Source organism: Acinetobacter sp. ACZLY 512 (assembly GCF_023614015.1).
GTDB lineage: Bacteria > Pseudomonadota > Gammaproteobacteria > Pseudomonadales > Moraxellaceae > Acinetobacter > Acinetobacter soli.
In genome coordinates this window covers 1-81188 of sequence record NZ_JAKIVI010000016.1, presented here as the reverse complement: position 1 = coordinate 81188, position 81188 = coordinate 1, and the positions used below count along the sequence as shown (strand labels likewise).

The 81188-nt window shown below is 44.9% G+C and carries 66 protein-coding genes, 4 tRNA genes and 1 pseudogene; 42 read left to right on the top strand and 29 right to left on the bottom strand.

All coding sequences use genetic code 11. The features are described 5' to 3' along the window. The 11 genes from L2096_RS14860 to L2096_RS14810 form a co-directional block, all read left to right on the top strand. Positions 1 to 108 (top strand): EF-Tu C-terminal domain-related protein (locus tag L2096_RS14860; RefSeq protein ID WP_079275949.1); only part of this gene is annotated, 108 nt, incomplete at its 5' end. 56 nt (positions 109 to 164) lie between these two features. Further along, positions 165 to 240: transfer RNA gene (locus L2096_RS14855), tRNA-Trp, on the top strand. A gap of 76 nt (positions 241 to 316) precedes the next feature. Then, positions 317 to 757, top strand: a complete 441-nt coding sequence (gene secE, locus L2096_RS14850) for a preprotein translocase subunit SecE (RefSeq protein ID WP_004932360.1) — start codon at positions 317 to 319, stop codon at positions 755 to 757. A gap of 7 nt (positions 758 to 764) precedes the next feature. Continuing rightward, positions 765 to 1298, top strand: a complete 534-nt coding sequence (gene nusG / locus L2096_RS14845) for a transcription termination/antitermination protein NusG (RefSeq protein WP_004932362.1) — start codon at positions 765 to 767, stop codon at positions 1296 to 1298. 114 nt (positions 1299 to 1412) lie between these two features. Beyond that, positions 1413 to 1841 (top strand): 50S ribosomal protein L11, encoded by a 429-nt coding sequence (gene rplK / locus L2096_RS14840; RefSeq protein ID WP_004637639.1) that lies wholly within the window; start codon positions 1413 to 1415, stop codon positions 1839 to 1841. Between the two features lie 3 nt (positions 1842 to 1844). After that, complete coding sequence (rplA, locus tag L2096_RS14835; protein WP_004932366.1) at positions 1845 to 2540, top strand: 50S ribosomal protein L1; 696 nt, start codon at positions 1845 to 1847, stop codon at positions 2538 to 2540. 273 nt (positions 2541 to 2813) lie between these two features. Further along, the gene (gene rplJ, locus L2096_RS14830; RefSeq protein ID WP_004932368.1) at positions 2814 to 3320 is read left to right on the top strand and encodes a 50S ribosomal protein L10; all 507 of its coding nucleotides are present in this window, start codon (positions 2814 to 2816) and stop codon (positions 3318 to 3320) included. Positions 3321 to 3362: 42 nt separating this feature from the next. After that, positions 3363 to 3731, top strand: a complete 369-nt coding sequence (gene rplL / locus L2096_RS14825; protein ID WP_004932371.1) for a 50S ribosomal protein L7/L12 — start codon at positions 3363 to 3365, stop codon at positions 3729 to 3731. Between the two features lie 308 nt (positions 3732 to 4039). Further along, positions 4040 to 8128 (top strand): DNA-directed RNA polymerase subunit beta, encoded by a 4089-nt coding sequence (rpoB, locus tag L2096_RS14820; protein ID WP_004932374.1) that lies wholly within the window; start codon positions 4040 to 4042, stop codon positions 8126 to 8128. An 88-nt stretch (positions 8129 to 8216) separates the two neighbouring features. Next, on the top strand, positions 8217 to 12410 hold the full coding sequence (gene rpoC / locus L2096_RS14815) for a DNA-directed RNA polymerase subunit beta' (protein WP_004932377.1): 4194 nt from the start codon (positions 8217 to 8219) through the stop codon (positions 12408 to 12410). Between the two features lie 169 nt (positions 12411 to 12579). Then, entirely contained in the window at positions 12580 to 12936 is a 357-nt protein-coding gene (locus tag L2096_RS14810; protein WP_004932380.1) for a YMGG-like glycine zipper-containing protein, read from the top strand. A 38-nt stretch (positions 12937 to 12974) separates the two neighbouring features. On the opposite strand, the gene L2096_RS14805 is transcribed toward L2096_RS14810, so the two are convergent. Next, positions 12975 to 13460 carry a DUF4442 domain-containing protein gene (locus L2096_RS14805; RefSeq protein ID WP_004932383.1) on the bottom strand — a complete coding sequence of 162 codons (486 nt, stop codon included), beginning with the start codon at positions 13458 to 13460 and terminating at the stop codon, positions 12975 to 12977. A gap of 120 nt (positions 13461 to 13580) precedes the next feature. On the opposite strand from L2096_RS14805, the gene L2096_RS14800 reads away from it, so the two are divergent. From L2096_RS14800 to htpG, 5 genes are all read left to right on the top strand, one after another. Continuing rightward, the gene (locus tag L2096_RS14800) at positions 13581 to 14468 is read left to right on the top strand and encodes an alpha/beta fold hydrolase (RefSeq protein ID WP_111813112.1); all 888 of its coding nucleotides are present in this window, start codon (positions 13581 to 13583) and stop codon (positions 14466 to 14468) included. 98 nt (positions 14469 to 14566) lie between these two features. Next, entirely contained in the window at positions 14567 to 15988 is a 1422-nt protein-coding gene (locus tag L2096_RS14795; protein ID WP_119689883.1) for a Na+/H+ antiporter family protein, read from the top strand. Between the two features lie 304 nt (positions 15989 to 16292). Then, positions 16293 to 16919 (top strand): OmpW/AlkL family protein, encoded by a 627-nt coding sequence (locus L2096_RS14790; protein ID WP_250365741.1) that lies wholly within the window; start codon positions 16293 to 16295, stop codon positions 16917 to 16919. Between the two features lie 212 nt (positions 16920 to 17131). Then, positions 17132 to 17482: a lysozyme inhibitor LprI family protein gene (locus L2096_RS14785; protein ID WP_004932393.1), complete on the top strand. Its 351-nt coding sequence runs from the start codon at positions 17132 to 17134 to the stop codon at positions 17480 to 17482. 102 nt (positions 17483 to 17584) lie between these two features. Continuing rightward, positions 17585 to 19525, top strand: coding sequence for a molecular chaperone HtpG (gene htpG, locus L2096_RS14780; RefSeq protein WP_250365740.1), 1941 nt, complete (start codon positions 17585 to 17587; stop codon positions 19523 to 19525). Positions 19526 to 19602: 77 nt separating this feature from the next. On the opposite strand, the gene L2096_RS14775 is transcribed toward htpG, so the two are convergent. From L2096_RS14775 to L2096_RS14760, 4 genes are all read right to left on the bottom strand, one after another. After that, a complete protein-coding gene (locus L2096_RS14775; RefSeq protein ID WP_048765403.1) occupies positions 19603 to 20472 on the bottom strand; it encodes a hypothetical protein in 870 nt (289 codons plus the stop codon). Positions 20473 to 20601: 129 nt separating this feature from the next. After that, the gene (locus tag L2096_RS14770; RefSeq protein WP_151745817.1) at positions 20602 to 21783 is read right to left on the bottom strand and encodes a hypothetical protein; all 1182 of its coding nucleotides are present in this window, start codon (positions 21781 to 21783) and stop codon (positions 20602 to 20604) included. A gap of 231 nt (positions 21784 to 22014) precedes the next feature. Next, the gene (locus L2096_RS14765) at positions 22015 to 22248 is read right to left on the bottom strand and encodes a DUF456 domain-containing protein (RefSeq protein ID WP_004932406.1); all 234 of its coding nucleotides are present in this window, start codon (positions 22246 to 22248) and stop codon (positions 22015 to 22017) included. A 429-nt stretch (positions 22249 to 22677) separates the two neighbouring features. Continuing rightward, positions 22678 to 23370: a DsbA family oxidoreductase gene (locus L2096_RS14760; protein WP_004932408.1), complete on the bottom strand. Its 693-nt coding sequence runs from the start codon at positions 23368 to 23370 to the stop codon at positions 22678 to 22680. A gap of 173 nt (positions 23371 to 23543) precedes the next feature. On the opposite strand from L2096_RS14760, the gene L2096_RS14755 reads away from it, so the two are divergent. Continuing rightward, positions 23544 to 24308, top strand: a complete 765-nt coding sequence (locus tag L2096_RS14755) for a hypothetical protein (protein ID WP_004932410.1) — start codon at positions 23544 to 23546, stop codon at positions 24306 to 24308. A 19-nt stretch (positions 24309 to 24327) separates the two neighbouring features. Then, a complete protein-coding gene (locus tag L2096_RS14750) occupies positions 24328 to 24885 on the top strand; it encodes an RBBP9/YdeN family alpha/beta hydrolase (RefSeq protein WP_004932412.1) in 558 nt (185 codons plus the stop codon). Between the two features lie 45 nt (positions 24886 to 24930). On the opposite strand, the gene fadA is transcribed toward L2096_RS14750, so the two are convergent. Further along, entirely contained in the window at positions 24931 to 26103 is a 1173-nt protein-coding gene (fadA, locus tag L2096_RS14745) for an acetyl-CoA C-acyltransferase FadA (RefSeq protein ID WP_004944028.1), read from the bottom strand. A 13-nt stretch (positions 26104 to 26116) separates the two neighbouring features. Next, on the bottom strand, positions 26117 to 28270 hold the full coding sequence (gene fadB, locus L2096_RS14740; RefSeq protein WP_250365739.1) for a fatty acid oxidation complex subunit alpha FadB: 2154 nt from the start codon (positions 28268 to 28270) through the stop codon (positions 26117 to 26119). Positions 28271 to 28725: 455 nt separating this feature from the next. Between fadB and lpxO the strand changes: the two genes are divergently transcribed. The 7 genes from lpxO (at position 28726) to L2096_RS14705 (ending at position 35453) form a co-directional block, all read left to right on the top strand. Continuing rightward, positions 28726 to 29640: a lipid A hydroxylase LpxO gene (gene lpxO, locus L2096_RS14735; protein ID WP_004932417.1), complete on the top strand. Its 915-nt coding sequence runs from the start codon at positions 28726 to 28728 to the stop codon at positions 29638 to 29640. Between the two features lie 179 nt (positions 29641 to 29819). Further along, positions 29820 to 30398, top strand: coding sequence for a CHAP domain-containing protein (locus L2096_RS14730; RefSeq protein ID WP_250365738.1), 579 nt, complete (start codon positions 29820 to 29822; stop codon positions 30396 to 30398). Between the two features lie 102 nt (positions 30399 to 30500). After that, on the top strand, positions 30501 to 32300 hold the full coding sequence (gene uvrC, locus L2096_RS14725) for an excinuclease ABC subunit UvrC (protein WP_034435207.1): 1800 nt from the start codon (positions 30501 to 30503) through the stop codon (positions 32298 to 32300). Positions 32301 to 32396: 96 nt separating this feature from the next. Then, the gene (locus L2096_RS14720; RefSeq protein WP_250365737.1) at positions 32397 to 33188 is read left to right on the top strand and encodes a thioesterase family protein; all 792 of its coding nucleotides are present in this window, start codon (positions 32397 to 32399) and stop codon (positions 33186 to 33188) included. Positions 33189 to 33295: 107 nt separating this feature from the next. After that, positions 33296 to 33883, top strand: a complete 588-nt coding sequence (gene pgsA / locus L2096_RS14715; protein ID WP_004932427.1) for a CDP-diacylglycerol--glycerol-3-phosphate 3-phosphatidyltransferase — start codon at positions 33296 to 33298, stop codon at positions 33881 to 33883. 109 nt (positions 33884 to 33992) lie between these two features. After that, entirely contained in the window at positions 33993 to 34841 is an 849-nt protein-coding gene (locus L2096_RS14710; RefSeq protein ID WP_048765393.1) for a bifunctional transcriptional activator/DNA repair enzyme AdaA, read from the top strand. Positions 34842 to 34844: 3 nt separating this feature from the next. Next, positions 34845 to 35453 carry an alpha-ketoglutarate-dependent dioxygenase AlkB family protein gene (locus L2096_RS14705; RefSeq protein ID WP_250365736.1) on the top strand — a complete coding sequence of 203 codons (609 nt, stop codon included), beginning with the start codon at positions 34845 to 34847 and terminating at the stop codon, positions 35451 to 35453. A 32-nt stretch (positions 35454 to 35485) separates the two neighbouring features. Here the strand turns inward: L2096_RS14705 and L2096_RS14700 are convergent, their stop codons facing one another. Further along, positions 35486 to 36262: an IclR family transcriptional regulator gene (locus L2096_RS14700; RefSeq protein WP_250365735.1), complete on the bottom strand. Its 777-nt coding sequence runs from the start codon at positions 36260 to 36262 to the stop codon at positions 35486 to 35488. A 453-nt stretch (positions 36263 to 36715) separates the two neighbouring features. Between L2096_RS14700 and L2096_RS14695 the strand changes: the two genes are divergently transcribed. The 3 genes from L2096_RS14695 to L2096_RS14685 are packed head-to-tail and all read left to right on the top strand — an operon-like array spanning position 36716 to position 40056. Further along, positions 36716 to 38806: an FUSC family protein gene (locus tag L2096_RS14695; protein WP_250365734.1), complete on the top strand. Its 2091-nt coding sequence runs from the start codon at positions 36716 to 36718 to the stop codon at positions 38804 to 38806. Beyond that, the gene (locus L2096_RS14690) at positions 38799 to 39008 is read left to right on the top strand and encodes a DUF1656 domain-containing protein (protein WP_004932438.1); all 210 of its coding nucleotides are present in this window, start codon (positions 38799 to 38801) and stop codon (positions 39006 to 39008) included. Before L2096_RS14695 ends, L2096_RS14690 begins: the two co-directional genes overlap by 8 nt. Positions 39009 to 39042: 34 nt before the next feature. Beyond that, positions 39043 to 40056 (top strand): HlyD family secretion protein, encoded by a 1014-nt coding sequence (locus L2096_RS14685; protein ID WP_151977759.1) that lies wholly within the window; start codon positions 39043 to 39045, stop codon positions 40054 to 40056. A gap of 39 nt (positions 40057 to 40095) precedes the next feature. On the opposite strand, the gene ruvX is transcribed toward L2096_RS14685, so the two are convergent. The 3 genes from ruvX to recN form a co-directional block, all read right to left on the bottom strand. Further along, entirely contained in the window at positions 40096 to 40539 is a 444-nt protein-coding gene (ruvX, locus tag L2096_RS14680; protein ID WP_250365733.1) for a Holliday junction resolvase RuvX, read from the bottom strand. Beyond that, entirely contained in the window at positions 40532 to 41086 is a 555-nt protein-coding gene (locus L2096_RS14675; protein WP_004932445.1) for a YqgE/AlgH family protein, read from the bottom strand. Before L2096_RS14675 ends, ruvX begins: the two co-directional genes overlap by 8 nt. 115 nt (positions 41087 to 41201) lie before the next feature. Next, positions 41202 to 42863: a DNA repair protein RecN gene (gene recN, locus L2096_RS14670; protein ID WP_004944003.1), complete on the bottom strand. Its 1662-nt coding sequence runs from the start codon at positions 42861 to 42863 to the stop codon at positions 41202 to 41204. 125 nt (positions 42864 to 42988) lie between these two features. Between recN and L2096_RS14665 the strand changes: the two genes are divergently transcribed. From L2096_RS14665 to L2096_RS14650, 4 genes are all read left to right on the top strand, one after another. Next, complete coding sequence (locus L2096_RS14665) at positions 42989 to 44293, top strand: tetratricopeptide repeat protein (protein ID WP_250365732.1); 1305 nt, start codon at positions 42989 to 42991, stop codon at positions 44291 to 44293. Between the two features lie 84 nt (positions 44294 to 44377). After that, on the top strand, positions 44378 to 44704 hold the full coding sequence (ppnP, locus tag L2096_RS14660; RefSeq protein ID WP_004932453.1) for a pyrimidine/purine nucleoside phosphorylase: 327 nt from the start codon (positions 44378 to 44380) through the stop codon (positions 44702 to 44704). A gap of 101 nt (positions 44705 to 44805) precedes the next feature. Then, positions 44806 to 45552, top strand: a complete 747-nt coding sequence (rlmB, locus tag L2096_RS14655; protein WP_004943999.1) for a 23S rRNA (guanosine(2251)-2'-O)-methyltransferase RlmB — start codon at positions 44806 to 44808, stop codon at positions 45550 to 45552. Positions 45553 to 45589: 37 nt separating this feature from the next. Continuing rightward, entirely contained in the window at positions 45590 to 46519 is a 930-nt protein-coding gene (locus L2096_RS14650) for a DMT family transporter (RefSeq protein ID WP_004932459.1), read from the top strand. On the opposite strand, the gene coaE is transcribed toward L2096_RS14650, so the two are convergent. From coaE to pilB, 4 genes are read right to left on the bottom strand one after another with little or no spacing between them, the layout of a single operon-like run. Beyond that, positions 46495 to 47094, bottom strand: coding sequence for a dephospho-CoA kinase (gene coaE, locus L2096_RS14645; protein WP_250365731.1), 600 nt, complete (start codon positions 47092 to 47094; stop codon positions 46495 to 46497). The genes L2096_RS14650 and coaE overlap by 25 nt on opposite strands. A gap of 2 nt (positions 47095 to 47096) precedes the next feature. Further along, the gene (locus tag L2096_RS14640) at positions 47097 to 47957 is read right to left on the bottom strand and encodes a prepilin peptidase (RefSeq protein WP_250365730.1); all 861 of its coding nucleotides are present in this window, start codon (positions 47955 to 47957) and stop codon (positions 47097 to 47099) included. Beyond that, positions 47957 to 49183, bottom strand: a complete 1227-nt coding sequence (locus L2096_RS14635; protein WP_250365729.1) for a type II secretion system F family protein — start codon at positions 49181 to 49183, stop codon at positions 47957 to 47959. The genes L2096_RS14640 and L2096_RS14635 overlap by 1 nt, the downstream gene beginning before the upstream one ends. 23 nt (positions 49184 to 49206) lie before the next feature. Further along, the gene (pilB, locus tag L2096_RS14630; RefSeq protein WP_119689887.1) at positions 49207 to 50922 is read right to left on the bottom strand and encodes a type IV-A pilus assembly ATPase PilB; all 1716 of its coding nucleotides are present in this window, start codon (positions 50920 to 50922) and stop codon (positions 49207 to 49209) included. 263 nt (positions 50923 to 51185) lie between these two features. Here pilB and tpiA point away from each other — a divergent pair, with 263 nt between their 5' ends. From tpiA to L2096_RS14585, 9 genes are all read left to right on the top strand, one after another. Then, positions 51186 to 51983, top strand: a complete 798-nt coding sequence (gene tpiA / locus L2096_RS14625; protein WP_004932474.1) for a triose-phosphate isomerase — start codon at positions 51186 to 51188, stop codon at positions 51981 to 51983. Between the two features lie 9 nt (positions 51984 to 51992). Then, positions 51993 to 52322, top strand: a complete 330-nt coding sequence (gene secG, locus L2096_RS14620; RefSeq protein ID WP_151796092.1) for a preprotein translocase subunit SecG — start codon at positions 51993 to 51995, stop codon at positions 52320 to 52322. Between the two features lie 56 nt (positions 52323 to 52378). Further along, positions 52379 to 52463, top strand: a tRNA-Leu gene (locus L2096_RS14615). A 490-nt stretch (positions 52464 to 52953) separates the two neighbouring features. Beyond that, a tRNA-Met gene (locus L2096_RS14610) sits at positions 52954 to 53030 on the top strand. A gap of 87 nt (positions 53031 to 53117) precedes the next feature. Then, positions 53118 to 53194 (top strand) — tRNA-Met (locus L2096_RS14605). A 204-nt stretch (positions 53195 to 53398) separates the two neighbouring features. Next, a complete protein-coding gene (gene rimP, locus L2096_RS14600; protein ID WP_004932478.1) occupies positions 53399 to 53923 on the top strand; it encodes a ribosome maturation factor RimP in 525 nt (174 codons plus the stop codon). A 35-nt stretch (positions 53924 to 53958) separates the two neighbouring features. Then, positions 53959 to 55443, top strand: coding sequence for a transcription termination factor NusA (nusA, locus tag L2096_RS14595; protein ID WP_004943981.1), 1485 nt, complete (start codon positions 53959 to 53961; stop codon positions 55441 to 55443). A gap of 11 nt (positions 55444 to 55454) precedes the next feature. Further along, positions 55455 to 58160 (top strand): translation initiation factor IF-2, encoded by a 2706-nt coding sequence (gene infB, locus L2096_RS14590; protein WP_004932482.1) that lies wholly within the window; start codon positions 55455 to 55457, stop codon positions 58158 to 58160. After that, positions 58160 to 58561, top strand: coding sequence for a ribosome-binding factor A (locus tag L2096_RS14585; protein WP_004932486.1), 402 nt, complete (start codon positions 58160 to 58162; stop codon positions 58559 to 58561). The genes infB and L2096_RS14585 overlap by 1 nt, the downstream gene beginning before the upstream one ends. Before the next feature lie 43 nt (positions 58562 to 58604). On the opposite strand, the gene L2096_RS14580 is transcribed toward L2096_RS14585, so the two are convergent. The 14 genes and pseudogenes from L2096_RS14580 to L2096_RS14515 all read right to left on the bottom strand — a co-directional run bounded on the left by L2096_RS14580 (position 58605) and on the right by L2096_RS14515 (position 74330). Beyond that, positions 58605 to 59009, bottom strand: a complete 405-nt coding sequence (locus L2096_RS14580; RefSeq protein WP_004932488.1) for a Na+/H+ antiporter subunit G — start codon at positions 59007 to 59009, stop codon at positions 58605 to 58607. A gap of 9 nt (positions 59010 to 59018) precedes the next feature. Then, positions 59019 to 59294, bottom strand: a complete 276-nt coding sequence (locus L2096_RS14575; RefSeq protein WP_004932491.1) for a monovalent cation/H+ antiporter subunit F — start codon at positions 59292 to 59294, stop codon at positions 59019 to 59021. Then, a complete protein-coding gene (locus tag L2096_RS14570; protein WP_004932493.1) occupies positions 59291 to 59818 on the bottom strand; it encodes a Na+/H+ antiporter subunit E in 528 nt (175 codons plus the stop codon). The genes L2096_RS14575 and L2096_RS14570 overlap by 4 nt, the downstream gene beginning before the upstream one ends. Positions 59819 to 59820: 2 nt before the next feature. Further along, on the bottom strand, positions 59821 to 61629 hold the full coding sequence (locus L2096_RS14565; protein WP_250365728.1) for a monovalent cation/H+ antiporter subunit D: 1809 nt from the start codon (positions 61627 to 61629) through the stop codon (positions 59821 to 59823). Further along, on the bottom strand, positions 61629 to 61997 hold the full coding sequence (locus tag L2096_RS14560; RefSeq protein ID WP_004943971.1) for a Na+/H+ antiporter subunit C: 369 nt from the start codon (positions 61995 to 61997) through the stop codon (positions 61629 to 61631). The genes L2096_RS14565 and L2096_RS14560 overlap by 1 nt, the downstream gene beginning before the upstream one ends. A 2-nt stretch (positions 61998 to 61999) precedes the next feature. After that, positions 62000 to 64843 carry a monovalent cation/H+ antiporter subunit A gene (locus L2096_RS14555; protein WP_004932499.1) on the bottom strand — a complete coding sequence of 948 codons (2844 nt, stop codon included), beginning with the start codon at positions 64841 to 64843 and terminating at the stop codon, positions 62000 to 62002. A gap of 325 nt (positions 64844 to 65168) precedes the next feature. Next, positions 65169 to 66539 carry an AAA family ATPase gene (locus L2096_RS14550; protein WP_233746396.1) on the bottom strand — a complete coding sequence of 457 codons (1371 nt, stop codon included), beginning with the start codon at positions 66537 to 66539 and terminating at the stop codon, positions 65169 to 65171. 14 nt (positions 66540 to 66553) lie between these two features. Next, positions 66554 to 68056 (bottom strand): UvrD-helicase domain-containing protein, encoded by a 1503-nt coding sequence (locus L2096_RS14545; RefSeq protein WP_004943964.1) that lies wholly within the window; start codon positions 68054 to 68056, stop codon positions 66554 to 66556. Positions 68057 to 68065: 9 nt separating this feature from the next. Continuing rightward, the gene (gene hisIE, locus L2096_RS14540) at positions 68066 to 68839 is read right to left on the bottom strand and encodes a bifunctional phosphoribosyl-AMP cyclohydrolase/phosphoribosyl-ATP diphosphatase HisIE (RefSeq protein ID WP_004932512.1); all 774 of its coding nucleotides are present in this window, start codon (positions 68837 to 68839) and stop codon (positions 68066 to 68068) included. Between the two features lie 227 nt (positions 68840 to 69066). Beyond that, a complete protein-coding gene (locus tag L2096_RS14535; protein ID WP_025095309.1) occupies positions 69067 to 70686 on the bottom strand; it encodes an ABC1 kinase family protein in 1620 nt (539 codons plus the stop codon). Positions 70687 to 70699: 13 nt separating this feature from the next. After that, positions 70700 to 71365 (bottom strand): ubiquinone biosynthesis accessory factor UbiJ, encoded by a 666-nt coding sequence (locus tag L2096_RS14530; RefSeq protein WP_025095310.1) that lies wholly within the window; start codon positions 71363 to 71365, stop codon positions 70700 to 70702. A 13-nt stretch (positions 71366 to 71378) separates the two neighbouring features. Further along, positions 71379 to 72323 carry a bifunctional demethylmenaquinone methyltransferase/2-methoxy-6-polyprenyl-1,4-benzoquinol methylase UbiE gene (gene ubiE, locus L2096_RS14525; protein ID WP_004943959.1) on the bottom strand — a complete coding sequence of 315 codons (945 nt, stop codon included), beginning with the start codon at positions 72321 to 72323 and terminating at the stop codon, positions 71379 to 71381. 170 nt (positions 72324 to 72493) lie between these two features. Next, complete coding sequence (locus tag L2096_RS14520) at positions 72494 to 73198, bottom strand: DUF8198 family protein (protein ID WP_088458944.1); 705 nt, start codon at positions 73196 to 73198, stop codon at positions 72494 to 72496. Between the two features lie 238 nt (positions 73199 to 73436). Further along, a pseudogene (locus L2096_RS14515) lies at positions 73437 to 74330 on the bottom strand (IS5 family transposase). A gap of 429 nt (positions 74331 to 74759) precedes the next feature. On the opposite strand from L2096_RS14515, the gene L2096_RS14510 reads away from it, so the two are divergent. Continuing rightward, on the top strand, positions 74760 to 81188 hold a 6429-nt coding region (locus L2096_RS14510), incomplete at its 3' end, for an ESPR-type extended signal peptide-containing protein (protein ID WP_250365727.1).

The following is an 81188-nucleotide window of genomic DNA, read 5'->3' as shown; positions in this document are numbered from 1 at the left end:
TCAGTAGAATTGATCCACCCAATCGCAATGGACCCAGGTCTACGTTTTGCGATCCGTGAAGGTGGTCGTACTGTAGGTGCTGGTGTTGTTGCGAAAGTAACTGCATAATCAAATAAAGTTGCATTTCACAAGCCGGGGGTCTAGACTCTCGGCTTGTGTGTCATAGGTCAGTAGTTCAATTGGTAGAGCGTCGGTCTCCAAAACCGAATGTTGGGGGTTCGAGTCCCTCCTGGCCTGCCATTTTTTTTCTAAATAAAAGCTTGATGCTGGCTTAATTGTCATATAATAAGTCGCGAATTCTACGACGAGTACAAAAATGTCGAACGATAAATCGCGTGACGCATTAAGCGACGCGCCAATTCCTCAACGAAACAATTCTGCTGAAGTTGTCACTTCTGCATCTGCATTAGACGTAGTGTTATGGGTTATTGCACTGGCGTTATTGATTGGTGCAGCCATGGTAAATCAATATTTGCCTGCATATTGGCCGCCTGCAACCAGTGTTTGGGTGCGTGTCGCTGTAATTTTGACTTGTATCGTCGTCGCTTTAGGTTTATTATACGCCACCCATCAAGGTAAAGGCTTTGTTCGTTTACTTAAAGATGCGCGAATTGAGTTGCGTCGAGTAACTTGGCCGACCAAGCAAGAAACAGTGACTACATCTTGGCAGGTGCTGTTGGTCGTAGTGATTACATCCATTGTGTTGTGGTGTTTTGACTATGGTTTAGGTTGGTTAATTAAGTTGATTATCGGGTAAAAGAGCTATGAAACGTTGGTATATTATTCATGCCTACTCTGGTTATGAAAAGCAGGTGATGCGTTCGCTTAATGAGCGAATCCAGCGTAGCGCTGTTGCCGATAGCTTTGGTGAAGTCCTTGTTCCAACCGAAGAAGTGGTTGAGATGAAGGATGGCAAGAAACGCAAATCTGAGCGTAAATTCTTTCCGGGCTATGTGTTAGTCGAAATGGAAATGAATGATGAAACTTGGCACATTGTAAAAGAATGTCCAAAAGTGCTTGGATTTATTGGTGGTACTGCTGAAAAGCCTGCCCCAATTACGCAAAAAGAAGCGGATGCTATTCTTGCACGTGTACGCAATACTGGTGAAGCACCACGTCCGAAGACGATGTTTGAACCAGGCGAAGAATTGTTGGTGATCGACGGTCCGTTCACAGACTTTAAAGGAGTCGTGGAAGAGGTACTGTACGAAAAGTCACGTCTCACGTTGACGATTAATGTATTTAACCGTCCAACTCAGGTTGAACTTGAATTTCGCCAAGTCGAAAAAACGGTTTAATTTGAATTGGTTGGAAAGCGCCCGATTTAATCGGGCATTGTTATTACAGTGCTTTGGTGCTGTGAAATGAAAATTGGGGAGCCTCACGGCGTTTGTACCCAGAGGTAATAGATAATGGCTAAGAAGATTGACGGCTATATCAAGCTGCAAGTTCCAGCTGGTAAAGCGAATCCATCTCCACCAATTGGTCCTGCTTTGGGTCAACGTGGTGTAAACATCATGGCATTCTGTAAAGAATTCAATGCTGCTACACAAAAACTTGAAGTTGGTTTGCCAATTCCAGTCGTGATCACTGTGTACAACGACAAGTCGTTCACATTCATCATGAAAACTCCTCCTGCTTCTATTCTTCTTAAGAAAGCTGCGGGTATCCAAAAGGGTTCATCTGTACCGAACAAAACTAAAGTTGGTAAGTTGACTCGTGCTCAATTGGAAGAAATCGCGACTACTAAAGAACCAGATCTTACTGGTGCTGATTTAGACGCACGTGTTCGTACCATCGCTGGTTCTGCACGTTCTATGGGCTTGGAAGTGGAGCTATAAGACATGGCAAAGTTAACTAAACGTCAAAAAGCCATTGCTGCTGCTCTTGAAGCAAACAAAGTTTACACTTTGGAAGAAGCGGTACAAGTTCTTAACAGCCTACCAGCTGCTAAGTTCAAAGAGTCAATGGATGTTGCGGTAAACCTTGGTGTTGACCCGCGTAAATCTGACCAAGTTGTTCGTGGTGCTACGACACTTCCAGCCGGTACTGGTAAAACTGTACGTGTTGCTGTATTTGCTCAAGGCGCTGCTGCTGAAGCTGCTAAAGCTGAAGGTGCTGACATCGTTGGTTTTGATGACCTTGCTGAAAGCATTCAACAAGGTAACCTTGACTTTGACGTTGTGATTGCAGCTCCAGATGCAATGCGCGTTGTAGGTAAGTTGGGTACGATTCTTGGTCCACGTGGCTTAATGCCAAACCCGAAAGTGGGTACGGTTACTCCAGACGTAGCTTCTGCAGTTAAAAATGCGAAGTCAGGTCAGGCGCGTTACCGCGTAGACAAAGCGGGTATTATCCACGCTGCGATTGGTCAGGTTGGTTTTACTGCTGAAGCAATCCGTCAAAACGTTGAAACTTTAGTTGCAGACTTGAAAAAGTTAAAGCCTGCTACCTCTAAAGGTGTTTATATCAAAAAGATCACTTTAAGCTCAACTATGGGCCCAGGTCTTGTTGTTGACGTAAACAACGTTTCAAACTAAGTCTTAACTTAGTCAAGAATTTTAAAGTCCTGATGTTGGATATGGCCTTTGGTTATATCCAACCCATCAGGCGGACTTTGAATTGATAAATGTAAATTTATCAGCGTCAAAGACCTCAGGCGAAGTGAGCTTGTTTGCAAGCGATCTTCTTAATAGACCAGTCTGAGTAGACGCGGTGGTGTGATTTATTCCTCCTCCGCGTGTAAATCGAAAGATTTACGAATTGGGAGTGCACCTGTTTGGGTGCATAAATCACCGTTAGGAGGTTTTACAATGGCTCTTCTTATCGAAGACAAAAAACAGATCGTTGCAGAAGTAAGCGAAGTTGCTTCTAAAGCGTTTTCTGTTGTTGTGGCTAACTATCAAGGTTCTAGCGTAGAGAAATTAACTCAACTTCGTGTTGAGGCTCGTAAGCTTGGTGTAACGACACGTATCGTACGTAACACTTTGGCAAAACGCTCACTCGAAGGTACTCAGTTTGATATCTTGAGTGAAGAACTTGTTGGCCCAACCATTCTCGGTTTCTCAACTTCTGAAGACGACATGGGTGCAGCTGCACGCTTGTTCGAAGAATTTGCAAAAACGAACAAAACATTTGAACTTAAAGCTGCTGCATTTGACGGCAAACTTTATCAAGGTGCAGATGTTAGCGTGATCGCAAACCTTCCGAACCAAGAGAAAGCGCTTACTATGCTTGCCTCTGTTCTTCAAGCTCCTATTTCGAAATTGGGTCGCCTTATTACAGCGCTCAAAGAGAAAAACGAGTCAGAAGCGGCTTAATCCTACTCTCACACCATTCAATATCCATTTGGAGTTTATCTCATGGCTTTAACTAACGAAGAAATCTTAAACGCAGTTGCTGAAAAAACAGTTCTTGAACTTGTTGAATTAATCTCTGCTTTCGAAGAAAAATTTAACGTATCTGCTGCTGCTGTAGCTGTAGCTGCTGCTCCTGGCGCTGCTGCTGCTGCTGAAGAGCAAACTGAATTCAACGTTGAATTGACTTCTTTCGGCGCGAACAAAGTAGCTGTTATTAAAGCAGTTCGTGAAGCAACTGGCCTTGGTCTTAAAGAAGCTAAAGATCTTGTTGAAGGTGCTCCACAAGTTCTTAAAGAAGGCGTTTCTAAAGAAGAAGGCGAAGAGCTTAAGAAGAAACTTGAAGAAGCTGGTGCTACAGTTACTCTTAAGTAATTTCTTAAGGAGTCGATTATTTGATAATCGGCTCCATAAAATGGCTGATGGCTCTTGGGTCATCAGCCTTTTTGCGTTACAATAATCGGCTCGATTTTTGTTTGTTCGAATGTACGAATTCTAATTTTAAGAATAAACAAAAGAATTTCAAACGCTTACCAATATTTTTCGATCTTAAAAATATTGTTAAGCGTTTTGATACCACTTAAAAATTGCAGCATTTGTAAAAGTGGTGGCCATATCGGCCTGCGTAATTCCATCCAAGCTCGTTCTGCAGGCGAGCCTGGTTTACTTTCCGAGGACTCCAGATGGCATACTCATATACCGAAAAGAAACGGATCCGTAAGAATTTTGGTAAATTGCCTAGCGTCATGGACGCTCCATACTTGCTTTCGATTCAAGTCGACTCGTATAGAACGTTCTTGCAAGATGGCAAAACACCAAAAAGTCGCGAAGATATCGGTCTCCAAGCGGCATTTCGTTCAGTTTTCCCAATTGAAAGTTATTCTGGCAATGCTGCTTTAGAATTTGTTGAGTATAGTCTTGGTAAACCAGAGTTTGACGTGCGTGAATGTATTCTTCGCGGGTCAACTTATGCGGCACCAATGCGCGTTAAAATTCGTTTGATCATTAAAGATCGTGAAACGAAATCAATTAAAGATGTACGTGAACAAGAAGTGTACATGGGTGAAATTCCACTCATGACCGAAAACGGTACGTTTGTGATCAACGGTACCGAGCGTGTCATCGTATCTCAGTTACACCGTTCACCAGGCGTGTTCTTCGATCACGACAAAGGCAAGACCCACTCAAGCGGTAAAGTCTTGTACTCTGCACGTATCATTCCTTACCGTGGTTCATGGTTAGACTTCGAGTTTGATGCAAAAGATTTAGTATACGTACGTATCGACCGTCGTCGTAAGCTATTGGCATCGGTGATTTTGCGTGCCCTAGGGTATAACAACGCTCAAATCCTTGAATTATTCTACGAAAAAGTACCGGTATATCTAGACTTCGGTAGTTACCAGATTGATTTGGTGCCTGAGCGTTTACGTGGCGAAATGGCGCAGTTTGACATTGCAGACAATGATGGCAAAATCATTGTAGAGCAAGGTAAACGTATCAACGCACGTCACGTTCGTCAAATGGAAGCTTCTGGTCTGACTAAACTGTCTGTTCCAGATGAGTACTTGTATGAGCGTATCACTGCTGAAGACATCACGTTACGTGATGGCGAAGTGATTGCAGCCAATACTTTGCTCAGCCATGAAGTGATGGTGAAACTGGCAGAAGGTGGCGTTAAACAGTTTAATATTCTGTTTACCAACGACATCGACCGCGGTTCATTTGTTGCCGATACATTACGTGCCGACACCACTGTAGGCCGTGAAGATGCCTTGGTTGAAATCTATAAAGTGATGCGTCCGGGCGAGCCACCAACCAAAGAAGCTGCAGAGAACCTGTTTAATAACTTGTTCTTCTCTTCTGAACGTTATGACTTGTCTCCAGTGGGACGTATGAAGTTCAACCGTCGTTTGGGTCGTCCATACGAAGTCGGTACAGATCAGAAATCACGTGAAGTCGAGGGAATCCTCTCGAATGACGATATCATCGATGTACTTCGTACATTAGTTGAAATTCGTAACGGTAAAGGTGAAGTCGACGATATCGACCACTTGGGTAACCGTCGCGTACGTTCGGTTGGTGAAATGACCGAAAACCAGTTCCGTGTAGGTCTGGTACGTGTTGAACGTGCAGTAAAAGAACGTTTGTCACAAGCAGAAACAGATAACTTGTCGCCACAAGACTTGATCAATGCCAAACCTGTTGCAGCGGCGATCAAAGAATTCTTTGGTTCAAGCCAGTTGTCACAGTTTATGGATCAAAACAACCCACTGTCAGAGATTACGCATAAGCGTCGTGTTTCTGCACTTGGTCCGGGTGGTTTGACTCGTGAGCGTGCAGGCTTTGAAGTGCGTGACGTACATCAAACCCACTATGGTCGTGTATGTCCGATTGAGACGCCGGAAGGTCCAAACATTGGTTTGATCAACTCGCTTTCTGTGTATGCAAAAGCCAACGATTTTGGTTTCTTGGAAACACCGTACCGTCGAGTTGTAGAAGGTCGTGTTACAGACGATGTGGAATACTTGTCTGCAATCGAAGAAGTAGGCACCGTGATTGCACAGGCCGACTCTGCCGTTGACACTGATGGTAACTTGATGGAAGAGATGGTTTCTGTTCGTCATCAAGGTGAATTCGTTCGCATGCCACCAGAAAAAGTAACGCATATGGACGTTTCTGCCCAACAGGTTGTTTCTGTTGCGGCATCGTTGATTCCGTTCCTTGAACACGATGACGCCAACCGTGCATTGATGGGTTCCAACATGCAACGTCAGGCGGTTCCAACTTTGCTTGCCGATAAACCACTTGTGGGTACCGGTATGGAAGCAAACGTTGCGCGTGATTCGGGCGTATGTGTGATCGCAAAACGTGGCGGGATGATCGAGTTTGTTGATGCTTCACGTGTCGTGATTCGTGTCAATGAAGACGAAATGATCGCAGGCGAGGCAGGTGTGGATATCTACAACCTGATCAAGTACACCCGTTCGAACCAGAACACCTGTATCAACCAGAAAGTACTGGTGAATTTGGGTGATAAAGTTGGTCGTGGTGATGTCTTGGCCGATGGTCCATCAACGGATGGCGGTGAGTTGGCGCTGGGTCAAAACATGCGCGTTGCGTTCATGACCTGGAACGGCTACAACTACGAAGACTCGATCTTGCTTTCTGAGCGTGTGCTTCAAGAAGACCGTTTGACTTCGATTCACATTCAAGAATTGTCATGTGTTGCACGTGATACCAAGTTGGGCGCAGAAGAAATTACTGCCGATATCCCTAACGTGGGTGAAGCAGCACTGTCTAAGCTTGACGAATCAGGTATCGTGTACATCGGTGCTGAAGTGACTGCGGGCGACATCTTGGTTGGTAAAGTGACACCAAAAGGTGAAACACAATTAACCCCTGAAGAAAAACTGCTTCGTGCCATCTTCGGTGAAAAAGCCGCAGACGTGAAAGATTCATCTTTACGCGTTCCATCGGGCACCAAAGGTACCGTAATTGACGTTCAAGTCTTTACCCGTGATGGTTTAGAAAAAGATGAACGTGCACTTGCGATTGAAAAAGCACAGCTTGATGCTTACCGCAAAGACTTGAAAGAAGAATACAAAATCTTTGAAGAAGCGGCGCGTGAGCGTGTTGTACGCTTGTTGACCAATCAAGAATCGAATGGCGGTGGCACCACCAAACGTGGTGACAAACTGTCTGAAGATATGTTGTCAGGTTTAGAGTTGGTTGATCTATTAGACATCCAACCAACTGATGAAGGTATCGCAGAGCGTCTGAGCCAGATTCAAGTGTTCTTGAAAGAGAAGAGCGCAGAGATCGACGAGAAATTTGCAGAGAAAAAACGCAAACTTGCAACCGGTGACGAACTCACAACGGGTGTATTGAAAGTTGTGAAAGTGTATCTTGCAGTTAAACGTCGTATCCAGCCTGGTGATAAGATGGCGGGTCGTCACGGGAACAAGGGTGTTGTTTCTAACATTCTGCCTGTAGAAGACATGCCACACGATGCCAACGGTGTACCTGTTGACGTGGTATTGAACCCGCTGGGTGTACCATCACGTATGAACGTAGGTCAGATTCTTGAGACACACTTGGGCCTTGCAGCAAAAGGCTTGGGTGAGCAAATCGATAAGATGTTGCAACAGCAACGTACGATTGCCGAGCTACGTATTTTCTTAGACAAAATCTACAACAAGGTAGGTGGCGAGCAAGAAGATCTTGATAGCTTGACTGATGAAGAAATCTTGGTGCTTGCAGGTAACTTGCGTAAGGGTGTTCCTTTAGCCACGCCAGTGTTTGACGGTGCTGAAGAAAACCAAATCAAAGAGTTGCTTGAGCTGGCTGAGTTGCCACGTACGGGCCAACAGATTTTGTTTGACGGACGTACAGGTGAACAGTTCGATCGTCCTGTTACTGTAGGTTACATGTACATGCTCAAGTTGAACCACTTGGTTGACGACAAGATGCATGCGCGTTCAACTGGTTCTTACTCGCTTGTCACTCAGCAGCCGCTTGGTGGTAAAGCACAATTCGGTGGTCAGCGTTTCGGTGAGATGGAAGTCTGGGCACTAGAAGCATACGGCGCAGCTTATACGCTTCAAGAGATGCTTACAGTGAAGTCGGATGATGTAGAAGGTCGTACCCGTATCTATAAGAACATTGTAGATGGTAACCACTACATGGATCCGGGTATGCCTGAATCCTTCAACGTATTGACCAAAGAGATCCGTTCTTTAGGTATCAACATTGAACTGAAAAATGGTGACTAAGCGTTAAGCTCGCTCAGATTTTTCAGGAAAAACAGTATTTGTGACCCAGCCGAGTGAGTGAAAACTCCTCGGCATACGGAGAAATAAATTGAAAGACTTGCTCGATATCATGCGTAAGAAAACGGACTCAGACGGTCATACACCGATTGAGTTTGACCGTATTCGTATTGGTCTTGCGTCACCAGAAATGATTAAGTCATGGTCTCACGGCGAAGTAAAAAAGCCTGAAACCATTAACTACCGTACTTTTAAACCAGAACGCGATGGTTTGTTCTGTGCCAAAATCTTTGGTCCAGTAAAAGATTACGAATGCTTGTGTGGCAAATACAAGCGTATGAAATACAAAGGCGTCATTTGTGAAAAATGTGGCGTAGAAGTCACGACTGCAAAAGTTCGTCGTGAACGTATGGGTCACATCGAACTGGCGTCTCCAGTTGCACACATCTGGTTCTTAAAGTCGTTGCCAAGCCGTATCGGTTTGCTACTCGACATGACACTTCGTGATATCGAACGCGTTTTGTATTTCGAATCTTACGTAGTGACTGACCCAGGCATGACACCGCTTGAAAAGTATCAACTTCTCACTGATGAAGAATACTTCAATGCACTTGAAGAACACGGAGATGAATTCTCTGCGAAAATGGGTGCTGAAGCGGTTCAAGACTTGTTAAAAGACATCGATCTTGATGCTGAAATTTCACGTCTTCGTGAAGAGATTCCACAAACAACTTCTGAAACGAAGTTGAAAAAAGCGTCAAAACGCTTGAAATTGATGGAAGCTTTCAAAGAGTCGAACAACAAGCCAGAATGGATGGTGATGAATGTACTGCCAGTACTTCCACCAGACCTACGTCCGCTTGTACCACTTGAAGGTGGTCGTTTTGCGACATCTGACTTGAACGATTTGTATCGTCGTGTCATTAACCGTAATAACCGTTTGAAGCGTCTTCTTGACCTTGCAGCGCCAGATATCATCGTACGTAACGAAAAACGTATGTTGCAAGAATCTGTCGATGCATTGCTTGATAACGGCCGTCGCGGTCGTGCAATTACTGGTTCGAACAAGCGTCCATTGAAATCTTTGGCAGATATGATCAAAGGTAAACAAGGTCGTTTCCGTCAGAACTTGTTGGGTAAACGTGTTGACTATTCTGGTCGTTCGGTAATTACCGTAGGTCCTACTTTACGTCTACATCAATGTGGTCTTCCAAAGAAAATGGCACTTGAGCTATTCAAGCCGTTTATTTTTGCAAAACTACAAGCGTCTGGTCAGGCCACAACCATTAAAGCTGCGAAGAAAATGGTTGAGCGCGAAACTCCAGAAGTATGGGACGTTCTTGCCAACGTGATTCGTCAGCATCCAGTGATGTTGAACCGTGCGCCAACGCTTCACCGTTTGGGTCTTCAAGCATTTGAACCGATCCTGATCGAAGGTAAAGCGATCCGTTTACACCCGCTCGTCTGTGCTGCGTTTAACGCCGACTTCGACGGTGACCAAATGGCGGTACACGTTCCATTGACACTTGAAGCACAGCTTGAAGCACGTGCCTTGATGATGTCGACCAACAACATCTTGTCACCAGCCAACGGTGAGCCGATTATCGTTCCATCTCAGGACGTGGTCTTGGGTCTTTACTACATCACGCGTGATGCGGTAAATGCCAAAGGTGAAGGCATGATGTTTGCCGACACACACGAAGTGAACCGTGCGCTTGCAACTGGTCAGGTCGCTATTCACGCACGCGTAAAGGTTCGTGTTCACCAAACCGTGATCAATGAAGATGGTCAACGTGAAAAGCAAACCATTGTTGTGGATACCACACCTGGTCGTTGCTTGCTTTGGGAAGTTGTTCCTGAAGGTTTAAGCTTTGAAATGATTAACCTTGAGATGACCAAAAAGAACATCTCGAAGCTGATCAACTCGTGCTACCGTAAGCTTGGTCTTAAAGACACTGTTATTTTTGCCGATCAGTTGATGTATCTTGGCTTCCGTCAAGCAACACGTTCGGGCGTTTCTGTCGGTATGGAAGACATGGTCATTCCACCGCAGAAGCAAGCGATTATCGACAAAGCAGAAACTGAAGTTCGTGAAATCGAAGAACAGTTCGAGCAAGGTTTCGTAACCGCAGGTGAGCGTTACAACAAGGTGGTCGATATCTGGGCACGTACCAACGACCAAGTTGCAAAAGCGATGATGGACAACTTGTCTTTCACCAACGTGAAAAACAAGCAAGGTCAAGACGAGAAACAAAAATCGTTTAACAGCATCTACATGATGTCTGACTCGGGTGCCCGTGGTAGTGCGGCGCAGATTCGTCAGTTGGCGGGTATGCGTGGTTTGATGGCGAAGCCAGATGGCTCGATCATTGAAACCCCGATTAAAGCAAACTTCCGTGAAGGTTTGACGGTACTTCAGTACTTTATTTCAACGCACGGTGCGCGTAAAGGTTTGGCCGATACTGCATTGAAAACTGCAAACTCGGGTTACTTGACACGTCGTTTGGTTGACGTTGCGCAGGACTTGGTAATTACCGAGCCGGATTGTGGCACCATGGGTGGTTTGGTGATGACACCATTCATTCAAGGTGGTGACGTGATCGAGCCATTACGTGACCGCGTATTGGGTCGTGTAACGGCGGAAGACGTACGTCGTGCATCTGATGACGAAGTGGTGTTGCCACGCGGTACATTGATCGACGAGAAAATCGCAGCTCAGCTTGAAGAAGCGGGTGTCGATGAAGTGAAAGTGCGTTCAGTGATTGCATGTGAATCATCATTTGGTGTGTGTGCAAAATGTTATGGTCGTGACCTTGCACGTGGTCATCAGGTTAATCCTGGTGAGTCTGTGGGTGTTATGGCAGCACAATCGATTGGTGAGCCAGGTACACAGTTAACCATGCGTACGTTCCACGTAGGTGGTGCGGCAAGCCGAACGTCTGCAGCAAACAGTGTTCAGGTTCGTAACAAAGGTACAGTTCGTTTCCACAATGTGAAAACGGTACAACACGCGAAAGGTCACTTGGTGTCTGTTTCACGTTCAGGTGAAATCGGTATTGCTGATGAGCTAGGTCGTGAGCGCGAGCGCTATAAACTGCCATACGGTGCAAGCATCTTGCTTAAAGATGGTGAAGCGGTAGAAGCAGGCGGTATTGTGGCGACTTGGGATCCGCATACGCATCCACTTGTGACTGAAGTTGCGGGTAAAGCACGTTTCAGCCAAATTGCGGATGGTGTGACTGCAACATCGAAAACTGATGATGCCACTGGTATGACAACAGTTGAAATCTTGCCAGTGACTGCACGTCCTGCGTCAGGTAAAGACTTGCGTCCTGCGATTGTACTCGACACAACCGATGGTGGCGAACAGTTCTACTTCTTGCCACAAAATACCATTGTGACCGTTCGTGACGGTGAAACAATTGGTGTAGGTGACGTTATTGGTCGTGTACCACAAGAATCTTCACGTACACGTGATATTACCGGTGGTCTTCCACGCGTTGCGGACTTGTTCGAAGCACGTAAACCAAAAGAGCACGCGATCTTGGCCGAAGTGTCTGGTATCGTGAGCTTTGGTAAAGAAACCAAAGGTAAGAACCGTTTGGTGATTACACCTGATGATGGTTCTGAGATCTACGAAGAATTGATTCCAAAATGGCGTCAAATCAACGTGTTCGAAGGTGAGCATGTCAACCGTGGTGAAACCATTTCTGATGGTCCACAAAACCCGCATGACATCTTACGCTTGAAAGGCGAAGTGGCGTTGACCAACTACATCGTGAACGAAGTTCAAGACGTTTACCGTCTCCAAGGTGTAAAAATCAACGATAAGCACATTGAAGTCATCGTACGTCAAATGTTGCGTAAAGTAGACATCACCGATGGTGGTGATACCAGCTTCATCAAAGGCGAACAAGTGGATTACATCCGTGTTGTTCAAGAGAACCAAGCTGTCTTGGCGCAAAACAAATTCCCTGCGAAATTTGAGCGTCAATTAATGGGTATTACCAAAGCATCGCTTTCGACTGACTCATTTATCTCGGCAGCATCGTTCCAAGAAACGACGCGCGTGTTAACCGAAGCCGCTGTAACAGGTAAGGAAGATGATCTACGCGGTCTCAAAGAGAACGTTGTGGTGGGTCGTCTGATTCCAGCCGGTACAGGTTTGGCGTATCACCTTGAGCGTCGTCGTCAGGAAGCGGAAGCGGCAGAATTTGAACTGCACAACGACTTTAGTGACGTTGACCAAGCGTTCAGTCAAGCATTGAACCAAGAACAGTTCTAATCTAAGTAGATTGCAAAAAAGGCACCTTCGGGTGCCTTTTTTTATATCAATGAATTGAATGTGTAAGCAGTTACAAAACTCCTGCATTTTTTTGTAGGAATTAACATTTTGACAAGTATCAATTCACAAAAAATGCTTATGCTGAGTGAAAAGAAAGGAGGATCTTTTCATGAAAAAGACAATAAGTTTAATGGCTACAGCAATCGTTTCAACCGTACTTCTTGCAGGCTGTCAAAATATGAGCCCATCTGATCAACGTATTGGTGCAGCCGCACTGGGCGGTGCCGTTGGTGGTGGTGTGGGTAACCATGTTGGCGGTGGTTTAGGTGCAGGTGTCGGTGCAGCTGCTGGTGCCGGTGTAGGATCAAATGCCAAAGGTGGTAGCCGAAATACCACCACCAGCAGTGCAGTCGGTGCCGGTATTGGTTCGGTGGTCGGTAAAGCCATTTTTGGTGGTGATGGTGGTGCTGCCATTGGTGGCGCAATCGGTGGTGGTGCAGGCGCTGCGATTCAAGAGCGACGCTAAATCTGCCTTATCAAAAGAGACGACTCGGGTCGTCTTTTTTATTGCCGTGATGATTTAGGCTTTTTGCGGCGGATGTATAGCGTTTTATGTACTTCTGCAATACGAATACCAGACTCATCAAATATATTCACCACATAATTACGAATGACGGGCGCATAATTCTCGGCCAATCCTTTAACATGATCAATTTCGTTGGCATCCAGCCGGATATCAGCATACACCGTACTGCGTCCCGGGGCCAGAAAGTGAATCGTGGCAGATTTATCCCAGACAATATATTTAGACCCCAGATGATGCATCAGAATCAGCATGTAAAAAGGGTCAACCATTGAATATAAACTTCCTCCAAAATGTGTACCGACAATATTTTGGTTTTTACGCGTCAGGGGCATTTTGACGCGGATAAAGTAGTTATTCAGGTCGATTTGATCAATCTCAATGCCGGCACCCCGGTAGGGAGAGTAGCGATTGATCATAAACTTGGACACCATGGGTATGGTCTGAAGATGTCTTAAAATATTCATAAGGGTCAATTGTTTTTATATGATGATTATTCATACTAAATAACTATCACTAATCTGGCATTGATGGCAATGCCCAATCCGACTAAAAACATGGTCAATTAAAACAACAAGGACATCGCAATGCATCCTCAGATTTCGACTGTACGCACCACGGATCAACAGACCTTATGCTGTAAAGCATGGGGGCATTCAGAATTACCAGCGTTGGTACTGGTACACGGCTATCCTGATAATCAGGAAGTGTGGGAGCCGATTATACAAGAACTGATTCAGCACTTTTATATTGTGACCTATGACGTGCGAGGCGCCGGACAGTCGAGTGTTCCCAAAAAAATCCGGGATTATCGAATGGCGCAATTGTCTCTGGATCTGGAGGCGGTAGTAGATCAGGTTTTAGAAGGGCGACCTTTTCATTTGGCTGCCCATGATTGGGGGTCATTGCAATCGTGGGAATCGGTGACAGATCCAAAATTTAAAGATCGGATTTTATCGTACACCACCATTTCGGGGCCGTGTCTGGATCATGCAGCACACTTGCTGGGCAGTGAACTGAAAAGCCAGCCGTTAAGTGTATTAAAAAAGCTATCAAAATCATGGTATATCGCGGCGTTTCATCTGCCATTTCTGGCACCGTCGGTGTGGCATTTCTTTACCCCACAGAAATGGGGAAAAGTGCTGAGTAGGTTAGAACGCAAGCAAGATTTACCACTCAATCCGAATATTGCACGTGATGGCAAATATGGCATTAACTTATACCGTGCCAATTTTATTCCTGCAATGCGTCATCCGCGCAAGCGTTTTGCGCAGTGTCCTGTACAGGCCTTGGTACTTAAGCATGATGCATTTGTCAGCCCTGAATATATTTTAAACGAAATGCCAAACTGGGTTGATCAGTTTGAGTATCAGGAAATTAACGGCAATCATTGGGCCGTGTTGAGCCAGCCGAAATTAGTCGCCGGCCATATTGCACGCTTTGCCCAGCAGCATCATGATGAAAACACCCTGTAAAAGCCCATGAGTATTCCGACAAGATAAACGACAGTCACAGCCCATGCATGGCATGAATCTGCTAAAATATCGCCTTTTATTTTACCTGACCTTGATTCATGAATGCTGTTGTTATTGCGATTGCCGTGATGTTTATCTTGTCACTGGCACGAGTCTCTGTTGTTTTAACGTTGGTGATTTCTGCTGTTGTGGGGGGATTGGTCGCAGGTTTAAGCTTATCCGATACGGTTCAGGCTTTTAATGCTGGACTAGGCGATGGTGCCGAAGTGGCGCTTGCCTATGCGGTTTTGGGTGCATTTGCCTTGGCATTGTCCAAATCTGGATTACCAGATTTGCTGGCGCATAAACTGATCGGTTTACTGGGGATGGAAGCCAGCAAAAAGCGCGAGAAAAAAGTGAAGTATTTATTGCTGAGTATTTTACTGATTGCCGCGATTTTTTCACAAAACCTGATTCCGGTCCATATTGCCTTTATTCCGGTGTTGGTGCCGCCTTTATTGCAGGTCATGAACCATCTGAAGCTGGATCGTCGTGCTGCGGCATGCGTACTCACACTGGGCTTGGTCGGAACCTATATTTTCTTGCCTGTGGGTTTTGGTGCCATCTTTCTTGAACAGATCCTGATGGGGAACATCAATAAAATTGGCGCACAGTACGGCTTGCATGTCGAACGCTGGATGATGCCGATGGGAATGGCCATTCCGGTTATGGGCATGGTTCTGGGAACACTGGTGGCAGTATTTATCAGCTACCGTAAGCCACGCCATTATCAAGATCGTGCCGTCGCCCGCGTGACCACAATTGACCTAGATAAACCACTTCGTGCCGAAGCGCATGTCACGCATTCTCTTGCCGAAGATGCAGAAGAACTCAAGCAAGAAGCACAGCACGTGCCGTATATTTCCAAGAAAACCCTATTCATGGCGATTTTAGCCATCGCGCTGACCTTGGTTGCGCAGCTGTATTCGGGATCGATGATTTTAGGCGGATTGGTCGGTTTTGCCGTGTTGTCTACCGCGGGCATATTCAAATGGCAAGATGCCGATGATGTGTTTGTGCAAGGGATGCGGATGATGGCATTGGTTGGCTTTATCATGATCTCGGCTGCCGGCTTTGCTTCGGTGATGACCCATACCGGTGATATCAACCAGTTGGTCAACGGCGTAGTGCATCTGATTGGTAATAATCATGCTTTGGCTGCATTTCTCATGCTGTTTATCGGTCTGTTTGTCACGATTGGGATTGGTTCATCGTTCTCAAGTGTACCTGTACTGGCTGTGATTTATGTACCTCTCTGTGTACAGTTTGGTTTTTCACCACTTGCGACCATTGCACTGATTGGAACTGCTGCGGCATTGGGTGATGCGGGATCACCTGCATCTGACTCAACCTTGGGCCCAACGGCAGGACTGGGGGTCGACGGTCAGCATGACCATATTTGGGACACTGTGATTCCAACATTTATTCACTTTAATATTCCTTTACTGATTTTTGGCTGGATTGCAGCCATGGTACTTTAATTTATTTATTAACGCGTGAATATAAATCAGTACTTCCTGATTTATGTTCATGCGAAGTTTAATTTAACAACAAATAAAACCTGATTAAAAAGGTTGGAATAAATAAAAAATCAGATTAAATTAATCGGAATTAAATCCCGATTAAAATAATAAGAATTAAAAATAAAACCAAGTATTTTTGTATGAATTAAAATAATTTTATTATTAATCATTAGTTTAAAAATAATATTAAAATATATTAATTCTCTATATTGCATTTAAATAAAATCAATGTTTATTATTATAAAAGAGATAGGGGATAATCATGTTTCTTAGAGTTTTTGTTTTATCTTTGCTAGGTATTTCAGCGTCAGTATTTGCTGGCGAATGGCAAGTTAAAGTGGGTGCAAGTGTTTTGGCACCTTCAAGTGATCATAATACGATGGCCGATGGTGCTGTCACTGAAGCGAAAGCCGATCATGCATTTAGTTTTACACCATCAATCGAATATTTTTTTGCCAATCGCAATATTTCTTCCGAGCTTTTATTGGCGACGCCCTTTAAACATAATGTATTGGCACGTGTCGCGGGTGGAGCGCCTGAAACGATTGCGAGCTTTAAACAGTTGCCACCTACACTCACGGTGAAATATCACTTTAAAAATTCTACTGGATTTACGCCATATGTCGGCGTAGGTGCAACCGCACTATTGGCATGGGATGAACAGACCAAAGGTTCACTGGCAGGAACTTCATTAAAGGCAGAACGCGCCTATGGGTTTACTGGTCAAGTCGGGTTTAATTTCCAGCCGGCCGATGCAAAACATTGGGGTGTTTTTGCCGATGTGCGTTACGCTGATATTGGTTCTGATTTGAAATGGAATGGTGAAAAAATTGGAACACTTGAAGTTAATCCGTGGGTATATAGCGTAGGTTACAGCTATAAGTTTTAATTTAAGTATCAACCATAGCGCAAAATAATAAAAACCATCATAAAAATAACAAGAGAGATAACGGCAATTAAAGGTCTTATTGGAGAGCATAAGACCTTTTTATTTTTTTATACTGAGATACACAGTGTCACATTTTGTGTTGAAACTTTACCCAATACCACATTTGAATTTTTTAAGCTAAGTATATAAAGCCTTAAAATGAGAATTAAAATATGCGTCGTTCAGCTTTTATCATGTTCACGTGGTGTGGTTTGATGTTTGCGGGTGCGGCTTCTGCTGCAAGTTTTCCCTGTGAAAAAGCCCAGCTTCGCTCGGAGAAAACCATTTGCCAGACTCGCTCACTCAATGATGCCGATGTAAAAATGGCCACCACCTACGCAATTGTATTGCATGCATTGCCTATGGGAGGGCGTGATGCCGAAAAAGGCATGCAGTATCAATGGCTCAAACAGCGCAATACTTGCGGTTCAAACACGGGCTGTTTAAGTCGAAGCTACGCATCGCGTCAGCAACACCTCGATGACATCATTCAAAATCGTGTTTTGAGTCATGGACCATTCTAATTGATCAAAAAATCTTTAGGATTACCATTGAAAATTCATCTAGGCACTCCAATACATAGCACATTACATAACAACATGTTGTGATCTATTAAGGAGTGTCCTATGAGTGAGCAAACGAGCACATCACAAAATTATAGCTTTCAAGCCGAAGTTGCACAGTTACTGCATCTGGTGACCCACTCACTGTATTCGAATCCTGAAATTTTCTTACGTGAGTTGATTTCCAATGCGTCCGATGCTTGCGACAAACTGCGTTTTGAAGGCATCAATCATCCGGAATATTATGAAAACGATTCGGCACTGCGTGTGCGCGTGCGTCTGGATAAAGACAACCGCACCTTAACTATCAGTGACAACGGCATTGGCTTGAGCCAGCAAGAAGCGATTGACAACTTGGGTACGATTGCTAAATCGGGAACCAAAGACTTTATGTCTAAGCTAACCGGCGATCAAAAATCTGATGCACAATTGATTGGTCAGTTTGGTGTTGGGTTTTACTCAGGCTTTATTGTGGCCGACAAAATTACGGTAGAGTCGCGTCGTGCCGGGTCGGATGCACAAGACGGTGTGCGCTGGATTAGCGGCGGAACGGGTGAATTTGAAGTACAGCAAATCACCAAGGATTCACGTGGAACCGACATCATTTTGCATTTGCGTGACGATGCACTGGACTATTTAGAATCTTGGAAAGTTAAGCAGATTATTAATAAATACTCTGACCACATCAGCTTGCCAATCGAGATGCAAAAAGAAGTATGGCAACAAGAAGTATGGCAACAAGAAGAAGCTGCTGAGGGAGAAGAAGCGAAACCGGGTCAGTATGTGAAGACTGACGAATGGGAAGCCATTAACTCGGCGAGCGCATTATGGACACGCAGTAAAAGCGAGATCACTGACGAGCAGTACATCGAGTTTTATAAAAATGCAACGCATGATTTTGAAGCACCGCTTGCATGGACACATAACCGCGTAGAAGGCAATACTGAGTACACTCAGTTGCTGTATATTCCGGCCAAAGCCTCACAAGATATTTTTACCCGTGAAGCCAAAGCAGGCATTAAGCTGTATGTGAAGCGCGTCTTTATTATGGACGATGCGGATAACCTGATTCCAAACTACTTACGTTTCGTTAAAGGTGTGATCGACAGTGCCGATTTACCACTGAACGTGAGCCGTGAGCTGTTACAAGAAAGTCGTGATGTCAAAACCATCCGTGAAGGCAACACGCGCCGTATTTTGAATGTGTTGGATGGTTTGGCGAAGTCTGAAGATGAGAAAGATCAGGAAAAATTCAAGACCTTTTATGCCGAATTCGGTTCTGTACTCAAAGAAGGCTTGGGTGAAGACTTTAGCAACCGTGAACGTATTTTAAAGCTTTTGCGTTATGCAACTTCGACTAACGATGAGATCAGCACCTCGTTTGCCGACTATAAAGCGCGTATGAAAGAGGGCCAAAAAGCCATCTACTATGTTACGGCAGAGAGTTTAAATGCAGCCAAACATTCTCCACAGCTTGAGTTGTTTAAGAAAAAAGGCATTGAAGTCTTGTTGATGTCGGAGCGTGTGGATGAATGGGCAATGAACTTTGTGCATGAGTTTGACGGTGTGGCACTGCAAAACGTGTCGAAAGGTGCGGTTGATCTGGGCGATCTGCAAGATGCCGAAGAGAAAAAAGCACTTGAAGAAGCTGCCGAACAATTCAAGCCAGTGGTCGATAAATTATCGGATTCACTCAAGGCAAAAACCAAAGAAGTGCGCGTGACTACACGTCTGGTCGATTCGCCTGCTTGCTTGGTGACCAGTGACGGTGAACTTTCACCTCAGTTGGTTCGTATGCTGAAACAAGCAGGGCAGCCTGTACCTGAAAGCAAGCCAATTTTAGAAATCAATCCAGCGCATCCATTGGTACAAAAGCTCGAACATGCAGCGCAGTTCGATGATCTGGCCAATGTCATCTTTGATCAAGCCGTGATTGCTGAAGGTGGTTTGCCGGAAGATCCAGCCGCTTATGTAAAACGTATCAACAGTTTGCTGCTAAGCTAACAGTAAAGCCCCGATTTCGTATCGGGGCTTTTTAAAATTGTGGATAACGTCAAACTTATCCACAATTCTCATCGATACTAAAAATTGGCCTCAAAACTCATTTGATAACTAAAGTGATAGCCATTTTGATCGGTCAGATCATCGGTATAATTCAGATCATTTTGCATAAATAACCAGTTACGCCATAACGGGCGTCGCCAAGACAAATAAGGGCCCCATTGGCTCAGAAGTACATCTTTCTTCTGTTTTTCATAAATTCCTGAGGTTAATACACCATAGGTCACTTTATCTTTACCGCTTAAACTGAGCTGATGAAAGGTGGTATTACGCCATGTAAAATCTTCATCCTGTGTTTTGGTCACATTAAACTGGCTGGCAAATAGCGTGCTGTCGCTCAATTTTTGTTTGAGATTCAGATTGGTTTCACTGTAATTTTTACTGCTCGAACCGTAGCGGAATACTTGCTCGGTATCTAAATCTAAATGATGCATCAATACCCATTTCTTTTTAGCCAGAAACTGGACATAGACATCTGAACTTGAATTTGCACCCAAATCGAGATCATTGGAAAAAGGCAATAGGCTTGAAAGTGTCGACCAACTGGCTGAAAAAGGGTTGGGTGCAGTCGACTCGGCCCGATGTGTTTTTGAGTTCTTTTTGGTTTTGCCAAAGCGTTTGACGGGCGGCGCATAATGCTGCTGCGTGCGTTGCCATAATGAATCTTGTCCAAAGACTTCAAGTAAACGTTGATTTAAAACTTGAGGATCTTCAAGAGACGATGCAACCTCAGACACTGATGCGTTGCTTTCGGTTTCGCAGTGCTGATCAGAAGACCTGACCAAAAGATACTTTAAAGACGAACCATTACTCAGCAATTGCATGCCGTAGTAAATGCTGAGCATGCCCATTGTGATAAAACTTAAAGAGATCACATGCCGTTGAGTCATCGTTTAAAAAAACATAAATCATGAACGGCACACTATAGGCAATCAAGCTTAATAAATGCTTTAAGCTCAGACCATTACTCAGCTATATCACTGCCAAATTAAACCGTATTTGGCAGCCAGTACATCGACTTAAAAAATAGCTTCCAAACGTACAAAGGTACTCAGATAATGACTACGATCTTCACGATGATCATTGAGATAATTGAGATCACCTTGCACATAAAACCACTCCCGCCACACGGGTTGACGCCATGACATAAACGGCCCCCAGCTATTGAGGCGTAAATCGTTGTCGTTATAATAGCCGCCCATATAAATGCCATAGTTAAAGCGCTGATTGGCAAAAAACTGATGCTGACGAAACAGACGGTTGTCCCACCACCAGTCATCTTCTTGTTCATCGGCATGTGTCAGGCTAAATTGATTCGACAAAAAAGCTTCGTTTGGGCGAGCATGGGTGAGTTCTAAGTTGGTTCGGAAATAGTTTTTGCTGTCAATACCGTAGCGATAGATTTGTTCGGCATAAAATGAAAAATCATTACGTAATACCCACGCGCGTTTGGCTTTAAGTCTGACATAAATGTCATCGCCTGAGCGAATCCCTAAATCTGCATCGGTTTCAAAGGGCAGCTTTTTCGCAAAATCTGACCAGCGCAGAGCAATGGAACTGTTGTTGTCTCTGGTCTGGCGGGTATCGAGGCGCTTGTTATCGGCATTGGGTTCGATGTTGGTATTGGCAATGTTATTTTCAAACTCGTTATCGAGCGACTCATCCCCAAACACCACACTAAAGCGACGTTCTAAAGTGGGAAGCTTAATTTTACCTCGAATACGTGGTTTGACTTCAAAACCGTTATATTTATCCCAGTAATTATCCAGCATCACACGTAGCGTGGCATTAGCGGGTTTATTGGGGTCGATATCACCAAACCAATCATCAATTTTAACTGAAGTATGATCAGCCCAATCGCGAATTTGTTTTTGCTTACGATCCACCCAGGTTTTGTTTTCGGTTTCGTTCACTGACGGCACCATGACCTGATCGGATTCCTTCGGCAGCATGGTCGGCATGGCATCTACCCATGCCGGAATATAATCCAGAAGATTCTTTTCATTACTTTGATTTAATTGCCGAAGTTCGACTGGATAGGCCACTGAGGTGGGAGGAGTGTCTGGATTACTAGGTAAAACCAAGTCAGCGCTGGCTGTGCTGGTTACGGTACTTTCAGCCCAAGCAGATGGAAGGCCGGCACCAATCAAACACGTTGAAACCGCCCCGAAAATCCATGCTTTTTGTTGTGTTTTCATCATGTATCAAATCGTTATTATCAAACTTATACTGGTCACTGTTGTTGATTTGGCATGTAAAATCAAGACCATCAACAAAATAAAATAAATTTAATAACATAAGCCTCTTTAACTCAAGCATGATTCAGGCTTTAATCAAAAGGTTGCTTGATACACATAGAAAAATGCCCCTCATTTGAAGGGCATATTGATCATGAAATAAATATGATGATTGAGCACAATCATTGATTATGATTAAGCTGTTTTAGCACAGCGTCGAGAATAGAGTTTACCTGCAACTCCCCCAATCAGGGCACCGCTAAATGTACCAAATACTGGCAGGACACTGCCTGCAACAGCACCAATCACAGCACCTTTAACCGTTGGAGAAAAGCGAGATTTTTTCTTCGCTACAGGTTGCTCCGGTTGATCAGATGGTTCAACAGAATTAAGTGGGCGTGCTGTGTCTTGATTCTCTAATGTCGTCATTGTTTATCCCTCTTGTTTAAAATACAGATTTGATTCGATATCGCGCCAAAGCGAACGAATCATATTGCTTAAACATTCATCTAAACACAAAAGCAGGGTGTGCGTGTGGTGAACATGTTAAGTTCGCAAGGGCTTCAGTTAAAAATGACAATGTTTGATTACAACAGCAGATCTCTTGGTAATTCACGTTAAGCTATGTAATAAAAATGCAATAAAAAAGCCTTCTAATCCCTAGAAGGCTTTTTTAAGAAAAAGTTCTCAATTATCGAGAGCAAAATAAGAAACTACAGCGCATGAATACAATAAATTCAAGAGTTGTATATTAAAAAGAAAGTTCTGCCATGTATAGTCATATTTTTGCAACGCTGCATTGCAGTTTTGCTTAATAATTGTTCAATAATCGTGAAATGTGCTACACCACAAATTTGATTAGTGATTTGTATCGCATTTTTCATCTGAGCAGGTATTGGCATCTGTTGGCGATTGCTGTTCAATTTGTGCCAAGCTCTGATTGAGAACTTGCAGAAAAACTTCACGCGGCTGTGCACCTGAAAGTGCAAATTTTTGATCGAACACAAAAAAAGGGACACCTGAAATATTCAGTTGCTCATGCGCGATTTTCTCATCGTGACGAACAAAGTCAGCCAACTCGTCACTTTGCAGTACGTATTCGACCTCGGCATGATCTAAGCCAATCCGTGATGCAATCTCTTCAACCACTTCGCGTTCGCCGATCGCTAAACCTTCGGTCATGTAAGCGTGAAAAAAGGCTTCCTTGGCCTGATTGCCCAAGCCTTTGCTTTGCGCAAGGTGAATGATGCGATGCGCATCGAAGCTGTTGCCAGAGTTGGCTTTTTGCCATTGAAAATCAATCCCTTCCTCGGCTGCCATTTGCGCAATGTTTTGCTGCATCTGTTGCATCTCCTCGACACTTCGACCGTATTTTTTGGCCAAGCGTTCGGTATTTGAGGTGTCGTGATGTGCGGGTGCATCTGGATCAAGCTCAAAACTATGCCAGTGAATGTCCAGTTCCACTCCAGCTTCGGCAGCCACATGCTCAAGGCGTTTTTTACCAATATAACAAAATGGGCAGACCACATCGGACCAAATATCTACGCGCATAGTAACATCTCAAAAAATCACAGATTCTCCATCATAAGCATGAAATAATCAGAGATAAAGGCATAAAGATGTAATTGCCTGTTGCGTCGTATGCAATACACCCATTTTATGAAATGATCACGTATCAATAACAACAGCGAGCAATCAACAACAACAAGATAAAGGAGAGGAGTATGCGCCGTTTTCAGATCATCATCGCAATCCTGATTGTGATCCTGTCCCTTGGTTTTTTTTCTTATCACTATATTCAACAGCAACAGCTCAAAGACACCAGTCAGATGTTTGATCAGGTCATGTCTGAAAAAATGGCGCTGCTTTATGATCAGGCACAAGACTGGTCTAAACCTGTACAACTGGATATTCATGATCGCCGATTGGCGGGAAATTATAAAAAGATTTCCGAGTTTTTACTGAATTATTGGGTACAAAACATCAATGCACGTAATGCTTATTTACGTGCCCTCAAGGCAGCCCAGTGGGATACCTTTTTAGATGTGACACGGCTTGAGCAAGATCAGAAACAGCAGTATGCGCAAACACAAAAGATGCTCAATGATGTTCGGCAGGCATCCGTGCTGTATCAAAATCAATATGAACAGATTCATCAAGCTTTTCTGGCCGAGGCCAAAACCTTGTCGGTAGAGCCAGATATGCGGATTTTGCTGGAAAAGAAACTTGGCAGTAACCAGAAAGTCGATCAGGATCATGCCATTTTCTTGCTGGAAATGCAGATTCTAGATAAAGCCGATGCCATGTTTGCCATTTTAAAAACCCATGCATGGGAACGAAACGGCAAAAAAATTCTGTTTCGAGACACCGCGCAGGTGAAGGCGTTTAATCAGTTATATCAGGATGTATTACGCCTCAATGCCAAAATTGAAAGTATTAAAAAGCGCAATATGGCTGCGCTTGATCAGCAGTTAAAAGATGCAACTTGATTGAGTTAAGGAGCAGCTCATGCAACATGTATATGTACTTCATGGTTACTCTGCCTCACCAGAGGATCATTGGTTTCAAGATATTAAAAATCAGTTAAATGGTGATCAGACACAAGTCACCTTAATTCACTTTCCAGATTCAGCTTATCCAGATGTAAAGGCATGGCAAGGCACGCTTGACCATCACATCCCCAAAATTGATGACACTACATTCTTTGTCGCGCATAGTTTGGGGGTTATCAGTCTGTTGCATTTTTTTCATCGGCACCAAATACAGTATTTGGGAGGAATGTTGCTAGTTTCTGGCTTTCGAGAAGCTTTACCCGCATTACCAGAACTAGATGATTATATTGCGCAGAGTCAACAGATTCCGCAAACTCTTCAACTCAGGGCTGGCGCCTATATGTATTTGTCGGATCATGATGCTTATGTCCCTCCAGAATGGAGTATTCGCTTGGCGCTGGAGCTGAATATACCATATGAACAAATTGCACACGCGGGACATTTTCTGGCAGAAGATGGTTACACTACGTTTCCAGCATTGGTCAAACGCTTACATGATATGCTACGGGCATAAAAAACCCCGCAATTTGCGGGGTTTTTCTTTTATTTGAAAGTCATATTAAACACGTTCGATAATGGTCGCGATGCCTTGGCCCAAACCGATACACATGGTGGCAAGACCAATTTGCGTGTCTTGTTGTTCCATCACATTCAGTAGGGTAGTGGTAATACGCGCACCCGAGCAGCCTAAAGGATGGCCCAGTGCAATCGCGCCGCCGTTTAAGTTGATGATGTCTTGCTTTTCATACACACCCAAACCTTTCATGACCGATAGACCCTGAGCAGCAAAAGCTTCGTTCAATTCGATGGTCTGAATATCTGCCATGCTCAAGCCCGCACGTTTGAGTGCTTTTTGAGTGGCTGGCACAGGGCCATAACCCATGATTGCTGCGTCACAGCCAGCAACCGCCATTGAGCGAATCACGGCACGCGGTTTTAAGCCGAGGGCTTGCGCACGTTCTGCCGACATCAAGAGCATCGCAGAGGCACCATCAGACAATGCAGATGATGTGGCTGCTGTTACGGTGCCGCCTTTCGGATCGAACACAGGACGCAACGCCTTAAATGCCTCTAAGTTGGCATCTGGACGAATCACTTCATCGATGTCGCAAAGGATTTTAAAGCCATTGGCATCGTGGCCTTCAACACCCACAATTTCATGTTTAAAACGACCTTCTTGCGTCGCAGCCCAAGCACGGCGATGTGACTCTACACCAAACGCATCTTGCTCTTCACGGGTAATACCGTTCATGCGTCCGAGCATTTCTGCAGTTAAGCCCATCATGTTGGATGCTTTGGCATAGTGCTTCGAGGCTTCTGGGTTAAGATCGATACCATGCATCATGCCGACGTGGCCCATGTGCTCGACACCCCCAATGATAAAGATATCACCTTGGTTGGTGGCAATTTGCGCCGCCGCAGTATGAATTGCCTGCATCGATGAACCGCACAAACGGTTGACGGTTTGCCCTGCAACCGTTTTAGGCAAATCGGCCAATAGACCAATATTACGGGCAATGTTCATCCCTTGTTCGAGTGTCTGGTTCACACAGCCCCAGATCAAGTCTTCTACTTCATTGACATCAAATTGGTTACGTGCAACCAGCGCACGTACCAATTCTGCAGATAGGCTGTCGGCACGTACATTTCGGAACATCCCGTTTTTAGATTTGCCCATGGCAGAACGAACACCATCAACAATCACAACGTCACGTGGATTTAAAGTAGTCATTCACGTTGCTCCCTTAACCGTAAAATTTCTTGTTGTTTTCAGCCATATCGCGCAGCATTTGCGGTGCTTCGTACGCTTTGCCGAGATGTGCATATTTGTTGCAAAGCGCAACGTATTCTGGCACGCCAGTCTGATCGATATAGCGGCATGGGCCACCACGGAACGGCGGGAAGCCAATGCCCATAATCATGGCCATATCCGCTTCAGCAGGAGTGGCGACGATATTGTCTTCGAGGCAACGAACCGTTTCGTTACACAGTGCCAGCATCATGCGGTCAATGATTTCTTGCGGGTCAAACTCGTGTTTTTCACCTGTCACAACCGATGCAATCACTTCATAGGCGCTTGGGTCAACCGTTTTGGCTTTCTTACCTTTTTTGTCGAGTTCATACTTATAAAACCCGACATCATTCTTCTGGCCCAGACGTTTGGCTTCGTACATGGTCTGGATTGAACCTTTAAAGTCTGGTTTCATACGATCAGGGAAGCCTTCTGCCATTACTTCGGCGCCGTGCACACCCGTATCGATCCCCACCACATCCATCAGGTAAGCAGGGCCCATTGGCCAGCCAAATTTTTCCATAACTTTGTCGATTTGCTGGAAATCTGCACCGTCTTTAAGTAACAAATCAAATGCACCAAAGTACGGGAACAACACACGGTTGACCAAGAAACCCGGACAGTCATTCACCACGATTGGGGTTTTGCCCATTTTTTGTGCCAGAACAACGGTCGTTGCAACCGCTTCATCGGAGGTTTGTTCACCCCGGATGACTTCGACCAGTGGCATCATGTGCACCGGATTGAAAAAGTGCATACCGACAAAATTTTCCGGACGCTTTAACGCTTTGGCCAAACGTGTAATCGAAATGGTCGAGGTATTTGAGGCAAGAATGGTGTTATCACGGACTTTGGCTTCGGTGTCGGCCAGTACCGCTTCCTTGATTTTTGGATTTTCGGTCACCGCTTCAATCACGATATCGACGTCTTTAAACTCGTCGTAGCTCAAGCTTGGACGAATTCGCGCCAGTGTTTCGCCCATTTGAGCGGGCTTCATTTTTTTGCGTTCAACTTGTTTGGTTAACAGGTTGTTGGCTTCTGACATTCCAAGCGCGAGCTGAGGGTTCCCAATATCTTTCATGATAATTGGCGTGCCTTTGCTGGCAGCTTGATAGGCAATCCCGCCGCCCATAATCCCGGCGCCCAATACAGCAGCTTGATTAACAGGGTGCGCGCCTTTTTCGTGTTTTTTCGATACTTTCTTGATGATTTGGTCGTTGAGGAACAAACCAATCAGTGCTTCAGCTTGCGCAGTGACCGCAGCTTTGGCAAAGCCTTCTGCTTCAACCTTCAGCGCATCATCACGGCTGAGGCTTGCACCGGCCTGCAATGAATCAATCATGAGTTTAGGTGCAGGGTATTGCGCTGGATTGGCTTTGGCCAAAACGGCACCTTTCGCAGTATTAAACGCCATCATTTGTTCAAGCGGTGCCAGTTTAACTGGATCGATTTTTTCCTGACGCTTGGCTTTCCAGTCCAGACGTCCAGCGAGAGCTTGTTTCACCAGATCAATTGCAGCATCTTGTAATTTGTCGGCAGCGACCACGGCATCGACGGCACCATCTTTTAAAGCAGCAGCCGGTTTTTTCGGTGCGGCCATTGCAATCCATTCGACTGCATTGTCAATACCGATCAAACGGCTCAAACGCACGGTACCACCAAAGCCCGGGAAAATTCCCAGTTTGATTTCTGGTAAGCCGACCTGTGCGCTTTCAGACATCACACGGTAATCGCACACCAAGCACATTTCAAAGCCACCACCTAATGCCATGCCATTAATGGCAGCGACTTTAGGGATGTTTAGATCTTCAAAGCTGTTAAAAATCTCATGAACAGGTAAAGCCCACTCCACAATCGCGCTTTCGCCCTGTGCAAAGTTATCGCCAAATTCGGTAATGTCGGCACCCACAATAAAGGTCGATTTGCCGCTGGTGACGATCAAACCTTTTACTTCAGAATGGTTTTTAACTGCTTCGATGGCAGCTTTAAAATCGTCTAGGGTTGCACGGTTAAACTTGTTGACTGACTCACCTTGTAAGTCAAAGCGGAATTCTGCAATTCCGTCCTGAAGCATTTGGACGGTAATGGCATTGCCAGCGTGGATCATGCCTGATCTCCTTTATTCTGGAGGATTTATACGTTAATGTTGTGACGTGTATATTGCGTTATACAGTTAAAATACCTCGTCAATCTTACGATAACTATATCGAAAAAGAATCTAACAAGTTGTATCTAGTCGTGACGCAAGGGTCACCTATTTTTCACGGGTGATTTGGGTGAACATACTTAAAAACCCATACATATTCGTGTTGCGTAATTTTATCACTATGATTTATCTATTTTTTTATAAGTAATTTTGTACATTAAGCCTAGTCTTCACTCAAATTTAAAAGTTGTGTTTTTGTAATAAGACTGTCAATAAAGTCAATTCACCATTTTGAAGGGCTTTTTTTATGCCGGATTTTACCTTTATAAGGTCATTCATTCAGAGCAGGATACATTGGGTAGATGATCAAAACATAAGTTGTTAAAATACGCGCAATCTTTTTTGAGTGGGTCTTCATGATTAAGTGGATCATATTGGCGATTTTTGTGATATCAGCGTTGTATATCCAGCATCGCGGTAAAGTACGACATTCGTTTTATCGTCAGTTTTTCGACCATTCGACTTTACTTGCCCCGATTAATTTCTTGATGTACTTATTTTCAAAAGTGCCCAACCAGCCGTATATCGATACCCAACATTTTAAAGATTTAAAAGTGCTGGATGAAAACTGGGAAATGATTCGCGATGAAGCACAGGCCTTATATCAGCAAGGTGGCATCAAAGCATCGAGTACCTACAATGATTTAGGCTTTAACTCATTTTTTAAAACAGGCTGGAAGCGTTTTTATTTAAAATGGTACGACTCTGCGCATCCATCGGCGGCAGAACTGTGCCCAAAAACCACGGCGCTACTCAAAACCTTACCGACGATTAAAGCGGCCATGTTTACTGAACTGGCGCCAAACAGCCGTCTGGTACGCCATCGTGATCCCTATGCTGGCTCATTACGCTACCATTTAGGTTTGATCACGCCCAATGATGATCGTTGCTTTATCGATGTCGATGGACAGCGTTATTCATGGCGTGATGGTGAGAGCGTGGTGTTTGATGAAACCTATATTCATTATGCTGAAAATACCACAGACCAAAACCGGATTATTTTCTTTGCCGATGTCGAGCGCCCACTCAAAACCCGTCTCATGGAAAAATTTAACCACTGGTTTGGTAAAAACGTGATGACCGCAGCCAGCTCACCGAACGAAACGGGTGATAAGACGGGTGGCCTCAATAAAGCCTTTGGTTATGTTTATCAGATCCGAATCAAGGCCAAGGCACTCAAAGCCAAAAACCGCAAATTGTACTATGTGCTGAAATGGGCGCTGATGCTGGGTATTTTCTTCCTGATTTTCGTACGCCCTTATGTGTTTTAAGGGATAAAATCAAACGCCCTGCGGGGCGTTTTTTTTATTGAAGTACACACTTCAAGGCTGTTGTGTGAACCGCGTCGCGGGCTCAAGAAATTGTTACAACTATTAAAGTTCAATTCATAAAGTTTGGTTCTACAATGGCACCGTTTTGAAAAAGTGGTTCTTCGAAGTAGGTTTTTACAATGGCTCATGTTCATCACGCAGTCCACGTTCACCATGTGCAGGTGGCTGAAAAAAAAAGTGCGCATGTACATCATCACGCTCGCCCGCAGACGACGCATAAAAAATCTGCGTCGCATCATGCAGCACATAAAACGCAAAGTAGCCATTCAGGTACCACACATCGTAAAAGTCATAGTACGCATAGCGCAGGGCATCATAAAAAGCATGTCAGCCGCGATATCGATTTACATAAATTTTCCCATAAGCTTGAAAGTATTTCCGCGCGCCATAGCAAGAAAAAATGTGCACGCAATATCCGCATTGCCTTACAAACGGCAGGTGCTGATGTATCCAAACATCCTGTCGCTGCATCGGATTGGGGGCATACTTTAGAAAAAAACGGCTATAAAAAGATTAAACCGGCTTTTGGTCACCCGCAACCGGGCGATATTTATATCATTCAGCGTACAGGCGATCATGTTTATGGTCACATTGCCGGTTATACGGGCAATGGCTGGATTTCAGATTTTCGTCAAAAAAACTATGCGGTATATAAAGAAAAAGATTTGAAATACACGTATTACCGTCTTGAGTCTTAGATCAGTTTAAGCACGCGTTATGATCTGATTTACAGTGATAGCTTGAAAACAGCGTATGGAACCGTCACATTAACAGTCTGACCTTTAGCTAAGACCATGATTGTGAATTCAAACGCGCGTCCACATATTGAAAAACTGCTCGCCAACATGACCCAATTGCCTGGGGTGTATCGCATGTTGGGTAAAGACGGCGAACTGCTTTACGTGGGTAAAGCTAAAAATCTGAAAAACCGTGTCTCCAGCTATTTTGTCAAAACCATTGAGCACCCCAAAACGCAGGCATTGGTGGCACGTATTTATGATATCGAGACTTTGGTCACGCGTTCGGAAACCGAAGCGCTTCTGCTTGAACAAAATCTGATTAAACAGCATCGTCCGCCTTACAATATCATGCTGCGCGACGATAAATCCTATGTGTACATTTTTGTTTCGAGCGACAAACCGTATCCGCGGATTGCCAGTGGTCGTGGCAAAGGCAAACATCAAATCGGCAAGTTTTTTGGGCCTTACCCGAGTGCCTATAGTGCCCGCGATACATTACTGGTGTTACAAAAATTATTTAATGTACGCCAGTGCGAAAATAGCTATTTTGCACAGCGTAAACGGCCGTGTTTGCAGTATCAGATCAAGCGATGTTCGGCACCGTGTGTGGGGCTGATTTCACCTGAAGACTATAAACAAGATGTCGAAAACTCGATTCGGTTTTTACAAGGCGATACCAAAGAGCTGAATCAAGAGCTGATTGCCAAAATGGAAGAGGCAGCCGAGCAACTGGCATTTGAAAAGGCAGTATTTTATCGCGATCGACTGGGGTTGCTGCGTGAAGTGCAGGCACAGCAGGCGGTGTTTAAAATTAAAGGTGAGGCCGATATTTTGGCGATTGCCTTTCAGGCTGGCGTGACCTGTGTGCAAATCATGCACGTCCGCAATGGACGCATGCTTGGTGGAAAAAGTTATTTTCCGGATATGCTCAGTGATGATCTGGGGCAAATGCTCAGTGATTTTATGGCCAACTTTTACTTTCAGGTGGCCGATGAAATTCCGGTAGAATTAATTGTGAATATGGAGTTGCCGGATAAAAAAGAGCTGGAGCAGGCATTTCAGACCGAATTTGGTAAGAAAATCCAGATCAAGCACAAGGTGCGTGAAACCCGAGCTGAATGGCAAGAACTGGCTGTGATGAATGTGCAGCATGCCATTAAAGGCCAGCTCAGTAATCATTTAGAGCTGAATGAGCGCTTTTATCAGCTTGAACAGGTGGTTGGGCGTCCGATTGATCGAATTGAATGTTTTGATATTAGCCATACCATGGGCGAAGCGACGATTGCCTCATGTGTGGTCTTCGATCAAGGCGGTGCACGTAAACGCGATTATCGTCAGTTTTCCATTGAAGATATTACCGCTGGTGATGACTATGCGGCCATGCGTCAGGCGCTCACGCGGCGCTATAAAAAGAATTTGTTGCCCGATTTATTGCTGATTGATGGGGGGAAGGGACAGTTACATATGGCCATGGAAGTGATGCAGCAGTTGGGGCTAGATGCTTTTATGATTGGCGTTTCAAAAGGCGAGGGGCGTAAACCTGGTCTGGAAACCCTGCATTTTACCGATGGCAGCAAAATTCAACTTCCTGAAGACCATAAAGCACTGCATTTGATTCAGCAGGTGCGTGATGAAGCGCACCGCTTTGCGATTACGCGCCATCGCGCCAAACGTGATAAGCGACGCGCATCGTCGGTACTTGAAGCCATTCCGGGCTTAGGGCCGAAGCGCCGTCGTGATTTGCTCACGCATTTTGGCGGCATTCAGGGTGTACTCAAGGCCTCTGAAAAAGAACTCACCTTGGTTCCGGGGCTGGGTCCATCTATGGCCCGTACCATTTATAAGATTTTGCACGAGTAAATTGACCAAAAGCATCAGTGACTCTTGGGTCATCTCCCATTTTAGTTTGTTTAAAATCGGTCACAATAGCAGCGAAGAAAAAACAAGAGTGAACTTATGTTGCTAAACGATGCATCACCACAAGTGAATCACCGCAAGGATATTCAGATTTCATCGGGCTGGTCGCAGGGACGTACCATCTACGGTGGACTGGTTGCCGGTCTATTAATGCAAAATGCACTGGATGTGGTTGCCAATCCACATCAACAAGTTTTAAGTTGCAGTGTAACCTTCGTCGGGCCAGTGAAGGAGGGTGCGGCACAGTTAACTGCCGAGATCTTGCGTAAGGGAAAGTCGGTCACGACCATTGAAGTACGACTGTGGCAGGCAGGTGCGGTTCAAAGTATTTTGCTGGCAAGTTTTGGCGAGCCGCGTTCGTCTGAAATTGTGGTGCATCAGTTACCAGAAGCTCCCGATTATTTGTTGCCAGCGCAACTCTCACGAATGCCTTACGTGCCCTTAATGCCCGAATGCTATCAGCAGTTTGATTTACGCTGGGCCGAAGGGCATTATCCGATTAGCAATAAACTGCCCGATTTTGGTGGATGGTGCCGATTTGACCCTGAGCTACATGCTGAAGGTGCATTTAATGTGGCCGACTTATTGATTTTAATGGATATCTGGCCACCAGGGGTATTGCCGATGTTTCAGCAAATTGCACCGGCTAGCTCGCTGACTTGGCACTTAAGTTTTGTTCGCCCGATTGAATATGCTTTACATGACTGGTTTAAATATAAAGTGGTGACGCAGCACGCCGCGTTTGGTTATGCCACCGAATATGCGCACTTGTGGGATGCACAAAATCGGTTAATTGCGATATCTAGACAGACCGTTACTGTCTTTGCGTAGTCGACACTGTGACACATTTCGTATAAAGTTGGCGGTAGTTAAACATGCATGAAACCTTAATTTGCCATATTGGCATGATCTAATGAGGGGCCTCACAGGCGGTGTCTATGACAACAGGTCGAATCCTGAATATCCCAAATATTTTAACACTTGCTCGAATCGCCCTAATCCCGGTATTTTTGATGTTGGCCTATTGGCCACCAGCCATTGGGGTGAATTTTCATGAGGGGAGTTTTTTACGGCATATCGTGCTGACCGCGATTTTTATTTTGGCGGCAGTGACCGACTGGTTCGACGGCTATTTGGCGCGCGCGCTGAATCAGACTTCGGCGTTTGGTCGTTTTCTGGATCCGGTGGCAGACAAGCTCATGGTGGCATCGGCGCTGATTGTTCTGGTGCAATGGCAACCTACCATTTCTATGGCCTTTGCAGCGATTGTCATCATTTCCAGAGAGATTACCGTATCGGCACTACGTGAATGGATGGCCGAGCTAGGCGCCAGAACCAATGTTGCAGTGTCGACGGTAGGGAAATATAAAACAGCGTTTCAAATGATTGCGATCAGTGTATTTCTGCTCAACTGGAAGCCACTAGATTTACTGGCGTATGCCTTGCTTTATACCGCGGTTATCCTGACTTTATGGTCGATGTTTATTTATCTGCGTGCCGCATGGCCGTATCTGAAACAGCCTTAAATTAAAGACCTTTCTTCGTGAAAGGTTTTTTTATGGCCAAGTGCAAGAATCGGGTCGATTGCTTGCACCAAGCTGGGATAAAGTACTTCAAGAGCAGGAGAAGAGTGCGATGAAAACTTTATCGACAGCGCAGTTTACGGTGATTGCCGAGGTGATTGCGTATTTATATAGCCATGCATCACAACAGCCCAGCCTCGAAGAAGCTGCCGCTCAGGTTGGCTGGAGTAGCAGTTATTTGCAGCGCCAGTTTCAGGCATGGGTTGGCATTAGCCCCAAAAAATTTATTCAGTACATCAGTGTGCAACATGCCAAAGCCTTGCTCTCACAACAGCATTCGGTGCTCGAAACTGCCCTAGAGACTGGATTATCCGGTACTGGTCGCCTGCATGATTTATTTGTGCATCTTGAAGGTGTATCTCCAGGAGAGTTTAAGCAACTAGGTCATAACATCGAGATTGATTACTCTTACGAAGCGACGCCCTTTGGCGATATTTTTATTGCCAGTAGTGCGCGTGGAGTTTGTTCTGTCCAGTTTGTACTCAATGAGCAATCAGCGTGTCCACTCACAACCTTGGCACAGCAATATCCATACGCGCGTTTTCAAGCCCATTCGCGCCACTGGCACACACAAATCGCACAGTGGATTTGTGGTGATTTAAGCGTGAGCCTGTCTCAGAAAATTCCGCTGCGTTTACGTGGTACGCCTTTTCAGCTGAAAGTATGGGAAGCGCTCCTGAAGATTCCAGCAGGGCAACTTTACAGCTATCAGCAAGTGGCTGAACATATGGGACAACCTTCGGCCGTTCGGGCCGTGGCCAGTGCAATTGCTAAAAATCCAATTGCTTATCTGATTCCCTGCCATCGGGTGATTCGCGCGTCGGGCGTTGTCGGGGAGTACCACTGGCACACATCACGTAAATTAGCATTGCTATCTACAGAGCTTGCAATGGTGAGATGACACATGACCTTGGATTTATTCGCTCCTGAGCCGCGGCAGAATATATTGCCTTACGATGGTGATGTACAAGACTACGGGTGTATTTTTAGCCCTGATGAAGCCGACGCTTATTTTCAGTATTTGTTACAGCACTTACACTGGCGTCATGATGAAGCCAAGCTGTATGGAAAGCACTTTGTGACCGCAAGACAGGTGGCGTGGTATGGTGATCGACACTATCGCTACAGCTACTCGGGCGTGATTCGAGATGCATTGACTTGGGACCCTGAACTCCTAAAACTCAAGTATCACCTTGAGCAGTTGCTGTCAGAGCGCTTTAATTCGTGCTTGGCCAATCGTTATGAAGAAGGCACACAGGGAATGGCATGGCACAGTGATGGCGATATGTCGCTGGCCAAAGAAACCACCATTGCATCACTGAGTTTTGGTGCAACACGGAAATTTTGTTTCCGGCATATGCAGAGCAAGGAAAAAGTCGAGTTGCATTTGCAATCGGGGCAATTGATCGTGATGCGGGGGCAAACCCAGCAGCACTGGCAACATGCGCTCATGAAATCACAAAAAGTTATACAGCCACGAATCAACCTGACTTTTCGCCAGTTTCTGCTTTAAAGGGTTAGATCACTGTAGATGATGACAGTCGCTTAGGTGTGTTCAATTTGAGACAAAGCCAAAAATTTCTGCTCAATTTGAACTGCGTTGGTTTGCAAAATCTCAATCAGTTTTTCGATATTGATAAATTCAAAGCGATTTTTGGAGGCCACCAAGGTCAGCGCCATGGGCGATTCTTTGCTGTTGGCAAATTTGATCGGAACTGAAAGCCCGGTTACCAACGGATTGAGCTCGCCGTGAGAAATATAATAGCCATCTTTTTTGATTTTTTTCATACGCTGTAAGAAACCTTCTTCGTCATGGGCAAAATCGACATCGGCCAACTGGCTAGAAAAGCGCTGATAGTAATCTTGAATCTGGCGTTTACTGAGCTGCGCCATAATGACTTTAGGTGAAGACCCCATATAGACCGGGCGTGGACAGCCACGACCATAAGACAGTAAGTCGGCGTTTCGAAACACTTCGTGATGGACATCGATACAATAATCACGGTTCAAGTGGGTCAGTAAGCAGCACAGTTCGGTTCGTTCGGCAATTTCGCGCATAAATGGGCTGCTGATTTGTACAATCGGGTCGGTGGTACGCGAAATATAATCCATGACCGCAATTTTAGGGCCCAGCGTATAGTCACCTGAAGTACCACTGATGCGCTGTAAAATTTCGCTCGACACCAACTCCTTTAAATAGCGATAACCCGTCGGTTTTGACAAGCCCAGCTCATCACAAATCGTATCGACATTAATGACGGGACGATGAACCGAAAATAAGTCGAGAACTGTCAATATCTTACCAAAACTTGAAAGCGCCATGATGAACTACTTCACTAAATCATACTGAGGAAACGAACCGAAGATTCTTTATAACAAATTGCCTATCATCTTGCAGCGATATTTCACTGAGAGGATTAAATTATCCAAAATTGAACTAAAAAAGTGCAATAAAAATATATTAATTATCATAATAAGATATTTTGTTGACGTATTATGTTTTTTTTGAAACAATATTTGAACCAAAATATCGAATCAAGAAATTTCTGATTGTCGTTTTTTGCGTTTTTCTTCTCTTTCTTCTTCCCTGAAAGAATCTAAAGGTCTGGATCTTCCTGCTCCAGATTAGGCGGTGAACCGCCTTTAAAGAATGTTGAATATTATTTTGATTCGTCAGAACAATAGTAAAACATTTGTAGTCATCGTTATCGTTTTCGATCTAGGCCATGTGGTGGGGTTGTTGAGCACCGCTGTGTCTGATGTAGAGATATATTCATGCTTTGGAAACAGATCTTGGCGTTTCGGCCCAGTCGAATGGATTTGATTTTTGCCGTCAAAACCTTTATCGCCATGATGCTCGCGCTCTATATTGCCTTTTCACTGGATTTGACTTATCCGATGTGGGCCGCGGGCACCGTCATTATCATTGCACAGCCTTATGCGGGTATGGTGTCGTCTAAAGCACTGTATCGTTTATTGGGTACGGTCGCTGGTGGTGCGGTCGCGATCTTTCTCACACCGCACATGATCGATATGCCGATTCTGTTTACCTTCGTGTTGTCGCTCTGGATCGCACTGTGTTTGTATATTTCCCTGCTCGATCGTACACCGCGAAGCTACGTATTTATGCTGGCCGGATACACCACTGCCATGGTGGCCTGTAGCTCGATCAACAGTATTGATACTTATAGCGTTTTTGATATGGCTTTAAGCCGGGTTCTGGAAATTTCGGTGGCGGTGATTTGTAGTGCTGTCGTTTCTGCCACAATTTTTCCAGCGCATCTGGGCACACAACTGCAACGCCGAGTACAAAAAACTTTAGACGATACCCGCGAAGCATTCGAACGTATTTTGACAGATGAACAGCATAGCAGTCAGTACACGCAATTGCTTGCAGGTGTAGCACGTGATACCTCCGATATTCATGGCTTGGCTGTACATTTGGCCTATGAACGAGGCGAATTGCGAGGCATGACCAAACCGTTGCAAGAGCTGTTACACCAGATCACCATGATTGTGGCCAATCTGGTCTCGATGTCTGAGCGTATCGCACAAATGGATGAGCTGGATCTACGTTATCGTCAGGTTTTGCCGCAGCTGCATACGCATGTGGTTCGCTTTTTGCGTGAGCAGCAGGATATCCAAGACGATCAGCTAGATCATTTACCTGCCGAATTTACAACGGATTTTCAGCACTTATTCGAGCTGATTCATCCTTCGCAGCGGGTGATGTTGCAGGCTTTTCAAATGGATGTGCGTCATTTTATTCAAAATGTCATGACCATCAAACTCCTCTGGACGCGTATCCAGCGGGGCGATAAACGCATTCCGGATCGGATTGCAGCACTCACGACACAGTATCCAAGTTTACATCGTGATCACGGGATTGCTGTGCGCAGCTCGATTGCAGCAGGTATTGCAACGGCAGCCTCGTTTTTGCTCTGGATTTATAGCGGCTGGCATGCCGGTTATATGATGGCGCAGCTCACAGCGGTGAGTGCCTGTATTTTATCGACACTCGATAATCCTGTGCCTGCGCTTAAGCTATTTATTAAAGGGTCGATCTTATCGGCTGTGTTAACGGTGTTTTATGCCTTTATCATCATGCCGGAAGTGAAAGAATTTTGGCAACTGGCCTTTGTACTGGCACCGATGGCCATTTATTTGCTGTCGATGTTTCCGCAGCCTGCATTGATGGGATTGGCACTGCCGATGCTGATCAACTTTGTGATGAGCTTGAATTTGCAAAACCATTATGCAACCAATGCGGTAGTGCTCATGGACACGGCCATGGCAGGCGTGATGGGGCCGATTATTTCCATTTTAGCGATCCAGTTTATTCGTGCGATGTCTCCCGAGACCAGTGCCACACGCATTTTGGCGTTACATTATAAAGCAATGCGCGAAGCTTTATATTTGCCTTATGGGGTTCGCTTTCGGGTTCATCTACGCAGCATGCTTGATCGCATCGGTATTTTAAATACCAAAATGGTGCAGTCTGATGAGCTGAAGCAGGCGATGAATCGTGCGCTGATTGAAGCCAGTGCTGTGGTGAATTTGAGCCGTATTGCTGAAGTACTGCACGGTGATACAGGCTCTACCGAGTTAAAACGGGCGTTATTTCGTTTTCAACAGTTACTCGATCGGGGCTTTAAAGATCAGGAAAAACAATTAGAAACACCACAGGCTTTGCAAGAGAAATTACTGGCACAAATACAACAGATTGAAACGGTATTGGCAAATGAGCCGAACCTCAGCTTAAAACAGCGTATTGACGTGAGTATGAACAACATCCGCAGCAGTATTTTTCATGCGCAGCAGAATAAACCAGCCGCGCTGATGTCTAAAGGGGAAAGCAATGGGTGAGTTTAATGCATACGGGGTGTACTTTCCGAGCTTTCTGATTCAGGCCATTTGTGCCTTTATCGTCTTTAAAATCGTAACGCGTGGAACCGACCGCCTCATTGCAGCAGGCTGGATTGGATTTCCCGGTGTGTTTAACCTGTGTTTATACATCATCCTGTTGATGGGCATGCACTGGATTTTTCTTTGGCAGTTTGGTCGATGACAGCATCGTTACTAAGTGAAATTGGAACAACGCAATGAGTAAGGTAGATTTACGCAAATTCGTTCGACCCGTGGTCACACTGATCATGGTGATTGTCGCGGTTTTTGTGATTGTGCATTTGTGGAATTACTACAATGCCTCGCCATGGACACGTGACGGGCGAGTGCGTGGCGATGTGGTTCAGGTGTCTTCAGATGTATCAGGACTGGTCACTGAAGTCTTGGTGCACGATAACCAGAGCGTCAAGAAAGGGCAGGTGCTATTTAAAATCGATGTGGCGCGTCAGCAACTCGATGTTGAACAGGCACGATCAGATTTGGCCAAGGCCAAAGCCGGGCTGGCACAGTCACAAGCCAACCTGATTGCTGCAAAGGCCAACTTAGCCAAGACTCAAGCCAATATGGCTTTAGCCGAAAAAAATGCAGCGCGTTATTCAAGTTTGCTCGATGGTGCAATTTCCAAGCAGGAACAAGATCAGGTCTATGCCACACGTGATCAGTCACGTGCCGAGATTGCCCAGATGAAAGCATCTATTGAACAGGCCGAAGCTACCATTACGGAACAAAAATCGTTGATTGATGTGGCCCAAAGTAACTTAAATCTGGCGCAGCTCAATCTGAATCGCTCACAGGTGGTGGCACCAGCAGATGGCACCTTGTCTAACTTCGATTTACAGGTGGGAAATTACGTTAAGACGGGGGACGCAGTAGCCGCCTTGGTCGACCGTAAGCAGCTCTATGTGGTGGGATATTTCGAAGAAACCAAACTCAATCACATTCATGTAGGCGACAAAGCCGTGATCCAGTTGATGGGAGATGATCAAAAAATCAAAGGTCATGTTCAGGGGGTTGCATCGGGCATTGAAGATCGTGAGCGTTCGACCAGTTCAACCTTGCTGGCCAATGTCAATCCGACTTTTACTTGGGTCCGTCTGGCACAGCGTGTACCGGTCAAAATCGTACTTGATGAAGCGCCTCACAATCCATTGGCGTTTGTGGCAGGACGCACTGCGACAGTCAGTATTGTCGAGTCTGAACAGCAAAAGTGAGTCTTAAAAAAAGGCTCCTCAAAATGTGGAGCCTCAGTATTAAGGCGTGATACCTGTTGGGTTGTGATACCAGCTTTGAATTAAGAGTCCCGCAGCCAGACTATCGGCCGCCACCCCTTTGGCGCGCCCCTGACTGTGGTAATGATCGAGTTCATCGCGTGCTTCACGCGTGGTTAAACGTTCATCGACCATCCATGTGGTGATATTGGTTTGATGGCGTAAGCGTCTGGCAAACTTACGTGCGCGTGCTGAAAGCTCCGACTCACTATCATCCATATTCAGTGGCAAGCCCACCAAAAATAATGTGGGTTTCCACTCCTGAACGATTTTAAGCAGTTGCTCCCAGTTGGGAATGCCGTCTTTCATGGGAAAGAGAACCAAAGGCGTGCTGCTTTCGATGGCCGCCTGACCAATGGCAATTCCCATTTTTTGAGTGCCAAAATCGAATGCCATAATCATGCTGTGTGTAGAAATCTCAGGCATGACCAATCTCGGATGATAACCAGTTCCGATCGACGCCGAGTTTTTTATACGCAGCGTCCCAACGTTCGTCATAAGGTAAGTTAAAAATCAGATCCATATCGGCGTCGCAGACCAGCCAGTCGCCACGAGAGATCTCGTCTTCAAGCTGGTTTTTTGTCCAGCTGGCATAACCCAGCGCAATTTGATAGCGGCCAACCCCTTCGTTATGCGCAATCGCGTCCAAAATATCTTTACTGGTGGTAATGCATAGGTTTTCGCCTACTGCAATCGAGGAGTGCCATACGGGTTGACCGGTATGTAACACGAAACCAGCCTCCGGGCGCAATGGCCCACCTTGCAAAACTTCATGCGGCTGTACGTGATCGGCATCGATGTCCAGATCATTGAGTAACTCACGAACCTGAATGCCTGATGGCCGGTTGATGATCAGGCCCTGAGCACCATCACCGTCATGACGTGCCAGATAAATCACGGTATTTGCGAAAAAATCATCGGCCATTTCTGGAGGGGCAATCAGACAACGGTGTGTCAAATATTGTTTGGTCACCTAGACGCTTCTCCTTTAAATCGGTCGCTTTGAAAGATAGATTCTTCTTATCAACATACAAGAGTAAATGGATTTCGCCAATCATTTTCCATGATTTATTTCTATGACCAAATCTCTAGGCATGCTGGAATTTAAGCTGTCTTAACTGTCTGGCGTGCTGTAACGTGGTTTCATTAATTTCCACACCGCCAGACATTCGGGCCAGTTCAAGAACGCGTTGTTGTTCATCGAGTTCGATGATGGTGCTGCTGGCGGGATCGGTTTGTTGTTTCTTGACCAGCAGATGTTGATCGGATTGAGCGGCCACTTGGGCCTGATGGGTGATACACAGTAACTGCACATGCTGCGCCAGATCGGCCAGTAGCCGTCCGACCACTTCGGCTGTGCCACCGCTAATACCCACGTCAATCTCATCAAACACCAAGACTTCGGCTTCGGTTTTCTCCGCATTCATCACTTGCATCACCAAGGCGATGCGCGACAACTCGCCGCCTGATGCCACACGCGCAAGCGGTTGGGGTGGAATCCCTTTATTTGCTGTAAAAAGTAGTTGAATGAAGCTTAAGCCCTCGGCAGACGGTTGCTCCAGCGGTTCAAACTTAAATTCGAAATGTGCCTCAGGCAAGGCTAAAGGTTTCACTTGCTCGGTCAGCTGTTTGGCCAGTGGTTGTGCGGCTTCACGACGGATCTGATCCAGATATTCAGCTTTTTCCAAGAATTCCTGATGGGCAATGTCGACTTGCTCGGCCAGTGTTTCAGGGTCTTCAAGTTGATGTAATTGATCTAGCTCAAGTTGCCATTGTGCATAATCCTGTTTGAGCTGTTCAGGCTGAGTGCGATATTTACGGGCCAGACGATGAAAGACTTCCAAGGTACTGTTGAGTTCTTCCATACGTTCTGGATCGAAGCTTTGGCGGTCGATAAACTGGCGTAAATTGGCCGTGGCATCGTCGATTTCACTTTGTGCATTGAGCAATGAATTATAAATTTCAGACAACTGCTCACTACGACCAGCATGTGACTCAAGCCGACGCAGTAACGAGGCCAATTCTTGGGTAATATTCGGCTCAGCCTCATCGAGTAAATTTAGACCATAGCCACAATCTTGCATGATATGTTCATGATGACTCAGTCGATCAAATTCTTGTTCAAGCTCTTTGTAGTCGATTGCGACTATGTCTTCAAGTTCTTCAATTTGTAATTCCAGTGTGGCGATGCGCTGCTGGCGGGTGGCCTGTGCATCTAGTGCCGCTTGATGCTGACGAATAGTATTTTGCCAGTCATTGTAGGCCTGTTTTACTGCATGTGCGGGCGTGTAAAAGTTGTAGTAACGATCGAGCCAGTGTTTGGGATAGGGCGGTTCAAGTAATTGTTGCTGACTATGCTGACTATACAGTTGTACCAGCAAGCGCCCCAACTCACGTAGTTCAGACAAGCTGCTCGGGCGGCCGTTAATCCAGGCTTTGCTCCGGCCAGTGGCGAAAATGACGCGACGCAAATGAATTTCACCGGAGTCATCATCGAGTTCATGCTCTTTGAGCCATTCGGCCTCTGCGCTGTGTTCGCGATAACTGAAAGTTGCGGTGATATCGGCTTTTTCTGCCCCATAGCGCACGTAATTGGTGTCGGTACGCTCGCCCAAACTTGCTGATAAGGCATCTAAAAGCAATGATTTTCCAGCCCCTGTTTCCCCGGTCAGAACGTTAAATCCGTGTTCAATATCCAAGGCAAGGTGATCGGCCAAAGCAAAATTGATAAGAGTTAAATGTGTCAGCATAAACGCATCCAAGGCGCCAAGAGTTTTTTGTTTAAGATGTTTAAGATAGTGAACTTTTGGACTTGTCACAAGAGATTCGTTATTCTAAGTCCATTATAAGAATAGCAAGATTTGTCAGTCAGAAAATGAAAATACGTCTTCCCATACCTAAACCTGTACAAAAAAGTGCGCAATCGCCAAAAAAAGTAGCGCAGCTCAATCAACAGCTTGCAGCACTATCGACACAATTTCGTCGTGCAAGTGCGGCAGCAGATTATCAGCTGGCCTATGAGCTGGTACGGCAGGTGATTGATCTTGTGCCTCAGCATCCGGTGGCCTACATGGATTTGGCCTACACAGAACTTCAGTTAAAGCGTTATTTAGATGCTTATGCGCATTATCAGCACGCCATTACGTTAAGCAACGGATCTGTCGATCCCAATATTTATGACGGACTTTGTGAAGTCTGTTTTGCGCTTAATCGCGCGCAAGACGTGCAGCACTTTGGCCGTCTTGCCATTGAGCGTAAACAGCAACAGGCAAGCCAAGAACCAAAATTGACACTGCCACAAGCAGCACCCGAACGCTTTCTGGCAGAAAATCCTAACCAGAATATTATTTCATTTTCATTATTTGGAGATCATCCGCGTTATTGTGAAACCGCAGTGTTAAATGTTATTCGAGCCAAAGAACTCTATCCAAATTGGCGCTGCCGCTTTTATGTCGATGATTCAGTGCCGACGCCCATTTTGCAGCGATTAAGCCAGCATGGTGCACAGCTCATTAAAGTGACCGAGACTCAGGCTCAGATTTCAGGGTTATTCTGGCGCTTTTTGGTGATGGACGATCCGCAAGTCAAACGCTTTTTAATCCGCGATGCCGATTCACTGATTTCACCGCGGGAGGTTGCAGCCGTTCAGCAATGGCTGGACAGTGACCGCTGGTTTCACCTTATGCGAGATTACTATTCGCACACCGAATTAATCTTGGCGGGGATGTGGGGTGGATGTACAGGTGTTTTTCATCAGGTTGAAGCTTTGATTAGTGATTATATTCATTCCGGACGTTATCTGAATACGCGGGTCATGGATCAGCATTTTTTACGTTATTGTATCTGGCCAACCTTATGTCAGAGTGTTATGACTCATGATCGATATGGATTTGACCCTTCTGCCGAAGCATTTCCAGGCGATCAAAAGCAAGATACGCCAGTAACACTGACCCGACACGCGCATGTGGGAATGAATGAATCGAGTGCAGTGGTCAACGTAACTGTGCCTGATTCAATGGCCCGTCAAATCCAATGGATTTTATACAACAATAAAAAGCAAATTGTGTGTCAGTACCGCGCCACGGTGGATGAATCTGGATCAATCGATTTACATTTGCCAGAATTATATGCGGCGCAGATCCGTGTAAAGGCATGGAATTTGCAGATTTATCCTGTTTAAAACTGATTGATTAGTTATTTCGCCACAATTAAACTACATCTGTCATTACCTCATATAAATGCGACATTTTTTGGAGACGTACGCATGAGTTCTACTCAATTTGATCACGTGAGTGTGATTAAAAAATCAAATGTATATTTCGGTGGTTTATGCATCAGTCACACCGTTCAGTTTGAAGACGGTACAAAAAAAACATTAGGTGTGATATTACCGACTGAACAGCCACTGACATTTGAAACCCATGTTCCTGAGCGTATGGAAATTATCTCTGGCGAATGTCGCGTAAAAATTGCCGATAATACTGAAAGTGAATTGTTCCGTGCCGGACAATCGTTTTATGTGCCTGGAAATAGCCTATTTAAAATCGAAACTGACGACGTATTAGATTACGTTTGTCATTTAGAAGGCTAACTCATCGGCTGTTAAATCAGTTAAAATGGTCGCGTTAAAAAATCCTGTGAAGCTGGCTTTACAGGATTTTATTTTTTTATCTGTGCTTTTAGAGGGTCACCATGGCTAAACCAGAATATTATTATGGCGTTCATTCGGTGGAGTCATTGTTGGAGTTGGAGCCTGAGCGGGTTTTGACCCTGTTTACACTCAAAGGCCGAGATGATCAGCGCTTGCAAAAAATTTTAGAGCTGGCCGAACCATTTGGGATTAGTGTACAAAAAGCCAGCCGTGACAGCTTGGAAAAACTGGCTGGTTTGCCGTTTCATCAAGGCGTGGTGGCTGCGGTACGCCCACATCCGGTGTTAAATGAAAAAGACTTAGATCAATTGCTCGAGCAGCAAGACAATGCCTTGATTTTGGCTCTCGATCAGGTCACCGATCCGCATAACCTTGGTGCATGTATCCGTACGGCGGCGGCGATGGGCGTGGTGGCGGTGATTGTCCCGCGTGACCGTTCTGCCGGACTCACACCCACTGCACGTAAAGTCGCTGCTGGTGGCGCAGAAAAAGTGAAGTTTATTCAGGTTACCAATTTGGCACGTACATTGGCGCACATTAAAGCGCAGTTCTTTGTCAAAGTTGTGGGCACTATGCTGGATGAAAAAGCATTACCTTTACAAGAGTGTGATTTTTCTGGAAACGTTGCCATTGTGATGGGGGCTGAAGATACGGGTTTACGTCCGATCACGCAGTCGCAATGTGACCAAACCGTGTATATCCCAATGTCGGGAAATCTTCAAAGTTTAAACGTGAGTGTAGCCACAGGAATGGCGCTCTATGAGGCCTGCCGTCAACGTTTGGTTTAAGCGTTAAATTCGGCATTGTCAAAGGTTAAAGATTGCCATGTCACCCAGATTACAAGGGTACGGTTATGTGGCCATTACCATGTGTATTTGGGGTGGCTTCACGATTTTTTCTCGACTCAATGCCCAGTGGCATATCAGTGCTTGGGACATTGTGGCAATGCGTTTTGCAATCGCCTTTTGTCTGTTGGTGCCTATACTGATCTACAAAAAAGACTGGGCCTTTTTATGGCAGCCCAAAGCCATGATTTTGGCGCTGATTGGCGGTGTGGGCTATTGCCTGACGGTTTATAGTGCGTTTTTGTATGCACCCGCCGCGCATGCCGCGATTTTTTTAAATGGCACCATGCCGTTATGGACAGCCATTGCAGCCTTTGTGCTGTTCGGGCAACCCTTTGACCGCCATACATGGCTGAGCTTTTGCATTATTCTGGCTTCAATTGGCCTGATGAGCGTATTGATGCTTCGCCAAAATCATAGTGGTTTTGGCGTTGGTGATGTGCTTTTTGTATGTAGCGCAATGTGGTGGGGAGTTTTTACCATCTTGCTCAAGCAATGGAAGCTGAGCGCATGGCATGCCATGACCAGCGTAGCCATCTGGTCGACATTATTTTATTTACCCGTTTATGCGTTGTTTCTGCCCAAACATTTTAATCAGGTTGAGCCGCTTCACTTAGTGGTGCAGGGGCTGTTCCATGGCGTATTTGTGGTGATTTTGGCCACACTGACCTATATTGCCGCGATCGAACGTTTAGGTGCGTTTAAAGCAGGCAGTATCGTCAATTTGGCGCCATTTTTGGCGGCATTGATTGCTGTTCCCTTACTTCATGAGCCGCTGAGTTTATCGCTTTTGTTTGGTCTAATTGGAATGGGAATAGGCGCGTTGCAGCCGTGGCGCTGGCGCTTGAAAGACACGCTCACCCGAGAGCTTGAAAAGCAGAAAAATCAATCAGGTGAGCGTGTTAAATAATCGGTGTGTAAACGCATCAATTGCTGATACAGCTCATCGAGCGTACCTTCATTGTGTACCACATCATCTGCGCGTTTTAATTTTTCAGAACGCGGCATTTGTGTGGCTATAATTTTCTGGATCTGTTCGGTCGATTGCGCATCGCGTTGACTGGCTCTTTTCAGTTGGGTGGCTTCGCTCACATCGACCAGCAGATTGCGATGGGTCATTCGATCTTGACCGGTTTCAAACAATAACGGCGAAACCAGAATCACATACGCACTCTGTGCCAGTTGCAACTGCGACAAAATCGATTGTCGGATGATAGGGTGGGTAATGGCTTCGAGCTGTTGGCGTGCCTCCGGATGCTGAAAAATATAGTCACGTAAGGCGCGGCGATCCAGTTGACCGTCTGCCTGCAAAACCCAGTCACCAAAGTGCTGTGCAATTTTTTCCAGTGCGGGTTGTCCCGGTTGAACAACTTCGCGTGCGACCACATCGGCATCGACCACATCAATGTCTTGATGTTCAAACCATTGGCTGGCAGCCGATTTACCACTTCCGATTCCACCTGTAAGTCCCACGATGTACGGCATACTCATCCTCCTAGATATACCCGCATAATTGCATCTCCCCATAAAAAGGCAATCCAGCCCGCAATGGCAATAAAGGGACCAAATGCAAAAGGCTGATTTTGCTTGCGAATACGCAAAAGTACAACACCAATAATCGCCCCCACAAACGACGACAACAGCACAATCAGCGGCAGCATTAGCGGCCCCATCCAAGCCCCCAGCGCTGCCAGTAGTTTGAAATCGCCGTATCCCATGCCTTCTTTTTTGGTGAGCAGTTTAAACAGGTAATACACCACCCATAAACACAAAAAGCCGATGACATAGCCCCAGATGGCCTCATTGGGAGAAACATACACATGCGCGCTATTGATGGCCAAGCCTAATCCTGCAAGGGTGAGGGTATAGCGATCTGGTAAAAGTTGAGTATCAAAGTCGATAAAGGTCAGCGCAATTAACATCCAAGTGAGCACTAGCCCAAACAACATTTTAAGCGTTGGCCCCAAAACCATCAGCACAGTCAGTGAGGTCAGCAGCGTAAGCAATTCAATGGCGGGGTAGCGGATTGTAATCGGGTGGTCACACGCATAGCATTTCCCGCGTAAAGCCAGCCAGCTTAGCACTGGAATATTGTGATACCAGCGAATTGGCGCACGACAATGCGGACATGAAGATGCAGGTGAACTTAGACTGAGCTTTTCGGTTTCAATTACGACCTGTTCTGGATGCAGCAACAACTGGCATTCTTGTGTCCATTCCTGCTCCATCATTTTGGGTGTGCGGTAGATCACCACATTTAAAAAGCTGCCAATACACAGGCTTAAGATACCAATCGCGAGATAAAGCGCAGTCGAATTGGTAATAAAATACGAGAAGATATCAGACATTACACCACTGAACCCATTTGGAAAATCGGAAGATACATCGCAATCACCAGACCACCCACTAAAATGCCCAAAATTGCCATAATCAAGGGTTCCATCATCGATGTAAGACCGTCTACTGCGTGATCGACTTCACTTTCATAGTAATTCGCAACTTTGTCCAGCATTTCATCTAGTGCCCCGGATTCTTCACCAATGGCCACCATTTGAATGGCCATCGTGGGGAAACGATTCGACACGCGCATGGCAAAATGAAGCTGCTGGCCTGTAGACACATCGTCACGAATTTTAAGCACAGCACGTTCATAAATACTGTTATTGGTTGCACCTGCGGTAGATGCCAGCGCATCAATCAGCGGAACACCCGCTGCGAAAGTGGTGGCAAGGGTACGACTATAACGGGCAATAATGGCTTTATAGACCAGATCACCTACAATCGGCAGACGAAGCACAAGTTGATCTAGATGATCACGAAAAGTTTTGCTGCGTTTACGTGCCTCTAAAAAGCCAGCAATGACCGCACCGATAATGAAAATGAGCAATATCCAGTAAGACTGCATCCAGTTGGACATGTTCACCACCATCTGGGTAAAGGCTGGTAAGTCGGCGCCAAATGAGGTAAATAAATCTTTAAATACCGGAACCACTTTCACCATCAAAATAATGGTCACCACGATCGCGACCATAATCACCATGGCCGGATACTTCATGGCTTTTTTGATTTTTTGCTTTAATACTTCACTTTTTTCTTTATATACCGCAACTCGCTCTAGCATGGTTTCAAGCGAACCCGATTGTTCACCCGACTCAATTAGGGAGCAAAACAGATTATCGAAGTGCTGCGGATACTTACGCAGCGCACCAGCAAAAGTATTACCTCCTTCGACATCTGTTTTGAGTCCGAGTACCACCTCGCGCATGGCAGGATTATCCAAGCCCTCAGCGACAATTTCAAAGGCCTGCACCAGCGGCACACCTGCTTTCATCATGGTTGCCAACTGGCGAGTAAAAATCGTGATATCGAGCGGTTTAACTTTTTTCTTAAATAATCCTTCAAGCAGGTTGCGGCGCTTTTCACGAATGGTTCGAATGGTAATGCCTTGTTTACGCAAAGTGACTTTGGCCAATGCCATATTACGGGCAGAAAGCTCCCCTTTAAGTTTGATCCCCTTGCGATCAATACCTTCATACGCGAAAGTGGGCACTGTTTGTACTTTTTTTGCTGCCATCAGATGATCCTTGCTTTGCCCCGTTATTCTTCATTCGTCACACGATTGACTTCCTGTAACGATGTGACCCCCTGCATCACTTTTTTTAAGCCAGAACGGCGTAAGTTGCTAAATCCAAGCTGTTCAGCGGCTGCTGCAATTTCAAGTGCATTGCCGTCTTGCATAATAATTCTTGAGATTTCCGGTGTAATTTTCATGACTTCATAAATGCCCACACGTCCTTTGTAGCCCTCTCGGCATTCTTTACACCCTACCGGTTCATAGATCTGAAAGTCTGGAGCATCTAAATCGGTTTCGGTAAATCCCATTTCGAGTAAACTGGCACGTGGCACGTCGATACGCCGTTTACACTGATTACACAGGCGTCTGGCAAGGCGCTGCGCAATCACCAGATTGACCGAGGTGGCGATATTAAAGGTCGCCACCCCCATGCTTCTCAGGCGTGTCAGTGTTTCGGCAGCGTTATTGGTATGCAGTGTCGACATCACCAAGTGACCGGTTTGAGCCGCTTTAATGGCAATCTCTGCGGTTTCTAAATCACGAATTTCCCCCACCATAATGATATCAGGGTCTTGACGTAAAAAAGAGCGTAATGCCGCAGCAAAGGTCAGGCCGACTTTGGGATTTACATTGACCTGATTAATACCTTCAAGATTAATCTCGACTGGGTCTTCGGCGGTAGAAATATTGGCATGTTCGGTATTGAGAATATTTAAGCCGGTATACATCGATACGGTTTTCCCCGAGCCTGTAGGGCCGGTAATCAGCAGCATGCCTTGTGGTCGATTCAGCGCTTCGGTAAACAATGCTTTTTGCTCAGGCTCGTAGCCCAGTGCATCGATACCCAGCATCGCGCTCGCAGGATCCAGAATCCGCAGTACAATCTTTTCACCAAATAGGGTCGGTAGGGAGTTGACCCGAAAATCGATGGTTTTGGTTTTCGACAGTTTCAGTTTAATACGACCATCTTGCGGAACACGCTTTTCCGAAATATCCATTTGAGACATCACTTTCAAACGCGAGGCCAGTCGGGTAGCCAGTTGTAAGGGTGGTGTTGCAATTAAACGAAGTACACCATCGACCCGATAACGGACCCGATACATTTTTTCATAAGGTTCAAAATGTAAGTCTGATGCATTCATACGAATAGCATCAATCAGTAATTTATTGATGTATTTGACCACCGGGGCTTCATCTTTACTGATTTCGTCATCGTCGTCGTCATCTGAAGTGGGGGAATTCACCTCCAGATCCAGATCAAAATCTTCGGTGTCAAAGTTAAAACGGCTATCTTCGGGGAAATATTCGTTTAACAGTCGCTCAAGCTTATCGTGCTCTACAATAATCGGTTCGACTTTGAGTTTGCTGTTAAAACGGATGGCATCCATCGCTTCAAGATTGGTCGGATTGCAGGTCGCGACATAGAGCACATGCCCACGATGAACCAACGGCATTACACGATACTTGCGAATCAGCTTTTCATCGATACGATCTTTGAGAATCAGCGCAGGATCAAAAACATCCAGATCAAATAGCGGTTCGCCAAACTCGACCGAGATGGTTTCAGCAATGGTGATCGGGGTAATGGCATAATGGTCGATCAAATAAGGAACAATATCTTGCTTGTTTTTTTTGGCGCTCTCTTGAGCCATTTGCATGTCGTGTGCATCAATATGACCTTCTTCGACAAGGCGCCGAATGAATCCTGAAAATTTAGGTGATGCGGTAACTAATGACATGGGACTGCCTTGTAACATTGATATCATTATAATTTGTATATAGAAAATTATACGGCGCCACAGAAAAAATACCACCCTGTACAGCCAGCTTTCCATACAACAACGCGTCTATTTTGTTACTGGGAATTGTTGAATTGTCTTGTATCTAACAATTATGGTGCAAAAAGGTCGATCGCTTTACACATGCGATGTAAAAGAAATCATTCTAATTTCGCTTAAAATCCGTGTAGAATGAGCTGCATTTTTGAAGAAAGGTTAGCAATATGTCGGGCTCGACTATTATTCCTTGGGTTGTCGGCAATTGGAAAATGAATCCTCAACAATCTACTGCCATTCAACTTGTACAACAATTTAAAGATTTATTAAAGCAACAGCCAATTTCTGAGCAGCACTGTCATATTGGTGTGGCGCCAATCTCAATCGCCTTGACGCGTATTCAAAGCGAGCTGGCCAGTGCGAACCGTGCAGTGGCAACCGTTGCCCAAGACGTCTCACGATTTGCAGGCACAGGCGCCTATACTGGCGAGGTCAGTGCAGATTTACTTACCGACAGTCAGATTCAGTATGTTTTGATCGGGCACTCTGAGCGTCGCGAACTGCTCGGTGACCAGGTTGAAATTTTAAAACAAAAAATGACGCATGCCTTACAAGCAGGTATGACGGTGATTTATTGCGTCGGTGAAAGCCTTGAACAGCGTGAGCAAGGGCAGGCTGAGCAAGTGGTGTTGCAGCAAATCTGTGATATCGCCTCTGTGGTCAGTGCCGAGCAATGGCAGTCGCAAATCGTGATTGCATACGAGCCAATTTGGGCAATTGGAACAGGGCGGACGGCATCACCAGAAGATGCACAAGCCATTCATGCCAAAATTCGTGAAGGTTTATGTCAGATTACCCCAGCAGGCGCACAAATTGCGTTACTTTATGGTGGTAGTGTTAAACCTGAGAATGCAGTAGAGTTGGCGGCCTGCGCTGATATCAATGGCGCTTTGGTTGGCGGGGCTTCCCTCAATGCCGAATCATTTTATCAAATCGCTCAGGCATTTGCCCAAACACAACAATAGGAGGTCAGCATGCATACATTTGTGTTGGTTGTACATATCATCTTGGCCGTTATGATTATTGGTCTCGTATTGATTCAACACGGTAAAGGCGCTGATGCCGGTGCATCTTTTGGTGGCGGCGGTGCTGCAACCGTATTTGGTGCTTCAGGTTCAGGTAACTTCCTGACCCGCGTGACGGCAATCTTAACGGCATTGTTTTTTGTGACCAGTTTAAGCTTGGCCGTCTTTGCGAAAAAACAAACTACAGATGCTTATAGCTTAAAATCTGTACAGACAACAAGCTCAGCTCCTGCAACAACGCCTGAAACTTCGCCAAATGCACCTAAGTCGAGTCAATAATTGAAAATTGCTCTTTATTTTTGTGTAAGAAGCGACTAGAATTCCTGCCACAAGCTGCGGTGGTGGTGGAATTGGTAGACACGCTACCTTGAGGTGGTAGTGCTTTCGGGCGTGGGGGTTCAAGTCCCCCCTTCCGCACCAATCTTCAAGTCATTTGATGATTGGTGTATGCAGCAGTTGAAGGAGTCGCATTGAATGCGAACATCCTGAGATTAAAAAAAGGTATCTTTTATAAGATACCTTTTTTTGTTTGTGTAAATTAAAAATATAACCCTAATTTCTTGTTAGGTGCTGATCAGAAGATGATGCGCCGTGTAACGGGATCTGATCTTAAGAATTACACATCAAAATAAATCAAAACCCGAAATAGCCCCCAACATCCTTAACACCAAGAAAATGTGTGCTTGTCAGATGGAAAATCTCGATTTTGAGTGTAAATTGTGCGGTGTTGTTCGATAATTGGGCGTTTGGTGAGTGTAAAGCTGAATAATCGGAATCATTGGTTGACAGGGTGGGTTTAACTCTCTATAGTTCGCTTCACCAGAAAAGTTGCACTGTTTGTGAGACACACAACAGGCTAAGATGTTAAAAATCTTGGTGCAAACTTTTTGCCACACAAAGTGTGTGTTGATGCGGGATGGAGCAGTCTGGTAGCTCGTCGGGCTCATAACCCGAAGGTCGTTGGTTCAAATCCAGCTCCCGCTACCATTTTCAATTTGAGTTGCAAAGTCAAATTGGAGCATTGGTTGAAAGATTGACTTTTTTCAATGAATGTATATAATGTTTGCACGTTGATGCGGGATGGAGCAGTCTGGTAGCTCGTCGGGCTCATAACCCGAAGGTCGTTGGTTCAAATCCAGCTCCCGCTACCAAGTTTCTAAGAGGGCTCACAGATAGGTGGGCCTTTTTGCACAGTGGATTTTAGGTTGCTGTGCAAAAATATAGGGGCGATTAACGCCCTTTTTTATTGGCTATCGTGTAGTGTCGACATCAATTGGTCAAATAGTCATGCTTCACTATAGTAAGTCTGAATCGGTCAAAGGACCGATTGAATCGCACAAAAATGACGAGAGTAAATGAAGTTATCAAACAAAACCCAAGCACTCCAAGATCTAATCGCTCCTGCAGTGCAAGCCTGTGACGTCAATCTTTGGGGAATTGAATTTATTCCACAAGGCAAGCGTTCATTATTGCGTATTTTTATTGATAAGCCCGTAGATGAGACTGCTGAACCTGTTGTAAATGAAGACGGGGAAACTGAGCTCGGACGTGGTATTGGCGTTCAGGACTGTGTTCGTGTGACCCAGCAAGTGGGTGCCATCTTGGACGTTCATGATCCGATTTCAGGTGAGTATGCACTTGAAGTTTCATCACCAGGTTGGGATCGACCGTTTTTCCAGCTTGAACAAATGTCTGCATATATCGGACAACAAGTCGCTCTGAGATTAATTAGCGCTGTCGAAAATCGTCGTAAGTTCCAAGCAAAACTGTTGCTCGTAGACCTTGAAAATGAAATGATTCAAGTAGAAGTGGACGGTAAGCATGTGCTTGAGATTGATAGTCATAATATCGACAAAGCAAACTTGATCTATCAGGACTAAATTCATTTAAATTAATAAGAATCTGTAGGTGACTTATGAGCCGTGAAATTCTTACCGTTGTAGAAACGGTTAGTAATGAAAAAGGTGTTAGTCGTGAAGCGATCTTCGAAGCGCTAGAACAAGCTCTTGTTGCGGCAACGAAGAAAAAATTCTACGAAGGCACAAATGCAGAAGAAGCGCAGTTGCGTGTTGAAATTGATCGTAAAACAGGTGACTACCGCACGTTCCGTCAATGGACACTTGTGGCCGATGAAGATCATGAAATGCCAGCATGTCAAGACGCGATTTCTGATGTTGATTCATCAAAATGGTCAATTGGCGATGTGCGTGAACTTGAAGTAGAGTCGATCGAATTTGGTCGTATTGCTGCTCAAATTGCCAAGCAAGTGATTGTACAAAAAATCCGTGAAGCAGAACGCGCACTGATTGCAGATGCTTACGAGTCAAAAGTGGGTGAGCTCATTTATGGCGAAGTGAAAAAGCAAACCAAAGACGGTTTCATTATCGATCTAGGGGACAATGCAGAAGCGTATTTGGCACGTGAAGAAATGATTGCCAAAGAAATTTTGCGTCCTAAGCAACGTGTTAACGCAATTTTGTACAGCGTAAACCGTGAAGGTCGTGGTGCGCAGTTGCTCTTGTCACGTGCACGTCCTGAAATGCTGATGGCATTGATGAAAAAAGAAATTCCAGAAATTTCTGAAGAAATTATTGAGATTAAAGCAGCGGCACGTCAGCCGGGTGTTCGCGCAAAAATTGCCGTGAAAACCAACGACCATCGTATCGATCCTGTTGGTGCATGTATTGGTATGCGTGGTACGCGTATCCAAGCGGTTCAGCAAGAACTCAACGGCGAGCGTATTGATGTCGTGGTATGGTCAGACGATCCAGCACAATACATCGCAAGCGCGCTTGAGCCAGCTGATGTATCGGGCATCGTACTCGATGAGGATACACGCAGTGCCGATATTATTTTTGCAACCAATGATCAGTTGGCGCGTGCAATTGGTTCACAAGGCCAGAATGTACGTCTTGCATCTGAATTAACTGGTTACAAACTCGACATGATGCTTGAAGAAGAGTATCGTGCTCGTCAACAAAATGAAGCACAGCAGTATTTGGACATGTTTGTCACACGTCTGGATATTGAAGAAGATCTCGCAATGGCGCTGGTTGAAATGGGCTTTACTTCTCTTGAAGAAATTGCTTACGTACCACCAGAAACCTTTGATGAAATTGAGCTTGATCAAGAGTTGGTTGAGTTACTTCAAAGCCGTGCAAAAGAAGCCGCATTAACAGATGCATTAAAACAGCAAGAAAATGTTCAAGAACCAAGTCAAGAACTTCTCGAAATGGAAGGCATGACTCGTGAGCTTGCATACGCTCTTGCAGCACGTGGTGTCGTGACAGTTGATGATCTTGCCGATCAAGCAACCGATGATATTTCTGATATCGAAGGTCTTGGTCAAGAAAAAGCAGGTCAACTGATTATGAAAGCACGCGAATCTTGGTTTAATTAAGGGGGTGGTACATGACGGACAAATCCATTAAAGAGTTAGCACTCAGTGTTGATCGTCCTGTTGAAAAGCTCCTTGAACAGGTTCGTGAAGCAGGTCTGCCACAACGTACAGCAAATGACATTATTACCACTGAACAGCAAAATACCTTGGTGAATTACTTGAAAAAGGTTCACGGGCAGGAAAGTGGTGCAGGAAAAATCACGTTGAAACGTAAAACTACCAGTACGGCAAAAGTGGCGAGCACATCAGGCAAAGCCAAAACCATTAACGTAGAAGTTCGCAAGAAGCATACGTTTACCAAGCCAAATCCTGAACAAATCGCGGCTGAAGCCAAAGCGCGTCAGGAAAGCGAAGAAAAAGCACGTACACAAGATCGTACGCGTCAAGTGGCGGAACAACCAAAGCGTGACGAAGTTGTAGAAAATAAAGCGCAAGCAACGTTAAACGCGATGCGTGCTGCTCAGCAAAAAGAAACCGCAAAAACCACAACAGCAACAGCTGAGGTGGTGGTAAAACGTAAATCGACCAATAAACCAATCAAGCCTGTCAATGTAAAACAGGTGGAAACGGCCGAACAACGTAAAGCGCGTGAAGCAGAAGCGGCTAAACTTAAAGCGACAGAAGAAACAGCGCGTCGTAAAGCAGCGGAAGAAGCGCAACAGCGTACACTTGAACAAATGCGCAAAATGGCGTCTAAGTATTCAAGTGACGAAGCGACTACGACAATTCGTGTGATTGATGATTCTCCACTTGCTTCAGGTCTAGTTGGCCAAGCTTATGAAGATTCATTTAAGCAAGAAGACCGTGAAATTAAACGCGGTAGCGCAACCACCAATCCGCGTGCGGGTAAAAAAGGTGGCCGCCGTGGTCAAGAAGAGCAAAGCTTTGTTAACCACAATAAACGTGGTTTGAAATCAAGCCAGGCAAATAAGCATGGATTTGAAAAGCCAGTTAAAAAGCAAGTTTATGATGTAGAAATCGGTTCAAGCATTGTTGTTGCCGATCTTGCACAAAAAATGGCAGTCAAAGTACGTGAAGTCATCAAATCACTAATGAAAATGGGTGAGTTGGTTAATCAAGATCAAGCGATTGATCAAGATATCGCTGCACTTGTTGTTGAGGAAATGGGCCATAACCCTGTTTTAGTTTCTGATACACAAGCAGAAGATAACTTGCTTGAAGCGGCTGAAGAAGCACGTGGTGAGCAAACGACTCGTCCGCCAGTTGTGACGATCATGGGTCACGTAGACCATGGTAAAACCTCGTTGCTTGACCGTATTCGTCGCTCGAAAGTGGCAGCGGGTGAAGCGGGTGGTATTACCCAGCATATTGGTGCTTATCACGTTGAAACGCCAAAAGGGATTATTACTTTCCTAGATACTCCGGGACATGCTGCATTTACTTCAATGCGTGCACGTGGTGCGAAAGCAACGGATATCGTGGTATTGGTAGTTGCAGCAGATGACGGTGTAATGCCACAAACTGCAGAAGCAATTGACCATGCGCGTGCAGCAGGTACGCCAATCATTGTTGCAATCAACAAGATGGATAAAGAATCTGCTGATGTAGACCGTGTGTTAAATGAATTAACAACGAAACAAATCGTTCCAGAAGAATGGGGTGGTGATGTTCCGATTGCTAAAGTTTCTGCACACAGTGGACAAGGGATCGATGAACTTCTTGATTTGATTTTGATTCAATCAGAATTGATGGAATTAAAAGCATCTTCTGAAGGTGCTGCGCAGGGTGTTGTGATTGAAGCACGTGTCGACAAAGGCCGTGGTGCAGTGACCTCGATTCTGGTGCAAAACGGTACATTGAACATTGGTGACCTTGTACTTGCAGGTTCATCTTATGGTCGTGTTCGTGCGATGTCTGATGAAAATGGTCAGCCAATCAAATCTGCAGGTCCGTCTATTCCAGTGGAAATTCTGGGCTTACCAGATGCTCCAATGGCGGGTGATGAAGTGCTTGTGGTCAATGACGAGAAGAAAGCTCGTGAAGTGGCCGATGCGCGTGCAGACCGTGAACGTCAAAAACGTATTGAGCGTCAAAGTGCAATGCGTCTTGAAAACATCATGTCATCAATGGGCAAAAAAGACGTTCCAACCGTCAATGTAGTCTTGAAAGCAGACGTACGTGGTACGCTTGAAGCCTTGACTGCAGCCTTGAATGAATTGTCGATGGACGAAGTTCGCGTTCGTGTGATCAGTTCAGGTGTTGGTGCAATCACAGAATCTGACGTAACGCTTGCAGAATCGTCTGAAGCAGTATTGCTTGGCTTTAACGTTCGTGCCGATACAACCGCACGTCAAAAGAGCGATCAAGACGGCATCGACATTCGTTACTACAGCATCATCTATGAATTGATTGATGATGTGAAGAATGCCATGAGCGGTAAGCTTGCACCTGAACACCGTGAAACTATCTTGGGTGTTGCTGAAGTACGTGAAGTATTCCACTCAAGCAAGTTTGGTGCAGCAGCGGGCTGTATGGTACTTGAAGGTATGTTACATCGTAATAAGCCGATTCGTGTATTACGTGATGACGTGGTGGTCTTCCAAGGCGAGCTTGAATCTCTTCGTCGTTATAAAGATGTGGTAGATGAAGTTCGTGCCGGTATGGAATGTGGCCTTGCTGTGAAAGGTTATAAAGACATCAAGGTCAAAGACAAGATCGAAGTCTATGATGTTCAATTAATTAAACGGAGTCTTTAATGGCGGGTAGCCAACGCTTAAAGCGAATGGCGGATTCAGTGCAACGTGAGTTGTCTGAACTGATCCGTCAGGAGCTGAAAGATCCTCGCTTAGGTGGTCTAGTGACCATCTCGGCGGTGAAAGTCAGTGCAGACATGGGTTATGCTGAAGTTTATGTCACAGTAATGGGGCGTGAGCTCGGTGATGAGCAAAGTGAGGCAGCAAATAAAGAAACGCTAGACGTTTTAAATAAAGCATCTGGTTTCTTGCGCCATGAACTAAGCCGTCGCATCAAGACACGTATTACGCCTAGATTGCGTTTTCATTATGACAAAACCAATGCCTATGGTAATTACATGTTTGGTTTGATTGAAAAGGCAGTACAAGATCTGCCAGAACAGTCGCCTGAAGATAAATCTTAAATAAAAAAAAGCCACCTTCGGGTGGCTTTTTTTTGCTGCACTTTTAATCCTTGGGAGGATCCATAGGCGGTTTAGTCGATGAGAAGCGTTGACCGAATTTATAGCGATCCCACGGTAAAGGGCGATTAATACTTTCAGGCACTTCACCACTTAAAGAGCGTAAACGCAAATGTAATGCCGCCTGTGCCATCAAGTTGGCTGAAACGGGTGCTGTGATAAATGCCAGTAAGGTAATGATCAGCTCTGCAAAGCCGAAGCGACCATGAAATGCAGAATAAATAATTGAGGCAATCAAAAAACCGCCCAAACCTAAAGTACTGGCTTTGGTGGGTGCATGCAGGCGCATAAATAGATCGGGCAGGCGAATCATGCCAATTCCACCAATCAGAATAAAAAAGGCGCCAATCAATAAAAAGATCGAAACCAGAATTTCCATGATCAATTGCATGAGTTGCTCCTAGTCAATGACATGCCCAGTGGTAAAATAACGTGCCAATGCGACAGTCGAAACAAAGCCCAGCATGGCAATCAGCAATGCGCCTTCAAACAGATTGGTGGTGGCCCAGTAAATTCCCAGCACAATCACCAAACAGGTTGCATTTAAAAACAAGGTGTCGAGTGCCAGTAGTCGATCAATAACCGAAGGCCCCATGACCAAACGAATCAGGCAAAGAAACATCGAAATCGTAATGGCAACCAAACAGATGCCTAAAGCATAAGGAAGTATGGTCATGCGCGATCTCCTTGATTTGGATCGACCTCAAAAATGGCAAGTAGCGGTTTTTCGTAGCGATCTTTAATATCTTGAATATCCAGCTCAGTATCGTCTGTGCTGAGTGAATGCACCAGAATATCACCACGTTCCTGATCAATACCCGCAGATACTGTGCCAGGTGTGGTGGTAATAATCATCGCCAGCAAACTGTTCACCTGTTCATGCTGGGTTTCTAGCGGTACACGATACCATTTGGGGCACAAACGATCGGTTGGACCTAGCACCAATTTGGCGACGCGAATGTTGGAGATTACGATATCCCAAAGCACCACAAAAACCAGCTTGATGGCCAGCGTCCAGTGAATGTGCGGCGTACGTTTAATAAACGGACGCATCATTCGTGGAATAAAAATACCCAGTAAAGCTGCCAAGAGCAGATGTCCAAACTCCACGCTATGCGACAGCATGAGCCAGCTCAATACTACAATCACTGAAACAAATGGATGAGGAAACCAACGTTCAAGTAAAGAATCTTTTTTCATCTCTATTGCTCCATTGGTTTGAGTTGGGCATCACTTGGTGCAACTTGCTCGTTTTTAAGCTGCTGTTCAATCTGGCGCAGTTTATAAGACGAGATATGTTCACCGTTTAAACTATTTGGCGACACAACATACGGAATATAGTGGGCATTGACATCCGGCGCTTCTCCGCCATATTTGGTTTCCGGCAAATAGGTTGGATCAAAAGCTTGAATGCTAATCACTTGGCCTTCACGGTCTTTTTTCAATACCTGATCGACATACAATGAGCGATCACGTATTTGTTCGGCGGTCGCTTGCGTGTATTGCTGAATGGGCGATGCGAAAACGACGTAAGCCGTTAAAATACTTAAAAACACATAAATCGTGATGTTATTGCGTGCCGGAGCACGGCCAGGTAAAGCCTGATAACGTACATATTCTGGTTGTGTTGGATCTTGTTCAGGACGGCTTGAGCGCCAAAACAGCACAAAGCCCACACGAGTCAGTGCAATAATACTGAGCAAACTCACGATCAAAATAATGGCAATAATCCAGCCCTGATACGCCGACTGTGCTGTAGCCTGTAAAATAAAGACTTTACCAAGGAACCCACTAAACGGGGGCAGGCCTGCAAGCATGAGTGCAATCAGTAGATAAACAATCGAGAGTAGCTTGTCTTGTTTCATTTGCGGCGCAATTTTAAGGTGATCCTTAAACTCACCACGTTGCGCAGTAATCCAGCCTGAAAACAAATAAAATGCTGCTGCAATCAGGGTGCTATGCACCATATAATACAGCGCTGCAGCCCATGCTTGCGTGTTGGCCATGGCAATGGCAATCAGTAATGTACCGACCGACGACAAGATCATAAACCCGATAAAGCGACGTAAACGATCTGCTCCAATAGCGCCAATCACACCATAAATGGAGGTGATCAGGCCAATTGGCAGTAGCCATTGCTGTAACATCGCTTGTGAGAAGGTGTCATCAAATACCGTACCATTAACACGTAAAATGGCATAAATCCCCACTTTGGTCATAATGGTGAAAATTGCAGCGACGGGCGTTGTGGCCACAGCATAGGTTTTCGGTAGCCAAAATCCAACAGGAAGCATGGCTGCTTTAATTCCAAAAACCACAAATAACAATAAGCCACCCGCTGCTGCAAGTTTGTGTGCATCAGGCTCAAGAATTGGCATTAAGCGCGCCACATCCGCCATATTGAGACTGCCGACACTGCCATAAATCATCCCGAGGCCAATCAAAAATAGTGCAGAAGCCAGCAAGTTGATGGTGACGTAATGTATTCCCAATTGAAACCGCGCTTTGCCTTGTGTATGTAACAGCAGTACATACGATGCCAACAGCAAAACTTCAAAAAAGACAAACAGGTTGAATAAGTCGCCCGTTAAAAATGCCCCGGACACCCCCATGAGTAAAAAATGAAACATGGTGTGGAAATAACGACCACGCGCATCCCACTCTTTGCTGGCAAACCACAATACAGGTGCAGCAAGGGCATAAGTGAGCAACAGCATGAATGCAGACAAGCGATCCAGAATTAATACAATGCCAAACGGTGCCGACCATTCTCCGAGTTGATAAACCGTAATCTGACCAGTATTGGCGATCATGAAATAACTAATCGCGGTTGCCAGACTCAACAAGATTGAAACTAAACTGATGCCGCGGCGCCATGGTTGACGCGGATCGTGATCTAAAGCGCCCGATCCGGGATTCCCCAACAAAATGAGTGCAAATGCAGTAAAAGCCGGAATTAAAATACTCATGATTGGCGCATGAGCATGCCAGAAGGTCATAAAATCAAACATTATGGCTTGTCCTCACGCGGGTCATAGTTCAGCGATGGATCTTCTTTTGAATCGACATGATCGGTTCCAGACTCATAACGACTGCGGATGGCCAATTGCACCACAAAGGCTGTGGTCGCAAATCCAATCACAATCGCAGTCAACACCAAAGCCTGAGGTAAGGGATCTGTTACATTAGCTGTTTCGGTGAGTACGGCAGGAGAGTTCGTCTGCAAGCGTCCCATGGCAAACAAAAATAAATTCACAGCATAACCCATCATGGCCAGTCCCAATACGACGGGAAAGGTACGCGCACGTAGAATCAAATAAATACCAGTTGCAACCAATAACCCGATTGCAGAGGCCAGTAAAAACTCAAGACTTATCATGATCAATCTCCTTCACGTAGAACAGGACCAGACATGGTGGAATGTCGAGAATCCCCCAAGACTGAAATCAGCAGCATGGTGGCGCCCACAACCGTGGCATAAACGCCCACGTCAAAAGCTGCGGCACTGGCCAGATGCATTTCTCCCAAAAGTGGCGGATGCACATAAATATGCGCACTGGTCAAAAATGGACGTAACCAGTACCATGCGGCTAAACCCGTAAGCCCTGCAATCATGAGTCCTGAACCAATCCAGATTTCATATAAGCGACCAGACTTAGCTTGCAATAGACGCTCAGCGCGATCCTGACCCTGTGCAACATACTGAATGATCAATGCCATGGAGGTAATCAAGCCAGCAATGAATCCGCCTCCAGGATAGTTATGCCCACGTAAAAAGATATACAAGCTCACCACCAATGCCACAGGAAGTACCCATGAGGCTGTGGTTCTGAGCATGAGAGGAGAGGGATTAAAACGATAGGTCAGACCTGGTGTCACGCTGGTGCCGTGGATTCGCATGCCATCCATGAGGCACAGTGCACCCAAGGCAGCAATTCCGAGTACCGTGATTTCACCGAAAGTATCGAAGCCACGGAAATCGACCAGAATAACGTTGACCACGTTTGAACCGCCGCCAAGTGGAAGCGATTGTTGTAAGAAGAACCATGAAATTGAATTGTGATCACGCGTTAGAATCAGCCATGCAATCCAGCCCACCCCAGCGCCACCCAAAATCGCGATACTGGCATCGCGCCAGCGACGCGTACGTTTGGATTCATACGGTGTAAGTTGTGGCAGCAATGACAAACTCATCAGCAATAACACTGTGGTCACCACATCGACGGTAATTTGGGTCAAGGCAAGGTCAGGTGCAGAAAGGCCGACAAACACCATGGTCACCACCAAACCAATCGCACCGCTGATCAAGACAGCTTTGATTCGTTCATGATGGAACCAGATCATCATCCAGCAGGCACAGAAAAGTACCAGCCATAACACCACAGCAGCCCACGGTGCCAGTAACAGCTCACGTGTTCCTGTGGTCAAGCCCTGATTCACCAGAGGTGTGGCGACAATGGCAATGCTAAAAAGTAAAATCCAAAACAGATAAAGCTGTAATGATCCGGTTTCTGTGCTGAGCTTGATTTTACGACTGCCCAACAATAAATAATGAAGGAAACGATCAAACAGCTCACGCCCTTGCAAGCGCCCCAAATAAGGGTCTAAATCGATATCGCGTAAGCGCTGACCTTTTGCAAGTGCAAAATAAAACAATGCCCCACCTACCAGTGCGATGACACTCATCAGCAGTGGCAGATTAAAACCATGCCAAATTGCCAGATGACTTCCTGCAAAATCTGGTGTCATCAGGCTTGCACGGGTGGTTTGATTAACAATGTTTTCGACCAAGAGCGCCGGTAAAATACCGACTAAAATACACAAAGTTGCCAGCAAGATTGCAGGTAAACGCATGCCGATTGGTGGTTCATGTGCATTTTTATTGGGAACTTTACTGCCGATTGGACCATCAAAAAATACGCCGTGTACCAGTCGAATCGAGTAACTCACGGCAAAAATACCCGCCAGTGTTGCCACGATAATCGAGAAGATCAGCGCACCACCCGAAAGATTGGCCACCAACTCGGTAAAGAACATTTCTTTAGAGATAAAGCCATTGGTGAGTGGGACGCCAGCCATCGAAGCGGCAGTGATCATGGTCAGGGTGCCGGTAAAAGGCAGCATTTGCCAAATTCCGCTGAGTTTGCGTAAATCGCGTGTTTGGGTTTCGTGGTCGATAATTCCCGCGATCATAAACAGCGCTGCTTTAAAGGTGGCATGGTTAATGATGTGAAAAATCGCCGCAGCCACCGCAAGCGGTGATCCGATACCGAGCAAACACACAATAAGCCCTAAGTGGCTGATGGTGGAATATGCCAAAAGACCTTTTAGATCTTCTTTAAAAATCGCAAAGAAAGCAGCCATACATAAGGTAAATAGGCCGACAAACGTCACGATATTATGATACAGCGCTGCACCCACAAAAATCGGGGCCAAACGTGCCAGCAGGAAAATTCCTGCCTTCACCATGGTTGCAGAATGCAAATAGGCCGAGACAGGTGTAGGGGCTGCCATGGCATTGGGTAACCAGAAGTGAAACGGGAACTGCGCGCTTTTGGTAAATGCACCCAGTAGAATCAGCAGCAAAGCCGGTACAAATAGGCTATGTGATTGAATCAGCTCTTTCATTCCGAGCAGTTGATCAATCTGATAAGTTCCTGCGATTTGACCCAGCAAAATAAATCCACCCAGCATCGCAAGACCGCCCATACCTGTAATGGTAAGTGCCATACGTGAGCCACGCTGTGCCGCTTCGTAATTCCCCCAATATCCCACCAGTAAAAAAGATGAAATACTGGTCAATTCCCAAAAAATCAGGAGCAGAATGAGGTTATTGGAAAGTGAAATTCCCAGCATGGCTGCCATAAAAATCATCAGCAACATATACAGCTTGGAGAGGGAATTTTTGGCGCTCAGGTAATAATATGCATAGATGTAAATCAGTGTACCGATGCCGGTAATGAGGAGGCTAAACAGCAAGCCCAACGCATCGAGACGAAAACTGAGATTGATTCCAAGTTGAGGTAGCCATGCCCAGCTTTGCTGAACAACGGCACCACTAAATACCGCCTGAGCTTGGGTCAAGAGCAAACTGAAACTGGCGAGACTGACCCCAATGGCACCGAGTGCGGTGATCCCTCGAGAAAATCGCTGCAGAAATAAGACAAGTGTTGTGCCTAATATTAACGGTAATAAGATAATGATCGGTAACACGCTGGTATCCATGTCATGAGTTAGGCCGCAGCCTAAACGTGAATCTTATCTTTTAAGCGGTCTAGGATGACAAAGAGCCTTCCAAATATTGATCACTTAAAAACCAAAATAGAACAAAGCAAGGAAAAAACAAGCTGTATTGCGCAACTTGAAAAAACAAAATAAAACTATCCAAAGCAGTATACAGGATAGAAAATAAACACACCTCAACGCTTACATGAAAATAACATTATCAAAGACTTAAATGAAGACTTCAGGCTAAGATAGTGATTTTCATTGATAGGTAATTTCAATTGTAACACAAAATCTGATTTAATTTGTTAATTATTCAGCCTATTTATCGTGCGGAATCAACATGCGGTTCATCTGAGGGTAAATCTGGCTTGAGCAGCTGAATCAGTTGCTGTTTTTGTTCTGGCGAAAGTGACTGAATTTGCGCCACTAAGCCATCTAGTTGCTCGGTGCCAGCCAGTAAGCAAGGCGACTCATCGGGAGCCGATTCAGTCGCTTGGTTAAAGAGTCGATTATAGATTTGATCATAAAGATGTACTGGGGCACTGGGTTCAATAGTGTGAATTTGAAAATGGATCAGTTTCAACGATTGATAATCGCTGGCATGCTCAAGTAATTCGTCCCGATTGCCTGTCGCAATAATTTGAATGGCCGGAAAGGCACGACTCAGACGCTTTAATATTTCATGCGAAAGCTGATGGTCCAGCTGTGCATCGATATGGTCGATCATCAAAATCCCTTCGCCTTCAAGGCAAGGGTACAGACTAAATGGATTCAGCAAGCATAGGCGTCTGACCACATCTCCCACCAGTGCGATCCAGACTTTGAGTGAGTTAGACAATTGTTGATAAGGGAGGAGCTGCCCTTGGTAATGCACCATAAGTTGCAATTTAGGATGATACTCAAGGTAAAGATCGGTCAATTCAGGAAAAACCATTTGCAAACTGTTTTTCAGCGCTTGTAAATGTGGCGTTTTTAATTGAGCCTGCGCATGAAACATTACTTCTTCAAGTTGTGTTGCATTGCTGTCTTCATCATGTTGGGTGACGCGTTGTAGAAGCTGAGCAGCCTGGGCATTTTCAACATCACTGACTTCACGCAACCATTCAAAAAAGCGTGCAAATGTGGTGTAGGGTGGCGTCACAGTTTCATAGGCAGAAATGGGTTGAAACACCGCCGGAATATTTTTGCTGAGTAAATTTACTTCGTGAATAAAACGATCGGCAGGGTAGTAGGCGATCAGAGGCAGGCCTTGTAACGGATCTTGATGTATGGCGTGCTGATAAAGACTAACCAGTTGTTCAAGTTGTTGCGTATCAACTTGACTGATGCCTGTCCCACTGGCCGATAAGGTTTTAAATAGTCGCCATGTGCATCCGTGAGCGTCGTATTGTTGTACATCGCTGCTTTCTGTGATCACACCTATTTCAGCAGGAAATTGGACATCCAATTGAATTTTTGCCTGCGTTTTTTGAAAGCTGATATCTTGATCTTGCATGACAATGCCGGCAGCACGCGCGTCTTTAAAGCGTGCAGGAAACCAACTGAGCGCCTGAAAAAGATGCTTGAGCAGCGTGGTTTTACCTGATGAATGCTCACCCAGAATTAATGTGACGGGCTTCTGAGCGTAATCGAACTGTACGTCAAGGTTTTGAAATGGACCAATATGTTTTAGACGGATCGATTTTAGCTTCATCAGTGGCTCACTCTCTATACGACAGATGTACTCAAGCGCTGTGACGAGCGTAACTTGAGCTGTTGCACAAGATCATAAATATGATGGATGTTCAAACTTACTTTAGCACGTGTACAAGCCACATAGAGCAGACGAAGTTCTTCATCTGTAATTTTATGCTCTAAATTGTTAATTTTAAATTGGTAGTCGTCTTCAATATGCACGCGGTTCCACTCAAGACCTTTGGCTTTATGTGCCGTTGAGATCACATAGTCTGCTTGCTCAATCGGCGTAATCTTGGACAATGCCTTTTTAAGAGGGGCTGTACCGTGGTCATCGACCAGTTTCACCAAAGGCTTAATGTCACTGCCATCATTGGTTTCACAATATTCATGTACATCATGCCATGAATTGAACCATGCCAGCTCTGGAACGTCGGTCACACGTTTGCCCTGTTTGAGCTGGCTGGCCGCATCGACAAAGCGATTGAGTTTATTGTGATCGGCTTGCAGGCTGACTTTATCGCCATGAACCAGACCAGAGAGGAGTAACTCCATGGCACGGGCATTGGTTCTGCACAAAATCGCATCACGCTGTTTGGTATGCGGTTTGTTGACGACTTTTGAATTCAGTTCGGGATTGCCCAGTAGCGGGATGGTTTCATTCAGTCCATACAGCAGATGATTGGCAATATCGGCAATACTTTCGCCAAAGCGAAACGAGGTGGTCAGGCGTGACTCAGGCAAGGGCAGTTGTTGCATGGCATTGACTGCACCGCGCCAAGCATAAATTTGCTGATGCGCATCCCCTACATAAATCACTTGGGTACTACGTTGTTTGAGCAAGATGCCGAGCATGAGTGGATCGGCATCTTGTGCTTCATCAAATAGCACATAATCGGCTGGAATGACGGGATTTGATAACGCCCAGAGCTTGAGGTAGATATCGTGCCCGATACCCGCCTGATGCTGTGGATCAATCGATTCTAGCCAGCGCCGCTCAACTGCCGGATAAAGATGCTGTTGAAGCTGATCGATGTCATCGGGATGCAGCCAGCTCGGTGCCTGAATATGTCGAGGTGCAGGATATTGCGAGTTGGTCGAGCAAAAGTAACTGACCGTGTTGGCCACTAAACTGGCTAGACGACTGGGCATCAGCACATATTTTTCGTAACGCCCGCCCATCAATCGACGTAAAGTAATCGGCTCAAGCCGATAATCCTTGGCCATAAAGCTGGGGCTGAGTCGTGGTAAGCGAAGTTTATCGGTAACGCCGCGTGGCACACTACGAAATGCCAATGAATGAAAGGTTCTGCAATCCACTTGTCGATGAAACTTTTGCTGTGCCTCACTGGCAATGGCTTTGTTAAAAGCCAGATACATGCCACGCCGTGCAGGCATGGCATCACTGATCATTTGCAAGGTGGTGGTTTTTCCTGTGCCTGCATAGGCAATCACCTTAAACGATTCACCCAAACGGGCATTGTCAATTGCGGTCGCTTGTTCGTATGTGGCTTTTGGTTTTTCTTGGCTCGACACAGGTGGCAGTTATCCTTTTATCCGATTGGCTTTTTCGACCAGACCCGATAGGCCTTGACGTCGTGCCAGTTCATTGAGTACCAATTCAGGACTGAGATCGAAATAGCCCAGCATGATAATGCTATGGAACCAAAGATCGGCTGTTTCATAAATTAAATCATTGCGCGTTGCATCACTTGGTTGGTGTGCAAACTCTTTAGCCGCCAGCAGGGTTTCAATATTTTCTTCACCCACTTTCTCTAAAATCTTGTTTAGGCCTTTTTGATACAGACTGGCCACGTAGGAGCTGTCTGCTTGTGCCTGCTTACGCGCTTGCATGAGCTGACCAAGGTAGGCAAGAACATCGATTTGATCATCGGTCTTGAGAGTGTCGTGTGGCTCTTGCTTGGCCGTTTCACCATAAATGGCGGTTGGATCTTTGAGCTGCGCATCAACGATTTCCCAGCCTTGCGGAGTCAGTACGCGATAAAAACAGGATTCACGGCCTGTATGGCAGGCAATGCCTCCGTGCTGCTCGATCTGTAAGATAATGACATCCGCATCACAGTCGAGACGAATTTCATACACGGTTTGAAAGTGCCCAGATTCTTCGCCTTTATGCCAAAGCTTTTGACGCGAACGTGAGAAATACACGGCCTGTTTTTTTTCTGCGGTTAAAGCCAAGGATTCACGATTCATCCAAGCGACCATCAAAATACGACCAGTTTGATGATGCTGCGCGATGGCTGGAATTAATCCTTGTTCGTTAAATTTTACTTCATCGAGCCATTGCACGTTGTTCATGAGACATCACCAATATGGAAATAGAAAAAGAGTTGTTGGTCATTTAAGACGGTTATAGTGTACGGCATCTGACCGGATTTGCGAAAAAAAACTCGATCTTTTGGCCAGATTCATGGGGGCTTTACCAGCATATACGAAAAACTGGGCCATATGGCCCAGTCGGATTGGCGTACTTCATTAGGCAGATAGCGCTCATGAAGCAGTCTGCACGAGATGACGCCGTGCTTTTATTTGGTCACGCGCCAGAGCGCAATCAGTGTAGCCACGACAATTAAAGGGGCTGAGAAATACCACGGTGCAATCACAGCAATACTGAGTAAAATTGCAATCATGCTGCCAAAGATCCAGCTCCGCTTTTGTTGCTGTTCCATTTGCAAACGTAATTGCAGAATTTCACGCACCTGACGATCTTGCCATGCAGATTGATTTTTTAATCCGTTTAAACTGTCGATCATTAAGGTCGGGAGGTCATGCGCGCCCAATAACAGATCAGGAATTTGCTGACCCAGCGCCTTCATGTTTTTGACTGGATTCATTTCCGCTTTCACCCATTCAGTCAAAATAGGTTTGGCCAGTTTCCAGATATCCAGTTGTGGATACAAATCGGTGCCCAAACCTTCTACATGAACCAATGTTTTGAGCAGCAGCATTAGTTGAGGTGGAATTTCCAAACGAAAGCGTCGGGCAATATCCATCACCTGTAATAAAATACCGGCAAAGTCGAGCTGATCCATGGGTTTAGAGACCATCGGGCCCACGGTACGGCGCATTTCACGAGCCAAGGCATCCTGATCGGTACCGGGTGGAATCCAGCCCGCTTGGTGTACAATCTGAATCAGCTGCATAAAGTTGCTGTTCATTACTGCCAGTAGCATGCGTGCAACGGTCATCTGATCTGATTTAGACAACTCGCCCATAATCGCACAATCGAGTCCAATGAAACGTGGATTAGTTGGATTGAGGGTTTCAACAAAGACATTGCCAGGATGCATGTCGGCATGGAAAAAGTTGTCGCGGAAAACCTGTGTAAAGAAAATCGTGAGACCTTTTTCGGCCAGTTGTGCACGATCCATACCAAGGCGATCAAAGGTAGCGGTATCGGAAATCGGCACACCTGTAATGCGCTCTGCCACCATCACGTCGGTACTGTCCATATAAACTTCGGGCACATACATCATGCTTGAGCCCGTAAAGTTATGGCGCATGCGACGGGTATTGTCCGCTTCAAGTGTGAGATCCAGTTCATTGAGAATGATCTGACGGTAATCTTGAATAATTTCAGTTAAATGCAGTGCGCGTGCGGCCTCAATCCGGCTTTCGAGCCATTGACCAAGCCATGTGATAATTTCAAAATCTTGCAGAATCTGACTGCGAATATCGGGACGTGTGACTTTAACCACCACTTCTCGACCATCAAACAAAGCCGCGGTATGCACCTGTGCAATTGAGGCAGCGGCAAGGGGCTGTTCGTCAAAACGTGCAAAGAGTGTATTTACATCGGCTTTCAGCGCATTCTGGATCCGCTGTTTGGCAATTTGGGTATCAAATGGCTTAACCTGATCTTGTAATAATACCAATTGTGCTAAAATTTCAGGTGGAATTAGATCACGACGTGTCGAGAGCAATTGCCCCATCTTGATGGCCAGTGGCCCCATATCTTCAATGGCTTCTTTGAGCTTGAACGGATTTTTACGTTCACGGCTCGACCATGCGGCAGGATGCAGACGGATCAGATTAAGTGCATGGCGTGCTTTGGTAGGCAATTCTTCCGCAGGAAACAGGGTGTCGAGCCGATAGTGTGCAGCAATACGCCAGAGTTCGAGTAACCGTGAAACGTGCGGAACCATAGTCAGTTGTCACCTAATTGTTGGGTAGTATCTTGGTTTTAAGTTGTGAAAGTCTGGCTTCGAGTCGATCCAGCTCTTGATTCAATTTACGGGTTTGGCCTTGAAGCGCGTTCATTTGCCAGCGTGAAGCAAACAAACCGGTATCTTCTTTGAGTGCATCTTCAGCAAAAAATAATCCGCTTTCGACTGCACGTTTGAGGTGTTTGGGCACACCGCCGAGTTTGCCCAGTTCATGTGCAAGCGCAGGGCCAACCCATGGACTCAAATGTGATGCAAGATCAGGTTCAGCTTCATTTAAAATACGCTGTATGTCTTGCAACAGATGATAATCACCTTGAAGCGGTACATTACCGATCTGCTCTGGATCGCTGAGAAGCAATTTAAGGAGCGAGATGACATTGGGCACATGCAAGGTAGCGGTGGCTTCGATGACGCAGTGTTGTTGATCAAAAGGGCGTTGTTCAAAGATTGACGCTTTCTCGGCATGTCCTGTCACTGTAGGTTCAAGACGCACCTTGTGTTCATCAAAAAACACATCCACCGACAGCTGCGGACTGTCAATCACCACACGCAGCAGCTTGCCTTGAAGACGGTTGAGCTGGATGCGGGTAATGGCATCCAGATCGATAAAATGATGAATACAGCGTTCGATTGCACCTAGCGCAAGAATCGACCACATCAGATTACATCCTTTAAAGTTTGAATCCGCGGTGAACAGCCACAATACCGCCGGTGAGGTTGTGATAGTCGCAGTTTTTAAAGCCAGCCTGCTCCATCATACCTTTTAAGGTACGCTGATCAGGATGCATACGAATCGATTCGGCCAGATATTTATAGCTTTCGGCATCGTTGGCTACAAGTTTGCCCATGATTGGCAAGGCGGTAAATGAGTAAAAATCGTAAAGCTTTGAAAAAGGTTCAAAGACGGGTTTTGAAAACTCAAGGACCAACAGGCGACCACCCGGTTTTAGTACACGATACATCGCTTCAAGTGCGGCATCTTTATCGGTGACGTTACGTAAGCCAAAGCTGATTGTCAGCAGATCAAAGCTGTTGTCTGCAAAAGGTTCGAGTGTTTCGGCATTGGCCAGTACAAAATCTACATTGGTACAGCCTGCATCGAGTAAACGGTCACGCCCAACGTTAAGCATCGACTCATTGATATCGGAAAGTACGACACGTCCTTGAGGGCCGACTTCACGGCTAAACACTTTGGCAAGATCCCCAGTACCGCCCGCAATATCCAGCACATGCTGCCCACGGCGCACACCCGACATATTAATTGCAAAACGTTTCCATAAACGATGAATACCAAATGACATCAAGTCATTCATGATGTCGTATTTACTTGCCACGGAGTGGAACACTTCGGCCACTTTTTGGGCCTTATCTTCGGCTTTTACAGTTTGATATCCAAAGTGTGTGGTATCACCGACATTGCCTGTTTTACCTGCACCCCGTGGTAAATTGTATTTTGGTACATTACTGATCGGCGCATCGTTGAATTCTTGTTGTAACGACTGTTGTTGACCTTGTGGTGTGCCTTGAGGAAGTGGGCTATTCAGGAAAGGACTGGTACTGTCTGAACGTTGAGCCGGCTCAGTAGGAGTAGTGGGCGTTTGATTTTCGTTAGACATGATGTCGCTCCTGAATGTAAACACACATGATCAAATGATAATGGCTGTGCATGATGACAGAGTTTGGAGTTGTTTGACAGACGTCATCATGCAATTGTTATTAATACTATACATAAAATGCAGCAGTGCAAGCATGGCATGCACCCTGCTGAAAACGCAAGGAAAGCAGATCAATAAAATGGATCAGGATGCCCTGCATGAACCTTTTCAACAATCTCACGCTCTTTGTGGGTAAAGGCCTTGATAAACGCTTCAGCCGACTTCATGGGTTTCATGGCGCGAAAGCCTTCATCAATAAAGTGATACATCAACTCAAAGTTATGCTTCATGACTGGCCCTTTGGCCATTTTAAATGCGGTATACATTACAAATGAGCGCATATATTTATCAAGCGCTTTGCCCAGATCATCGAGTAAAGCCAACTGATGTAGTCGCTGCGCTTTCTGGTCGAGCTGAATTAAAGTTTGACGCATCATTTCGTCTGTAATGGGTGTGTCGACTGGATAGTCTTTAAGAAGTTGCAGTGCAATTTGTTCGTCTAATTCTAGCGCAAGAATGGCTAAACTAATCGATTGCGTCCCCGTTTTGATGGCATTGTCGGGCACCAGTTTTTCAACTTTGTGGGCATATTTGAGTAATCGTTCAATTTGAGCTGCCAGTGGATCAAAGTCGGGGCCACCATATAAACGATTTAAAAAATAATCTGTCATTAAGCGATATTGTGGTTGTTCAAACAGATCGGAATGGGTATGTATCATGCGGGCTTTGAGCCAGCTTTGTGCATCAAAAAGACGATCGCGCAAAATCGGATCATGATGATGCGCAAGCGCATGATACTGCTTTAATAAGTCATCAAATGGAGCAAGCTTGGACATAACGAACGTGCAAAAAGAACATATTTAGAAAAGCATACGTTGCTTTCATGAGTAGAGCTATGGCTATTCAATTTCTAAATTGAAAAAATAGTCCAACAATGACGTTTGTGTGTAAATTGATTTGGTAGGAATTTATAATGATTAAAAGAGCTATTTTTTTATTTAAAAACTATTTAGCGGTAATTGGGTTCTATCGCGTAAAGTGTTTAAAGGTAAATTTGGTATGGGTAGCTAAAATTCAAGTGATAACTTGGGTACGAGAACGATGTAACTCTGTAAATTTCTCTAAAATTGCTATATTGCTATGAACTTCATTGACTTGACTTTAAAGGTTCATAGCACTGAATTTATCGCCTAGTAATTTGATGTAATCCATCTTGGTTTCGACTAAATTTCGGCAATGATAGTCTGATTATTTTTTTATAGTGTCCTGCCGAAAATTTGACTGTTTGAAGTCATTCATTTCGCTCTCGTGAATGAACTCTATTATCTTAAAAAGACCCTGCATTTTTTCCTGAATGAAATCACTGCTTGTTCTTACCGATTTGGAATGACCTGACGAGATTGTTTGTATCATTAGCTTTATCTGTATAGATTGAATCAATCTGCTCATCCAAGGGGAGATTTGATTAAATAAACCCCTCAAAACTTGCGAATCACTGACATTATTTTTTTGTAAGCTGAACTGCTTGCATATGTAGGCTTTTGTCATTTATACCAATATGCGGTCTTACGCCATTGACGACGATATTCGGGCTGACTTTTCTTGCTTATCCATTTACCTTCACCTAAAAACTTTAAGCTAGTAGAGTTGAGAAGTAGGTGAACTCCATCATAACTTTTATGATAGCTGATTACAGCATCAAGATCCCTTTGTCTTATGCAAATGATGGAATACGAATATCACTGATATTCGGAGCTATCCAATTTAAAGTCAAAGCTTAATGAGGCTTTGCAAAAGACAGTGACCATAAGTAAAGAGACGAAATAGTGATTTGATCATAAGGTAGCATTAAATAGCCGCTTCAGAATAAGTTTAATTTGGTCTGTGTTTGCCTTTTAGCTATGTATATCATTGAGTAGTCGCATCAAACTAGATCGAGAGATTTTGTCGATTGATTAGCGCTTAAATATAAGAAGATCAATTGGTTGTGCGATAGATTTTAGGGGCAAGTTTATTTATTCTGAAATTACATTGCTTAATAAGTTTTCAAGAATAGGTTTGTATGACTAAGCCTTTATCGTGTTAATTTTTAATAAAAAGATATTGTTTCAAAACAAACATAAAAATTTAATTTAATCAAGTTGATTCTGTAACAATACGTATAATTGCTTGAAAACAGTAATATGTTCTTAAGTTTTTGTTTAAATAGAAAAAATTTTAATTAAACTCTTTACTGTTTTTTGTGGTGAATCTTATGTAAATGAATAAAAATGTGATGTGATTGTCAATTTTTTAATATATTATTTACACAAAGTATGCAAATCTTAACACAGTTTGTATAAGTAGTTAATTTATTGCAACTCACGTCACAATTTACTAATTTAGGGTAAGGTAAATATGAATCAAGTTTACAAGGTTGTTTGGAATGCATCTCTAGGTGCGTGGGTTGCGGTATCTGAACTAGCAAAAAACAAGACAAAAACAAGAACTGTTAAAAGTATTGCTGCTACTATTCTACTTGGTGTAGCTATTCCTGCTTACGCTGATGTCATAGCAGGAAATAATATTACAGTAACAGCTATAAATGGAGATACAAAAATTGAAACCACGGATAATCCAAATTTTAGTACTGTAACGGCAACTGGAACAATTAAAGGGCAAACCTTAGAATCTACGGGTGCTGCCACAGTAGGAAATGGATTAACTGTAACTGCTGGAACAACTTCACTTAAAGATACGACTGTAAATGGGGTACTCAACACAACGGGTGCGGTTAATGCAAATTCATTAAATGTAACCGGCAATACAACTGCAAGTAATATTACAGCTAGTGGAATAATCAAAGGTCAAACCCTAGAATCTACGGGTGCTGCAACGGTAGGAAATGGATTAACTGTAACTGCTGGAACAACTTCACTTAAAGATACGACTGTAAACGGAGTGCTAAACACAACGGGTGTGGTTAATGCAAATTCATTAAATGTAACCGGCAATACAACTGCAAGTAATATTACAGCTAGTGGAATAATCAAAGGTCAAACTCTAGAATCTACGGGTGCTGCAACGGTAGGAAATGGATTAACTGTAACTGCTGGAACAACTTCACTTAAAAATACCACTATAAATGGAACGCTAAGCACTTCAGGTATTGCTAGCTTAAATGGTGGTGCTAGTTTAAATAACAAAATTATTAATAATCTGGCGGCTGGTACAGTGGATACCGATGCTGCGAACTATGCACAGGTTAAAGCTGCTAAAACACAAATTGCTGCGAGTGGAAAAAATACAAGTATTACATCTACCACTGGTAGTGATGGTCAAACAATTTATACAGTCAATACGATTGATAATCCTAATTTTACAAGCGTAACAACAACTGGTGCGGTAACTGTAGGAAATGGTTTAACTGTAAACAGTGGAACAACATCTCTTAAGAACACATCTGTAGATGGTACTTTAACGACTTCAGGAGTTGCTAGCTTAAATGGCGGTGCTGATTTAAATAATAAACAGATTAAAAATTTAGCTTCAGCAACAACGGATGGTGATGCTGTTAATTTAGGTCAAATTAAGAGTTTACTGGGCGTAAATGATCCTAGCGTTACTTATAATGGTATTAAGTATTTCCGCACTAAATCTATAAATGCAGATGCGCAAGCAAATGGTGATGAATCAGTAGCTATAGGCCCTCAAGCAAAGTCAGATGGGTTGAGCGCTATTTCAATAGGAGATCAAGCATTAGCTTCTGCCGATTCGAGTATTAGTATTGGTAAGACAGCAAAAGCATCTGCCGCTGGCAGCATAAGTTTAGGTGAAAAATCTCTGGCTTATGCTCAAAACAATGTTGCTATTGGTAAAGAATCATCTGCTTTAGGTTTAAATAGCACTGCAATAGGTGCAACGACGGGAACTCCAAGAACACCACAATTGACAAGAGATACCAATAATAATAATCGTATTGTTGCAGTGGATGGTATTCCTGTCACTACAGATCCAAATTCAACAGGTCAAAATATTTCGAATATTATAGCGATTAATAATACTCCTGTAACACCCGCTCAACTGAATAGCTTTATGAGTCTGTTAAGTAGTGGTGCCAATCTCTCTGCTGGTAAAAACAGTCTTACAGTAGGAACATCGAACCTAGCGACAGGTGACTCAAGTGCCTCTATTGGGGCGACAAATGCTGCTACCGGAAATTCAAGTACTGCTGTTGGATCAGGAAATAAAGCGATTGGTTCTTCTAGTATAGCGATTGGTGATAATAGTATTGCAAATGGAGGCGGTTCTACTGCAATTGGTAAACAGGCTTCTTCTAATCGACAAAATGCAGTTGCTATCGGTAGCGGAGCAACCGCTGATACTGATTATGGTATCTCGATTGGTCAAAATGCGGGTCAAGGTTCATCTCAGGGAACGACAAATGATCGGGTCGAGCATATTGCGATAGGGAAAAATGCTGGACAGAATGTAGTTGGAAATCAGAATATTGCGATTGGCAGTGGTGCTGGCTCAAATTTATCTCCTGACAGCAATTCTAGTTCAGATAGTAATATCGCAATTGGTATTGCTGCTGGTAGTGGTATGAATGGGGACGATAATATTTCTGTAGGTCGTAACAGTAATATTAACGGTGGTGCAATCTCGCGCGCTATCACACTGGGATCTGAGACGAAAGGCTCTAGTCAGTCTGTGGTAGTTGGTACTGCGTCGAAAGTAAACTCGGGAACTGATGCAACTATCGTCGGTTATAATGCTCAAGTAAATGGTTCTGGTGGTGTTGCCATAGGTTCAAATACTGTAGCAGCAGCCAATAATGTTGCATTAGGAACAAATAGTAACGCTAATCTGAATTCAACAAAAAATGCATATTTGGTGCCTGATACTATTGCAAACGTTGCAAGTGTCGGTTACAGCGTTGTCTCTGTAGGAAATGGAACTACAACCCGAAGAATTACCAATCTTGCTCCAGGTGGTAGTCCAACAGATGCTGTAAATGTCAGTCAGTTAACACAACTACATCAAGATGTATCGACCATACTTGGCTTGTCAGGTTCTACGGATAATAAATTTGGCGACGTGAATGTTAATGGTACAAAATACTCTAGTCTTATAGCAGCGATTGCAGCTGGTGGTAATGGTGGTGCATTACCAACTGGTTATTATGTGACTTATACCAATGCAGATCAGAATAATATTGTTCTTAGTTCAAACGGAGGACAGGGAACAACGATCAATAATGTTGCGACTGCAACGACAAATGATCAAGCTGTTAATTTAGGACAAGTAAAAGCCCTTACAAAAGATGCAACTGTTAAATATGTGTCAATTAATAGTACTGACGGTGCTAACAATTCAAGTGATCAAGCTGTAGCGAATAACTCACTGGCGATTGGACCAAGTACTGGTACATCTTCTATTGCTGAAAATAGTATTGCTTTGGGAAGTAATGTTCGTACAGAAGCTATTAATAGTATTGCAATCGGGAATGCTGGAACTAGAGCTAAAGGTAGTAATTCAATCGCAATTGGTAAAGAAAATACAACTATTGATATCAATAATATTGCATTAGGAACTCTAGTAAGTACTAAAGGAGCAGATAGTATTGGAATAGGCAAAAATGTACAGATAGATGCTACAAACAATACTACAAATTATGCTGTTGCGATTGGTAGTGAAGCAGAAGTACAAAATGCAGATCAAGCAATTGTCGTTGGCAGAAAAGCTATAGTAAGCGGCGATAATGGTATTGCATTTGGTAATCAAGCTCTTACTCAGGGTGAGCAAGGCATTGCAATAGGTAGGTCTTCGCTTTCCTCCGCTCAAAATAGTACAGCAATTGGTAATAATGCACAGTCAACAGCTATCAATGCGAATGCTTTGGGCAACACAGCTAAGGCATCGGGACAAAGTGCTAACGCAATAGGTGATGGTGCAATTGCATCAGGTCAATATTCTACTGCACTAGGTACCGCTTCAGCTTCAGCTGATAATACGATAGCTATTGGTAAGCAGGCAGAAACATCAGCACTTAATGCGATTGCTATTGGTACTGGTGCAAAATCTGAAGGTCAACAAGCAATTGCGCTTGGTCAGCTGGCAAGAGCATATGATGAAAGTTCAATAGCAACAGGCACGGGTGCTAATGCCTACAAAAAGAATACGATTGCTACAGGTACAAACTCAAATGCTTATGCAGAAGCTTCTATTGCTCTGGGGGCTAATGCAACAGTCAACAATACGCACAATAATGCTGTAGCGCTAGGTAGTAATTCTATCTCAGGTGATTACAATCAAACCACCAAAAGTACGATTAATGGTAAAGAATATAGTTATGCAGGTGCAGGCACAAACTTATCGACCGTAAGTATTGGCGCTATAAACAAAGAACGTCAAATTATAAATGTTGCTGCCGGGCGTGTTTCATCAACTAGTACTGATGCAATTAATGGTAGTCAACTTTTTCAAACGAATGAAGAAATATCAAATTTAGCAAATAAAACTGCACAGGCATTAGGTGGAGGAGCTGTTTCTAATCAAGCAACCGGTGGTATATCTGCGCCAAGTTATACGGTTACAACAAATCCTGCAGGAAATGGTAGTAAAGTCACCGTAAATAATGTGGGTGCTGCGCTTTCAGCTTTAGATGGTGCTGTTAATCAAGCGATCGGCTTTGCAGGAGATACGGGAAATAATGCTTCACGTAAGTTAGGTGAAACTTTAAACTTAAAAGGCGGTGCATCTGGTACATTGACGACTAGTAATATAGGTGTTGTCGCAAATGGATCGAATCAACTTGATATTCGACTTGCTGAAAGTATTAATCTTGGAACCAATGGTAGCGTAACAACAGGTTCGAGCAGTATCAAAAACAATGAAGTAAAAGTGGGCTCAAACTCATTGACGAATAGTGGGTTAAATATTGGTAATGTTAATATTAACAGTACTGCTAACACAGTTGTAGGATTGAACAATACAACTTGGAATCCGGCAGGAACTTATAATAGTGGTCGTGCTGCAACTGAAGAACAATTACTTTCTGCGCAAAACCAACTGAATACGACATTGACCAATAAAGGCCTGAACTTCCGAGCGAATACAGGTGCCTCAGACAATGTGAAGCTTGGTGAAACCATCACCCTTGCAGATGGTACAAACACCACGGCAGAGTATGATGCAGCAACCAATACCTATCGCTATAACGTGATTGCGAACCCGACATTCACGACGGTAACGACGGGGAACAGTAAGTTAGATACCAATGGACTTACGATCACCAATCCAACAGATTCGACTAAGACGGTGAGTGTGACTGGGGCGGGAATCAATGCAGGTAATAACAAGATCAGTAATCTTGCAGATGGGCTTGTCGCAGCGAACTCCAAAGAAGCGGTAAATGGTGGACAACTAAATACCACTAACCAAAATGTTAATGCGAACACCACAAACATCAGTAATTTGCAAAATCAAACATTTAAATTACAGGCAAATAACGATACTGCAAGTTCAGTAAAATCGACTGATACAGTCAAATTTACTGATGGTAAGAATGTCGCAATCACCCGTACAGGAAATGAAATCACGGTTGCGACCAAAGACACGGTGAACTTTGACAAGGTCACCGTTGGAAATATTACCCTTGACAAGACAACCAATAAAATTAGTGGTGTAGCCGCTGGCGCAGTGACATCGACATCAACCGAAGCAATCAATGGCAGTCAGTTGTACGGTGCAGCGAATAATGTGAAGAACATTATCGGTGGTGCCACGACGATAGACACCGCGACAGGTACACTGACCACGAGTAACATTGGTGGTACAGGACAGGCGACAATTGACGGAGCGATCACCACTGTTAAAGGTACGGCAGATACTGCGCTGACAGAAGCGAACAAGGGCCTGAACTTCCGAGCGAATACAGGTGCTTCAGACAATGTGAAGCTTGGTGAAACCATCACCCTTGCAGATGGTACAAACACCACGGCAGAATATGATGCAGCAACCAATACCTATCGCTATAACGTGATTGCGAACCCGACATTCACGACGGTAACGACGGGGAACAGCAAGTTAGATACCAACGGACTTACAATCACCAATCCAACAGATTCGACCAAGACGGTGAGTGTGACTGGGGCGGGAATCAATGCAGGTAATAACAAGATCAGCAATCTTGCAGATGGGCTTGTAGCAGCGAACTCCAAAGAAGCGGTAAATGGTGGACAACTAAATACCACTAACCAAAATGTTAGTGCGAACACCACAAACATCAGTAATTTGCAAAATCAAACATTTAAATTACAGGCAAATAACGACACTGCAAGTTCAGTAAAATCAACTGATACAGTCAAATTTACTGATGGTAAGAATGTCGCAATCACCCGTACAGGAAATGAAATCACGGTTGCGACCAAAGACACGGTGAACTTTGACAAGGTCACCGTTGGAAATATTACCCTTGACAAGACAACCAATAAAATTAGTGGTGTAGCCGCTGGCGCAGTGACATCGACATCAACCGAAGCAATCAATGGCAGTCAGTTGTACGGTGCAGCGAATAATGTGAAGAACATTATCGGTGGTGCCACGACGATAGACACCGCGACAGGTGCACTGACCACGAGTAACATTGGTGGCACAGGACAGGCGACAATTGACGGAGCGATCACCACTGTTAAAGGTACGGCAGATACTGCGCTGACAGAAGCGAACAAAGGCCTGAACTTCCGAGCGAATACAGGTGCCTCAGACAATGTGAAGCTTGGTGAAACCATCACCCTTGCAGATGGTACAAACACCACGGCAGAGTATGATGCAGCAACCAAC

Coding starts and splice junctions, on each gene's coding strand:
- secE (WP_004932360.1), top strand. CDS start 317: ATGTCGAACGATAAATCGCGTGACGCATTAAGCGACGCGCCAATTCCT.
- nusG (WP_004932362.1), top strand. CDS start 765: ATGAAACGTTGGTATATTATTCATGCCTACTCTGGTTATGAAAAGCAG.
- rplK (WP_004637639.1), top strand. CDS start 1,413: ATGGCTAAGAAGATTGACGGCTATATCAAGCTGCAAGTTCCAGCTGGT.
- rplA (WP_004932366.1), top strand. CDS start 1,845: ATGGCAAAGTTAACTAAACGTCAAAAAGCCATTGCTGCTGCTCTTGAA.
- rplJ (WP_004932368.1), top strand. CDS start 2,814: ATGGCTCTTCTTATCGAAGACAAAAAACAGATCGTTGCAGAAGTAAGC.
- rplL (WP_004932371.1), top strand. CDS start 3,363: ATGGCTTTAACTAACGAAGAAATCTTAAACGCAGTTGCTGAAAAAACA.
- rpoB (WP_004932374.1), top strand. CDS start 4,040: ATGGCATACTCATATACCGAAAAGAAACGGATCCGTAAGAATTTTGGT.
- L2096_RS14810 (WP_004932380.1), top strand. CDS start 12,580: ATGAAAAAGACAATAAGTTTAATGGCTACAGCAATCGTTTCAACCGTA.
- L2096_RS14805 (WP_004932383.1), bottom strand. CDS start 13,460: ATGAATATTTTAAGACATCTTCAGACCATACCCATGGTGTCCAAGTTT.
- L2096_RS14800 (WP_111813112.1), top strand. CDS start 13,581: ATGCATCCTCAGATTTCGACTGTACGCACCACGGATCAACAGACCTTA.
- L2096_RS14795 (WP_119689883.1), top strand. CDS start 14,567: ATGAATGCTGTTGTTATTGCGATTGCCGTGATGTTTATCTTGTCACTG.
- L2096_RS14790 (WP_250365741.1), top strand. CDS start 16,293: ATGTTTCTTAGAGTTTTTGTTTTATCTTTGCTAGGTATTTCAGCGTCA.
- L2096_RS14785 (WP_004932393.1), top strand. CDS start 17,132: ATGCGTCGTTCAGCTTTTATCATGTTCACGTGGTGTGGTTTGATGTTT.
- htpG (WP_250365740.1), top strand. CDS start 17,585: ATGAGTGAGCAAACGAGCACATCACAAAATTATAGCTTTCAAGCCGAA.
- L2096_RS14775 (WP_048765403.1), bottom strand. CDS start 20,472: ATGACTCAACGGCATGTGATCTCTTTAAGTTTTATCACAATGGGCATG.
- L2096_RS14770 (WP_151745817.1), bottom strand. CDS start 21,783: ATGATGAAAACACAACAAAAAGCATGGATTTTCGGGGCGGTTTCAACG.
- L2096_RS14765 (WP_004932406.1), bottom strand. CDS start 22,248: ATGACGACATTAGAGAATCAAGACACAGCACGCCCACTTAATTCTGTT.
- L2096_RS14760 (WP_004932408.1), bottom strand. CDS start 23,370: ATGCGCGTAGATATTTGGTCCGATGTGGTCTGCCCATTTTGTTATATT.
- L2096_RS14755 (WP_004932410.1), top strand. CDS start 23,544: ATGCGCCGTTTTCAGATCATCATCGCAATCCTGATTGTGATCCTGTCC.
- L2096_RS14750 (WP_004932412.1), top strand. CDS start 24,328: ATGCAACATGTATATGTACTTCATGGTTACTCTGCCTCACCAGAGGAT.
- fadA (WP_004944028.1), bottom strand. CDS start 26,103: ATGACTACTTTAAATCCACGTGACGTTGTGATTGTTGATGGTGTTCGT.
- fadB (WP_250365739.1), bottom strand. CDS start 28,270: ATGATCCACGCTGGCAATGCCATTACCGTCCAAATGCTTCAGGACGGA.
- lpxO (WP_004932417.1), top strand. CDS start 28,726: ATGATTAAGTGGATCATATTGGCGATTTTTGTGATATCAGCGTTGTAT.
- L2096_RS14730 (WP_250365738.1), top strand. CDS start 29,820: ATGGCTCATGTTCATCACGCAGTCCACGTTCACCATGTGCAGGTGGCT.
- L2096_RS14720 (WP_250365737.1), top strand. CDS start 32,397: ATGTTGCTAAACGATGCATCACCACAAGTGAATCACCGCAAGGATATT.
- pgsA (WP_004932427.1), top strand. CDS start 33,296: ATGACAACAGGTCGAATCCTGAATATCCCAAATATTTTAACACTTGCT.
- L2096_RS14710 (WP_048765393.1), top strand. CDS start 33,993: ATGAAAACTTTATCGACAGCGCAGTTTACGGTGATTGCCGAGGTGATT.
- L2096_RS14705 (WP_250365736.1), top strand. CDS start 34,845: ATGACCTTGGATTTATTCGCTCCTGAGCCGCGGCAGAATATATTGCCT.
- L2096_RS14700 (WP_250365735.1), bottom strand. CDS start 36,262: ATGGCGCTTTCAAGTTTTGGTAAGATATTGACAGTTCTCGACTTATTT.
- L2096_RS14695 (WP_250365734.1), top strand. CDS start 36,716: ATGCTTTGGAAACAGATCTTGGCGTTTCGGCCCAGTCGAATGGATTTG.
- L2096_RS14690 (WP_004932438.1), top strand. CDS start 38,799: ATGGGTGAGTTTAATGCATACGGGGTGTACTTTCCGAGCTTTCTGATT.
- L2096_RS14685 (WP_151977759.1), top strand. CDS start 39,043: ATGAGTAAGGTAGATTTACGCAAATTCGTTCGACCCGTGGTCACACTG.
- ruvX (WP_250365733.1), bottom strand. CDS start 40,539: ATGCCTGAGATTTCTACACACAGCATGATTATGGCATTCGATTTTGGC.
- recN (WP_004944003.1), bottom strand. CDS start 42,863: ATGCTGACACATTTAACTCTTATCAATTTTGCTTTGGCCGATCACCTT.
- L2096_RS14665 (WP_250365732.1), top strand. CDS start 42,989: ATGAAAATACGTCTTCCCATACCTAAACCTGTACAAAAAAGTGCGCAA.
- ppnP (WP_004932453.1), top strand. CDS start 44,378: ATGAGTTCTACTCAATTTGATCACGTGAGTGTGATTAAAAAATCAAAT.
- rlmB (WP_004943999.1), top strand. CDS start 44,806: ATGGCTAAACCAGAATATTATTATGGCGTTCATTCGGTGGAGTCATTG.
- L2096_RS14650 (WP_004932459.1), top strand. CDS start 45,590: ATGTCACCCAGATTACAAGGGTACGGTTATGTGGCCATTACCATGTGT.
- coaE (WP_250365731.1), bottom strand. CDS start 47,094: ATGCCGTACATCGTGGGACTTACAGGTGGAATCGGAAGTGGTAAATCG.
- L2096_RS14640 (WP_250365730.1), bottom strand. CDS start 47,957: ATGTCTGATATCTTCTCGTATTTTATTACCAATTCGACTGCGCTTTAT.
- L2096_RS14635 (WP_250365729.1), bottom strand. CDS start 49,183: ATGGCAGCAAAAAAAGTACAAACAGTGCCCACTTTCGCGTATGAAGGT.
- pilB (WP_119689887.1), bottom strand. CDS start 50,922: ATGTCATTAGTTACCGCATCACCTAAATTTTCAGGATTCATTCGGCGC.
- tpiA (WP_004932474.1), top strand. CDS start 51,186: ATGTCGGGCTCGACTATTATTCCTTGGGTTGTCGGCAATTGGAAAATG.
- secG (WP_151796092.1), top strand. CDS start 51,993: ATGCATACATTTGTGTTGGTTGTACATATCATCTTGGCCGTTATGATT.
- rimP (WP_004932478.1), top strand. CDS start 53,399: ATGAAGTTATCAAACAAAACCCAAGCACTCCAAGATCTAATCGCTCCT.
- nusA (WP_004943981.1), top strand. CDS start 53,959: ATGAGCCGTGAAATTCTTACCGTTGTAGAAACGGTTAGTAATGAAAAA.
- infB (WP_004932482.1), top strand. CDS start 55,455: ATGACGGACAAATCCATTAAAGAGTTAGCACTCAGTGTTGATCGTCCT.
- L2096_RS14585 (WP_004932486.1), top strand. CDS start 58,160: ATGGCGGGTAGCCAACGCTTAAAGCGAATGGCGGATTCAGTGCAACGT.
- L2096_RS14580 (WP_004932488.1), bottom strand. CDS start 59,009: ATGCAATTGATCATGGAAATTCTGGTTTCGATCTTTTTATTGATTGGC.
- L2096_RS14575 (WP_004932491.1), bottom strand. CDS start 59,294: ATGACCATACTTCCTTATGCTTTAGGCATCTGTTTGGTTGCCATTACG.
- L2096_RS14570 (WP_004932493.1), bottom strand. CDS start 59,818: ATGAAAAAAGATTCTTTACTTGAACGTTGGTTTCCTCATCCATTTGTT.
- L2096_RS14565 (WP_250365728.1), bottom strand. CDS start 61,629: ATGTTTGATTTTATGACCTTCTGGCATGCTCATGCGCCAATCATGAGT.
- L2096_RS14560 (WP_004943971.1), bottom strand. CDS start 61,997: ATGATAAGTCTTGAGTTTTTACTGGCCTCTGCAATCGGGTTATTGGTT.
- L2096_RS14555 (WP_004932499.1), bottom strand. CDS start 64,843: ATGGATACCAGCGTGTTACCGATCATTATCTTATTACCGTTAATATTA.
- L2096_RS14550 (WP_233746396.1), bottom strand. CDS start 66,539: ATGAAGCTAAAATCGATCCGTCTAAAACATATTGGTCCATTTCAAAAC.
- hisIE (WP_004932512.1), bottom strand. CDS start 68,839: ATGAACAACGTGCAATGGCTCGATGAAGTAAAATTTAACGAACAAGGA.
- L2096_RS14535 (WP_025095309.1), bottom strand. CDS start 70,686: ATGGTTCCGCACGTTTCACGGTTACTCGAACTCTGGCGTATTGCTGCA.
- L2096_RS14530 (WP_025095310.1), bottom strand. CDS start 71,365: ATGTGGTCGATTCTTGCGCTAGGTGCAATCGAACGCTGTATTCATCAT.
- ubiE (WP_004943959.1), bottom strand. CDS start 72,323: ATGTCTAACGAAAATCAAACGCCCACTACTCCTACTGAGCCGGCTCAA.
- L2096_RS14520 (WP_088458944.1), bottom strand. CDS start 73,198: ATGTCCAAGCTTGCTCCATTTGATGACTTATTAAAGCAGTATCATGCG.